The sequence below is a fragment of the Mycobacterium sp. IDR2000157661 genome (assembly GCF_022317005.1).
Classification (GTDB): domain Bacteria; phylum Actinomycetota; class Actinomycetes; order Mycobacteriales; family Mycobacteriaceae; genus Mycobacterium.
The window spans coordinates 2164229-2277626 of record NZ_CP081006.1; the positions used below are offsets into that span (position 1 = coordinate 2164229).

A 113398-nucleotide genomic window follows, 5' to 3' on the forward strand; every position below is an offset into this window, starting at 1 on the left:
ACCGAGGACCAGGGCCTCGGCCATGTGGTGCTGACTACCCGCGACGATGCGGAGACGCTGCACTTCTACCGCGATGTGCTCGGCTTCTATCTGCGCGACTCGATGCGGCTTCCACCGCAATTGGTGGGTAGGCCGGCCGACGGCGCGCCCGCATGGCTGCGGTTCCTTGGCGTGAACCCGCGCCACCACAGCCTGGCGTTCATGCCCGGCGAGACACCCAGCGGCATCGTGCATCTGATGGTCGAGGTCGGCGAGGCCGACGACGTCGGGCTCTGCCTGGACCGGGCCATGCGCCGCAAGGTGCCGATGTCGGCCACGTTGGGCCGCCACGTCAACGACAAGATGCTGTCCTTCTACATGAAGACCCCCGGTGGTTTCGACATCGAGTTCGGTTGTGAGGGAATGCAAGTCGAGAACAACGAGCAGTGGGTGGCACGCGAGAGCACTGCGGTTAGTCTGTGGGGTCACGACTTCAGCGTCGGTTTCAAAGGATAGTGTCGGCCGAACCGATCGACCCCCGCACATTCCGCAATGTGCTCGGGCAGTTCTGCACCGGTATCACGGTCATCACCACGATGCACGACGGCGGCCCAGTCGGATTCGCCTGCCAGTCGTTCGCCGCGCTGTCGCTGGAACCGCCGCTGGTGCTGTTCTGCCCCACCAAGGTCTCCCGGTCCTGGCAGGCGATCGAGGCCAGCGGCCACTTCTGTGTCAACGTCCTGCACGAGAAACAACAGGACGTCTCGGCGCGGTTCGGTTCCCGGGAACCCGACAAGTTCGGCGGGATCGACTGGCATACCTCGAAACTGGGCTCACCCGTCATCGAGGGGACACTGGCCCACATCGACTGCTCGGTGCACTCGGTGCACGACGGCGGTGACCACTATGTGGTGTTCGGCGCCGTGCACTCGCTGTCGGACGTGCCGCACCGCAAGCCGCGGCCGCTGCTGTTCTATCGCGGGCAGTACACCGGCATCGAGCCGGACAAGAACACCCCGGCCCACTGGCGCGACGACCTCGAGGCGTTTCTCACCGCCACCACCGACGACACCTGGCTCTGAGTCCCGATGATCGTCGGTGTGGTGGGGGTAGCGGCCGGCTACGGCCGACGATCGATGACTTCAAGTACGGCGATTTGGCCGTCGCGCAGGAACTTCTCGACGCCCGATGCTGCGGCCCGAAGCCCTTTCTGAGTGGGGTGTTCAGGCCCGAGCAGTGCGGTGACAGCCTTGCCGAGAACCTTCAATCGGCCATCGGTGCTGACCGGGTCGCTAACGATCGACAGCGTGACACCGGTGATGAGCGATTGCATTGCGAATGCTTGATCGGCACTGGCCCAATCGGTCCGAGCCATTCCGTGCGCTCGCCACAGCGGAAGTGCTGCGCCCAGCACGGCCGCGGGCCCCAGTGCCTCGTTGAGCGCAAGAGATCGCGGGTGGTCGGCGAGCACACCGAGCAGATCGTCGTCGTTGCGCTGCAGGGCTGCGATGAGAGGCTGGCCGGTCGCAGTCCGCAACATCGTCGGACAGAAGCGCGATGGGCGGACTAGAGCGGGATCATCCGCGAACTGCGCGATCAGATCTTCGAGGATGCGCAGAAACCCCCGGCCTACCAGCCCGATGAGCAAGTCCTCCTTCGTCGGCCAGTACAGATACACGGTCCCTTTCCCGACATGCGCTCGCGCGGCGACGTCTGCGACGGTGAATCCTCTTGCGCCGCGACCGAGAAGCAGATCGTTGGCCGCGGTCAGGACTCTTGCCGCTGTGGCGGAGTTCTTCTCCGGCAATTCGTCGATGGCCGAGCTCACCCGATGGACTATATCGACGGCAGTCGCCGCCTCCGGTCCGGATTATTCAATCTGACCGTAATCGTCATTTGGTCAGTTAGGCGCTATAGTCGGTCTCGAAGGCACCAACGTCCACAGAACGGATGCGCTGATGACGACGACACCGGACGTCAGTATCGACCGCATCGTCAACGAGCCCTCCCGTGTGCAGGTTCTGCGGAGGCGGATCTTCGCTGTCGCAGACGGATTGGCTCCTGCAGTCGATCTCTGTCGTATCTATGTCGACGGACTGGAGAACTTGCCGTGCGACGGAAGGTTCCTGCTCGTCGGCAATCACACCCTGTCGGGTTCGAGCGAAGTGGTTCTGATTCCCTACTTCGTGCACCGCGAGCTGGGTGTCCGGGTGCGTGGTCTCGCCACCAGGCAGATCGGTGAGGCCAGGGGCCTACTTCGTGACGTCCTGGAGGCGGCGGGCGCGGTCCCCGGTTTGCCCGACACCTGCGCGGAGTTGATGCGCCGAGGCGAGACGATCCTCGTGTTCCCCGGTGGCGGCCGGGACATGCTCAAGTTCAAGGGTGAGGAGTACACGCTCCAGTGGCACCGCCGGAGCGGTTTCGCCCGGCTGGCGGCAGCGCACGATTACCCGATCGTGCCGGTCGGATTGGTCGGCGGAGACGACGTTTACCACAGTCTCGTCGAACGCGACGGCCCGTGGGAACGGTGGAGCCGAGGCCTCGGTGAGCGCCTGCACGGGCTACCGGGTGTCGGCGTACCGATCGTGCGCGGGTTGGGACCGACCATGATTCCCCGACCGCAGCGCATGTACCTGCGCTTCGCTTCGCCGATCGACACGTCTCGACCGTCTGATGTCGAGCCTGAGAAGTGGGTCGACACGGTGAAGGAACGAACACAGACCGCACTGGAAACCACCCTGGCTGAGTTGCAGCAGTTGCGGGCGACCGATCCGTTCCGGAACTTGAACCCTTTTGCCTGGAGCAACGCCCTGCAACCTCGATGACCGCGCGCGGCACAGCGCCTTACACGTGCTCGCCGATGAAATCGACGATCACCGCTGCCACCTCGCGGTGCACGGTCTCGTTGAGGATGTCGTGATGGCCCGGGAACTCCGCGAGCCGTAGCGGTTCGATCTGCTCTGCGTATGCCCGCACACCGCCGATCTGCGCGATTGGATCGCTCACGCCATGGACGGCCAGCGTGGGAACCGACAACTTCGGCAGCTCGGCGCCGAAGCGGTCCCACGCCCGATCCAGCTCGCGCGCCAGCGGCGCACCGTCGGCGTCGACGAAGGCCAACGGGTCGTTCTCCATCATGTCGAGGTAGAACGGGTCGTCGGACAACCAGCCGGGGTCGAGGTCGAAAGATGTGTCCGAGTCCAGCATTCCGGGCATGGGTACCAGCGGAGCACCGGAGATCACCCCGGCGCGATACCGGTCAGGCTGACCGAGCAGTCGAAACAGCGTGACGATCGATCCGAACGAGTGGCCCTGCGCGATCAACGGGATTCCGCGCCGCTCTCCCTCGGCCAACTCGGTCAGCGCATCGGCCAGTTCGGAGCTCTGCTCGATCTTGCCGAAGTCGCCGCGGTCGCCGGGGCTGAGCCCGTGGCCGAACTGGTCGACCGCCCACAGATCGATGCCTGCGGCGTTGAGAGCGAAGCCGTACCGGTGGTAGACGCCGGTGTGTTCGCCGAAGCCGTGCAGGAAGACGACCGCGGCACGTGGCTCGGCGGCCGCCCAGTGCCGGTAGTAAGCGCGGCCTCTGGCGTTGTCGATGTACGGCATCACACGACTGCATCAGGCGAACCGGATCCGCGCAAGATCTTTCAGCTGGTCGTCTTGAGGATCAGTTCGACTGTCTCCTCGGGTCGGTCCCAGTGTGGGAAGTGCCCGCAGTCGGCGAACCAGTGCAGCCGCGCGTCCGGGTAGAGCGTGGCGGCGCGGACCGCCTGACGAGGTAGCGTGACCCGGTCTTTCTCGCCCCAGCCGATGACCACGGGCGCTTGCAGCGCGCCCGCACGCGCCCCTTGTTGCTTGGGTCCGTGGACCAATGCGCGCATGGCCTCGTCAAGGCTGGGTGTCCTCCTGAAGGCACGCAGTTCGGTGGTCACCAGGTCGGCGTCGAGCCGCCAGGGTTTGGCCGAGAACTGCAGCAACAGGGCAGTGCGGCCGGCCGCGGTTGCCGCGAGGGCAGGCAGGACCGGATCGATCGCGCGCACAAGTTTCAGAGATCCGCCGACCGTCGCCCCGAACACCTTGACCTCGACGTCGGTCCAGAAGCCGCCCGGATCGAGCGCCACCACCGCGCCGCGATGCCCGCGGCGGGCGAGTTCGAGCGCCATGCGCGCTCCCATCGAACTGCCGACCACGTCCACATCCTCAAGCGCCTGCTCGTCGATGAATTGCTGGACCGCATCAGTCAGTGCGGCGATGGTCACTTCACCGGCCAACGGCGGGCTCTCGCCGAAACCTGGTAGGTCGACTGCGATCACCTCCCGCTCACGGGCCAGTGCGGGGACGATCGGGTCCCAGTTGTGCAGTTGCGATATTCCGTGCAACAGCAGAATAGGTTTGCCGGTACCGGTCTGAACGAAGTGCATCGACTCCGCATACCCGGTCGACGCCGGGTGAACCTCGTCAATGCCTGCCAAGCAGCACATCCTGCTGATCGCGTACCCGGTCTCGGATGGCGTCCACGACGGCGGCGACCTCCGGCCTGCGCAGCGTCTCGGGACGGGTCACGAGCCAGTAGGTCAACCGTACGGCGACCGCGTCGGGCAGTACCCGGACAAGGTCGCCGTGGCGGTCGGCCATGAAGCAGGGCAGCAGCCCGATACCCGCCGCGGCACGCGTCGCTTCCACATGGACGAAGACATTCGTCGACGTCACGGACTCGCGCATCGCGGGTGCGAAACTCGTCGCCACGTCGAGGTCGTCGACCTGCAGCATGGAGTCGATGAAGTAAACCAGCGGATAGCGGGCCAGGTCGGCGATGCTGCTCGGTTTCCCGTGGTCGGTCAGGTAGTCGCGGGTGCCGTAGAGTCCCAGACAGTAGTCGCCGAGACGAATGGCCCTGGCGCGGTGCACCTTCGGCTCGCCGACCACGACCTCGACGTCGAGCCCGGACCGTTGTTGCGTGACTCGTCGCGTCGCGGCGACGATCTCGACCGCCACCTTGGGATGCAGCCGCTGAACGGCCGCCGCCGCGGGCGCTGCGATGTAGGCGGAGAACCCGTCGGTCGCCGAGATCCGCACCACGCCCTCGAGCGTGCGATTACCGCCGGTGTCGACCGTCACCGACCGGACTGCGGACTCGATGACCTCCGCCGCGGCCAACGCCTCGCGCCCCAGTTCGGTCAGCTCCCAGGCGCCGGCGACGCGGGCCAGCACCCGCCCTCCGATCGACTCCTCCAGCGCGGCGATCCGTCGCGAGATCGTCGTGTGGTTGAGACCGAGTTCCTCCGCGGCGGTGGTGAAGCGGCCCGATCGCCCGACCGCCAGCAGCACCAGCAGATCGTCCGCACTCGGTCGGCGGCCAGTCGAATAGGTCATGTCTGCATTTTTGCAGATACCTCCTGCAGTTTTGGCCATTGCAGGCAGTGGGTACCTGCATGAATACTCACAACCGTCTGTGTCCGCGATCACAGCCGAAGGAGGCATCGATGAGCGCCACAAACCAATCGATGGACCACGGGTCGGGATCCGTCACCACCGGCCTCAAACGCGTCGTCGTCGCCTCCATGGCGGGCACGGTCGTCGAATGGTACGAGTTCTTCCTCTACGCCACCGCCGCCACGCTCGTGTTCAACAAGGTGTTCTTCGCCGAGGGCACCAGCGATGCCAATGCGCTCATCGCCGCGCTGCTGACCTATGCGGTCGGCTTCGTGGCGCGCCCGCTCGGCGGCGTGGTGTTCGGGCACTTCGGCGACAAGTACGGCCGCAAGAAGCTGTTGCAGTTCGCGATCCTGCTTGTCGGCGCCGTCACGTTCCTGATGGGATGTCTGCCCACGTACAACCAGATCGGCGTGTGGGCACCGATCCTGCTCGTGGTCCTGCGGTTCCTGCAGGGCTTCGCCGTCGGCGGCGAGTGGGGCGGCGCAGTGTTGCTCGTCGCCGAACACAGCCCGAACAAGAGCCGAGCCTTCTGGGCCAGCTGGCCGCAGGCCGCGGTGCCCGTCGGCAACATGCTGGCCACCGTCGTGCTGCTGGTGCTCACCGGGGTGTTGTCCGACGACGCCTTCCTGTCCTGGGGTTGGCGTGTCGCGTTCTGGCTCTCGGCCGTAGTGGTGGTCATCGGCTACTACATCCGTACCAAGGTGACCGACGCACCGATCTTCGTGGCCGCTCAGGAGGAAGTAGAGCGCGTGAAGTCGGTGTCCTACGGCGTGGTGGAGGTGCTCAAGCGTTATCCCCGTGGTGTTTTCACCGCGATGGGCCTGCGCTTCGCCGAGAACATCATGTACTACCTGGTGGTCACTTTCTCGATCGTCTACCTCAAGACGGAGGTCGGCGCGGACACCGGCGACATCCTGTGGTGGCTGCTGGTTGCGCACGCCGTGCACTTCCTCGTCATCCCACAGGTCGGCCGGCTGTCCGATCGGTTCGGCAGGCGACCGGTCTACATCGTCGGGGCCATACTGGGCGCCACCTGGGGCTTCTTCGCGTTCCCGATGATGAACACCGGGAACTATCTGCCCATCATGGCCGCGGTGATCCTGGGTCTGATCATCCACGCGATCATGTACGCACCGCAGCCGGCCATCATGGCCGAGATGTTCCCCACCCGTATGCGTTATTCCGGTGTGTCGCTGGGCTATCAGGTCACGTCGATCGTCGCCGGGTCGCTGGCGCCGGCGATCGCCACCTGGCTGCTCGACAGGTTCGACTCCTGGGTGCCCATCGCCGTCTACCTCGCCGCCGCCTCGGTGATCACGCTGGTGGCCGCCTGGTTCACTCGGGAGACCAACGGCATCGACCTGAAGGCACTCGACGAGGCCGACCGTGAGCAACTCGCCAAGGCGGGGGTGGTATGACCGGCCTCGCCGGCCGCACCGCTCTGGTCACCGGCGGTGCAAGCGGTATCGGCACTGCTTGCGTCCGCGAGCTCGCTGCCCGCGGTGCGACGGTCACCGTGGCGGACCTTGACGGGGCCGGTGCGAAGGCCCTCGCAGGCGAGATCGGCGGAAAGGCCTGGGCCGTCGACCTTTCGGACGTGCACGCGCTGGAGGACTTGCGCCTCGAGGTCGATATCCTGGTGAACAACGCCGGTGTGCAGCACGTCAGCCCGATTACGGATTTCCCGCCGGAGCGGTTCCGCTTCATCCTCGCCCTGATGGTGGAGGCGCCGTTCCTGTTGATCCGCGCCGCCCTGCCGCACATGTACGCGAACAGGTTCGGCCGCATCATCAACATCTCGTCCGTGCACGGCTTGCGCGCATCGGAGTTCAAGAGCGCGTACGTCACCGCCAAACACGGGCTGGAGGGGCTGTCGAAGGTGACGGCGCTCGAGGCCGGGCCCCACGACGTCACCAGCAACTGTGTCGACCCGGGGTACGTTCGAACCGCGTTGGTCACCAAGCAGATCGCCGACCAGGCGCGTACGCACGGCATCGGTGAGGACGAGGTGGTGGAGAAGATCCTGTTGAAGGAGAGTGCGATCAAGCGGCTCGTCGAACCCGAAGAGGTCGCGTCGCTGGTCGGCTGGCTGGCTTCCCCGGCTGCCGGGATGGTGACCGGCGCGTCGTACCCGATGGATGGCGGGTGGAGCGCACGGTGACCGGCGAAGCGCAGTGGACACCGAGCGACTCGGACGTCGCCGATGCCCGGATCACCGACTTCGCGCGGTTCGTACAGGACCGTACCGGCCTGAGTTTCGACGGCTACCAGTCGCTGTGGCGCTGGTCGGTCGACGATCCAGGCGCGTTCTGGGCCGCGCTGTGGGACCATTTCGAGCTCGGCGAGCGACCCGACACCGTGCTCGCCTCCACCGAGATGCCCGGCGCCGTGTGGTTTCCCGACACCCGGCTCAACTACGTCGATCAGGTGGTGAGAAACGCCCGCACCGACCGGCCCGCCATCATCCACGTCTCCGAAGGCGGCGCCACCACCGAGATCTCCTGGGCCGAACTGGTCGGTCGGGCAGCTGCTTTCGCCCAGCGGCTCCGGTCCCTCGGTGTGACTCCCGGCGACCGGGTGATCGGTTACCTGCCCAACATCCCCGAGGCGGTGATCGCGTTCCTGGCGACTGCGAGCATTGGCGCGATCTGGAGCGCCTGCGGCCAGGACTACTCGGCGAAGGCCGCCCTGGACCGGCTCGGCCAGCTCGAGCCGTCCGTGCTTGTCACCGCCGACGGCTACACGTACGGAGGTAAGCGCCACAACAAGGCCGCCGACGTAGCGGCTCTACAGGCGGGGCTGCCGACGCTGCGCGCCACTGTCATGGCCTCCAATCTCACCGGCGGCGCCGACGCCTCGACGTTGACCACCACGGCCGTCGACTTCACCCATCCGCTGTGGATCCTGTTCTCCTCGGGCACCACCGGTCTGCCCAAGGGCATCGTGCACGGGCATGGCGGTGTGCTGATCGAACACCTCAAGGCCATTGCGCTGCAGTCAGACATCGGAGAAGACGACACCTTCTTCTGGTACACCAGCCCCAGCTGGATGATGTGGAACTTCCAGGTCGCGGGCCTGCTCGTCGGTGCGACGATCGTCTGCTACGACGGCAGCCCCAGCGCTCCGCGTGCCGACGCGTTGTGGGGGATCGCCGCGCAGGTCGGGGCCACGGTGCTGGGCACTAGTCCCGGGTACGTGTTGGGCTGCGCGAAGGCCGGCGCAGTGCCCCGCAAGGACCACGACCTGTCGGCGCTCAAGACGGTCGGCATCACCGGATCGTCGCTGCCGCCGTCGTCGTCGCTGTGGTTGCGCGACAACGTCGGCGGAAATGTGCAGGTCGCGTCGATCAGCGGCGGTACCGATGTGGTGTCGGCGTTCATCGGGGGCGTGCGAACCGTTCCGGTGTGGCCCGGCGAGTTGTCGGCGCCTTACCTGGGGTGTGCGCTGGACTCCTGGGACGAGTCGGGTAATCCGGTGCGCAACGAGGTCGGCGAGTTGGTGGTCACCCAGCCGATGCCGTCGATGCCGGTGGGGTTCTGGAACGATCCTGACGGATCTCGCTACCGCGCCGCCTATTTCGAGATGTACCCGGGTGTGTGGCGGCACGGTGACTGGATCACCATCACCGACCGCGGCAGCGTGATCGTGCACGGCCGATCGGACTCGACGCTCAACCGCCACGGCATCCGGATGGGCAGCGCAGACATCTACCAGGCCGTCGAACGACTCCCCGAGGTCACCGAAGCGCTGGTGATCGGAGCCGAGCAGGAGGACGGCGGCTACTGGATGCCGCTGTTCGTGGTCTTGCGCGAGGGTGCGGAGTTGACCGAGGAGTTGCGCGAGCGCATCAAGAAGACCGTCCGCGACGAGGTGTCGCCGCGGCACGTGCCCGACGAGATCATCGTCGCCCCCGGCGTCCCGCACACCCGCACCGGCAAGAAGCTCGAGGTGCCGATCAAGAAGCTGTTCCAGGGCGCCGACCCCGCGAAGGTGGTGGAGCGCAGCGCCGTTGATGATCCTGGTCTGCTCGACTGGTACGTCAAGCAGCGTCGAACGTGACCAGGTCGATGCTGAGCCGGCCCTCGAGGGTGCTCAGGGTACGAACCGGTGGTCCGGGTAGCGGCGGCGCCGTCGATCGGTATGTTGCGCCGGTCGGCGTGGTGAACTCGGCGGTGTGCTCGCCGTCGCGTTCAGCGGTCGTGACCGACCAGCCCGACGCTTCCTTCGCGTAGTTGCACGCTTCACATTCGCCGAGACCGTTGACCGCGCTCGTCGGTCCCGCCCGGTGCTTGGGTACCGCGTGATCCCGGTGGCGTATCGGGGCGTTGCAGTACGGGGTCCGACAGGTCTGATCCCTTACTCCGATGAACGCCGCCAATCCCTTCGGGAAGACGCGCGCTCGCGACTCCATCGCCACCAGTTGGCCGCTCTCGGGATGGCGGTAAAGCCGGCGCAGCATCGCCTTCGCGGCGGCGTCGGCACACGCATCGCCGGTCAGCCCTCGAGCGATCGCGGCCGGCACTGGGCCGTAGCCGTCGAGCCAGGCAGGTGATTCATCGTCACCGACGAGTGTGGTGTCGGCCATCACGAGGTTCAGAGCAACTGAAATCGGTTGTGTTGCGGACTGTCCCGTCACTCGTTGCACCAGCGTGTCCGCCATGATCTGACCACGGCTGCGGTCGTCGAAGGTCGTATCCGCAGCGCGTTTCAACGCCGCGTACACGCTCACTCCCTGGGCCACCGGCAGGAGCGCTGTCACCCAGGTCATCGTGTCGGGCGCTGGCCGGATGGTCACACAGCGGTCGGCTGCTGCTTTGGCGGCACGATCGACTACTGCGCCCACGTCGAGTTCACATGCGATTCGCTTTGCCTCAGCGGCAATCCGCTTGTCTCCCCAGCCGTCTAGACGATCTGTGTCACGGCACATCCGGGCATCGAGCATGCGGCGGTGTTCGACGCTCAGGCACGCCGACTCGCGCACGATCAGAGTGGCACGCCATTCCGACAACTCCCCGGATTCCAGGGCCGCAAGTGTGTACGGCATCTCGTTCACCAGAGCTATGGCGAACCCGACGTGTCGGCCGCCTTGTACTGGAGCCTCCCGGCGCGCCAATGCCACCTCGCCCGCGAAGCCGCGGCCTCGTTGTTTCGCAGGCACCCCCGCGGTCTCCTCGGCGGCAGTGCGCTTGCGCTTCCACAACGCGGTCGCCCGGGCTTGCGCAGCGGCGGCCGCGGACTTGATGCGTTCCATACGCTCGATGTGCGCCCGCAACTCCACCTCATCGGCCGCAGAGTCGATATCGAACACACTTTCGAACATGATTTTAAGCGTAGCGCGGCCCGCTGACATTCAGCCTTTCCCTCGACTAGCCCAGCCAGGCGGCGATGCGTTCGAGTGCCGCCTCGATGTCACTCGTCGGGCCTGCGAACGACAACCGCACGAACGATCCCCCGCGCGCCGGGTCGAAGTCGATGCCCGGTGCGATCGCCACCCCGGTGTCGTCGAGCAGCGTCGAGCAGAACGTCAGCGAGTCCGTCGTCAGATGCGAGACGTCGGCGTATACGTAGAACGCGCCGTCGGTCGGCGCCAGTCGGTCGATGCCGATACTGCGCAGCCCGTCGAGCAGCAACCGCCGGTTGGCGGCGTAATGGTCCAGCAGCGCGTCGGATTCGGCGATCGACTCCGGGCTGAACGCCGCGACCGCGGCAAGCTGCGGCAGCGTCGGCGGACAGATGTTGAAGTTGCCGGTGAGGCAATCGACCGCGCGTAGCAATTCCTGCGGCACCAGCAGCCAGCCGAGCCGCCAGCCGGTCATCGCGAAGTACTTCGAGAAACTGTTGACCACCACGGCATCGCGCGACGTCGCCCACGCGCAACTGGTCGGCGGTGCGCCTTCGTAGACCAGGCCGTGGTACACCTCGTCGCTGATGAGTCGAACACCGGACGACGCGCACCACGACGCGATCGCGGCGAGTTCCTCCGGCGGGATGACCGTGCCGGTCGGGTTGGCCGGGCTCGCCACGACGACGCCCTGAACCGGCGGGTCCAGTTCGGCGAGCATCCGTGCCGTCGGCTGAAACCTCGTCTCCGGGCCGCACGGTATCTCGACGACCTCGCAGCCCAGCGCAGAAAGGATGTTGCGATAACAGGGGTAGCCGGGGCTCGCGATGGCGACCCGGTCGCCCACGTCGAAACAGGCCAGGAACGTCAGCAGGAAACCGCCCGAGGACCCGGTGGTCACCACGACGTCGTTCGGGTCGACGACGAGCCCGTGCTTGTAGAGATAGGAACTGGCGATCGCCGCCCGAAGTTCCGGGATGCCCAGCGCGACGGTGTAGCCCAGCACGGTGGTGTCCAGCGCCTCCTTGGCTGCCGCGCGCACGACCGCGGGCGCTCCCGCACTGGGCTGGCCCGCCGACAGGTTCACCAGGTCGCCGTGGCTGCGTTGCCGATCGGCGGCGGCCAGCCACACATCCATCACGTAGAACGGCGGTATGCCGGCCCGCCGCGAGATGCTCACAGCATCAACGCTAGAACACCTCGGCTTCGAGGCGGCGTAGATGTTCGCGCGGCGGCCCGAGCAGCTGAGCGCTGCCGTGCGCCCGCTTGAAGTACAGCTGGATGTCGTGCTCCCAGGTGATCGCGATGCCGCCGTGTAGCTGGATCGCCTCTCCGGCCACCTTCGAGAACGCTTCACTGGCCGAGAAGCGGGCCAGCGCAGCCGATGTCGGCGACGGATGGGCGATCGCCTCGTCGACGACTGCGCGTGCGGACTGGACGGCGACGTAGAGGTCGGCCATCCGGTGCTTGAGCGCCTGGAAGCTGCCGATCGGCCTGCCGAACTGCACCCGGTCCTTGGTGTACTGAACGGTCAGGTCCAAACAACGCGACGCCGCACCGACCTGTTCAGCCGCCAATAGCAGCGCGGCGGCGTCGGCCAGCCCGGGGTCTGCGCCGATGTCGGTCTTGTCGCCGCCATCGAGGCGGGCGAGCCGGCGCGTCGGGTCCATGGCGACGACAGGTGTCACGGCGAATCCGCTCCACCTGTTCAGCCGTTCACCGTCGGCGACCACCACCACCTCGGCGATGTCGCCGTTGACGACGAAGCCTCGGCCTGAGTTCTCCTCGCGCGAGCGCTCGTCGGTGTCGAACGCGACCGCCCCCACTTTGACGCCCTCGGCGAGGCCTTCGAGGGCGTCGGCGTCGGGTTCGTCAGCGGCCAGCAGCGCCAGCTCGGCCAGGGTGGTGCCCAGAAGCGGCGTTGGCGCCAGTGCCTTGCCGAGTTCTTCGAGCACGACGGCCGCGTCGGCAAGTTCTCCGCCTGCGCCGCCGAGCTCCTCGGGGACCACCAGCGCGGCCGCGCCGACCTGCTCGCACAGCAGCTTCCACAGGGACTCGTCGTAGCCGCGTTCGGACTCCATCGCCTCCCGCACCGCAGCCGGCGAGGCGTGCTTGTCGACGAGCGCTGCCACCGTCTCGCGCAGCAGTTGGCGTTCTTCATTCATGCGCGATCCGCCTTCGCTCCTCGCTGGCCCTCACGAGAGGGCGTCCAATACCCGCTGCCTGTGGACGGTGGGATCGCCCCATGCCGACCGCAGCGCCTGTACACGAAGCAACCACAGGGACAGGTCGTGCTCCTGGGTGAACCCGATCGCCCCGTGGGTCTGCAGCGCAGAACGTGCCGCCAGCAGGGCGGCCTCGGCGGCGGCGACCTTGGCGGCGCTGACGTCACGAGAGGTGTCCGCCGAGTCGTCGGCCAGCGACAGCGCCGCGCCGTACACAAGGGGCCGTGCCAGTTCGACGGCGATGTGAACGTCGGCGAGCTTGTGTTTGATCGCCTGGTACGTGCCGATTGCCCGGCCGAACTGGCTGCGCTGCTTGGCGTACTCGACCGACAGGTCCAGCATGGCCTGGCCCGCGCCGACCAGCGCGGCGGCCGTCGCCAGCACGCCGAACTCGTAGGCGCGCGCCACATCTGCCGCCTTGCCGTCACCGGAGGCCTTGACGTCGAACAACTTTCGGGCCGGGTCGACGGACTCGTGCCGGGTGCCCACGGTGCCGTCGCGAACCTCCTGCCCGGTGGCCACCAGGATCAGGGCCGCCGCGTCCGCGTCGACCGCCCGCGGCACCTGCGGGGGCATCGCGACGGTCGCGATCAGGTCACCGGCCGCCAACCCCGCGCTGCGGTCGGCCCACTCGTCCTGGCTGGCGAGCAGAACGGGTGCCACGGCAATGGATTCGACCACCGGGCCGGGCACGCACCACCGGCCCAACCGCTCGAGCGCGACGACCAGATCGACCGGATGTGCTTCGATGCCGTCGAACTTCTCCGGAACCGCGAGCGCGGTGACCCCCAGATCGGTCAGTTGCGACCAGACCTTGCGACCGGGTGCGGTGTCGCCCGCCGCCCACGCGCGCACCGCACCGGGCATGTCGGCGGCGCCCAGCGCGGCATCGATGCTGGCGGCGAAGTCGCGCTGTTGCTCGTCCAGATCGAATCTCACTTCGACTTCTCCCGCGGTAGGCCCAGTAGGCGTTCGGCGATGATGTTGCGCTGAATCTCGTTGGTGCCCGCATAGATCGGGCCGCCCAAGGCGAACAGCAACCCGTCGGTCCACTTGTCGACGAGCTCGCCGTCGGCGCCGCGTAGGTCGAGCGCGGTCTGGTGGATCGCGACGTCGAGGTCGGACCAGAACACCTTGGTCACCGACGACTCGGCGCCCAGCTCACCGCCCGCGGCCACCCGGGTGACCGTGCCGAAGGTGTGTAAGCGGTAGGCCTGCGCCTTGATCCACGCGTCGGCGACCCGCTCGGCGTGTGCGGGGTCGCGGTGTTTCTCCCATTCGGCGACCAGTCTCTCGGCGGGGGCCAGGAAGCGCGCGGGGCTGCGCAGCGACATGCCGCGTTCGTTGCTGGACGTGCTCATCGCCGCCCGCCACCCGTCGTTGACCTCTCCGACGACGTCATTGTCGGCTACGAAGACGTCGTCGAGGAACACCTCGCCGAAGCCGGTGTCGCCGCCCAACTGCGCAATGGGGCGCACCGTCACTCCGTCGGCCTTGAGGTCGAACATGAAGTACGTCAGGCCCTTGTGCCGCTTTGCCTCCGGGTCTGAGCGGAACAGGCCGAACGCGCGCTCGCCGAACGGAGCCCGTGAGCTCCAGATCTTCTGCCCGTTGAGCAGCCACCCGCCGTCGGTCCTGGTCGCCGTGGAGCGCAGCGAGGCCAGGTCGCTGCCCGACTCCGGCTCCGACCACGCTTGTGCCCAGATCTCCTCGCCGCTGGCCATTTTCGGCAGCACGCGGTCGAGTTGCTCCTCGGTGCCGTGTGCGAACAACGTCGGTGCCAGCATCGAGGTGCCGTTGGCGCTGGCTCGGCCCGGCGCTCCCGCGCGGAAGTACTCCTCCTCGTATACCACCCACTGCAGCAGCGAGGCGTCGCGGCCGCCGTACTTCTCGGGCCAGGTGATCATCGAAAGACCGGCGTCGAAAAGCACCCTGTCCCAACGGCGGTGCTGTTCGAAGCCCTCGGCGGTGTCGTAGGACTTCGTCGGAAACGAGTCCTTGTTCTTAGTCAGGAACTCGCGCACCTCGGACTGCAGCTCCACGGTCGCGTCGTCGAAATTCAGGTCCACGTCAGGTCCTCTCACTGCGTTGGCGCAAGAGGGGCTTGACCACCTTGCCGCCGGGGTTACGCGGCAGCGCGTCGAGGAACTCCACCGACCGCGGGATCTTGAAGTTCGCCAGATGCTCCCGGCTGTGCGCGATTACCGTCTCCTCGTTCAGCTCGACGCCCGCTTTGGCCACGATGAACGCCTTGCCGACCTCGCCGAGCCGCTCGTCCGGCACGCCGATCACCGCGGACTCGGCGACGCCGTCCAGCCGCGCCAGCACCTGCTCGATCTCGGCGGGGTAGACGTTGAAGCCGCCGCAGATGTACATGTCTTTGAGCCGGTCGGTGATGCGCAGGTTGCCATGCTCGTCGAGGGTGCCGATGTCGCCGGTGTGCAGCCATCCATCCGAGTCGATCGCCGCCGCGGTGGCCTCGGGGTCGTCCAGGTATCCGAGCATCACGTTCGGGCCGCGCAGAAGCACCTCTCCGGTGTCCGATCCATCACCGTCGGCCGGATGATCGATGCGCAGCTCGAAATCCGCGATGGGCCGGCCGGAGGTGGTGGCCACGGTGACCGCGTCGTCGTCGGCCCGGCACATCGTGCCGAACCCGCTGGCTTCGGTCAGGCCGTAGGCCGTCAGCACGATGTCGATGTCCAGTTCGGCCTGCATGCGTTCGATCAGCACCACCGGGATGGTGGCCGCGCCGGTGACCGCGAAGCGCAGTGAGGACAGGTCGAAGTCGGCGCGCCTGGGGTGGTCGAGCAACGTCTGGTAGATCGTCGGCGGTCCGGGCAGCACCGTGATGCGGTGCCTCTCGACCGCGGCCATCGCCTCCTCGGGGTCGAACGTCAGCTGCGGAATCAAAGTCGCGCCGGTCTGCAGGCAGGCCAGTATGCCCGCCTTGTATCCGAAGTTGTGGAAGAACGGGTTGATGCACAGGTAGCGGTCGTCGCTGCTGAGCCCGCCGCAGGCGGCCCAGGCGGCCGGCGCGTCGAGCGACTGCCGGTGCGCGCACAGCACGCCCTTGCTGCGCCCGGTGGTGCCGGAGGTGAACAGGATGTCGGAGACGTCGTCAGGTTCCACCGCGGCGGCGCGGGCGTCTACCTCGGCCAGATCGGTGCCGGTGGCGATGAACTCGTCCCACGTGCCGTCGGCCTTCTCGATCGGGATGCGCACGACGTGCTGCAGATCGGGCAGTGCGTCTCTGTCGACGGAGGTGGCCTTGTCGGCGCCGAGGAACTCACCCGACGCGAACAACAACGGCGCTCGCGTCCGGCCGAGGATGTCGCTGGCCTCGCTGGGGGTGTAGCGGGTGTTGAGCGGCACGACGACGCCACCGGCGCAGTGCGTGGCCAGGCACGCCACCGCCCAGTGCCAGGTGTTGGGGGACCAGATCGCAACCCGGTCGCCGGCCTTGATGCCGAGTTCGATCATTGCGGCGGCGGCACGCCGCACCTCGTCCCGCAACTCGGCGTAGGTCAGGGTGCGACCCTCGCCCACCAGGGCGTCATGGTCGGAAAATCGGTCGGCGACCCGGTCCAAGACCCGGGGGACGGTCCGACCAGTGCTCGTCATCGATGCTCCTCTGGATTTGATCGCCCGGCTCATCCTCCCGCCGTTCCGCAAGCTCCGCGGCGGTCATCGTCGGCCAGGCACCAAAGCAAGTGCTTGGTAGGTTAGCCTACAAGGGTGATTGAGGTCGAGGAGTTCCGGGCCGAGGTCCGTGACTGGCTTGCCGACAACCTGGTCGGCGAGTACGCCACGCTGAAAGGCCTCGGCGGGCCGGGCCGCGAGCACGAGGCGTTCGAGGAACGCCTGGCGTGGAATCAACACCTGGCCGCCGCCGGATTGACATGCCTGGGCTGGCCCGAGGAGCACGGCGGGCGCGGGCTGACCGTCGCGCATCGGGTGGCGTTCTACGAGGAGTATGCGATCGCGAACGCTCCCGCGAAGGTCAACCACTTCGGCGAGGAGCTGCTCGGTCCGACGCTGATCGCTTACGGAACCCGCGAGCAGCAGCAGCGGTTCCTGCCGAAGATCCTCGACGTCACCGAGCTGTGGTGTCAGGGCTACTCCGAGCCGGGCGCGGGCAGCGACCTGGCCAACGTCGCGACAACGGCCGAACTCGACGGTGATCAGTGGGTGATCAACGGGCAGAAGGTGTGGACGTCGCTGGCGCATTGGGCGCAGTGGTGCTTCGTCGTCGCGCGCACCGAGAGGGGAAGCAAACGCCACGCCGGACTGTCGTACCTGTTGGTGCCCCTCGACCAGCCCGGTGTGCAGATCCGGCCGATTGTCCAGCTGACCGGTGATTCGGAGTTCAACGAGGTGTTCTTCGACGACGCCCGCACCGACGCATCGCTGGTGGTCGGTGACCCCGGTGACGGCTGGCGGGTGGCGATGGGCACGCTCACCTTCGAGCGCGGCGTGTCGACGCTGGGTCAGCAGATCGAGTACGCCCGCGAGCTGTCCGGTGTCGTGGAGTTGGCGAAACGCACCGGCGCGGCTGATGATCCATTGATCCGGGAGCGGCTGACACGGTCGTGGGCGGGCCTGCGCACCATGCGGTCCTACGCGCTGGCGACCATGGATGTGGAGCAGCGAGGCGGCACGGCCGCCGGAAAAGACTCGGTGTCGAAGCTGTTGTGGGCCAACTGGCATCGCGAGCTCGGCGAGATCGCCATGGAGGTGCTCGGCACAGACGGGCTGACGCTGACCGACGGCGACTTCGACGAGTGGCAGCGGCTGTTCCTGTTCTCGCGTGCCGACACCATCTACGGCGGGTCCAACGAGGTGCAGCGCAACATCATCGCCGAGCGGGTGCTCGGCCTGCCCCGGGAGGTCAAGGGTTGAGTCTCTCCGAAGTGCCGAAAGAGATTGAGGGACACGGTCTTCTCGCCGGCAAGGTCGTGGTGGTGACGGCGGCTGCGGGCACCGGAATCGGGGCCGCGGTGGCCCGCCGCGCACTGGCCGAAGGCGCCGACGTCGTCGTCTCCGACCACCATGAGCGGCGCCTCGGCGAAACGCGCGATCGGCTGGCCGAACTCGGCCTCGGCAGGGTCGAGAGCGTCGTGTGTGACGTCACCTCCACCGCACAGGTCGACGCGCTCATCGCGTCGACCACGGCGCGGATGGGCCGGCTCGACGTGCTGGTCAACAATGCCGGCCTGGGTGGGCAGACACCGGTCGTCGACATGACCGACGAGGAATGGGACCGCGTTCTCAACGTCACGCTGACGTCGGTGATGCGTGCGACGCGTGCCGCGCTGCGCTATTTCCGCGAAGCCGACCACGGTGGCGTCATCGTCAACAACGCCAGCGTGTTGGGCTGGCGCGCACAGCATTCGCAGTCACACTACGCGGCGGCCAAGGCCGGCGTGATGGCGCTGACGCGGTGCAGCGCGATCGAGGCCGTCGAGTACGGCGTGCGCATCAACGCGGTGTCGCCGAGCATCGCGCGACACAAGTTCCTCGAGAAGACCAGCAGCTCCGACCTGCTCGACCGACTGTCGGAGGGGGAGGCGTTCGGGCGGGCCGCCGAGCCGTGGGAGGTCGCAGCCACCATCGCGTTCCTGGCCAGCGACTACTCCAGTTACCTGACCGGAGAAGTCATCTCGGTTTCGAGCCAGCGCGCATGACTTCCCCCGCAGCGAGCCAGCCGATCAGCCGCAGAGACGAGCTGCTCGAGCTCGCCGCGGCCATGTTCGCCGAGCGCGGGCTGCGGGCAACCACGGTGCGCGACATCGCCGACTCGGCGGGCATCCTCTCCGGCAGCCTGTATCACCATTTCGCCTCCAAGGAGGAGATGGTCGACGAGGTGCTGCGCGGCTTCCTGGACTGGTTGTTCGGCCGGTACCAGCAGATCGTCGACACCGAACCCAATCCGCTCGAGCGGCTCAAGGGCCTGTTCATGGCGTCGTTCGAGGCGATCGAGCACCGGCACTCCCAGGTCGTCATCTATCAGGACGAGGCCAAGCGACTGTCGGGCCACGAGCGCTTCTCCTACGTCGAGGAGCGCAACCAACAGCAACGTAAAATGTGGCTGGACCTGCTCAACCGGGGCATCGAGGAGGGCTACTTCCGGCCCGACATCGACGTCGACCTGGTTTACCGGTTCATCCGCGACACCACCTGGGTTTCGGTCCGCTGGTACCAGCCGGGCGGACCGCTGACGGCCGAGGAAGTCGGTCGGCAGTATCTGTCGATCGTTCTCGGCGGAATCACAAGGGAGTGAGGACTGACATGACCGGAGTCACCGGGGCCGTTTCCGAGGCCTACGTCATCGACGCGGTACGCACCGCCGTCGGCAAGCGCAACGGCTCGCTGGCGGGCGTTCATCCCGTCGATCTGGGTGCCGCCGTCTGGCGCGGCCTCTTCGACCGGGTGGACGTCGATCCCGGTGCGGTCGACGACGTCGTCGCCGGCTGCGTCGACGCCATCGGGGGTCAGGCCGGCAACATCGCCCGGCTCTCGTGGCTGGCGGCCGGCTACCCCGAAGAGGTGCCCGGTGTGACCGTCGACCGGCAGTGCGGTTCCAGCCAGCAGGCCATCTCCTTCGGCGCGCAGGCGATCATGTCCGGCACCGCCGACCTGATCCTCGCCGGCGGCATGCAGAACATGAGCCAGATCCCGATCTCGTCGGCGATGACCGCAGGAGAGCAGTTCGGGTTCACCTCTCCGACAAACGAATCCAAGAGCTGGCTGCACCGCTACGGGGACCAGGAGATCTCGCAGTTCCGCGGCGCGGAGCTGATCGCCGAGAAGTGGAACATTTCGCGGGAGGAGATGGAGGAGTATGCGCTGGCCAGCCACCAGCGGGCGCAGGAGGCGATCCGCTCCGGCCACTTCGAGAACGAGGTCATCCCGGTGGACGGATTCGTCACCGACGAAGGCCCCCGCGACACCTCTCTGGAGAAGATGGCCGGACTCAATACCCTCGTCGACGGCGGCCGCCTGACGGCGGCGATGGCCAGCCAGATCTCCGACGGTGCCAGCGCGGTCCTGCTCGCTTCGGAGAGTGCCGTGCAGACACATGGCCTCAAGCCGCGGGCCCGCATCCATCACATCAGTGCCCGCGGCGCGGACCCGGTGTTCATGCTGACGGGTCCCATCCCCGCCACCGCCTACGCATTGAAGAAGACCGGCCTGTCGATCGACGACATCGACACCGTCGAGATCAACGAGGCGTTCGCACCGGTCGTGATGGCCTGGCTCAAGGAAAGCGGCGCCGACCACGCGAAGGTCAACCCCAGCGGTGGCGCGATCGCGCTCGGGCACCCGCTGGGTGCGACGGGTGCCAAGCTGTTCGCCACCATGCTGAACACGTTGGAGCGCACCGGCGGTCGCTACGGACTGCAGACGATGTGCGAGGGCGGGGGCACCGCCAACGTCACGATCATCGAGCGACTCTCGTAACTGTTCAGTGTGCGAGAGCCAGCCCGCCGAGCGCGACGATCCAGCTGGCGAAGCTGCCGACCAGGAAGTATTCGGTCACCTCATCAATGCCTATGTCGATTCCGAGGCCGCCGTTCTCCCGCGCCTTCTGCGCGTTGATCTCCGGGAACCGGATGATGCTCTTGGCGGCGACGACGGCGGTGGCCGCGGCGAGCTGGCCGGCCAGGCCGAGCCCGAGGATCAGCACCCGTTCCATCGGGCCGAGCAGCCTGCCGCCCTTCAACCGGTCTGACGGCTGCGGTTGACCCGCAGGCTTGACCGCCCCGACCGAGCCGAGCACCAGCCGCACCAACTGGTTGCCGGTCATCAGCTGCATCAGCATCACGCCGACGATCATGAGCAGCCGATCCCCGGACACGTCGATGCCCACCCAGGAGGGCCAGCGTCCGACCAGCGCCGCCACGTCCGACGCCCAGCCCGAGAGCAGGATCAACGCTGCGAGCGCCGCACCGAACACCACGAGCGGGGCCAGTTGACCCCGGCCGGTGCGCTCGGCGCGCGCACCCAACGCCACCCAGGCGACGCTGGCCACTGCAGCGATGACCAGCAACACGATGTCGCCGAGGCGCCACAGCCCCGCCAACGCCGCACAGCCGACGACCACGCCCGGCGCCACCGACGCCGACAACCAGGGTCGGTCGGTCAACCGCCGGATGACATCGGCGACACCCATCGCGATCAGCATCACCGCGACCGCGCTCACGGCACGCTCCCCAGTTCTCGCGAGGCGACCACGATCAAGTCCAGGCCGTCGCGCCCGGCGCGCTGGGACACGGCCGAGGCGCTGATGCCCTCGGCCGCAGCGATGTCCTTCTTGGTCTGATCGGTCAACAGGCCCTTCAGTATTCGCAGGGATCGGTCATCGAGTGATCCAAGCAGATGGTCCCGACACATCAGCGCCGCGTTGATGGCCTCGGTGTCCCCGCGGGTGTCGGTGTCGGCGCGAAAAGCGATGCGCACCCGCGCCAAACCCGGTTGACGCTGCGCCGCGGCAGTCCACTCGATCGCCTCGCGGGCTGCCCACCAGCCAGGTCCGTCCTGAATGCCGGATTCGGGGTCCAGCACGGTCACCGCGCCCCAGCCGAGGCCGAAGCGCACATCGAGGTCCGGTGCGACCGCCAACCGGATGGCCAGCGCCGCCTCGATCGCCCGGCCGACGGCGCCGAAACTGCCCTGGAACTCGTCGCCGACGGTGAACGCCGGTGGGTCGAGGGCATCGGCACCGACGTCGCCCAGCACGCGGTTGATTCTGCGGTGGGCCGCGGAGCGGTTGGCGACGTTGCGAGATCCGACCACGTCACCGATAAGGGTCGCACGCACGCTCGATGAAGCTGCCGACTTCAATCGTGACATATGAAGATCATAGCTTCACTGTGTCAAAATTAAGCCTAAACCTTCACTCGATCAGTCCGGCGGCTGACTGCAGGTGCTTGACCGCATCGGCAACGATCGACTCGACCAGCTCCGCACACGACGGCAGGTCGTCCAGAATGCCCGCCACCTGCCCGGATGCCAGCACACCGGCATCGGTGTTGCCGTCGACGAGGCCGGCCTTCAGCAGCATCGGGGTGTTGGCGGCCATCACCACCTGCGACCAGGTCAACTCCTTGCCGTGGCGCATCTCCAGGCCATCGCTGACCATCGACCGCCACGTCATGCCCGACATCTTCTTGAACTTCTGGGCGTTGCGGACCGCCGCCGAGAAGCCGCGCAACCGCGAGCCGCTTTCCAGCTTCTCGACCAGACCGGTCCGCAGCACCCGATGCGGCATGCCGTCGACACGCGTCGAGACGACGGTGCCGTCCAGCGCGGCCTCGAGGTAGCGACGCTTGACCGCGTCCGGAACCGTCGAATCCGACGTCAGCAGGAAGCGGGTGCCCATCGCGACGCCCGCGGCGCCATAGGACAGCGCAGCCGCGAGCCCGCGCCCGTCGAAGAAGCCGCCCGCGGCGATGACCGGCATGCCGGTGTCGGCGACGGCGTCGAGCACCGACGGCAGCAGCAGCGTGGTCGCGATCGGCCCGGTGTGCCCGCCGCCCTCGCCGCCCTGGACGATGACGGCATCGGCGCCCCATCCGGCGACCTTCTTGGCGTGCTTGGCCAAGCCGACCGACGGGATGACCACCACGCCGGCATCTTTGAGCTTGGCGATCAGGTCGGGCTTGGGGGCCAGGGCGAAGGAGGCGACCTTGACTCCTTCGCGGATCAGAAGGTCGACGCGTTGCCCTGCGTCGCCGGCGTCGGCGCGCATGTTGATGCCGAATGGCTTGTCGGTGGTGCTCTTGACCTTGGTGACGGCGGTCTGAAGTTCCTCGAGCGTCATGGTCGCCGACGCCAGGATGCCAAGCCCGCCTGCGTTGGACGTCGCGGACACCAGTCGTGCCCCTGCGACCCATCCCATTCCGGTCTGCACCACGGGATGCTCGATGCCTACCAGCTCGGTCAGCGGGGTGCGGAGTCTGCTCATGCGACTGTCACCGAATTTCTTTGTCTCGGAGCGACTTCGGATCGATCACCTCGCGGATCAGCTTCTGCTCGTCTTCGGTGGGTAGTCGCGTGGTGTCCGCGGAATCCAGACCGTGCACCTGGAAGGAGGTGTTCTCGGCGACCTGCTCGGCTTCGACGCCGGGGTGCAGCGACACCGCTCGCATCTGATGATCGGGGCCGTTGAAGTCGAAAACGCCCAGGTTGGTCACCACGCGGTAGACGTTGAGAAACCGGTATGCCGGGTTGGCCGGATCGACCTTGTCCCAGCCGATGCCGGAGACGATGTCGACGGAATCACCGAAGACGCGCTTGGAGTGGTTGCCCACCCAGTAGCTGGTGGCGTGGTTGATCGTGTTGCCGGGGGCGCCCCGCACACCGAACATCTGGCGAGTCGGGTGCTGTAGCGGGCCGAACGCCGAGAGGTTCTGATTGCCGTAGCGGTCAATCTGGTTGGCGCCCATCACGACGTGGCGACGGCCCCACGTCAGCGTCTCGAACACCCGGCCGAACGGCATCCATCCTTCGATGGCGCCGACGACGCCGAGCGCCGGAGTGTCGGCGAGCAACCGAGCCTCGCCATCGGTGAGCAGGATGTCCGGGGAGAACGTCAGCCGGGCCAGCCGCGCTCCGATCGACACCATGGTCGCCATCGGGCTGACCATGATCTCACCGGCATCGCGGAACAGTTCGGCGCAGGCGACGGCGCACACCTCGGCGCGGGACACGGAAATCACTGCGCGGCCTCCTGGTCGTTGAATTCGCGCACCGCCACTTGGTAATCCGCTTCGGTGCCTGCCAGATAGGTCTGGACGAACTGTTGCCAGGTGTCCTCGGAGCCGGCGGCCTGCGCGTAGTGCCGCTGGAACTTCTCGTCGCGGCGGTGGTCCGGTTCGGCGGCGGTGAAGTGTGCGCCGTTGGGCGCCTCGACGACGGTATCGACCATCATGCGGTTGACCAATAGCGCCTGCGGCGGCACGGCCTTGACCAGTTCCTCGGTCGACACCACCCGCTCGACCGACAGGTACCGCTTCTGTGCAGCCATCAGGTACAGGTCGTCGAAGTACGGGTCGATGCCGGTGTAGGCCGCGTTGCCTTGTGCGTCACCGAGATTGAGATGGACGAATGCCGCGTCCAACGTCAGCGCGGGCATCGCCACCAGTTCCTCGAATCCGCCGTCGGTGGGGTAGGGCGAGGTCACCGTCTTGAGTTCGTCGCCCCAGAAGGCGCGAACGTCGCTGCCCAACCCGGCCCGGATCGGCAGGAACGGCAGCCGCTGTGCGGCCGCCTGCAAGCCGCAGCGCAGCATTCCTTCGTCCATCTCGCGTGCCTCGATTGCGCCGCTGGTACGGGCCTTGGCGAACCAGGGGTCGTAGAACGGCGGCGAGTCCAGGGACACGAATCCGTAGTACACGCGCTTGACCTTGCCCGCCGAGCACAGCAGGCCCAGATCGGGGCCGCCGTAGGTCACCACTGTCAGGTCGGTGACGTCGGTGCGCAGCAGCGCGCGCACGAACGCCATCGGCTTGCGGCGTGAGCCCCAACCACCGATGCCGATGGTCATCCCGCTGCGGATTTCCGATACGGCGTCGTCGAGATTCGTTCGTTTGTCTGTCACTTGGTGCCTTTGTTCGTGCCTGCGAACGCATCACGATGTTCGTCGGACACCCCGGCGAGGTTCAACTCGAACGTGAAGCCCTGCTCCATGCGGTAACTCGAGTTGACCTTCTGCACGTCGATGAGGTTCAGCGCCTCTTTGGCGGCGCGGATCACCCTGGTGTCCTTGGCGGCGATGTCGCGGGCCACCCGCAGCGCCGCCTCGTCGAGATCAGCGCGGGGGACCACCTCGTGCACCGAGCCGAAGTGGTGCAGGGTGGCGGCGTCGACTGTGGTGGCCGTGAAGAACAGGCGCCGCATCATGTGCTGGGGCACCAGCCGCGACAGGTGCGTAGCGGCGCCCAGTGCGCCGCGCTCCACTTCGGGCAGGCCGAACTTCGCGTCGTCGGAGGCGACGATGACGTCGGCATTGCCCACCAGGCCGATGCCGCCGCCGACGCAGAAGCCGTTGACGGCGGCGACGACGGGTACCGCGCACTCGTAAACGGCGCGGAAGGCTTCGTAGCAGCCGCGGTTGGCGTCGATGAGCGCGGTGAAGCCCTCGGTGTTCTGCATCTCCTTGATGTCGACGCCTGCGTTGAAGCCGCGGCCCTCGGCCCGCAACACCACCACATGGGTGCTCATGTCGCGCCCCGCCGCGGTGATGGTGTCGGCGAGTTCGAACCATCCGCGGGACGGGATCGCATTGACGGGCGGGTAGTCGACGGTCACCGAGACGATGCCCGGCTCCACGGTCTTGGTGCTGATCGTCATAGGAACTCCAGTCGACTCTGAAACGGGGCGGCTACCTAAGCAAGCACTTGCTTGGTACGCTAGCACAGTGACTGACGCCGCCGACAGCGCCATCCGCCTCGGGCTCCAGGGCCGCATCGTCCTCGTCACCGGGGGTGTGCGCGGTGTCGGCGCAGGAATCAGCAAGGTCTTCGGCGACCAGGGTGCGACCGTCGTGACGTGTGCGCGCCGACCGGTCGAGGGACTGCCGTACGAATTCCACTCCTGCGATATCCGCGACGACGACGCGGTCAAGACGATGATCGGCGAGATCGTCGCCGACCACGGTCGCCTCGACGTCGTGGTCAACAACGCCGGTGGCTCACCTTACGTGCCTGCCGCAGAGGCGTCGGCGAAGTTCAGCCGAAAGATCCTGGAACTCAATCTACTTGGCGCGCTGTCGGTCTCGACGCACGCCAACACCGTCATGCAGGTTCAGCCCTCGGGCGGTTCCATCGTCAACATCACCAGCGTGAGCGGCAGGCGACCGACTCCGGGCACCGTGGCTTACGGCGCCGCGAAGGCGGGGTTGGAGAACATCACGAGCACGCTCGCGGTCGAGTGGGCGCCCAAGGTCAGGGTCAACTCCGTGGTCGTCGGGATGGTCGAGACCGAACAGTCGGAGTTGTTCTACGGGGACGCCGAATCGATTGCCGCCATCTCCCGGAACGTCCCACTGGGGCGTCTGGCAAAACCGGACGACATCGGTTGGGCCACAGCTTTTCTCGCCTCGGATGCAGCGACATACATCAGCGGTGCGTCGCTCGAGGTGCACGGTGGCGGCGAGCCACCGCACTACCTGTCGACCACCACCGCCGACATCTGAGTATCGGTGACGTCAATAGAAAGGGAACTAGCATGGGACTGCTCGACGGCCGCGTGGTCATCGTCACGGGAGCGGGCGGCGGGATCGGTCGCGCCCACGCGCTGGCTTTCGCCGCCGAGGGTGCCCGCGTGGTGGTCAACGACATCGGTGTCGGCCTGGACGGATCGCCCGCCGGTGGCGGTAGCGCCGCGCAGAGCGTCGTCGACGAGATCACCGCGGCCGGAGGCGAAGCCGTCGCCAACGGAGCCAACGTCGCCGACTGGGGCCAGGCCGAGGGCCTCGTCCAAGCGGCCGTCGACAACTTCGGCGGGGTCGACGTGCTGGTCAACAACGCCGGTATCGTCCGCGACCGGATGTTCGCCAACACCAGTGAGGAAGAATTCGACGCCGTCGTCGCCGTCCACCTCAAAGGTCACTTCGCCACCATGCGGCATGCCGCGGCGTACTGGCGCGCCCAGTCCAAGGCCGGCAACCCTGTAGACGCCCGCATCATCAACACCAGCTCGGGCGCGGGCCTGCAAGGCAGTGTGGGACAGGCCAACTACAGCGCAGCCAAGGCAGGCATCGCGGCGATGACCCTGGTCGCCGCGGCCGAGATGGGCCGCTACGGCGTGACGGTCAACGCGATCGCGCCGTCGGCGCGTACCCGGATGACCGAGACGGTGTTCGCCGAGATGATGTCCACGCAGGACCGCGACTTCGACGCCATGGCGCCGGAGAACATCTCGCCGCTGGTTGTCTGGCTGGGAAGCGTCGAGTCCAGCGACGTCACCGGCCGGATGTTCGAGGTCGAGGGTGGCGTGGTCCGAGTGGCCGAAGGCTGGGCGCACGGACCGCAGGTCGACAAGGGCGCCCGCTGGGATCCGGCCGAACTGGGGCCGGTGGTCCGCGACCTGCTGGGCAAGGCGCGCCCGCCGGTACCCGTCTACGGCGCCTGAGCCGGCCTAGGCCGCGGTCGGCTCGCAGACCACCAGCGGTATCACCCGGTCGGCCGCATCCCGGTAGTTGCGATACGGCGGGTACATCCTGATGAGCTTGGGCCAGTACCGCTTCCGCTCCTCATCGGTGGCATCCCGCGCCTTCATATCCATGTGCTCGCCGCGGATCTGCAGGTGCACCTGCGGATTGGCCTTCAGGTTGCGGTACCACAGTGGGTTCTCGTCCCGTCCGCCGAACGACGCAGGCAGCACCACCCGGTCGCCGTCGCGGAGGTAGAGGGTCGGGGTCGTCCGAGGTTGTCCGCTTCTGCGTCCTTCGGTGGTCAACAGCGCCGCCGGGAACCAGAGCAACCTCGAGCCGAGCTTGCCGCCGGTCCACTGATAGACGGCGATGTGTGCGCGGGAGAAATACTTCAGCGCAGTCGCCAGCACACCCGAGTTGCGAACGTCTGCCATGCTCCTCTACGTACCCGCGGGGCAGCACGCGAACACTACTTCTTGGTGCGACGGCTGCCGCCGTGCCAGTCCTCCTCCACACCAACCGAATCGGGATCGGCGCCGAAGGCGATCAGCTGAGGGCGCTCCCTCAGACTGCGCTTGAGCTCGGCGAAGCCGGGGAACGCGGCCAGCGCGACGACGTGGTCCCACAGTTCGGCGGCGGTGTCCGCCGGGGGCACTCGGCTGATCACCGGGCCGAAGAACGCCGTCCCGCCCGGCGGTTGGAAGTGCAGAATCGGTGTACCGACATCACGGCCCGTCAGGCCCAGCGCTTCCTCGGTCTCGGTGCGGATCAGGTCGTCGAGCGAGGTGTCGTCCAGCGCGTCGGCGAGCCCGGCCGCCAATCCCGCATCCTGCAGCGCAGAGTTCACCAGCTCCCGTGCCGCTTGATCGGCGGCTGACCGGGAGTCGCTTCTGGGCTGGTCGAACAGGCGGGCGCCCAGCGCCGCATACAGCGGTCCAACGGCGTCGCGGCCACGCTCGGCGCGCGCATGCGCGGCGACGCGTAGCAGCCGCAAGCCTGCCGTGTGTCCGGCTTCGTATTCGGGCGGGAAGTGCGCCGCGTAGTCGACGTTCGCGTTGATGATGCGCAGCGAGATGAAGCGCCAGTCCACCCGATACTCCCGCTGCGCGGCCACCGTGCGGACCCACTTGCTCGTGATCCAGGCGAACGGGCACACCGGATCGAAGTAGAAATGCAGGTCGACCGATGTCACGGTTCGCAGACCACCAGCGGGATCTTGCGTTCCGTCCAGGACTGGTAATCGTCGTAGGTGGGGTACATCTCGACCAGCCGCGGCCAGTACGTCGCACGCTCCTCCTCGGTGGCGTCACGCGCGGTCAGGTTGAACTTCTCCTTCTTGATCTGCACCTGAACCTTCGGGTTGGCCTTGAGGTTGAGGTACCACATCGGGTGTTTGTCGCTGCCGCCCTTGGAGGCGGCCACCACGACGGTGTCGCCGTCGCGGTGGAAGTACAGCGGGCTCACCCGCGGCTGTCCGGTCTTGCGGCCGGTTGTCGTCAGCAGCGCGACGGGGATGCCCTGGAAGTCGCTGCCGAACCCCTCTCCGTCGCTGCGGCGGTACATCCACGTGTTGAGCCGTGACATCCACTTGATGAAGAAGTCGGCGGCCTTGGTGTCCATGAAACGGGGACGTGACTTCGGCATGGTGATCATCCTAGGCAGCATCGCGCTGCGGCCCTATGCTTCGGCGGTGGCTTCCATCCCGCGAATCTCCGATACCGACCGCATTGCCGCTGCCGACGCCTACATCGACGCGCTGGCCAGCCACCGAGCCGACGAGGTGCCGTTTGCGCCGGACTGCACCCGTATCGAGGTCGGAGTGAAGACCGGCTTCTCGGCGGACCATCTGCGGCGCAGCCTCAACCGAGGGCCTCAGTACCGGGTGATCGCGGCGACCACGGATCGGGACTTCCGGGTCGACGGCGACCAGGTGCACGCCACCTTCACCGTCGTCACGAAGACCAAGGTCGGCGGCCGGCGGGTGGTCGCCTACGTCGATGAGACGTTTCTGATCCCCGCCGAAGACGGCCGCATCCACCACATCAGGGCACGGATCCGTCCGGCCCTGCGGCGGGAGTAGCGCCCAGCACCTAGATCCGTTCGATGATCGTGCCGGTGGACAATGCACCGCCTGCGCACATCGTGATCAGCGCGGTGCTCTTGTCGGTGCGTTCCAACTCGTGCAACGCGGTGGTGATCAGCCGGCTGCCGGTGCTACCCACCGGATGTCCGAGTGCGATCGCTCCACCGTTGACGTTGACGCGGTCCATGTCGGGCTCGTGCACCCGTGCCCAGGACAGCACGACCGAGGCGAAGGCCTCGTTGATCTCGACGATGTCGATGTCGCCCATCTTCATGCCCGCCTTCTCGAGCACCTTCGCGGTCGACTGCACCGGCCCGTCGAGGTGGTAGTAGGGCTCGGCGCCGACCAGCGCCTGGCTGACGATCCGCGCCCGTGGCTTCAAACCATGCGCCTTGGCCACCTCGCTGTCCATCCACAGCACCGCGGCGGCGCCGTCTGAAATCTGCGACGACGTGCCCGCGGTGTGAATGCCGTCCTCGAGTACCGGTTTGAGGGAGGCGAGGCCTTCCAGCGTGGTGTCGCGCAGGCCCTGGTCACGCGTGACGACGTGCCGGTCACTGGTGGGCTGCTTCTGCTCGTCGAGTACGGGCGCCTCGATGCCGCTGATCTCGCGGTCGAAGCGGCCCTCGGCCCACGCCTGCTTGGCCTTGCGCTGCGACTCGAAGCCGAACCGGTCGATTTCCTCACGAGTGATGCCGCGCCGCTTCGCGATTCGCTCTGCGGCGGTGAACTGGTCGGGCAGGTCGATGTCCCATGAGGCGGGCCTCAGGATGCCGCGGTCGGGACCGGCGTTCGCGCCGAGGCCGACGCGGCTCATCGCCTCGATGCCGCAGGCGACGCCGACGTCGATGGCACCGGCCGCGATGAGGCCGGCGATCAGGCCGTTGGCCTGCTGCCCGCTGCCGCACTGGCAGTCGACGGTCATCGCGCCGACGTGCTCGGGCAGGCCTGCGACCAACCAGCTCACCCGGGTGATGTTGTTGGACTGCTCGCCGTACTGTGTGACGCAGCCGCCGACGACCTGCTCGACCTCTCCGGCGTCGATGCCGGCCTTGTCGATCAGAGCCTTCTGTGTCGCGCCGAGCAACTCGGTGGCGTGCAGGCCGGACAGCCAGCCGTTGCGCTTTCCGATGGGGCTGCGAGTGGCTTCAACGATGACAGGGTTACCCATTGCGTCAGGCTAGAACACGTTTCATTACTCTGACAAGCAAGGATGGTTACCTGCCTTTTATCTGCGCAGAGGGCATGTTTTACTGGCACTAGAACACGTTGCAATTACTGTTCCAGAGGAGCGCACCCCCGTCATGGCACCCCCCAACATTCCGAGCGACTTCGACTTCCTCGACCCGGACCTCAACCTCGCCGGACTGCCCGTCGAGGAGCTGGCCGAACTGCGTAAGTCCGAGCCCGTCCACTGGGTCGATGTGCCCGGCGGCACCGGTGGCTTCGGCGACAAGGGCTACTGGCTCGTCACCAAGCATGCCGACGTCAAAGAGGTCTCCAAGCGCAACGACATCTTCGGCAGCTCGCCCGACGGCGCCATCCCGGTGTGGCCGCAGGACATGACGCGTGACGCCATCGATCTGCAGCGCAACGTTTTGCTCAACATGGACGCACCGCAGCACACCCGCCTGCGCAAGATCATCTCCCGCGGCTTCACGCCGCGCGCCGTCGGCCGACTGGAGGAGGAGTTGCGGCTGCGCGCCCAGAAGATCGCCGAGACCGCGGCCTCGCAGGAGACCGGTGACTTCGTCGAGCAGGTCTCGTGTGAGCTGCCGCTGCAGGCCATCGCCGGTCTGCTCGGCGTTCCGCAGGAGGACCGGGACAAGCTGTTCCGCTGGTCCAACGAGATGACCGCAGGGGAGGATCCCGAGTACGCCCACATCGATCCGGCCGTGTCTTCGTTCGAGTTGATCCAGTACGCGATGGGTATGGCCGACGAGCGGAGCAAGAACCCGACCGACGACATCGTCACGCAACTGATCGAGGCCGACATCGAGGGCGAGAAGCTGTCCGACGACGAGTTCGGCTTCTTCGTGATCATGCTCGCTGTCGCGGGCAACGAGACGACGCGCAATTCCATCACCCACGGCATGGTCGCGTTCTCCCAGAACCCCGACCAGTGGGAGCTGTACAAGCGCGAGCGCCCGGAGACCGCCGCCGACGAGATCGTGCGCTGGGCCACGCCGGTTTCGGCGTTCCAGCGCACCGCGCTCGAGGACGTCGAACTCGGTGGCGCGCAGATCAAGAAGGGTCAACGGGTGGTGATGTCCTACCGCTCGGCCAACTTCGACGAAGACGTCTTCGAGGATCCGCACAGCTTCGACATCACGCGCAGCCCCAACCCGCACGTCGGCTTCGGCGGCACCGGCGCCCACTATTGCATCGGCGCCAACCTGGCCAAGATGACCATCAACCTGATCTTCAATGCGATCGCCGACAACATGCCCGACCTCAAGCCGATCGGTGACCCCGAGCGGCTGAAGTCCGGCTGGCTCAACGGCATCAAGCACTGGCAGGTGGACTACACCGGCAAGTGCCCAGTCAAGCACTGACCGCGTAACACCTCGAGGAGGATTCGGGTGGACTTCAGTCCCGACGAAGGGCAGCAGGCTGTCGCCGATGTGGTGACCTCGGTGCTGACCCGCGACAACAGCTGGGATGCGCTGGTGTCGGGTGGCGTCACAGCGCTGGCCGTGCCTGAGCGGCTCGGCGGTGACGGCGTCGGGCTGCCCGAGATCGCGACGGCGCTGACCGAGATCGGCAGGCACGGCACGATCAGTCCCGCGCTGGCGACGCTCGGCCTGGGCCTGTTGCCACTGCTGGACCTGGCGTCGGAAGAGCAGCAGGACCGCTATCTGGCCGGCGTCTCGAAGGGTGCGGTGTTGACGGCCGCGCTGAACGAGCCGGGTGCCCCGCTGCCCGACCGGCCCGCAGTCGCGTTCGGCGACGGCAAGCTCAACGGCACCAAGATCGCGGTTCCCTATGCCGGGCAGGCGGATTGGCTGCTGGTCACGACCGACAACGCGGTCGTTGTCGTGTCACCGAAGGCCGACGGTGTCGAGGTGATCAAGACGCCGACGTCCAATGACGGCGACGAGTGCACGGTCACCTTCCGCGACGCCGCCGTCGACGACGTCCTCGACGGTGCCACCGCCCGGCGGGTGAATCAACTGGCGCTGGCCGCGACCGGTGCGTTCGCCGCCGGTCTGGTCGCCGGTGCGCTGCGGCTGACCGCCGATTACGTCGCCAACCGCGAGCAGTTCGGCAAGCCCCTGTCGACGTTCCAGACCGTCGCTGCCCAACTGGCCGAGATCTACATCGCCTCACGAACACTGACGCTGATCGCCTCGTCGGTGACCTGGCGGCTGGCCGAAGGTCGCGACGACAGCCCACAAACTCAGGCCGACATCGACATCCTCGGCTACTGGCTCGCGTCGCAGGCTCCTCCAGTGATGCAGCTGTGCCATCACCTGCACGGCGGTATGGGTATGGACATCACCTATCCCATGAATCGCTATTACTCCACGATCAAGGACCTCGCCCGGCTGGTGGGCGGTCCGCAGCACCGGCTCGACTTGGTGGGAGCGCAATGTTCATAGAACTGACGCCGGAACAGAAGCAGCTGCAAGCCGAACTGCGAGAGTACTTCTCGAATCTCATCACGCCCGAAGAGGCGATGGAGATGGAGAAGAACCGCCACGGCGAGGCTTACCGCGCGGTCATCAAACGCATGGGCTCGGACGGCAAGCTGGGTGTCGGCTGGCCGAAGGAGTTCGGCGGTCTCGGCTACGGGCCAATCGAGCAGTCGATCTTCGTCAACGAGGCGCACCGTGCGGACGTCCCGTTGCCGGCCGTCACGCTGCAGACCGTCGGTCCGACGCTTCAGCAGTACGGCAGCGATGAGCAGAAGAAGAAGTTCCTGCCCGGAATCCTCTCGGGCGACATCCACTTCGCGATCGGGTACTCCGAACCGGAGGCCGGCACCGACCTGGCGTCGTTGCGCACCACCGCGGTTCGCCAGGGTGACGAGTACATCGTCAACGGCCAGAAGATGTGGACCACCGGCGGTCACGACGCCGACTACGTATGGCTGGCCTGTCGGACCGATCCGGAAGCGGTCAAGCACAAGGGCATTTCGATTCTGATCGTCGACACCAGTGACCCTGGCTATTCCTGGACGCCGGTGATCCTTTCCGACGGCGCCCACCACACCAACGCCACCTACTACAACGATGTGCGGGTGCCCGCCGACATGCTCGTCGGTGAGGAGAACGGCGGATGGAAGCTCATCACCACCCAGTTGAACAACGAGCGTGTGATGCTCGGACCGGCGGGCCGGTTCGCCAGCCTCTACGACCGGGTGCACGAGTGGGCGTCGAAACCCGGTGGCAATGGGGACATCCCGCTCAGCCACGACGACGTCAAGCGCTCGCTCGGTGAGCTCAAGGCCATGTGGCGGGTCAACGAACTGCTCAACTGGCAGGTCGCCGCGGCCGGGGAGACCATCGATGTCGCGGACGCCGCAGCCACCAAGGTCTTCGGCACCGAGCGGATCCAGTACGCGGGCCGGCTGGCCGAGGAGATCGTCGGCAAGTACGGCAACCCCGCCGAACCCGAGACCGCCGGACTGCTCGAATGGCTGGATTCGCAGACCAAACGGAACCTGGTTATCACGTTCGGTGGGGGTGTCAACGAGGTGATGCGGGAGATGATCGCGGCAGCGGGCCTTAAGGTGCCTAGGGTGCCGCGCTGATGAGTGGAGTCGAGGACATCAAGGCGGCCGCCGAGCGTGTCAAGGCCGAGGGCAAGAGCAAGCCGCGGATTGGTCGCCACCCGGTCAACCAGCCGATGATCGACCACTGGCTCGACGCGATGGGCGACAAGAACCCGATCTACGTCGATGACGGGGCAGCCAAGGCGGCGGGCCATCCGGGTGCCGTCGCCCCGCCCGCGATGATTCAGGTCTGGACGATGATGGGCCTGGGCGGTGTGCGGCCCGACGACGACCCGCTCGGCAAGATCCTCGAATTGTTCGATGAGGCAGGATACGTCGGTGTCGTCGCCACCAATTGCGAGCAGACCTATCACCGGTACCTGCGGGTCGGCGAGGAGGTCAGCGTCGCGGCCGAGTTGACCGACGTCGTCGGGCCCAAGAAGACCGCGCTCGGCGAGGGCTTCTTCATCACGCAGCGGATCACTTGGCACTGTGGCGATGACGAGGACGACCCGGTCGCCGAGATGATGTGGCGGATCATGAAGTTCCGCCCGGCCGGGGAAGATTCAGCCGACGCGGGCGCGAGCGTGCCCGACGACCTCGACGCCGACGCGATGATGCGCCCGGCGTCCTCGCGGGACACCAAGTTCTTCTGGGACGGCGTCAACGCGCACGAGCTACGCATCCAGAGGCGCCCCGACGGCAGCCTGGTGCACCCACCGATACCCGCGCTCTGGCAGGACAAAGAAGAGCCCACCGATTACGTGGTCGCCGGCGGCAAGGGCACCGTGTTCAGCTTCGTGGTGCACCACGCGCCGAAGGTGCCGGGCCGCACGCTGCCGTTCGTCATCGCCCTCGTCGAACTCGAGGAAGGTGTGCGGATGCTCGGACAGCTGCGCAACGTCGACCCCGACACCGTCGAGATCGGAATGCCCGTCCGCGCAACGTATATCGACTTCCCAGAGGGAGACTCCGGTCCCGCCTGGACGCTGTACGCATGGGAGCCGGACACATGAGCGCGCCGACTGTAGAGGTAGGCGCGAAGCTGCCCCCACTCGCTCTCTACGGCGATCCGACGTTCATCGTGTCGACGGCGATCGCGACCCGTGACTATCAGGACGTTCACCACGACCGGGACAAGGCACAGGCCAAAGGCTCGAAGGACATCTTCGTCAACATCCTCACCGACACCGGCCTGGTGCAGCGGTACATCACCGACTGGGCCGGACCGAGCGCAGTCATCCGAAGCATCTCGCTGCGGCTCGGTGTGCCGTGGTACGCCTATGACACGGTGACGTTCAACGGTGAGGTGACCGCCGTCGACGGTGACGTCATCTCCTTGAAGATCGTTGGCAGCAACAGCCTCGGCGACCATGTCATCGCCACCGCGACCCTGACCCTTGGAGGAGCAGCCTGATGCCCGGTGAGCTGTCGGGAAAGGCCGCGATCGTCGGCATCGGCGCCACCGACTTCTCGAAGAACTCCGGCCGCAGCGAACTGCGCCTCGCCTCCGAGGCTGTGCTCGACGCACTCGACGACGCAGGCCTGACGTCCGCCGATGTCGACGGCATGGTGACGTTCACGATGGACTCGAACACCGAGGTCGCGATCGCACGAGCCACGGGCATAGGCGACCTGAAGTTCTTCTCGAAGATCCATCACGGTGGCGGTGCCGCGTGCGCGACGGTGCAGCAGGCGGCGATCGCGGTGGCGACCGGTGTCGCGGATTGCGTTGTGGCATACCGGGCTTTCAACGAACGATCGGGGATGCGGTTTGGCCAGGTGCAGATGCGGTTGGTGGAGAACGCGGACTCGACCGGCGTCGACAACTCGTTCTCGTACCCGCATGGGCTGTCCACCCCGGCTGCCCAGGTCGCAATGATCGCGCGGCGCTACATGCACCTGTCGGGAGCGACGAGCAAGGACTTCGGCGCGGTCTCCGTCGCCGACCGCAAGCACGCGGCCAACAACCCGAAGGCGTACTTCTACGAGAAGCCGATCACCATTGACGATCACCAGAACTCGCGATGGATCGCCGAGCCGCTGCGGCTGCTGGACTGTTGCCAGGAGACCGACGGCGGCGTCGCTCTGGTGATCACGTCCGCCGAACGCGCCAAGGACCTCAAGCATCGGCCGGCGATCATCGAGGCGGCGTCGCAGGGCTCGAGTCCCGACCAGTATTCGATGACCAGTTACTACCGGCCCGAACTCGGTTTGCCCGAAATGGGTCTGGTGGGCAGGCAGCTGTGGGATCAGTCCGGCCTCAAGCCGACCGACATCCAGACCGCCATCCTGTACGACCATTTCACGCCGTTCACCCTGATCCAGCTCGAAGAGCTCGGGTTCTGCGACACGGGCGATGCGAAGGACTACGTCAAGGACGGCGCCATCGAGATCGGTGGTCGGCTGCCCATCAACACGCACGGTGGCCAGCTGGGTGAGGCCTACATCCATGGCATGAACGGGATCGCCGAGGGCGTGCGCCAGCTGCGCGGCACCTCGGTCAATCCGGTACCTGACGTCGAGCACGTGCTCGTCACCGCGGGCACCGGTGTACCGACATCGGGTTTGATCCTGGGCTGACGGATGCCGTCAGGCGGGGACGAACTCCACACCGGCGAGCGCTACGGCGTCATCGCGCTCCGGCGCGGTCACCGCCGCGACGAACCCGTCGCCATCCTTCCAGATGCTGGCCTTGAGGGTCTCGCCGGGAAACACGACGCCGGCGAACCGGGCACCGTAACTGCCAAGCAGTGACGTGTCCCCGTCGAGCAGCGTGTCGACCATCGCCTTGCACGTCATCCCGTAAGTGCACAGGCCGTGCAGGATCGGCTTCGGAAAGCCGGCGGCGGCAGCGAAGTCTGGGTCGGAGTGCAACGGATTGCGGTCGCCGCACATCCGGTACAGCAGTGCCTGCTGTGGTGAAACCGGAATGGCCAGTTCATAATCGGCGGGGCGCTGCGGCGGCTCCGACGACGTGGATGGTCCCCGCTCGCCGCCGAAACCGCCCTCGCCGCGAGCGAAGATCGATCGCTTCTGCGTCCACAGCAGCGTCCCGTCCGGCGCGGTCACCGTGGTCTCCGACCAGATCACCGCGGCCTTGCCCTTGTCCCAGATGTCGGTGAAGCGCGTGACCGCCCGTCCGGTGCCAGACGGCGGAATGGGCCCGGGAACCGACACGGCTTCGCTCGCGTGCAGCACCTTGCTGAGCTCGATGTCGATGCCGGGGAACTTGACCGTCGGTGCCTCGGTCATGTGAAAACTCTGCGCGACGTTGGCGAACGTCGGGAGAACCTGCGGAGAGCCGTCGGCCAGATAGCGCAGCTCGCGCTTGTCCATGGGATCCATGCCCGCACCGAGCCCCAGGTGGTACAGCTGGATATCGCTGCTGTTCCAGGAGAATTCGGCCGCGGGAAGTTCGGCGCCGAGTGCTTCGTCGAGGTTGATCGGCATCAGTTATTCCCCGCCAAGTGCAGTGCCGCAAGATAACCGAAGGTCATCGCCGGACCGATGGTGCCGCCAGGGCCGGGGTAGGTGTGTCCCATTACCGGCGCGCTGGCGTTGCCCGCGGCGTAGAGGCCCTCGATGACCGACCCGTCGTCGCGAAGCGCGCGACCGTGCACATCGGTGACCACGCCGCCCTTGGTGCCCAGGTCGCCCGGCACCAACTTGGCCGCGTAGTACGGCGGTTGGCTGATCTCGCCGAGGTTCGGGTTCGGCTTGTTCGTCGGATCGCCGTAATAGCGGTCGTAGGCGCTCTCGCCGCGCTTGAAGTCTTCGTCGACGCCGGACCGGGCGAATCCGTTGAACCGCTCCACGGTGGCCTTGAACGCCTCGACGGGCAGACCGGTCTTGTCGGCCAACTCCTCGAGTGTGGCCGCGGTGACGATGACGCCCGACTCCAGCCACTTGCGCGGAACACGTTGTCCAGGTTGCAGCCCGGCGAAGATGTAGCGGTCGCGGTACTGCTGGTCGAACACCAGCCAGGCCGGGATGTTCTCCCCCGGTCCGGGACCCTGCCCGAACTGGCCGCCGTACATGTGGTGGCACGCCTCGACGTACGGCATAGATTCGTTCATGAACCGCTTGCCTGCCATGTTGACGATGATGGAGCCCGGTGAATTGCGTTCCGACAACGCAAACCACGGCGCACCGACGAGGGGAACCGTCGGTCCCCACCACGCGTCCTCCATGACGTCCAGCGCAGCGCCCAGCTTCTCGGCGGCGATGATGCCGTCGCCGGTGTTGGCCACCGCGCCGACCGTCCACTCCGTGGTGATCGGGGCGCGCTGGTACTTCACCCGCATCTGCTCATTGTGCTCGAAGCCGCCCGAGCCCAGGATGACCCCGCGCCGGGCCCGAATCAGTTCGGGCTCCGCCGATTCCGGCGCGTTGGCATCTCTGACATAGATCCCGCGCACCACGCCGTCTTCGACATACAGGTCGGTCAAGGCGGTGTTCAGGCGCACGGGCACACCGGCCTCACGCAGGCCGATGCGCAACGGTGCGATCAACGCGCGCCCCATCCCCACCAAGTTCTTTCCCGTAGCCTTCGCCCAGACTGTACGCGCGCCGACCTTGAGGCTGCGCAACACCCCGTGCGGGTGGCGCTTGAGCTGGTTGAGCCGCACGTAGTCCTGCTGCATGACGACCACGTTGAGCGGGACCTTGCCGTAGGGCGGCTCGAGGCCGGCCAGGTCGGCGCCGAGCTTCTTGGCGTCGAACGGCCGGGGTTCGACGGAACGACCCGTCGGCTTTCCGCCCGGTGTCTCGGGGTAGTAGTCGGAGTAGCCCGGCACCCAGCAGAGCTTCAGCGGTGAGTGCTTCAAGACGAACGACAGCATCTCCGGGCCGCGCTCGAGGTAGGTGTCGATCTTCTCGGCGGGAACGACGTCGCCGATGATCGCGTGCAGGTAGGTGCGGGCGGCCTCGGCCGTGTCCTTCACGCCGTCGCGCTTGAGGACCTCGTTGTTGGGGATCCACACGCCGCCACCGGAGCGTGCAGTGGAACCGCCGTAGTGCGGAGCCTTCTCGACGACTACTGTGGAAAGTCCCTGGTGGGCCGCGGTGAGCGCAGCGACCATTCCGGCCGCGCCGCTGCCCACCACGACGACGTCGTAGTCCTGACCAGTCATGTAGAACACGTTATAGAATTGCCCGGCCGACCCACAACCGCGCCGGTCAACAGAACAAGGGGACGTCATAAGGATGCTCAGTGATCAGGTGCGTCAGGAGCTGGCCGCCGACCTAGCGCAGGCCGAGCGCAGCCGCGTTCCCATCTCGCCGCTGACCGACGCGCACGCCGACATCGACGTCGTCGACGCCTACGAGATCCAGCTGATCAACATCCGCCAGCGCGTCGCCGAGGGAGCCAAGATCATCGGCCACAAGGTGGGCCTGTCGTCGAAGGCCATGCAGCAGATGATGAACGTCGACGAACCGGACTACGGGCACTTGCTCGACGAGATGCGGGTTTTCGAAGAAAAGCCGGTCAAATCCGCCGACTACCTCTATCCGCGCGTCGAGGTCGAGGTCGGTTTCGTCCTGGCCGACGACCTGCCGGGCGCGGGCTGCACAGAAGACGACGTGCTCGCTGCCACGGCCGCGTTCGCGCCCGCCATCGAGCTGATCGACACCCGCATCAAGGACTGGAAGATCAAGCTCTGCGACACCATCGCCGACAACGCGTCGTCGGCGGGGTGGGTGCTCGGTGAGAACCGGGTGTCGCCGAAGGACATAGACATACGGGCCATCACCGCCACTTTGACCCGCAACGGTGAGGTGGTCGCCAAGGGCCGCAGCGACGCGGTGCTCGGCAACCCGGTGACCGCGGTGGCCTGGCTGGCGCGCAAGGTCGAGAGCTTCGGGGTCCGCCTCAAGGCAGGCGACATCGTGTTACCCGGCTCGTGCACCAAGGCGTTCGACGCCACCCCCGGCGCCGACTACGTCGCAGACTTCGCCGGGCTCGGCTCGGTCCATTTGAGTTTCGAATAACGAGGGGACGAGGGGATAGGCATGGCGGACAAAGCCTCAGTCGCGATCGTCGGTTCGGGCAATATCAGCACCGACCTGATGTACAAATTGCTGCGCTCGGAATGGCTCGAGCCGCGCTGGATGATCGGTATCGATCCGGAGAGCGAAGGGCTTGCCCGCGCGCGCAAGCTCGGTCTGGAGACGTCCCACGAAGGCGTGGACTGGCTGCTCGCGCGGAGCGAGAAGCCCGACATGGTGTTCGAGGCCACCAGCGCCTATGTGCACCGCGACGCCGCTCCGAGGTACGCCGAGGCCGGCATCCGGGCCATCGACCTGACCCCGGCGGCGGTGGGTCCCGGCGTCATTCCGCCGGCCAACCTGCGCGAGCACCTCGACGCGCCGAACGTCAACATGGTCACCTGCGGCGGGCAGGCCACCATCCCGATCGTCTACGCGGTGAGCCGGGTGGTGGAGGTGCCCTACGGCGAGATCGTGGCGTCGGTGTCGTCGGCGTCGGCCGGGCCTGGCACGCGGGCGAACATCGACGAGTTCACCAAGACCACGGCTGCCGGCGTGCAGAACATCGGCGGCGCGCAGCGCGGCAAGGCGATCATCATCCTGAACCCGGCCGAGCCGCCGATGATCATGCGCGACACGATCTTCTGTGCGATTCCCGAGGATGCGGACCGCGAGGCGATCGCTCAGTCGATCCGTGACGTCGTCGCCGAGGTGCAGACGTATGTGCCCGGCTACCGCCTGCTCAACGACCCGCAGTTCGACGACCCCTCGATGAACTCCGGCGGCCAGGCCGTCGTCACCACGTTCATCGAAGTGGAGGGTGCGGGCGACTATCTGCCGCCCTACGCTGGAAACCTGGACATCATGACCGCAGCGGCGGCCAAGGTGGGCGAGGAGATCGCCAAGGAAAAGGCCGGGGCGTCCCTCTCCGCATCGACAGGAGGCCAGGCATGAGCACCGAGGACATCTACTTCAACCCGATCTGGGACGTCCGGATGACGGACACCTCGCTGCGCGACGGCAGTCACCACAAGCGTCACCAGTTCACCAAGGACGAAGTGCACGCGATCGTCGCCGCGTTGGACGCCGCCGGCGTGCCGGTCATCGAGGTGACCCACGGCGACGGTCTGGGCGGGTCGAGCTTCAACTACGGCTTCTCCAAGACCCCCGAGCAGGAGCTGATCAAGTTGGCGGCCGAGACCGCCAAGGAGTCCAAGATCGCGTTCCTGATGCTTCCGGGTGTGGGGACCAAGGAGGACATCAAGCAGGCGCAGAACAACGGCGGGTCGATCTGCCGCATCGCCACCCACTGCACCGAGGCCGACGTCTCGATCCAGCACTTCGGCCTGGCCCGTGAACTCGGCCTGGAGACCGTCGGCTTCCTGATGATGAGCCACACGATCCCGCCCGAGAAGCTGGCGGCGCAGGCGCGCATCATGGCCGATGCCGGCTGTCAGTGCGTGTACGTCGTCGACTCGGCGGGCGCGCTGGTCCTCGAGGGGGTGCGGGACCGGGTCGCGGCGCTGGTGGCCGAACTCGGCGACGACGCGCAGGTCGGCTTTCATGGCCACGAGAATCTGGGTCTCGGCGTGGCGAACTCCATCGAGGCCGTGCGCGCGGGCGCCAAGCAGATCGACGGCTCGTGCCGCCGGTTCGGTGCCGGCGCGGGCAACGCCCCCGTCGAGGCGCTGATCGGCGTGTTCGACAAGATCGGCGTGAAGACCGGCATCGACTTCTTCGACATCGCCGACGCGGCCGAAGAGGTCGTCGCGCCCGCGATGCCCGCCGAGTGCCTGCTCGACCGCAACGCGCTCATCATGGGCTACTCGGGGGTGTACTCGAGCTTCCTCAAGCATGCGATCCGCCAGTCGGAGCGCTACGGCGTGCCCGCCCACAAGCTGCTGCACCGGGCAGGCCAGCGCAAGTTGATCGGCGGCCAGGAGGACCAGCTCATCGACATCGCGCTGGAAATCAAGCGGGAGATGGACAGCGCGTCGACATAGCGCGAAAGCTCAGCGCCCGGTGTGCTTGGCCACCGACTGCTTGAACGCCTCCTGCGCGTGCGGTGACGAGTTGAACCGCCAGTCGCGCTCCTTGACGGCCTGGAACCACACCAATCCGGTCACCCGACCCTGGGTGGCCAGGTAATCGAACAGACCGTAGATCCAGTCGGCCTTGTCGGTGCCGCTGCGCGGTCCCTCCACGCTCGCCGTCTCGGCAATCAGGATGTCGTGGCGCGGGTCGAGCCGGCGGAGCTGCACCAGGCTCTCGCCGAAGATCTCGGCGGCGCTGCGCCAGCTCTTGCCGTCGCCGTCGCCCCAGTTGTAGCCGTCCAGGCCGAGCAGGTCAACGGCGTCCTCCCCCGGGAATGCGGCCGCCATGTCATCGAGCCGCTCGGAGGACGCGTCGGGACACCACATGAACTCGACGTTGCCCGCCCCCGCGCGGCGGAACAGATCGCGCACGTGCCGCCACGCCTGGGCCGATTCCGCGGCGGTGTTGCCGTTGACGCCGATCGACCATGGGTAATAGGAGCTGTTCATCTCGTGGCTCGTCCGCAGGATGACGGGCCGGCTCCACTCGGCCATGGTCCGTGCCCAGGCGTCGAGACGGCTGTCGAAATCGCCTGCCAGGATGCGCCGCAAAGAGTAGTCCGGTTGTTCGGCGCCGGCGGCGGGCTGCCACAGCTCGAGCGTGAGGATCGGCGTGGCGCCGGCGTCGCTGATCTCGGCCAGCGACCCGATCGGCACCTGGTCGTTGATCGAGGCGAACCGCAACACGTAGCGGGGTGCCGCGTCGGCCATCTGCGTGACGACGGCCAGGTCACTGGATCCCGAGGAGTCGTCCGGCACGAAGACGCCCCAGTCGAGCCGATGCGGTGCGGTGGCGCCGTCGGGCTGCGCCGCGGGCTGGGCGGAGCAGGCCGTCACCGCCAGCAGGACGGCGGCGACGAGGCGGCGGGTACGGCGTGTGATGGGCACACCCCAGCATTCCCCGTCGGACCCGACCTGCACCATGGGGGCCATGACCACCCGCGACGACGCGCAGGAAATCCTCGAACAGCTGGCCGGTCCGACGGCGCAGCTGCGCGACGATCAGTGGACGGCCATCGAGGCCCTTGTCGTGCAGCGCCGACGGGCGCTGGTGGTGCAGCGCACCGGATGGGGCAAGTCCGCGGTGTACTTCATCTCCGCCAAGCTGCTGCGGGCGAAGGGGCACGGCGCCACCGTCATCGTCTCGCCTCTGCTGGCGTTGATGCGCAATCAGGTGGCCGCCGCCGAGCGTGCGGGGGTTCGCGCCGCGACCATCAACTCGAGCAACGTCGCCGACTGGGCCGAGATCCACGACCGCGTCCGGTCGGGAGATCTGGACGTGCTGCTCGTCAGCCCGGAACGACTCAACAACCCCGACTTCCGCGACCAGGTGCTACCCGCGCTGGCGCGCGACGCGGGGCTGGTGGTGGTGGACGAGGCGCACTGCGTGTCGGACTGGGGCCACGACTTTCGGCCCGACTACCGGCGAATCCGCACGCTGGTGAGCGAGTTGGGGGCCGACGTCCCGGTGCTGGCGACCACGGCCACGGCGAACGACCGGGTCGTCGACGATGTCGCGCAGCAACTGGGTGTCGGCGGTCAGGACACGCTGGTGCTGCGCGGCGGCCTCGACCGCGAATCGCTGCGACTGTCGGTGGTGGCGGCCGGCGGTCCGGCACAGCGTGCGGCTTGGCTTGCCGCACATATCGATTCGCTGCCCGGTTCGGGGATCGTCTACACCCTGACCGTCGCCCAGGCACACGATGTCGCCACCCTCCTTCGGGAGCAGGGACACCGGGTGGCGGCATACACCGGGGCCACCGAGGCCGCCGAACGCGAACAACTCGAAGCCGACCTGCTGGCCAACCGGGTCAAGGCGCTCGTCGCGACCTCGGCGCTGGGCATGGGTTTCGACAAGCCCGACCTCGGCTTCGTGGTGCACCTGGGCGCGCCGTCCTCGCCGATCGCGTACTACCAGCAGGTGGGCCGGGCCGGGCGGTCGACGGACAGCGCGGCGGTGATCCTGCTGCCCGGCCGCGAGGACCAGGACGTGTGGCGCTACTTCGCCTCCGTCGCATTCCCGTCGGAAGCCATGGTGCGCAGCGTGATTCGTGCTCTTGACGCTGAGCGTCCGCAGTCGACACAGGCCCTCGAGCCGCTCGTCGACCTCGGCCGGACCCGGCTGGAGATGGTACTCAAGGTGCTCGACGTCGACGGCGCGGTGCGGCGGTTGAAGGGCGGCTGGGTCGCCACCGGGCAGGCATGGGAGTACGACGAGCCGCGTTACCGCAAACTGGACGAGGCCCGCAGACGTGAACAGCAGGCGATGTTGGACTACCAGACGACCGACGGATGCCGGATGGCATTCCTGCGCAGGCAGTTGGACGACCCGTCGCTGCACGAGGGCGACCGGTGCGGGCGCTGCGACAACTGCACCGGAGTGCGCCCCAGCGGCCACGTCGACGAGGGTGCGGCCGAAGAGACGCGGCAACGGCTGATGCGGCCGGGTGTCGAACTCGCCCCGCGCAAGCAGTGGCCGTCCGGCCTGGGAAAGCTCGGCGTCGACCTGAGCGGCAAGATCGGCGACGGCCCCGCCGAAGGGCGGGCCATCGGCCGGCTCACCGACCTGGGATGGGGTCCGCGGTTACGGCGCCTGCTCGAAGAACCCGACGGTGGCGTGCCCGACGACCTCGTCCAGGCCGCGGTGAAGGTGCTCGCGTCGTGGAACTGGGCGGTCCGGCCGACCGCGGTGATGACCATGGACTCCGAGCGCCATCCGCAGCTGCTCGCATCGCTGGCCGCCGAACTTGCGCGCCTCGGCAAGCTGACCGATCTCGGGATCCTGCGGTACGCGCCTGATCGCAAGCCGGTCACCGCGGCGAACTCGGCGTTCCGGGTGGCGGCCCTGACCGGAGCCTGGACTCCGCCTTCCCCGATCCCCGGGGGCGGCCCGGTGCTGCTGGTCGACGACCTGTTCGACACCGGTTGGACGATGACGATGGCCGCTCGCCTGGTGCGGGCGGCGGGGGTCTCCGAGGTGTTGCCGTTCACCATCGCCAGCACCGGCTGACCCACCGCCGCGCTGGGGTTTCTCCAGCGCGCTGGGGTTTGTTCAGCACTGGGTGGGGACCGACCCGACCAGTTCGAACAGCCGGGCCGCAGCGGCGGCGGCGCCGTCGGTGCGGATGTCCGGTGCGAGCGCATGGGCGCGTGCGCGGGTGTCCGCCGTGAGCGAGGCCTGCAACGCATCCGCCAGCGACTCGGCCGTCGGGACGGACACGTCGTGCGCGGCACCGATACCCAGCTCGGCCACGCGTCGCGCCCAGTACGGCTGATCTGCGAACTGCGGCACCACCACCTGCGGCACACCTGCGCGGGCGGCCGCGGTGGTGGTGCCGGCCCCGCCGTGATGGATGACGGCGGCCACCCGCGGGAAGAGCCGCTGGTGGTTGACCTCGTCGACGGTGATGCAGTCGGCGCCGTCGTCGACCGGCGCGAGACCCGCCCAACTGCGGGCCAGCACGACCCGGCGGCCGTGGGCCCGAGCGGCGTCGATGGCCGCGCGCGCCAACTCCACGGGCGCCCGCACGCTGCCCGTGCCGACGAACACCGGCGGCGGCCCGGAGTCGAGGAAGGCCAGCAGGTCATCCGGCAGGGGTCGCCGATCGGGAAGCAGCCAGGCGCCGGTGCGGACGACGTCGAAGCCCGGCGACCCAGGCCACGGCGCCAGCGTCGGGTCGGCGGCCAGCCACGGCGTGTCGGTGAAGACGTGGTCGCGGACATTGTCGACCGGTGGGAGTCCGAGCGCGGCCCGGCCCTCGTTGAGGGGCTCGCGATACAGCGCATTCACCCGCTCTGCGTCGATCTCCCACAGCGTGGCGGTGTCGGTCTCGCCGGGGGGAAACGGTTTGCCCGGTCGCGGCAGCGGGGTCTGATGCGGCGACGGGATGCTGCCGGTGTGCAGCATCGCGCAGACGTAGCGTGCGCCGTGGTACTCCGCAACGGACCGCACCCCGGCGGGCATCAGACCGCTGGCCACCACCGCGTCGCACCCCTCGGCGGCAGCCGCCACGGTCTCGAATTGCAACGCGACCAATCTGGCCGCCGTTGCCGGTGCGTCCGCGGGTGTCGCCGGCTTCGCGCCGTGCAGAAAGTCGCGGATCGGATCGCCAAGCGCTGTCAGGGATACCTTGGCCCGGTCGGCGAGATCGGAGAAGTCCGGTGGCGCGCAGAGTCGCACGTCGGCGCCCATCCCGCCTAGCCGCAACGCCAGCGCCGCCATCGGTTCGACGTCGCCGCGGGATCCCCATGTGGCCAGACATACTCGCATTCGATCAACTCCAATCCGTCCGGTGTGGTTGCCGGACAGCGATCTTGCGGCATCCCCGGGGTCTTGCCGCAAGCCCCCGGGTGAGCTATAGATTGGAGTGGGAACAACAACAGCCGCCCTGCCATCAGGCAGGGCGGCTGCTGTGTGGAGCCGTTTAGACCGGGTAGGGGATGAACACCGTGTTGTTGTTCAGCCAGACACCCCATGCGCCCGCGTCAGGGTTGAAGACGAGCGGCAGCGGGTCGGTAACACCCGGGATGCCCTCCGGCAGCAGATCGATCGGCGGGATCCAGTTGGCCGGGAGGCCGATGTAGGCGGGGTCGTCCCAGTGCCCCGGCGGCACGTTGAGGAACAGGTCCTTCTTCACCTGTCCGGGTGGGCCGAACGGATTGTGGCCAGGCGGATCGCCCGGCAGCCAGACGTCGTCGTTGCCCGGCGGGTTGGGTACCGGCCACTTGGGGTCGGCTTGAGCCATTCCGCTACCCATGCCGAACGCCGTGAATCCCAGCGCACCGGCCATGACGGCGGTGGCGGCAAGCTTCTTGATCTCCACGTGGAACTCCTTGTCCATATGCGGGCACCACCAGTTGGTAGCGCTCACCGACGTGTTGTTCTGTTGCAGGACCCCCTCGACGCCGTCTGGGTACCCATGACGCGCCCGCACAAAACCTCTCGATTACAGGCCTGTAGTTTGCTGCACTAAGCGCCCGGTGCGGACACCGCTCCACCGAATTGTGCTGTTACCGCATCGGCCGTGGTCACCACCGCGCGGGCGCGTTCGGTGATCTCTTTGTCGGTCAACGACTTTCCAACGTGCATCGACACGACCATCACCTGACGCTGATGGTGGTCGAACACCGGAGCCGAGATCACGCTGATATCCGATCGGGCGTTGCGGCGCTTTCCCCTGGACTCATTTTCACTGCGTAGATACACTCGCTCGCCGATGTCGGAGACCAGTTCGCCAAGCAGCGCGCGCAACTCGTCGGGCAATGTGCTCGACATGCCGGCCATCAGCGCATACAGCCGGCGCCCGCCAGGGGTGAGTCGCTCGACGAGGTAGCCGTCGGCGCGGCATGCGGCGATGACGCGGCTGAGGCGCTCGGTGTTGGTGCGCAACGGAATTGTTGGCTCCTTCGCCAGCCAACTGCGCGCTGCCTCGTCGTCCCAGAGCACGAACATCAGCCCGACCGGAGGTGCAAAGGGATAGCTCTGTCCGACCTCGACACCCGGGCGGTTGCCGGCTGGCGCGACGAGATCGAGCAGGGTGATCCGGTCGTCGATCACCGCCGACAGTGCGGCGGTGACGTCGAAGCGGGCCGACAATCGGCGCAGTTCCTCGCGCGCGGCCGGGCTCACACGCATCGATTCCTGCGCCCGGTGGCCGAGGGTGATGAGCGACGGTCCCAACCGGTAGGTCTTGTCGGCGGTGTCACGAACGAGATAGCCCGCCGCGGTCAAGGCGGTGACGATGCCCAGACAGGTCGGCTTGCTCAGCCCGACGCGGCGGGCCAGGTCGGACACGCCGAAACGCTGGTCAGGACGGTCGGCCAGGAAGTCCAGAATCCGCACGACGCGCTCGGTCGGCGGCGACGCGCGGCCGGACGAGTCGGAACCAGACATGGCAGCAGGCTATCGGCGTTTCATATTTGGAACAAGTCGGTCAGCATATTGACTCCTGCTAGAACGCGTTCTAGTTTCGAGGCGTGTATTCGCAGCCCCTGACCGAGGCGGTCGCCGAAGCCGAACGCCTCGTCGCCGCCGCGCCCTTCATCGAATCCGAAGCCGATCTACTCGAGGGTCTGCAGTATCTGGCCGGCTGTATCGCCGGCTGTACGCACCTGGCCTTCGACTATGAGCGCGACCACCCGTTCATGCAGACCGGCACGGGCCCGTTCACCAAGATGGGACTCGACAACCCCGACACGTTGTACTTCGGCACCCGGGTGCAGGGCGGTCACGAGTACGTCGTCACCGGCAAGCGCGGCACCACCACCGACCTGTCCTTCCAGATGCTCGGCGGGGAGTACACCGACGACAATGTGCCGGTCAGTCAGGCGGCGTTCGACGACCGTGAACTCGACATCGCCGAAGACGGCACCTACGAGTGGCGGGTCACCCCGAACGGGCCGTCGCAGCTGCTGGTCCGCGAGGTGTACAACGACTGGTCCGCACAGCGCGGATACATCAGCGTCGCGCGCACCGACACCGCGGGAACCGCGCCGCCGCCGCTGACTAGAGAGACAATCGAGAAACGCTACGCGGTCGCGGGAAAGCAACTGGTGCAGCGGGTCAAGACGTGGTTGCAGTTCCCGCAGTGGTTCTACAACAGCCTGCCCGTCAACACGATGGTCGCTCCGCGGCTGACACCCGGCGGCCTGGCGACGCAGTACTCGTCGGTCGGCCACTTCGACCTGCGCCCCGACCAGGCGATGATCATCACCCTGCCCGTGACCGACGCGCCCTACCTCGGCTTCCAGCTGGGCAGTCTGTGGTACATCTCGCTGGACTACATCAACCACCAGACATCGCTCAACGGGACTCAGGCCCAAGCTGATCCGGACGGCAAGATCCGGATCGTGGTCGCCGACGCAAATCCGGGCGTGACGAACTGGTGCGAGACGCTCGGTCATCGAAAGGGTTACCTGCAGTTCCGGTGGCAGCGGTTGTCGCGCGAACTGACCGAGGCCGACGGACCCGCGGTCGAGGTCGTCGACATCGACCAGGTGGCCGGTGCGCTGCCGTACTACGACTCGAACAAGATCTCCGAGGAGGACTGGCGGGCCCGGATCGCGCTGCGTCAGAAGCAGATCGGCGACAGGATGGTGGGCTGACCATGGGACTGCTCGACGGCAAGGTGGTCGTGATCAGCGGGGTCGGACCTGCGCTGGGCACGACGCTGGCGCGGCGATGCGCCCAGGAGGGCGCCGACCTGGTGCTGGCGGCTCGCACCGTCGAACGACTCGAGGACGTGGCCAAGCAGATCGCCGGCCTCGGCAGGCGCGCCGTCTCGATCGGCACCGACATCACCGACGGGACGCAGGTCGACAACCTCGTCGAGGAGACCATGGCCGCGTACGGTCGCGTCGACGTGCTGATCAACAACGCGTTTCGGGTGCCGTCGATGAAGCCGCTGGCCAACACCACGTTCGAGCACATGCGCGAAGCCATCGAGTTGACGGTCTTCGGCGCGCTGCGGATGATCCAGGGCTTCACCCCGGCGCTCGCCGAGGCCAACGGATCGGTGGTCAACGTCAACTCCATGGTGGTGCGCCACTCCCAGGCCAAGTACGGCGCCTACAAGATGGCCAAGTCCGCGCTGCTGGCGATGTCACAGTCGTTGGCCACCGAGCTGGGGGAGCAGGGCATCCGCGTCAATTCCGTTCTGCCGGGCTATATCTGGGGCGGCACGCTGGAGAGCTACTTCGGTCACCAGGCCGGCAAGTACGGCACGACCGTCGAGGAGATCTACCAGGCGACCGCCGCCGCATCCGATCTCAAGCGGTTGCCGACCGAGGACGAGGTGGCCTCGGCGATCATGTTCATGGCCAGCGACCTGTCCAGCGGCATCACCGGACAGGCGCTGGACGTCAACTGCGGGGAGTACAAGGCGTGACGCGCACCGACGTCGGCACCGTCGAGGACCTGCACGCCTCGGCCACCAAGGCCAGCGGACTCGACGACTTCGGCAGCGACGACGACCACTACCGCGAGGCGCTGGCCGTACTGCTCGAGTCGTTTCGCACCGAGGCAGACCTCACCGAGTTCGGCAGCAAGATGCAGCGGTTCTTCGTGCGCAGTGCACTGGTGGCCCGCCTCGTCAGCGAAGCGGCGTTCAAGCAGTACCCGCAACACGCCGACGTGGCGATAGAGAAGCCGATCTTCGTCACCGGCCTGCCCCGCACCGGCACCACCGCCATTCATCGACTCCTGGCCGCCGACCCGCGCCACCAGGGCTTGGAGCTGTGGCTGGCCGAGTTCCCGCAGCCGCGTCCGCCACGCGAAACCTGGCCGCAGAACCCGGTTTTCGCCGAGCTCGACGCTCGGTTCAAGAAGGCCCACGAGGAGAACCCGGACTACACCGGCCTGCACTACATGACCGCCGACGAGGTCGAAGAGTGCTGGCAGCTGCTGCGGCAGTCGCTGCACTCGGTGTCCTACGAGACGTTGGCCCACATTCCGACGTACGCCCAATGGCTGTCCCGGCAGGACTGGACCAAGCCGTATCAACGGCACCGCAAGAACCTGCAGTTGATCGGACTCAACGAACCGGATAAGCGCTGGGTGCTCAAGAACCCCAGCCATCTGTTCGCGCTCGATGCGTTGTTCAACGCCTACCCGGACGCGTTGGTGATCCAGTGCCATCGGCCGGTGGAGACGATCATGGCGTCGATGTGTTCGCTGGCCCAGCACACCACCGAGGGCTGGTCGAACAGCTTCACCGGCGAGGTGATCGGACGGGACGCGATGGAGACCTGGTCGCGTGGACTCGAACTGTTCAATCGGGTGCGCGCCGAACACGATCCGGCGCAGTTCTACGACCTGGACTACTTCGAGTTCGTCAAGGATCCGGTCGGTGCGGTCGACAACGTGTACCGCCACTTCGGCATCGCATTCACCGATGATGCCCGCGCGGCCATGGAGCGCAGCCACCAGAAGAGCAAGCAGGGCCCCCGGGCGCCGAAGCACTCGTACTCGCTGGCCGACTACGGCCTGACCGACGATCAGGTCAGGGAGCGGTTCAAGAACCCCTAGGCGGTGGTGTCGGCCAGCGCATCGATGCGGTTGAGCGCAGCCTGTGCAAGCTCGGCGACGTCGAAGCCGTTGGTGGGCGCGCACGCCGTGATCTCGATCGCCGCATTGTGGGCGGCGACGTAGGTGTTGTCACAGGCCCAGTCGACGGCCCTGAAGGACCAGAGCAGGATGTTCGGTGAACCCGAATCAACCGGGGGCAGCAGCGTGTAGGTGTCCTGCTCGCCTTCCATGGTGGTGATCCGAAAGTCGCGTCCTCGACACGATTCCAGGGAGCGCTTGGCGTCCGCGATGGCCTCGAGCGGGTCGAAATCGGCGGGGAACACTCCGACCATCTCCTCGACGTGCACCCGCTGGTAGCCGTCGGCCACCCAATGTCCGCCGTCGGTGGCCGCCGGGCCGTGATCGGAGATGAACGGCGGGTCCACCTCGCGGGCCGCACCGGCACACTGCTCGGGTTCGACGGTGACGAACAGGTTGCCCTCGTCGCCGAGGACATTCGGACTCAGCAGGTCGACGACCTGGCCCGCGGTGATCGGCGCCACCGGCGGCTCGGCCTGCGGCGGTGGGCCGTCGACCACCCGCGTGCAACCGGTCAGCAGCACCAATGCCAGCGCCGACCCGCGGATGACCATGCCCGAAAGGCTAGCCGTCCCCTGGCGCAGGGGCCGACGACATCTCCTCCAGGCATCCCTCGGCGACAGCGTGTTTGATGCTGTCGGAGAGCCTCGGGCATGCCTTGGCCCGCGCCGGATCGCCACCGGACTCCCGGATCTCGTTGAAGTAGGCGCAGCGCTTCGACGCCTCGCTGTTCCACTGCACCGACGTGTGCGCGGGCCCGAGCTTCTTCACGTTGACCGACACGTGGCAGAACCGGCAGTCGACCGACACCAGGCCGGAGTTGAGGTACCGCTCCCGGTCCCGCCGGGTGGCCTCCCGCACCGCCTCGGTGCGGGAGGCACCGAAAGGCGTCGCCTTCGACCAGGTGCCTGCGGCGGTGTCACCCTCGGTATGCGCGTGGTCGTCGTCGTCATGGGCGCCGTGCAGCATCAACATCGCCCGGGCCAGCCGGTCGACGTCAGGTGCATCGTCAGGCGGGGTCATGACTGCGCGTGCTCGGCCTCGTCCGTCTGCTCGGCCTCGCCCTTGTCGTCGGCCTGCCGCTTGAGGTTCTCCTCGACCTCCACCTGCCATTTCTCGTTGGCGGCCGTCGTGTCGACCTCCATCTCGAAACGGTCCGTCATGTCGGGCGTGACGTCGGCGGCGTCGACATAGAACTGCTGATACCAACGGCGCATCTGGTAGACCGCGCCGTCCTCCTCGACGAGCAGCGGGTTGTCGATGCGGGTCTTGTGCTTCCAGATCTCGACGTCTTGCAGGAAGCCCTTGCTGACGCCGTCGGTGAACACCTCGGCCAGCCGTTCGGTGGTCTTCTCGTCGAGGCCCTTGGGCTTCTCGACGATCACGCCCCACTGCAGCACGAACGAGTCCTGCGTGACAGGGTAGTGGCAGTTGATCAGGATCGACTCGGCCTTATAGCCGCCGTAGTTGTTGTGGAGCCAGTTGATCATGAACGACGGCCCGAAATAGCTGGCCTCCGAGTCCAGGTGCGCCTCACCGTAAGTGGTGCCCATGTCGCTGATGTCGGGCCTGCCCACGTTGTGCAGGTACTGGCTGGCGATGTGGCCCTCGAAGACGTTCTTGAAATACGTCGGCAGCCCGTAGTGGATGTAGAAGAAGTGGGCCATGTCGGTGACGTTGTCGATGATCTCGCGGCAGTTGCTGCCCTCGATCAGCATCGTGTTCCACCGCCAGTCGGTCCACTCGTCGCTCTCGAACTCCGGGATCTCAGGGATCCGGACCTCGGGCGGGGGTGGGTTTCCCTCGTGGTCGTGCCAGACGAACAGCAGGCCGCCGCGTACGTCGGTCGCCCAGGCGCGGGTGCGGGCCAGGCGCGGAGTGCGCTTGGCGTAGGGCACCAGCTTGCACTTGCCGTCGCCGCCCCAGCGCCAGTCGTGGAAGGGGCAGGCCACCTCGTCACCCTTGACGGTGCCCTGGGCCAGGTTGCCGCCCATGTGGCGGCAGTAGCCATCGAGCACTTTGACGTCGCCCTGTGAGTCGGCGAACACCACGAGCATGGTGCCGAAAATCTCCACGCCGTGCGGCTTGCCGTTGAGGTAGTCCTCCACGGGCCCTAGGCAGTGCCAGCCACGTGCGTACCGGTCGGGCAGCGTGCCGGTGTCGATCTCGCGGATTCCCGCGGTTTCTGTAGCCACGGTGGGCCTCCCGTCCTGTGTCCTCTAACTAGAACACGTTACAGTTTTTTCCTGTCGGCGCGCAATCGAACCAGGTAATTGGCCTCTCGGCGCAGGCGCTCACAGCCGTTGACTGCGGTATAACCAGACGATGCCGTTGTACTCCTTCGAGGGCCGCGCACCGACGGTCGATCCGGGCGCATTCGTGGCGCCCACCGCCACGCTGGTGGGCGATGTGCACGTCGAGGCGGGTGCGTCGGTATGGTTCAACGCGGTGCTGCGGGCCGATTTCGCACCGATCGTCGTCCGTGAGGGCGCCAACGTCCAGGACTGCTGCATCCTGCACGCCCCTCCAGGCATTCCCGTTGACGTGGGACCCGGCGCCACCGTCGCGCACGGGTGCGTCGTGCACGGCGTGCACATCGGTGCTCAGGCCGTTCTGGCCAACCACTGCACGGTGCTCGACGGCGCCGTGATCGGGAAGCGCGCCATGATCGCCGCGCACTCCCTGGTCGTGGGCGGTACCAAGATCCCTGATGAGGTACTGGTGACCGGCGCGCCTGCGAAGGTGCGCGGCCCGATCGCGGGCACTGGTGCCGAGACCTGGGTCAACACCAACCCCGGCGCCTATCAGGACCTGGCCCGCCGCTACTCGGCGACGCTGCACCCGGTCGACGACGACGCCTGACTCACGGCTGGCCGAGTCCGGTCCGCAGCGCGATCTGCCGCATCTTGCCAGGGTGACCACTCGGTCGATCGTGGGAAGTACTTCGCGCAACGTCCCGGCGGCGGTGTCGGCGTCCGGATAGATCACGATGGTGTCGGAGATGGCGCGGCGTCCGCAGATGCCGCCTCCGAGCAGGTCGAACCGGCGTACGGTGTCGGGATGACCATCGGCCAGGTTGCCGAGCTGTGGCGCTTCCCGTGCAAATCGCTGGGCGGTGTCAAGGTCGACCAGGCCGAGATCGGTCCGCGAGGACTGCGCGGTGACCGGCTGTGGGCGGTTCGCGATCTGGAGCGTGAGATCACCGCATCGGCCCGCCGCATGCCAGCACTGCTGACGGCCACCGCCCGCTATACCGGTCCGGTGCCGCCGGACGCCGGACCGGGCAATGTCCCCGAGATCGAGGTCACCTTCCCCGACGGCACCGTGCTATCGAGCAGCGATGCCGAAATACACGCGAGACTCTCCGACCTCGCCGGTCGCGACGTCAGGTTGACCGCACTGCCGCCGGCCGAAGACACCAGCCTGCATCGCATGCGCCTGCACAGCCAGAAGGATGCCGTTTCGTCCGCGTCGGTGCGGGCCGACTTCGGCGTCGACGAGGGAGAGAAGCCGCCGGACCTCGCCGTGTTGCCGATGGCCGACCTCCTCAAGCTGGGCCGCTATTCAACCCCGCCCGGAATGTTCGTCGACCTGGCGCCGATCCATGTCATGACGACGACCAGCCTGGCGACCATCGGCGCGGAAGTCGGTGAGGATCTCGACGTGCGACGCTTTCGGCCCAATGTTCTGGTGACACTTGATGATCCGGACCACGAACTCCCCGAGTCGCAATGGGCCGGCGCACAGGTCACGCTAGGCGGCGTCGATCTCAAGGTCATCTCGCAGACGGTTCGCTGCGTCGTGCCCAGTCGCGCGCAACCCGGACTCGACGTCGACCGCCGGGTCACACGGGCCGTGGCGGCCCGTGCGCAGCGGTGCCTGGGGGTCTACTGCACCGTGGGCCGCTCGGGTACGGTCCGGATCGGCGATCGGGTGGCCGTCGAGCGGATCGCCGCCACGCGTCCGCGGAGGTTACTGGACGACGTGACCAAGCGCGCGAAGCGGATGACACTCGGTCTGGCCACCGCTGCCGCTGACCGGATGTCGCGCTAGATCTTTCGGGCGCTGGCTGTGGCGCGGTCGAGTTCCCAGAACGCCCGCAGCGCGACGATTTTGCCCGCGTCGTCGACGCGGTAGGTGAACACGCCCTCGGCGGTCACCTCGTAACCGGCGGCGCGAATGACGATGTTGCCGACGTTGGCCTCCTCGTTGCCGCACTGATAGGTGCGCTCGAAGTTGAACGTCAGGTCGCTCGGCGCGATCGCCTTGTCGTAGAACGCGGCGATCGCCTCTTTACCCCGGTGCCCCTTGCCTCCAGGGTCGAAGTGCGACGGTCCGATCGGATCCTCGACGATCGCGTCGTCGGCGAAGTTGTCCAGCCACGCCTGCTTGTCGTGCGCCATCGCCGCCTCTCGAGAGCGCTTGCCCGCCAGGTGCACCGGAGCCTGCGGGTCGGTGACGGTCACTGCTGCCAACCGGAATGGATGTAGGTGTCGGCGAACCGCTTCATCGCGTCCTTCTTCTTCTCCAGCGGTGCGTCGAAGCCGAGGCCCTCGAACACCCACGGGATCACGATGTTGTCGGTGACGCCTGCCTCGGCCAGTTCACGGTGCCCGTCGACACCGGACTTGTCGATGCAGACGGCCTGGTACTCGAACGGCGCATCGGCGCGGCCGTTTTCGGTAAGCAGCGTCTTGATCCGGCTGATGGTCTCGGCCAACTGCGCGCCGGTCATCATCGCGCTGGTCCAGCCGTCGCCCACCCGCGCCGCGCGCTTGAGTGCCACCTCGGTGTGACCGCCGACGTAGAACGGCACCGGCTTGCTCGGCGCCGGACTCATCTGCAGTTTGTCGAAGTCGTAGAACTCACCGTGGAACTCGGCCATGCCGCCGGCGAGCACCAGCTTGATGACCTCGATCATCTCGTCGACGCGTTTGCCGCGCTTGGCGTACGGCTGTCCGCACCACTCGAATTCTTCGGGTGCCCAGCCGATCCCGACCCCGAAGCCGAAGCGGTTGTTCGTCAGGTTCGCCACCGAGCCGACCTGACGCGCCAGCAGCAGCGGATTGCGCGAGCCCAGCTTCATGACGTTGGTGTAGAAGCGCAGCGTCGACGTGACCGCGCCCATCGCGGACGCGGCGATCAGCGGGTCCACCCACGGGGTGTCGGCGTTCCACATCCGCGAACCGTCAGGGGTGTACGGATAGTCGGTGGACTGCTTCTCCATGTAGAACAGCGAGTCCGGAAGCGCGATGTTGTCAAAGCCGACTTCCTCTGCGGTGCGAGCGATCTCGACGAGCTCCTCGACCGGGCCCATCGCGACAGTGCAGGTGTACTGCATCATGGCTTGTCCGACCCGACGACCCACATCGAGTAGTACTGCGACCCGCCGCCGTACGCGTGGCCGAGCGCTTTGCGGGCGCCCTGCACCTGATGGTCACCGGCCTTCCCCATGACCTGCCTGGCGGCCTCGGCGAACCGGATCAGCCCCGAGGCGCCGATCGGGTTCGACGACAGCACACCACCCGACGGGTTGACCGGCAGCCGTCCGCCGATCGCCGTCTCGCCGGCCTCGGTCAACTTCCAGCCTTCACCTTCCGGCACGAAGCCGAGGTTCTCCAGCCACATCGGCTCGAACCACGAGAAGGGCACGTAGATCTCGGCCGCGTCGATCTCGTCGATCGGGCTGGTGATACCGGCCGACTTCCACAGCGCCTTGGCCGCTTCGCGGCCCGCCTGCGGGTTCACCTGGTCGCGGCCGGAGTACGCCAGCGGCTCGGTTCGCAGCGCGGTGGCGTGGATCCATGCGACCGGGTTGCCCTCGGCCGCCTGCTTGTCGGCAATCTCTTCATTTCCGATCACGACGGCGCACGCACCGTCCGACGAAGGGCAGGTCTCGTCGAAGCGGATCGGGTTCCACAGCATCTGCGAAGCCATCACCTTCTCCAAGGTGATGTCGGGCTGATGCAGATGCGCCAGTGGGTTCTTCGCGCCGTTGATCCGATCCTTGACCGCCACCATGGCCCCGATGTGTTCGGGCGCACCGGATCGGCGGATGTAGGCGCGAATGTGGGGAGCGAAGTACCCGCCCGCGCCGGCGCCGACTGGCTTGGTGAACGGCACCGGGATGCTCAACGCCCACATCGCGTTCGACTCCGACTGCTTCTCCCACGCCATCGCCAGCACGCGGCGGTACTTGCCGGACTGCACCAGCGACGCGGCCACCACGCCCGTCGACCCGCCGACCGAACCGGCGGTGTGCACGCGAATCAGCGGCTTGTTAGTGGCGCCGACGGCGTCGGCCATGAACAACTCCGGCATCATCACGCCCTCGAAGAAGTCCGGTGCCTTGCCGACGACGACCGCGTCGATGTCGTCCATCGTCGTACCCGAGTCGGCCAGTGCCCGGTCGATGGCCTCCCGCACCAGGCCGTTCATCGACACGTCCTGGCGTTTGGCGACGTACTTGGTCTGCCCGGTGCCCAGCACCGCCGCGAGTTGGCCTGCCATGCTCTTACTTCCCTTCCAGGACAGCGACCAGGTTCTGTTGCAGCGCAGGGCCGCTCGTGGCGTGGGCCAGCACCCGCTGCGCCGAGCCGTCGAAGATGTGCTGCGCGGCGAAGCCGATGCGCTCCAGGCCCGCCGAGAACATCGGGTTGGCGGCCAGCGGGCCACCCGACGGGTTCACCTTCGTCGCCTCACCGAGCCCGATCGCCTCGGTGAGGATCAGATGCTGATGGGTGAACGGGGCGTAGATCTCGGCGACCTCGATGGAGCCGGTGTCACCGCCCGTCGCGGCCTGTGCCGAGGCCGTCGTCGACGGTGAGGTGGTCAGGTCGCGGGCACCGAGGACCGGGGTCTCGATGCGGTGCTCGAAGCCGGTGATCCAGGCCGGGTTCTCCCGCAGCTCCCTGGCCCGATCACCGACTGCGAGCACGATGGCCGATGCGCCGTCGGTGATCGGGGCGATGTCGTGGCGCCGCAGCGGATCCGCAAAGTACGGGCGCTCCAGCAGCTCATCGATCGACTTGGCCGGCTTCTCCGAATCGGTGCGCTGGGCGACGGTCATGGAGTCGAGCGCCACCTGAGCCATCTGCTCGGCGGTCCACTTGCCTGCGTCGAGTCCGAAGCGGGCCTGCAGCCCGGCCATCGACACCGCGTCGGGCCACAGCGGCGCGACGGTGTACGGGTCGGTCTGCAGGGCCAGCACGCGACGCAGCGTTCCGGCGCTGGACTTGCCGAAGCCGTACACCAGCGCGGTGTCCACTTCGCCGGTCAGCAGCTTGATGTAGGCCTCGTACAGCGCCCACGCGGCGTCCATCTCGACGTGCGATTCGTTGATCGGTGGGACCGCGCCGATTGAGTCGATCGCCGAGATGAATGAGAATGCCCGTCCGGCAAGGTAATCGGAGGATCCGGAACACCAGAACCCGATGTCCGTCTGCTGCAGACCGAGCTCCTCGTAGAGCTGGTGGAAGCACGGCATCAGCATCTCGACGCCGTTGGTGGTGCCGTCGGTGCGGCGGACGTGTGGTGCGTGCGCAAAGCCCACCACTGCTACATCTGTTGAGTCGGTCATCCCAGGTCCTGTCTGCTCTTCGCGCAAGCGCTCATCGCCGCGCCTTCAGAGGTGGTGCTTGTAGGAGTCGTATTCGGCGTCGGGCTCACCCGTCGGCCGGAAGTGATCGATGTTGTCGATGCCCAGGCCCCACTCCTCGCGGGGCTTCCACACCGCCTCGACACGCATGCCCATTCGGACCTCGGCCGCCTCGATCTCGGTGACCAGGTGAAGGAACGGGATGTCGGAGCCGTCGAGCAGCACGTAGGCCGCGACGTACGGCGGCTTGATGCGCTGACCGGCGAAAGGGATGTTGATGACGGCGAACGTCGTCACCGTGCCCTTGTCGGGCAGCTCGATGAACTCGTCGAGTTCCAGGCCCGTCGCCGGGTCGGCCTCCTTGGGCGGGAAGTACACCTTGCCCGGCTGGCCATTGCGGCCCTTCTTCGTCCGGGCGCCCAGCAACTTGCCCTCCTCGAGGGCCTTGAGGAACACGGTCTCCGGGAAGGACGCTGTGTGCTGGATCTCGATCGCCGACGGTGTCACCTGGACGGTCACCGGGTCCAGGCCTGTCTCTGCTCCTCGCGTGCGCGCGTCGTCGGGTTCGCCCTCCGGTTCGGCATCCTCACCGAGCGCGAAGTAGGCGATGTCGGTGATCGCGCCGACGGGCTCGTCGACCCAGTGCGCGTGCACCCGCGTCCCGGTGCTGATGGATTCGGCCGAGCCCGCATCAACAGCGTGCAGCAGCGGGGTGTCGGCGCCGTCGAGTTTGATCAGCGCCCACGCGAACGGGCGGTCCAGGGGCTGCATCTGAAGCGGGGTCGACTGCCAGGTCCACGAGACCACGGTCCCGACAGCGGCCACCGGTACGATCTCGGTCAATCGCTCGTAGGTGACGGGGTCGAACTCCGCGGGTGGCACCAGCACCCGCCCGTCCGAACCGCGCACGCCGAGGATGCGTCGTTCGCGCAGGGCGGTGAAGAACTGGCCGAGGAGTGGTCCGACTGAACGGGTGTAGTCGAATGAGAGCCTCAGTGGCGCCGAAAGTGGCCGCTGATGGGGATCGATCTGCACCGGGCTGCTTTGGCTGGTCGTCACGGCATCGAGTAGAACAGGTTCTAAGAATGGTTTCAAGGACGGGTCCGGAGGCGCGCTAATGAAGTTGGGACTTCAACTCGGTTATTGGGGTGCACAGCCACCCGACAACCACGCCGAACTGGTCGCCACCGCGGAGGACGCCGGCTTCGACACCGTGTTCACCGCCGAGGCGTGGGGTTCGGACGCCTACACCCCGCTGGCGTGGTGGGGCCGTGAAACCAGGCGCATGCGCCTGGGCACGTCGGTCATCCAGCTCTCCGCCCGCACCCCCACCGCGTGTGCGATGGCCGCCCTGACACTGGACCACCTCTCCGGCGGGCGCCACATCCTGGGCCTCGGCGTCTCCGGCCCGCAGGTGGTCGAGGGCTGGTACGGCGCGAAGTTCCCGAAGCCCCTCGCCCGCACCCGCGAGTACGTCGACATCCTGCGGCAGGTGTGGGCGCGCGAGGCACCGGTGCGCAGCGACGGCCCGCACTATCCGCTGCCGCTGACCGGCGAGGGCACCACCGGCCTGGGCAAGAACCTCAAGCCGATCACCCATCCGCTGCGCGCCGAGATTCCGGTCATGCTGGGCGCCGAGGGTCCCAAGAACGTCGCACTGGCCGCCGAGATCTGCGACGGCTGGCTGCCCATCTTCTACTCGCCGCGCATCGCCGACATGTACAACGAGTGGCTCGACGAGGGGTTCGCCCGCCCCGGCGCCCGCCGCTCCCGCGAGGACTTCGAGATCTGCGCGACCGCCCAGGTCGTCGTCACCGATGACCGCGCCGGCGTCATGGAGTTGATGAAGCCGCACCTGGCGCTGTACATGGGCGGGATGGGCGCCGAGGACACCAACTTCCACGCCGACGTCTACCGCCGGATGGGCTATGCCGAGGTCGTCGACGACGTGACGAAGCTCTTCCGATCAGGCAGTGAGGACGGCAAAGAGCGAGCGGCCAAGGTCATTCCCGACGAACTGGTCGACGACTCCGCGATCGTCGGTGATCTGGCCTATGTGCAGGAGCAGATCAAGGCGTGGGAGGCCGCGGGCGTGACGATGATGGTCGTCGGCGCCCGGTCGCCGGAGCAGATCCGGGACCTCGCCGGGCTGGTGTAGACACTTCTTGCTAGTTGTCTAGAACGCGTTCTAGATTGGCGCGATGACCCAGCACACCATCGCAGGCACCGTCCTGACCATGCCGGTGAAGATCCGCCAAGCCGAGCAGCACATGGCCATGTTCTCGGTGGACGCCGACGCCGCTCAACGGTTGATCGACTACAGCGGCCTGCAGGTGTGCCGCTTCCTGCCGGGGCGCGCGATCGTCGTGCTGATGCTGATGCACTACGTCGACGGCGACCTCGGCCAGTACTACGAGTACGGCACCAACGTGATGGTGAACCCGCCTGGGGGCCGCCGTGCCCCGAATAGGTCGAGCCCGCGGGCGCTGCGGGATGCGGGCGCGTTCATCCATCATCTGCCCGTGGACCAGGCGTTCACGCTCGAGGCCGGCACGAAGATCTGGGGCTACCCGAAGGTCATGTCGGACTTCACGATTCGTGACGGCCACACCTTCGGATTCGATCTGACGATCGACGACCAGTTCGTGCTCGGCATGGACTTCTCGCCGGGCCTGAAGGTGCCCGCGGCGTTCACCTCCAGGCCGCAGGCGCACCCCACGTACTCCTACCGCGACGGGGTCGTGCGGCAGACGGTCGGCGAGATGAAGCTGTCCGACGTGCGCTACCGGTTGGGCGGTGCCCGCATCCGGTTGGGTGAACATCCCTACGCCAAAGACCTCGCCTCGCTAGGCTTTCCGAAACGCGCGATGGTCTCCAGTTCCGCTGGCAACGTGGAGATGTCGTTCGCCGATGCGCAGGAGGTTCAGCCATGACAGCCATGACAGCGGCGCCCAAGCCCGACGTGGACCTCACCGACGGCACCTTCTACGCCGGTGACTCGCGGTCGGTTTACAAGTGGATGCGCGAGAACGAGCCGGTGTTCCGCGACCGCAACGGCTTGGCCGCCGCCGCCACGTACGCCGCGGTGATCGAGGCCGAGCGCAACCCCGAGTTGTTCTCCAACGCCGGCGGCATCCGGCCGGACCAGCCGGGTGTCGAGATGATGATCGAGATGGACGACCCGCAGCACCTGTTGCGGCGCAAGCTCGTCAACTCCGGTTTCACCCGTAAGCGGGTGAAAGACCTTGAGGGGTCGATCAGTTCGCTGTGTGACTCGCTGATCGACAATGTCTGCGAGCGCGGCGAGTGTGACTTCGTCTGGGACATCGCCGCGCCGCTGCCGATGGCCGTCATCGGTGACATGCTCGGCGTTCGGCCGGAGGACCGCGAGATGTTCCTCAAGTGGTCCGACGATCTGGTCGGGGCACTGAGCAGCACGGCGGACCCCGAGCAGTTCCAGCTGACGATGGATGCCTTCGCCGCCTACAGCGAGTACATGACGGGCATGATCGCGGAGCGCAAGTCCGAACCGACCGATGACCTGGTCAGCGTGCTGGTGCACGCCGAGGTCGAGGGATCCAAGCTCGAGGACCACCAGATCGTCACCGAGGTGCTCCTGCTGCTCATCGGCGGCGACGAGACCACCCGTCACACCCTGTCCGGCGGCACCCGCCAGCTGCTGCTGCATCCGGATCAGCATCGGCGGCTGGTCGACGATCTGGCGCTGTTGCCGAACGCGATCGAGGAGATGCTGCGCTGGACGGCGCCCGTCAAGAACATGGCGCGAACCGTCACCGCCGACACGGAGTTTCACGGCACCGCCCTCGAGGAGGGCGAGAAGATGATCCTGCTGTTCGAGTCGGCGAACTTCGACGAGGCCGTGTTCGAAAGTCCTGAACTCTTCGATATCGAGCGCTATCCGAACAACCACCTCGCGTTCGGTTTCGGCACGCACTTCTGTCTGGGCAACCAGTTGGCCCGCCTGGAGTTGTCGATCATGCAGACCAAATTGCTGCAGCGGCTGCCCGACCTACGGTTGGCCGGCGATGGTGAGCTGCCGCTGCGCCCGGCCAACTTCGTGTCGGGCCTCGAGCAGATGCCCGTCGTGTTCACACCGACAACGCCGGTGGGCTGACGACGGCGGTCAGCGCCTGACTTTACGTTCGCCGAGCTCAGCGCATCTTGAAGTTGGGCGCCCGCTTCTCCTTGAACGCCCGCGGGCCCTCCTTGGCGTCCTCGGACAGGAACACCTCGATGCCGATCTTCGTGTCGATCTTGAAGGCGTCGTTCTCGTGCATGCCCTCGGTATCGTGGATCGACCGCAGGATCGCCTGCACGGCCAGTGGGCCGTTGTTGTTGATCAGGTCGGCGATCTCCAGCGCCTTGTCCAGCGCGGTCCCGTCGGGCACGACGTAGCCGATCAGCCCGTAGTCCAGCGCCTCGGCGGCCGTGATGTGCCGACCGGTCAGCAGCAGGTCGCAGGCGATGGTGTAGGCGATCTGGCGGACCAGACGCACCGCCGACCCGCCCATCGGGTACAGGCTCCACTTGGCCTCGGAGATGCCGAACTTCGCGCTCTCACCCGCGATGCGGATGTCGGTGCCCTGCAGGATCTCGGTGCCTCCGGCGATGGCGGGACCCTCCACGGCGGCGATCAGCGGCTTGGTCAGCCGCCGGCCCTTGAGCAGGCCGTCGATGCGCGACGGGTCATAGCTGCCGTCCTTGAACGAGTCGCCCGGCGGTTTGGCTGTCGCCGCCTTGAGGTCCATGCCCGCGCAGAAGTAGCCGCCTGCGCCGGTCAGGATGCACGACCGGATCTCCGGATCGTTGTCGACGCGGTCCCAGGCCTCGACCATGATCGAGAGCATCTCGGTGGAAAGGGCGTTGCGCGCCTCGGGCCGGTTCAGCGTCAGGATCAAGGTGTGTCCGCGCTGCTCAATGAGGGCGTCGGGACCCTTCTCGGGTTGGCTCACAGATGTCCGCCTTCCTGCCGTCGAACCACAGACTTGTCTGGAAATGTAACACGTTCTAGTTTAGGTTCCGTGGCCTTGAACATCGCTGATCTTGCAGAGCACGCCATCGACGCCGTGCCGGACCGTGTCGCCCTGATCTGCGGCGACGACCAGCTCACCTACGCCCAGTTGGAGGAGAAGGCCAACCGCCTTGCCCACTACCTCATCGACCGGGGCGTCAAGAAGGACGACAAGGTGGGGTTGTACTGCCGCAACCGCATCGAGATCGTGATCGCGATGCTGGGCATCGTCAAGGCCGGCGCCATCCTGGTCAACGTCAACTTCCGCTACGTCGAAGGCGAACTCAAGTACCTGTTCGACAACTCGGACATGGTGGCGCTGGTGCACGAGCGCCGCTACGCCGACCGCGTCGCGAACGTGCTGCCCGAGACGCCCAACGTCAAGACCATCCTCTCGGTCGAGGACGGGAGCGATGACGACTACCAGCGCTACGGCGGCGTCGAGTTCTACGCCGCGATCGAACAGGGTTCGCCCGAGCGCGATTTCGGCCCCCGCAGTGCGGACGACATCTATCTGCTCTACACCGGCGGCACCACCGGGTTTCCGAAGGGCGTGATGTGGCGCCACGAGGACATCTACCGAGTTCTCTTCGGCGGCACCGACTTCGCGACCGGTGAGCCGATCAAGGACGAGTACGACCTGGCCAAGGCCGCCGCGGAGAACGGCCCGATGGTCCGCTACCCGATCCCGCCGATGATCCACGGCGCCACCCAGTCGGCGACCTGGATGTCGCTGTTCTCGGGCCAGACCACCGTGCTGGCACCTGAGTTCGACGCCGACGAGGTCTGGGAGACCATCGAGAAGCACAAGGTCAACCTGCTGTTCTTCACCGGCGACGCGATGGCTCGCCCGCTGCTCGACGCGCTGACCAAGCTGCACGATTCCGGCAAGGAGCCCGACCTGTCGAGCCTGTTCCTGCTCGCCAGCACGGCCGCGCTGTTCTCCACCAGCATCAAGGAGAAGTTCCTCGAGCTGCTGCCCAACCGGGTGATCACCGACTCGATCGGATCGTCGGAGACCGGCTTCGGCGGCACGAGCATCGTCGCGAAGGGCCAGTCGCACACCGGCGGTCCGCGCGTGACGATCGACAAGACCACTGTCGTGCTCGACGAGGACGGCAACGAGGTCGAGCCGGGCTCCGGCGTGCGCGGCGTCATCGCCAAGAAGGGCCACATCCCGGTCGGCTACTACAAGGACGAGAAGAAGACCGCCGAAACCTTCCGCACCTACAACGGGGTGCGTTACGCGATCCCCGGTGACTACGCCGAAGTCGAGGCCGACGGCACCGTCACGATGCTCGGCCGCGGGTCGCAGTCGATCAACAGCGGCGGCGAGAAGATCTATCCCGAAGAGGTCGAAGCCGCCCTCAAGGGCCACCCGGACGTGTTCGACGCGTTGGTGGTCGGCGTGCCCGACGAGCGCTACGGGCAGTGCGTCGCGGCCGTCGTGCACCGCCGACCGGGAACCAATCCCACGCTGGGCGAACTGGATACGTTCGTGCGCCAGGAGATCGCCGGTTACAAGGTGCCGCGCAAGGTGTGGTGGGTCGACGAGATCCATCGCACACCGGCGGGCAAGCCCGACTACCGGTGGGCCAAGGACACCACCGAGGAGCGGCCCGCCGACGACGCGCACGCCAACCATGCCGGGACCGCTTCGTGATGGGCGTGGGGGTACTCCCCTCGCAAGCGGTGGGCCCACCCGCGCGTAGCGCAACGGGACGAAGCGACGGGAGAAATAGCGATGCGGACTGAGCTGTGTGAGCGCTTCGGCATCGAGTACCCGATCTTCGTCTTCACCCCTTCGGAGAAGGTCGCCGCCGCGGTCAGCAAGGCCGGCGGGCTCGGTGTGCTGGGTTGCGTGCGGTTCAACGACGCCGACGACCTCGAGAACGTGCTGTGCTGGATGGACGAGAACACTGACGGCTTGCCCTACGGCGTGGACGTCGTGATGCCCGCCAAGGTGCCGCAGGAGGGCACGTCCGTCGACATCGACAAGCTGATTCCCGAGAGCCACCGTGACTTCGTCGGCAAGACCCTCGCCGACCTCGGGGTCCCGCCGCTGCCGGACGAGGGAGATCGCAACGAAGGGGTGCTCGGCTGGTTGCACTCGGTGGCGCGTTCACACGTCGAGGTTGCGCTCAAGCATCCGATCAAGTTGATCGCCAACGCACTCGGGTCGCCACCGAAGGACGTCATCGACCAGGCGCACGCCGCTGGTGTGCCGGTTGCCGCGCTGGCCGGCAGCGCCAAGCACGCGCAGCGGCACGTCGACAACGGCGTGGACATCGTGGTGGCGCAGGGGCACGAGGCCGGCGGGCACACCGGCGAGATCGGCTCGATGGTGCTGTGGCCGGAGATCATCGATGAACTGCGCGCCCTCGGCCATCGAACTCCGGTGCTCGCCGCAGGGGGCATCGGCACCGGCAGGCAGGTCGCCGCCGCGCTGGCGCTCGGCGCACAGGGCGTCTGGATGGGTTCGGCGTTCCTCACCTCGGCGGAGTACGACCTCGGGCACCGCAAGTCCGGGGGTGTCTCGACGATCCAGGAGGCCATGCTGCGGGCCACCTCCGCCGACACCGTGCGTCGCCGGATCTACACCGGCAAGCCCGCGCGGCTGTTGAAGTCGAAGTGGACCGAGGCTTGGGACGCCCCGGATGCCCCTGAGCCGCTGCCGATGCCGCTGCAGAACATCCTCGTCAGCGAGGCGCATCAGCGGATGAACGAGTCCGACAACCCCGACACCGTCGCCATGCCGGTGGGCCAGATCGTCGGCCGCATGAACGAGATCCGCCCCGTTGCCGACATCATTGCCGAGTTGGTGCAGGGGTTCGAGGAGGCTTCGCGACGCCTCGATGACATTCGCGAGGGTTAGCTGCTCAGGTTCGGACTCTGCGTCTGATCCTTTCATTGCGAAAGGGCTCTCATGTCGACGTTTGCCATGGTGCACGGCGCGTGGCACGGGGCGTGGTGCTGGGACCGGCTGACGCCCGAATTAGAAGCCCTGGCCCATCGTGTGGTTGTGATGGATCTCCCGATCGATGACAGTTCGGCCTCGTTCGACGACTACGCCGACGTAGTCGTTCCGCTGGTGGCGCAGCGCATTCCGGTCCGGCGACTGGTCTACCTGTGCGCCATGCCGCCGATTCCACCCGGCTGCGCCCGCAGTCGTCGAACCCGTATCGAGTGCCGTGTTCACTGACCGCTCTACCTGACGTGGATTCGGCGTACGTGGTGTGCGCCGAGGACCGGATGGTCAACCCTGACTGGTCGCGCCGCATCGCGCGCGAATGGCAGCAGGCAGACGTCATCGAACTGCCCGGAAGTCACTCGACCTTTCTGTCCCGGCCGAAAGATCTTGCAACCGTCTTGAACCGGCTCGCCGGCGCCGAGTCCGCGAACTGACCTGGCTTACAACAACTCCAGATCCGACTAGAAGCCGATTGTCGTCTCGTCGTCGATCGCCAGCGTCGCCGGGCCGATCACGTCGGCCTGGTCCTCGAGGCCGTCGACATTGAGCTGCAGCACGAAGACGCCGTCCGGTCCGGGGATCACGACCGTCTTCTGCGCGACGAGCTTCGCCTGCCCCTCGGACTGCCAGGTTCCGCCCAACTCGTAGGCGGGGTAGTTACCGAGCGTGCTGGTCGAGCCGTCGTTCATCGCGCTCCAGCCGGGCAGGTTCTGAAGCTCGCCGGGCGCCGCGTCGATGATCGCCTGCGGGTCGACGTTACCGGTGAGCTTCGAGACGATCGCGACGATGCTCGGCGTGTATTCCGTTGCCTCGGGACCGGTGTAGACGATGGCACCATAAGCCCATTCGGGGGTGTCGGGACCGGCGTCCTGCCAGCCCTCGGGGATCGGCAGGTCGATGTTCGGCGAGCCCGGATCACCGCGCTTGACCGGTGTCTCCGAGATCCCGTTCTCTGCAATGTACGTCGCGATGGTCGGGTTCGGACCCGCGGGATCCTCGTCGCGTGGAGCGATTTTCGCACTCGGGGAGGTGGCCTGGGCGCTGGTCGTCGTGGTGCTCGGCTCGGCGACGGGCGTGCCTTCGAGGTCCGAATCCGAGCCGCACGCCGTCAGGACCAGGGCCAGGGTTGCGGCGACCGCCGCCGCCCCCGGAATAACAGTGGATCGCATCGACTGGCTCCTGTCTGCTCAAGAACACGATCGGCAAGATTGACGATCTTGAACGTTCAGCGCAGCGTAACCCACAAATGCAGCACCGATCGGTGGGTCGACCGAACCGATCGGCGGCTGGAGCAACTCGGCCATCCGGCTGTCAGAGGTGATGCACCGGGTCCGGGCAGTCGATGCCTTCGGCCTGCAGGTGCCGCTTGATCACCTTGAACGTCTCGGTGCGCGGCAGCGCGGTGCTGATCCGGACGTAGGCGGGCCACTGCTTGGGACCCAGATCGTCCTGCGCGGCAAGGAATCCGCGGAACGCATCCGGATCGAACGCCGCGCCGTCGCGCAGCGTCATGGCGGCCATCACCTGATCGCCCACGTCGGGCGCCGGGATGCCGTACACCGCCACTTCCACGACGTCGGGATGCCGCAGCAGCACCCGCTCGATCGGCGCCGAGCCGAGGTTCTCGCCGTCCACCCGCATCCAGTCGCCCAGCCGGCCGGCGAAGTAGGCATAGCCGTTTTCGTCGCGGTACGCGAGATCGCCGCTGTGGTAGACGCCGCCGCGCATCCGCTCGGCATCCGCGCCGGGGTCGTTGTAGTAGCCCTCGAACCGACCGGTGTCCGAGGCGTTCACCAGCTCGCCCGTCACCCCCGGCGGGCACGGCTCACCCGTGTCGACGTCGATGATGTCGGTGCCCGGCGGCAGCGGTCCGAGCGAGCCGGGTGGCGTGTCCGGGGTACGGGCGATCGCGATCCCGCCCTCGGTCGAGCCGAACCCGTCCATCACCACGGTGCCGAACCGCTCGGCGAACCGCTCGATGTCGGCGGGGGCCCCCTCGTTGCCGTACACCGCCCGCAGCGGATTATCGGTGTCGTCGGGCAGCTCGGGGGTGGCCAGCACATACGACAGCGGCTTGCCGACGTAGTTGGCATAAGTCGCCCCGAACCGCCGCACATCGGGCAGGAACTGCGATGCGGAGAACTTGCGTCGCAACGCCAGCGAGCTCTGCGACGCCAGGGCCACCGACCAGCCCACCAGCACCGCGTTCGAGTGGAACAACGGCATCGAGACGTAGCAGACGTCGTCGCGGGTCAGCGAGAACCGCTGGGTCATCGTGACGCCTGCGATCGCCACCTTGCCCTGGCTGCACTTGACCGCCTTGGGATCACCACTGGTGCCCGAGGTGTAGATCAGCATGAACAGGTCGGCGGGATCGGCCTGCCGCACGGTCACGGTCTCGTCGGCGAACGCCGCCACCTCCGCCGACCACTCCGGCGAGTCGACGTTGACGTGGTCGACGTCACCGACCACTTCGAGCGACGCCGAGTCGGCAAGCACCAGTTGGCAATCGGCGTGGGCCACGTCGCGTTGCAGGGCCGCCCCGCGCCGCACCGGGTTCAGCCCCACCGGCACGATGCCGGTCAGCCCCGCCGCGACCAGAACAGCGGAGAAGAACGGTGTGTTCTGCAGCAGCACGCCGACATGGGCAGGTCGGCCGGGATCGAGTCGGGAACGCAATGCGGCCGCGACCGCGGCGCCGTGCCGAAGATGCTCACGCCATGAGACGAACTCGACCGTGGGCTCTTCGCTTCGCCCGAGACGCTCATCGGCGAAGTACACGCCGCGATCGTCGACGTCGATCAGCGGCGTCAACAGGTCGGCGACGGTGGGTAGCGCGGTCACCTCAGGCGGGTGTGTCGGCCAATTCCCGGCCGATGTGGAGCAGCTGTCCGGTGGCGCCACCGACCGCGAACTCGGTCTGCTTGGCCGCCAGGAAATACCGGTGCACCGGATGGTCGGTGTCGATGCCGACGCCGCCGTGCACGTGAACGGTCGTGTGGGCGACGCGATGTCCGGCGTCGGCGGCCCAGAACGCCGCGGTGTTGACCTCGACGTCGGCCGCCAGATCCTCCGACAGCCGCCACGCCGCCTGCGTCACCGTCAACCGCAGCGCCTTGATGTCGATGTAGCCGTCGGCCAGCCGGGACGACACGGCCTGGAAACTGCCGATCGGGCGGTCGAACTGCTCACGCTCACGGGCGTACTCCGCGGTGAGTTCCAGTGCGCGTTCGAGAACACCGAGCTGAAAGGCGCTGCGGCCCAGCGTTGCTCGCAGCGTCAACCACCCCAGTGCGGAGGCGTCACCGACCACCCGGTCGGCACCGACCTCGACACCCTGCAACTCCAGATGCCCGAGGCTGCCGTGCCCGGTGGTGCTCAGCGACTCGACCGTCACACCGGAGTCCGCCGCTGCCACGAGGAACACCCTGCTCGCCGAATCGGTCTCGGCCGGAACCAGGAACGCGTCGGCGATCGGTCCGTAGGGCACCAGGGTGCGGGACCCCGTGAGCCGGAAACCCTCACCGCTCGCCTGGGCCAGCACGGGCCCCTGACCCATCTCACCGTCGAGTGCGACGGTGAGGATCTTCTCGCCCTTGACGGCCGGTGTCGCCCACTGCTCCTGCATGGCCTCCGATCCGAACCCGGCCAGCACCCCGGCGCCGAGCACCACCGACTCCAGGTACGGCACCGCCGACAGTTGACGGCCCAGCGCGACGAGCACGGCGACCTGTTCGAGCACCCCGAAGCCGCCGCCGCCCAACGCCTCCGGAGCCGCTGCCGACAGCACGTCGGCTTCGATCAGCTTGCCCCACAATGTCTTGTCGAATCGTTCATCGAGCATGTCGAGCTCGCGCTGCCGCTCGGGAGTGACCACCGAGTCGGCGATGGTGCGAACCAGACCGCCGAGGTCTTCAGAGGCTTCGGTCGTCTTGAAGTCCATGTCGAGTCCTATCGGTTAACTCGGGGCAGGCCGAGCGCGACCATGCCGATGATGTCGCGCTGAATCTCGTTGGTGCCGCCGCCGAAGGTCAGGATCAGGCAGCTGCGGTGCATGCGCTCGATCCGTCCGCGCAGCAGCGCGCCCGGCGAGTCGGAGCGCAACGTCGCGGCGGTGCCGAGCACCTCCATCAGCAGGCGGTAGGCCTCGGTGGCCAGTTCGGTGCCGTACACCTTCGCCGCCGATGCGTCCGCGGGCGAGGGTGCGGCGTCGTCGGACGACGCCAGTTCCCAGTTGATGAGCTTGAGCACTTCGGCCTTGGCGTGCACTCTCGCGAGGTTCAGCTGCACCCATTCCGAGTCGATCAGCCGGTTGCCGTGCACGTCCTTGGTGTTCTGGGCCCACTCACGAACGCCGCCCAGCGCAGAGAAGATCGGTTGTGCGGACACCAGGGCGACCCGCTCGTGGTTGAGCTGGTTGGTCACCAGCTTCCAGCCGGCGTTCTCCTCGCCGACCAGGCTGCTCACCGGCACCCGCACGTCCTGGTAGTAGGTGGCGCTGGTGTCGACGCCGGCCATGGTGTGCACCGGCGTCCACGAGAAGCCTTCGGCCGTGGTCGGCACGATGAGCATCGAGATGCCGCGGTGCTTCTTGGCCTCGGGGTTGGTGCGGGCGGCCAACCAGACGTAGTCGGCGTAGGCGATCAGGCTCGTCCACATCTTCTGGCCGTTGATGACGTAGTCGTCCCCGTCGCGCACCGCGGTGGTGCGCAGCGACGCCAGGTCGGTGCCCGCTCCCGGCTCGGAGTAGCCGATCGAGAAGTGCAGTTCACCGGCGGCGATCCTGGGCAGGAAGAACTTCTTCTGCTCCTCGGTGCCGAAGTGCATGATCGTCGGCGCCACGCTGTTGATCGTCAGGAACGGCACGGGCACGTTCGCGATCGCGGCCTCGTCGCTGAAGATCAGCCCGTCCATCGGCGGGCGGGCCTGACCGCCGAACTCCTCGGGCCACGACAGCGTGAGCCAGCCGTCCTTGCCCATCTGTGCCACGGTGTCGCGGTAGACGTTGCCGCGGCCCATCTCGCCGTCGTTGGACGCCAGGGCCTCGGCCCGCTCGGGCGTCATCAGCTTGGTGAAGTAGGACCGCAGCTCGCGGCGCAACTCCTCCTGCTCTGGGGTGTAGCCGATCCGCATCGCCTTGTCCTAACTTCTAGAGGCACGATCTAGCATTCGAGCTGCAGCCGGTGGTCCAGCCCGGGTTCACCCCCGGTTGTAACACGTTCTAGTCTGAGGGTCCAGGCCGGTGCCGCACTGGCGCCAGGGGACCCCCGACCGCGAGGAGGTTTGTGATGCGCGTAGAGGTGGACCGTGATCGCTGCGAGGGCAACGCGGTGTGTGTGGGAATCGCCCCCGACCTGTTCGACCTCGACGACGAGGACTACGCCGTCGTCAAGGCCGACCCGGTTCCGGCCGACCAGGAGGACCTGGCCGAGCAGTCCATCGCCGAGTGCCCCCGCGCGGCGTTGATCCGCAAAGACTAGAGGTATTCATAAATTGACCACCAATGAAGCCGCGAACGATCTGTCCGGACGCGTCGCGGTAGTCACCGGTGCGGCCGCGGGCCTCGGCCGTGCAGAAGCGATCGGACTGGCCCGTTCGGGTGCGACAGTCGTGGTCAACGACATCGCCGCCGCCCTGGACAAGTCCGACGTGCTCGACGAGATCGCGGCGGCGGGCACCAAGGGCGTCGCGGTGGCCGGCGACATCAGCGAGCGGTCGACAGCCGACGAGCTCGTCGAGACGGCCGACGGCCTCGGCGGGCTGGCCATCGTCGTCAACAACGCCGGCATCACGCGGGACCGGATGCTGTTCAACATGTCCGACGAGGACTGGGACGCCGTGATCGCGGTGCACCTGCGCGGGCACTTCCTGCTGACCCGCAACGCCGCCACGTACTGGCGCAACAAAGCCAAGGCGGCGTCAGAGGGGGCCGGCCAGGTGTACGGCCGCGTCATCAACACCTCGTCGGAGGCGGGCCTGGTCGGACCCGTCGGCCAGGCCAACTACGGGGCGGCCAAGGCCGGAATCACGGCGTTGACGCTGACCATGGCGCGGGCGCTGGAGAAGTACGGCGTGCGGGCCAATGCGATCGCGCCGCGCGCCCGCACCGCGATGACCGCCGACGTGTTCGGGGAGGCGCCGGAACTCGCGGAGAACCAGATCGACCCGCTCTCGCCCGAGCACGTCGTCAACCTCGTGCGATTTCTGGCGTCTCCGGCCTCGGAAGGGGTTAACGGACAGCTGTTCATCGTCTACGGTCCAACGGTGACGTTGGTGGCAGCGCCAACGGCAGAAGCCCGGTTCAACGCGGAGTCGGACGCGTGGGACCCGTCGGAGTTGTCGAACACGTTGCGCGACTACTTTGCTGGACGTGACCCGCTGCGGGGTTTCTCGGCCACCGGGCTGATGGAGTAGCAAGACTGACAGTCTCGGTTGTCAGCCTGGGGTCGGGCTAGAACGCGTTCTAGAATGGCGTCGGCCGCACCCCTGCTGACCAGCGTAAAGGTCACAATTTCGACTACTTTTACCGTTCTTTGACACTGCGAACTTGTTCTAGTTAATATGATCCGGCTCACTAAGAGCAACGCTTAGACCCGGGGTGGGAAGCCTGCTGTGGCAATACGTTTCAGTTCTTCGCCACAGCGCACGCCGAACACTCCGCCCCGAGAATGGAGCCGAGGTTGATCGAACAGCTCGCGGCACCGGCTCGGGCGGTGGGCGGGTTTGTCGAGATGGCCTTCGACACCTTCGCCAAGACTTTTCGGCGCCCATTTCAGTTCAGGGAGTTTCTCGACCAGACATGGATGATCGCGCGGGTCTCGCTGATCCCGACGCTGCTCGTCGCGATTCCCTTCACCGTGCTCGTCGCGTTCACGCTCAACATCCTGCTCCGTGAGATCGGCGCGGCCGACCTGTCGGGGGCGGGCACCGCGTTCGGCACCATCACCCAGCTGGGACCGGTCGTCACCGTGCTGGTGGTCGCCGGTGCCGGCGCGACGGCGATCTGCGCCGACCTGGGCGCCCGCACCATCCGCGAAGAGATCGACGCGATGCGGGTGCTGGGTATCGACCCGATCCAGCGGCTGGTGGTGCCCCGGGTACTGGCGTCGACATTCGTCGCGCTGCTGCTCAACGGCCTGGTCTGCCTGATCGGCCTCTCGGGCGGCTATGTGTTCTCCGTCTTCCTGCAGGGCGTCAACCCCGGTGCGTTCATCAACGGTTTGACGGTGTTGACCGGCCTCCCTGAGCTCATTTTGGCGGAAATCAAGGCGCTGCTGTTCGGTGTGGTCGCCGGACTGGTGGGCTGCTACCGCGGACTCACGGTGAAGGGCGGCCCCAAGGGTGTCGGCATCGCGGTGAACGAGACCGTGGTCTACGCCTTCATCTGCCTGTTCGTGATCAACGTGGTGATGACCGCCCTCGGTGTGCGAGTGCTGACCCGATGATCAGCGCCTGCGCGAAGAAGAGACAGCCGTGAGCTACGACGTCAGCGTGCGCTTCCGCCGCTTCTTCAGCGGCGTGCCAAAGGCCGTGGACATCATCGGCGAACAGGCGCTGTTCTACGGCGAGACGATGCGACACCTGCCCAACGCGGTGACCAGGTACCGCACCGAGACCATCCGCAACATCGCCGAGATGACCATGGGTACCGGCGCGCTGGTGATGATCGGCGGAACGGTCGGTGTCGCGGCGTTCCTGACCCTGGCCTCGGGCGGCGTCATCGCCGTGCAGGGCTACTCGTCGCTGGGCAACATCGGCATCGAAGCGCTCACCGGCTTCCTGTCGGCCTTCCTGAACGTCCGCATCGTTGCGCCGGTGATCGCGGGCATCGCTCTGGCCGCGACGATCGGGGCCGGCACCACCGCTCAACTCGGTGCGATGCGCGTCGCCGAGGAGATCGACGCCGTCGAGGCCATGGCCGTGCACTCGGTCTCCTACCTGGTGTCCACCCGGTTGATGGCCGGAATGGTCGCGATCGTCCCGCTGTACTCGCTGTCGGTGCTCGCGGCCTTCTTCGCCGCGCGCTTCACGACGGTGTTCATCAACAACCAGTCCGCCGGACTGTACGACCACTACTTCAACACCTTCCTGGTGCCCACCGACCTGTTGTGGTCGTTCCTGCAGGCGATCGTGATGGCGATCGCGGTGATGCTGGTCCACACCTATTACGGCTACCACGCCTCCGGTGGCCCGGTCGGCGTCGGCGTCGCCGTCGGTCAGGCCGTGCGCACCTCGCTCATCGTCGTCGTGACGATCACCCTGTTCATCTCACTCGCCGTCTACGGCGCGTCCGGCAACTTCAACCTCTCGGGATAACCGCGATGGCAGGCGAAGACGCGAAGCGCAGCCATGTCAGGATCGCCGCGGCGATCCTGGTGGGGATTCTCGTTGCGGCAACGGTGTTCACATATATGTCGTACACGGCGGCGTTCACGTCGACGGATACGGTCACTGTCACCTCCCCACGCGCGGGCCTGGTGATGGAGCGCGACGCGAAGGTCAAGTACCGGGGCATCCAGATCGGGGAAGTGAAGTCGATCGAGTACGCGGGCGATCAAGCGAAGCTGACGCTGTCGATCAACAGCAACGAGATGCGGTATGTCCCGGCCAACGCCGACGTCCGGATCGCCGGCAATACGATCTTCGGCGCCAAGTCCGTGGAGTTCGTGCCGCCCGAGAACCCGACCGGCCAGTTGCGTCCGGGTGCCGCCGTGCAGGCGTCTTCGGTGCAGCTAGAGGTCAACACCCTGTTCCAGACCCTGACCGACGTCCTGCAGAAGATCGACCCGATCCAACTCAACGCGGCGCTGAGCGCGCTGGCGGAGGGCCTGCGCGGCAACGGCGACGACCTGGGCGCTCTGTTGGCCGGCCTGAACACTTATCTGCAGCAGCTCAACCCGAAACTGCCCACGCTGCAGGAAGATCTGCGCAAGACCGCCGTGGTGGCCAACATCTACGGTGACGCCGGCCCCGACCTGGCGCGCATCTTCGACAACGCGCCGGCGATCAGCGACACGATCGTCGACGAGCAGGACAATCTCAACGCTACATTGCTCGCCGCGACCGGCCTGGCCAACAACGGAACCCAGACGCTGGAACCGGCGGAGACCGACTACATCGCGGCGATCCAGCGGCTGCGGGCGCCGCTGAAAGTGGCGAGTGATTATTCGCCGATGTTCGGCTGCCTGCTGGAGGGCACCGCGTTGGCGGTCGACCGGTTCGCCCCGATCATCGGCGGCATCCGGCCCGGCCTTTTTGTGTCATCGAACTTCATGCTCGGCGCCCCTGCGTACACCTACCCAGAAAGTCTGCCGATCGTGAACGCCTCCGGTGGACCCAACTGCCGTGGTCTGCCCAATGTGCCGAGCAAGCAGTTCGGCGGCTCCTGGTACCGCTCACCGTTCCTGGTCACCGACAACGCCTACGTTCCGTACCAGCCGAACACCGAGTTGCAGTTCGACGCGCCATCGACGCTGCAGTGGCTGTTCAACGGCGCCTTCGCGGAAAGGGACGACTTCTGATGAGCCGGTTGCGCCGCGATGAGCGCTTGCGCGAAGAGCCGTCCGCGAAGAAGCGAGGTCTCTGATGAAGCGTGACCGGACGCTGCTATACGTCAGCATCTTCTCGGTGGTCATGGTGTTGGTCGCCGCGATGTTGGTGGTCGTCTTCGGCGAGTTCAGGTTCACCGCGGAGAAGGGCTATCACGCAACGTTCACCGACGCCTCGCGGCTGAAGTCCGGTCAAGACGTGCGGATCGCGGGTGTGCCCGTCGGCACCGTGAACGCGGTGAAGCTGAACGCCGACAACACCGTCGATGTGGCGTTCGACGTCGCCAAGCGCTATCAGCTCTACTCCTCGACGCGTGCAGTGGTGCGCTACGAGAACCTGGTCGGCGACCGGTACCTCGAGATCACCTCGGGCCCGGGTGAGTTGCGCAAGTTGCCGGCCGGCAGCACTATTCCCGTCGCCAACACCCAACCCGCGCTCGATCTGGACGCGTTGCTGGGCGGGCTACGGCCGGTGCTCAAGGGACTCGACGGCCACAAGATCAACGACGTCAGCAGTGCGGTGATCGAACTGCTGCAGGGCCAGGGCGGTGCACTGTCGAACCTACTGTCGACCACCAGTGCGTTCGCCCAGAACCTGGCCGCGCGCGACCAGTTGATCGGCGACGTGATCAACAACCTGAACACGGTGCTGGCCACAGTCGACGAGAGGGGCGCCCAGTTCAACGACAGTGTGGACCAACTTCAGCGGCTCATCACCGGTCTCGCCGAGGGCCGCGACCCGATCGCGGGCGCCATCGGTCCGCTGGCCTCGGCCGAGAACGACCTGACCGACATGCTGCGGCAATCCCGCAGGCCGATCCAGGGTGTCATCGAGAACGTGCGCCCGCTGGCCCAGCGTCTCGACGAGCGTAAGGCCGACGTCAACAAGGTGATCGAACCGCTCGCCGAGAATTATGTTCGGCTCAACGCGCTCGGCGCGTACGGCTCGTTCTTCAACATCTTTTACTGCTCGGTTCGGATGAAGATCAACGGTCCCGCGGGCAGCGACATCCTGATCCCGCTGGGCGGCCCGCCGGATCCGTCGAAGGGCAGGTGTGCGCCGATCAATGAGTAGACCCGACGATTCGAATCCGCTCCGTACCGGCATCTTCGGCATCTTCCTGGTGGTATGCGTGGTGCTGGTGTCGTTCGGTTACAGCAGTCTGCCGTTCTTCCCGCAGGGCAAGCCGTACGAGGCGTACTTCACTGACGCCGGCGGCATCTCGCCCGGCAACGACGTCAACGTCTCCGGCGTCAACGTCGGCCAGGTGACCGGCGTCGAGCTGGCCGGCGACACCGCGAAGGTCACCTTCACCGTCGAGCGTGACATCAAGGTCGGCGATCAAACCATGGTCGCGATCAAGACCGACACGGTGCTCGGGGAGAAGTCGCTGGCGGTGACGCCGCAGGGCAGTGGCGAGGCGACCAGTATCCCGTTGGGGCGCACGACGACTCCGTACACACTGAATAATGCGCTGCAGGACCTCGGGCAGACCGCCAACGAGCTCGACAAGCCGCGATTCGAGCAGGCACTGCAGACACTCACCGACTCGCTGCGGTACGCGACCCCCCAGTTGCGTGGCGCGCTCGACGGCGTCGCGAGCCTGTCGCGCAGCCTGAACAAGCGCGACGAAGCGCTCGAACAGCTCCTCGGTCATGCCAAGCGGGTCTCCGACACGCTTGCTCAGCGCGCCGGCCAGGTGAACCAGCTGATCGTCGACGGCAACCTGCTGTTTGCCGCGCTCGACGAGCGGCGTCAGGCGATCAGCAACCTGATCGATGGCATCGACGATGTCTCCGAACAACTCTCGGGCTTCGTGGCCGACAACCGCCGTGAGTTCAGACCCGCGCTGGAGAAGCTGAACCTGGTGCTGGACAACCTTCTCGAGCGCCGCGACCACATCAGCGAGGCGCTCAAGCGGCTGCCGCCGTACGCCACCGCGCTCGGCGAGGTGGTCGGTTCTGGGTCCGGCTTCCAGATCAACCTTTACGGGCTGCCGCCGGCGCCGCTGGCCGAGGTGCTGCTGGACTTCTATTTCCAGCCAGGAAAGCTGCCTGACAGCCTGGCCGACTACCTGCGCGGATACATCTCCGAGCGCATGATCATCAGGCCGAGGTCACCATGACGCAAGCGACATCGACCTCTGATCGCGGCCGCTGGCTGCGCGTGGCCGTGATGGTGGCACTGGTCGTCACGCTGATCGTCGCCGTGCTGCTGGTCATGCCGTCGCGCAGCGGCACCAAGTTGACCGCCTACTTCACGTCCGCGGTCGGGTTGTACCCCGGCGACGATGTCCGCATCGTCGGCGTGCCGGTGGGAACGATCGATTCGATCGAACCGCGGCCAACCGACGTGAAGGTGACCATGACGGTGGAGGACGGCGTCGAGGTCGCCGCCGACGCGAAGGCCCTCGTCGTTTCGCCGAACCTGGTTGCGGCGCGGTTCATTCAGCTGACACCCGCTTACACCGGCGGTCCGAAGATGGCCGACGGCGGCGAGATCGGCATGAATCGTACCGCGGTGCCGGTCGAATGGGACGAGGTCACGGAGCAGCTCACACAGCTGAGCGCCCAGCTCGGCCCGAAGCCGGGGTCGGTACAGGGTCCGCTGACCGCCTTCGTCAACCAGGCCGCCGACACGTTCGACGGCAACGGTGACTCATTCCGGCAAGCCCTGCGCGAACTCTCTCAGACGGCGGGCCGCCTCGGTGACTCGCGCACCGACCTGTTCGGCACCATCCGAAACCTGCAGGTGTTGGTCGACGCGCTGTCCAACAGCAACGAGCAGATCGTGCAGTTCTCCGACCATGTCGCATCCGTGTCGCAGGTGCTGGCCGACAGCACCGCCGACCTCGATTCCACGCTGGGCACGCTGAACCAGGCGCTCGTCGATGTTCGCGGCTTCCTCAACGAGAGCAACAGTGCGCTGATCGATCAGGTCAACAAGCTCACCGACTTCACCAGCATCCTGACCGAGCGCAGTGAGGACATCGAGCAGATTTTGCACATCACGCCCAACGGCCTGTCGAACTTCTACAACATCTACAACCCGGCACAGGGCACCGTTGTCGGCCTGCTCACGCTGCCCAACTTCGCCAACCCGGTGCAGTTCATCTGCGGCGGCACTTTCGAGGTCTCCTCGTCACCCGACAATTACAAGCGCACCGAGATCTGCCGCCAGCGCATGGGCCCGGTGTTCAAGCGCATCGCGATGAACTACCCGCCGCTGATGTTCCATCCGATCAACAGCATCACCGCCTACAAGGGCCAGGTCATCTACGACACCCCGGCGACCGAGGCGAAGGCCGAAACCCCAGTGCCGTATCTGCAGTGGCAGCCTGCGCCGGGCGTCACGCCACCGCAGTTGTCGGGCAACACGGATCTCAGCTCGCTGATGGTGCCGCCCGCACCGGATGCCGCGCCAGGGGAGTCGTCGCCGCCCGCGGCCTCGCATGCCGGTGGCCCGGCCGCCGGGTTGCCCGCGGAGGCACCGCTGCCGGCTGCCGATGTGAATGCGACCGAGCCTGCGCCCGTGAACGCGCCGGTCGCTCCCATCCCGATGCCGGCCCCACTGCCCGGTGGAGGTGCCCCGTGATCCGCAGGGTGATCGCACTGCCGGCGTTGGCGGCGGTGCTGGCAGGCTGCTCGTTCGGCGGGCTCAACTCGCTGAACATGCCGGGCACCGCCGGCCATGGCGCGGGGTCCTACAAGATCACCGTCGAGCTGCCCGATGTCGCGACGCTCCCGCAGAACTCGCCGGTCATGATCGACGACGTCACTGTCGGCAGTGTCTCCCGCATCGGGGCGGTGCAGCGCTCGGACGGCACGTTCTATGCGGCGGTGCAACTTTCGCTGGACGGCGATGTCGAGCTGCCCGCGAACGTCACTGCGACGGTGGCACAGACGTCGTTGCTGGGCTCACAGCACGTCGAGTTGGCCGAGCCCGTCGGTCAACCCGGTGTCGGTCAGCTGACGAACGGCTCGACCATTCCGCTCGAGCGCATCGGCCGCTATCCGACCACCGAGGAAGTGCTGTCGGCGCTGGGCGTCGTGGTGAACAAGGGTAATCTCGGTGCGCTGCAAGACATTACGGACGAGATGTACAACGCCATCGCCGGGCGTGACGGTACCTTCACCGACCTGATCCCCCGGCTCGCCGAGCTGACGAGCTCACTGGACCGGCAGACCAACGACATCATCGCCGCGATGGAGGGGCTCGATCGGTTCGCCGGCATCCTGGCGCGCAGCAGGGACGGGTTGGGACGCACGCTGGACCGCCTGCCCGCGGCGTTGCAGGTGCTCAACGACAATCGGGCCAACATCGTCGACGCGTTCGGCGCGTTGCAGACCTTCGCCACCATCGCGTCGCGGATCCTGGAGCAGACCAAGGACGACTTCGCCGCTGACTTCACGGACCTGTACCCGGTGATCAAGGCGTTCAACGACAACGCCGACTACTTCATCAAGGACCTGGAACTGCTGCCGACCTTCCCGTTCCACTACGAGTACCTGAAGAACGCGGTGCGCGGCGATTATTTGAACGTGTACGTCACCTTCGACCTGACGCTGCGGCGCTTAGGTGAGTCGATCTTCACGACCTCGTGGGGCCTGGATCCGAACATGAAGCGGATGCACGACGTGATCACCCCGCCGGACTTCATGACCGGATCGCTGGCGAACCTGTCCGGACAGGCCGCGGATCCGTTCGAGATACCCGCAGGTACGGCGACGCAGCACGGGGAGGGGCCCTAGATGCTGACCCGCCTCACCAAATTCCAGCTGGCGATCTTCGCGATCGTCACGGTGCTCACCGTCAGCGCGATCTCGATCTTCTACCTGAAGTTGCCGGCCGCCGTCGGTATCGGCGCCTATCACGTCAGCGCCAACTTCGTTGCCGGCGGCGGTATCTACGAAAACGCCAACGTCACCTACCGGGGCGTGACCATCGGGCGAGTGACCTCGGTGGGTCTCGACAAAGACAGCATCGTGGCCGACATGCGGCTCAACAGTGGAACGCCGGTGCCCGAGAACGTCACTGCCACCGTCAGGAGCGTCTCGGCCATCGGCGAGCAGTACATCGACCTGGTACCTCCCGAGGATCCGGCGCAATCGACGCTGCGCGAGGGGGACAACATCGGCGTGGGCAGCACGGCGATCGGACAGGACATCGCCGGCCTGCTGCGCGAGGCCGACGCTTTGCTGAGCAGCGTCGGTGACAGCCGCATCCAGGAGTTGCTGCGCGAGGCGTTCACGGCGTTCAACGGGTCCGGTCCCGAGCTGGCCAGGCTGATCCAGTCGTCGCGGCTGCTGGTCGACGAGGCCAACGCGAACTACGGGCAGACGACGCAGTTGATCGATCAGGTCGGGCCGTTCCTCGAAGCGCAGATCCGCAGCGGTGACGACATCCGGTCGCTGGCCGATGGCCTGGCGCGGCTGACGACGCAGGTGGCCAACGCCGACCCGCACCTGCGCACCACTCTGCAGACCATTCCGGGCACCACAGCCGAGGCCAATGAATTGTTCAGCGGCATTCGGCCGTCGTTTCCTGTGCTGGCAGCCAACCTCGCCAATTTCGGGCGCATCGGCGTCATCTACCGCAAGTCGTTGGAGCACTCGCTGGTGGTGTTCCCGGCGTTGATTGCCGCGTTGAATACCGTCGCAGGTGGTGTGCCGGCGGACGAGGGAGGCAAGCTGGACTTCAAGATTTACCTGCAAGACCCCCCGGGGTGTTCAACGGGTTTCGTCCCCGCCACGGAAATTCGCTCACCCGCAGACGAGACGCTACGAAACCTGCCGAACGATCTGTACTGCAAGGTGCCGCAGAACGATCCCAGCGTCGTGCGTGGCGCGCGCAACTACCCGTGCCAGGAGTTCCCCGGCAAGCGGGCACCCACGGTGGCACTCTGCCGCGATCCGCGCGGGTACGTCCCGATCGGGAACAACCCGTGGCGCGGCGCGCCCGTTCCGGTCGGCACGCCGATGGACGTCATGGAGGACGACACCCCCGAGGATGGGCGCAACATCCTGCCGCCCAATAAGTTCCCCTATATTCCCCCTCAGGTGGACCCGGACCCCGGCCCACCGGCCGTGCAGTTACCGCCCGGTGTCCCGCAGGGCCCCGGTCCGGCGCCGCATGCGCCGTTCCCGCTGCCCGTGCCGCCCAACGAGGTTCCGCCGACGCTGCCGCCGGCGTGGCCGTTCTTCGCGCCGCCCGATCACGTGGTGCCGCCCTACGCCCGGACCCCGCCGCCCGCACCGGCGGGGTCCGTGCCGCCACCGCCGGGTGTCGCTCCGGCGCCACCGCCGGCCGAGGGTCCGCCGTTGCCCGCCGAGGCGCCGCCGATGGCGGCGGGGACGGGAATGGGCCCGACCATCGCGACCTACGACCAGAACGGCAGGTTCGTCGACCCGGAAGGCGGAAGTGGCGTAATCGCGGCCGCTACTGACAAACTGGCGCCTGCAGAGAACTGGGTAGATTTGATGTTGGCTCCAAGGCAGGCGTAATGACGGAAAACACGGGTTCGACCGCGACGGCAACGAGGCCCACGGGGCGTCGGCGCGCGTCCCGCCCGGCCGGACCGGCGAGCGGCGAGACGGAGGCGACCGGCCGCGTCCAGGCGGCCAAGCCGCGGCGCGTCCGGTTGCCCAAACCCGCCGGGCCGCCGCCGCGCAGGCAGCCGAACCGCAAGCGGGTGGCGACGATGTTCCTAGCCGCGGCCGCCCTCGCCGTGGCGGTACTGACCGCGCTCAGTGTCGTGATGGTCGTGCAGCAACGGGACGCTGCGGCCGCCAGGGACCGCGATCAGCGCTTCGTCGACACCGCGGCACAGCTGGTGGTCAACATGTTCAGTTACGACCAGCAGTCCATCGACGCCAGCGTGGACCGCTTCATCAACAGCACCAGCGGGCCGCTGCGCGCGATGATGACCGAAGGCGATAACACCGAGAACCTCAAGATCCTGTTCCGGAGCACCGAGGCCAACGCTGAGGCGGTGATCAACGGTGCGGCGCTGGAGAAGATCGACGAAGTCTCGAAGAACGCCGCGGTGCTGGTTTCGGCGCGGATCACCGTGACCGACATGGACGGCAACAATCAGCCGTCGCAGCCGTACCGGTTGCGGGTCATCGTGCACGAGGACGACAACGGACACATGTCGGGCTACGACCTCAAATACCCCGATGGGGGCAACTGATGCGGCGCCTCGTCGGTGCGTTGTCGCTGCTGGCGGCGGTCGCGTTCGTCGCGCTCGCCGGTGCAGGCGGATGGCTGTACTGGAACCGCGTCCAGGAGCGCGGCGAACAGGCGGCGGTCGTGGAGCTCGCGCCGTTGGCCGAGAAGCAGATTCCGAAGGTGTTCGGCTACGACTACCAGACCGTAGAACGCAGTCTCAGCGAGGTGTATCCGCTGTTGACGCCGGACTACCGCGAGGAGTTCCAGAACCGCGCGACCGAGGACATCATTCCGCAGGCGCGGGAGCGCCAGCTGGTCAGCCAGGCCAACGTCGTCGGTGTGGGAGTGATGACGGCGCAACGCGAGTCGGCTTCGGTGATGGTCTTCATGAACCGCACCGTCACCGACAAGTCCAAAGAGCCGGTCTACGACGGCAGCCGGTTGCGCGTCGACTACGAGAAGGTCGACGGCAAGTGGCTGATCGGCTACATCACTCCGATCTAGCGGTCTGACCGGTTCGGGTCGCTGACTCCGTCGAGGTGAGCGCGTCGAGGAAGGAGCGGGCCCAGCGGTCGACGTCGTGTGCCAGCACCTGCCTGCGCAGCGCTCGCATCCGACGCCTGCCCTCCTCCGGTGACTGGCTCAGCGCGGCTTCGATGACGTCCTTGACGCCGTCGAGGTGATGCGGATTGGTCAGGTAGGCCTGGCGCAGTTCGGCTGCGGCGCCGGTGAACTCACTGAGGACCAGCGCACCGCCGAGATCGCTGCGGCACGCGACGTACTCCTTGGCGACCAGGTTCATGCCGTCGCGCAGCGGCGTCACCAGCATCACGTCGGCGGCGACGAAGAACGCGATGAGTTCCTCGCGGGGCACCGGCCGGTGCAGGTAGTGCACGATCGAATGGCCGACTTGGGCGTGTTCGCCGTTGATGTGGCCGACCTGGCGCTCGATGTCCTCGCGCATCGCCTTGTAACTCTCGACTCGCTCGCGGCTGGGCGTCGCCAACTGCACGAAGACGGTGTCCTCGGGGTTGACGCGCTGCTCGTCGAGCAGTTCGGAGACCGCCTTGAGCCGGACGTCGATGCCCTTGGTGTAGTCGAGCCGGTCGACACCGAGCAGGATCTTGCGGGGGTTGCCGAGTTCAGCGCGGATCTCTTTGGCGCGCTGGCGGATCGCGCGGGAGCGGGACTGCTGGTCGAGAGACGTCGAGTCGATGGAGATCGGGAACGCGCCGACCTTCACGGTGCGGAAGCCGACGTTGACCTCACCGAACCGGGATCGCACCCCGACCGTCGCGCGAGACGTATTGGCGCCGACCAGCCGTCGCGCCAGAATCAGGAAGTTCTGGGCGCCGCCGGGCAGGTGGAAACCGACCAGATCCGCCCCGAGCAGCCCCTCGACGATCTCGGTTCGCCACGGCATCTGCATGAACAGCTCCACCGGCGGGAACGGGATGTGCAGGAAGAAGCCGATGGTCAGGTCGGGACGCAGCATTCGCAGCATCTTCGGGACCAGCTGCAGCTGATAGTCCTGCACCCAGATGGTGGCGCCTTGGGCGGCACTCTTCGCCGTCGCTTCGGCGAAGCGACGGTTCACCTCGACATAGGTGTCCCACCACTTGCGGTGATAGATCGGTTTGACGATCACATCGTGATACAGCGGCCACAGCGTGGCGTTCGAGAAGCCCTCGTAGTAGTCGGCGACGTCGTCGGCGGACAAGTTGACCGGGCACAGGGTCATGTCGTCCTGCTCGATCCGCTCCTCGCCGGCGTCCGGCACGCCAGGCCAGCCGATCCAGGCTCCGCGCCGACGCCGCAGCAGCGGCTCCAGGGCGGTGACCAAGCCGCCGGGGCTGCGCTTCCAGCGCGTACTCCCGTCGGACAGCTGCTCCATGTCGATCGGCAACCGGTTGGCCACCACCACGAAGTCGGCGTCACCGGAGCCGGCCGCCCGACCGCCCCCCTTGCTCACTTATGCCTCGAGCTTCGACGGTCCAATGCCGAGCATCGAAAGGAAGATCCGGCATTCGTCAGCATCATTCGCATAGGCGGCGACGACGCGCCGCGCCTGGCGTGCGGTGCTGTCGGCGAGCGGTTCGACGTCGCCGAGGTCGGCGGGATCAGGTTTCGCAGGCATACGACAACTGTAGGCGACAGCGTTGTCGCCGCTGGTCACTAGGCCAGACTACGGATTACGGCCGTCGCCGAAAACGGGCGCGGCCGGCGGGGTGACCGTCATGGCCTGCTCCTCCTCGGCGAGGCCGATGCACTGGCCGGAGTTGTGCCCGATGCACGGGATGCCACCGATGGTGGGGACGTCCGGGTTGCCGGGCAGCGTAGTGAAGGCCGAACCGGCATTGGGCACGGTGTGCGGCACGCAATTGCCGGTGAACTGGTCCGGCTCCTCACCGCCGGGGCAGCCCTGGGCGATCGGCGCAACGTCGGGCGGGGCCGCTGCGAAAACGGCGATCGCCGGTGCAGCCGCGACCGCAACCGCGAAGCCACCGGCAAGAATGAGTCGTTGTGCAGGGAACTTCTTGGTCGCCATCGTCACGCTTCCTGTAGTTATTGACCGTGTCGTCGGCATGGATTCTAGGGAAGCCAGCAGCTTTCTGCGCAGCTTCGGAGAGTTCCCAGGCAGCGGCGGTTAGGGGCTCGAGCTGATGGTCGAGCGGGGCTGCGCGGGCGGGCCGAAGGCGGCCTCGTTTTCAGCCAGGCCGAGGCAGGCCCCGGAATTGTGTCCGATGCACGGAATCCCCTGGATCTCCGGGACGTCGGGATTGGCGGCGGTGGTGGTGAACAGCGGAGGCGAAGTCGGAACCAGGTACGGGGTGCACGTCGTGGTGAACGTATCCCCCTCTTCGCCTGACTGACACCCCTGCGCCACCGCCGCACCGGGTTGCGGTGTCGGATAGAAACCGACCGCGGGGGCAGCGGCCGCCGCCACGATGAAGCCACCGATCGCGACAACTCGCCGCGGCGAGAACGAGGAATTCGACATTCCGCGATTCTAGAGAGCGAAGCTGTGATTCTGCACTGTTCTGGCTGCTGCTCATTGCCCGTCTTCATCCCGGGCAACCCAGCTGCGCAACGGGCACCGCTGCATGACATTTCTGCGATGCACCGTAATGTGCAGAGGGACCGAAGAGCTGAAGCAGAGGTGGTCGGCAATGGCGAGCCCTGATCTGACAGACGCAACCGCCGGAGGCGATGCGGCGCAACAGGTGACGTATGAGACGCTCGACGACGGGCAGATCGCGCGTATCTGGCTGAATCGCCCGAACGCGCAGAACGCGCAGTCCAGAACGTTGCTGGTGCAATTGGACGAGGCGTTCGGCCGCGCCGAGGCCGACGACCAGGTCCGGGTGGTGATCCTGGCGGCACGCGGCAAGAACTTCTCCGCGGGCCATGATCTCGGCTCCGAGGAGGCGATGCTGGAGCGCCAGCCGGGACCGGCCCAACACCCGACCTTTCGGTCGCACGGCGCCACCGTGAGCGCCATTGCGGAGCGGACCTACCTGCAGGAATGGCATTACTTCTTCGAGAACACCCGCCGCTGGCGCGATCTGCGCAAGATCACCATCGCCCAGGTTCAGGGCAACGCGATCTCGGCCGGCCTGATGCTCGTCTGGGCGTGCGACCTGATCGTCGCCGCGGACGATGCGAAGTTCAGCGATGTCGTGGCGGTCAGGATGGGCATGCCCGGAGTGGAGTATTACGCCCACCCCTGGGAATTCGGCGCTCGTAAAGCCAAAGAGCTTCTGCTGACCGGCGATTCGATCGACGCCGAGGAGGCCTACCGTCTCGGGATGGTGTCGAAGATCTTTCCGCGCGGTGAGCTCGAGAACAAGACGCTCGAGTTCGCCCGCCGGATCGCCGAACGCCCCACCATGGCGGCACTGCTGGTCAAGGACTCGGTCAACGCCGCGGCCGACGCGATGGGTTTCACCGAGGCGCTGCGGCATGCATTCCACATCCACGAACTCGGGCATGCGCACTGGGCGGCGCACAACGAGAACCGGTATCCGGTGGGCCTTCCGCCGAACGTGCCCGACTGGCGGACGCTCGGCCCGCCGAAGCCCGCCCGCCACGACGAGCCGTGACGTATAACTAGAACCTGTTCTAGTTGGTCGGCGAAGGGGTCTGCGGTGGAGTTGTCCTTGGCGGGTCGGACGGTGCTGGTCACCGGTGGCGGCAGCGGCATCGGCAAAGGTGTCGCAGCGGCAGTGGTGGCGGCGGGTGGCAACGCCATGCTGGTCGGCCGCAACGCCGACAAGTTGTCCGCGGCCGCGGACGAGATCAATGGCCAGGGTGCTCCCGGTTCGGCGTTGTACGAACCGGCCGACGTCACCAACGAGGACGAGGTCGCGCGGGTCGTGGAGGCGACGACCGCCTGGAACGGACGGCTGTACGGCGTCGTGCACTGCGCAGGCGGCAGCGAGACCATCGGCCCCATCACGCAGATCGACTCCGAACTGTGGCGACGCACCGTCGACCTGAACATCAACGGCACCATGTACGTGCTGAAGCACTCGGCGCGGGAGATGGTGCGCGGCGGTGGCGGCTCGTTCATCGGCATCTCGTCGATAGCGGCCAGCAACACGCACCGATGGTTCGGCGCCTACGGCGTCTCCAAGGCGGGCATCGACCACATGATGCAGCTGGCCGCAGACGAACTCGGTGCATCGTGGGTGCGGGTGAACTGCATCCGGCCCGGTCTGATCCGCACCGAACTCGTTGCGCCGGTTCTGGATTCGCCTGAGCTCAGTGCCGACTACGCGGCATGCACGCCGTTGCCGCGGCCGGGAGAGGTATCCGACATCGCGAATGCGTCGCTGTTCCTGCTCAGCGACGCGTCGAGCTTCATCACCGGCCAGGTGATCAACGTCGACGGCGGTCAGTTGGTGCGCCGTGGACCCGACTACTCGTCGATGCTCGAGCCACTGTTCGGCTCGGAGGGGCTGCGGGGGGTCGTCGCCGGACAGTAGGCGTCGTCCTGCGCCGCTAAGTCATCTCGGCCGCACGGTGTACGGCATTCACGATTCCCTGATAGCCGGTGCAACGGCAGAAGTTGCCGCTGAGCCCCTCGCGGATCTCTTCGTCGGTGGGTTTCGGGTTGTCGCGTAGCAGAGCGGTGATGGAGGTGACGAAGCCTGGCGTGCAGAAGCCGCACTGCAGCCCATGGCACTCGCGCAACGCGGCCTGCACCGGCGACAGGTCGCCGTCCGGCCCACCGATGCCCTCGACCGTCGTGACCTCCATGCCCTCGGCCTGCACCGCGAACAGCAGGCAGGCGCGCACCGCATCGCCGTTGAGCAGCACGGTGCAGGCACCGCACGCTCCATGCTCGCAGCCCAGGTGGGTCCCGGTCAGCCCGCACTTCTCCCGCAGATAGTCCGCGAGCGTGAGTCGCGGTTCCACCACCGCGGTGTGCTCGCGGCCGTTGACCGTCATCGAGACGCGCATGTCAGGCATCGGTTGCCTCCGTGGTGGCTGACGCCCAGGCGCGGGCGACCATCGTGGCGCCCACCCTGGCTCGGTACGCGGCCGACCCCTGCAGGTCGGACGGAATGTCGTCGATCCCGGACAGTGCGAGCCGACCGACTTCCTCGGCGCTGATGTCGGTGACCGGTCGACCCCTCACCGCTTCCTCCGCAGGCGTTCCCCGCAGCGGTGTCGACCCGAGCCCTAACAGCCCGATGCCACAACGTGATACGCGATCCTCATCGTCGATCTCAACCGCCACAGCTGCGCCGGCGATCGCGAAATCGCCGTGTCTGCGCGCGAATTCGGCGACGCCGAAGCCGGACCGGCCCCCCCACACCGGAAAGTCCACCGCGGTCAGCATCTCACCGGGCTGCAGCGAGGTCTCCCACAGGCCGGTGAAGAAGTCCTTGGCCTCGATCCGCCGCGACCCGGTCGGCGACAGCACGTCCATCTGTGCATCGAGCGCCAGTGCGACTGCGGCGTACTCCGCGGCCGGATCGGCATGCGCGATCGCACCGCCCAGCGTGCCTCTGGTCCGGATCTGGAAGTGACCGATGTAGGGCGTCGCCAGGGTGAGTAGCGGAACCGACTCGGCCACCTCGTCATCCATGCCGACGAACGAATGCGGCGTTCCTGCGGCCACCCGTACGGCGCCGTCGACCAGGTCGATGCTGCGCAGTTCCTCGATCCGGGAGATGTCGATCAGATTATCGAAGTGCGTCAGCCTCATCGCCAGCATCGGCACCAGGCTCTGGCCGCCTGCGAGGATCTTGGCGTCCTCGCCGAATTCGGCGAGCATGTCCACCGCCTCCTTCGCCGAGTCGGGGCGGTGGTAGGCGAAGGGGGCCGCCTTCATGACAGCAGCCGCATCAAGGCGGCCTGCAGATCCTCAGCCAGCACCGCGGCCGGCCCGCGCCTGCGTCGCCGGCCGACGAGATAGCCGACGGCCACGCCCGCCGTCAGCGCGGCCACCGCCGGTGCCGCGCGCTTGGCCATCGGCACCGCAACGACTTTCAGCATGTCGATCGATTCCCCGGCGTTGGGTTGCGCGGCGACCGCGGCCGTCTCCGTCGTCGGCGCCGGCCCGGTGCCCGGCGCGGAATCACCGAGGACGCTGGCTTCCAGCGACTTGGCGAACTGACCGATCAGGTTCGACGCCACATCGGCGAGCACGCCCCGGCCGAACTGGGCGGCCTTCCCCGAGATCGTTAGGTCGGTGGTGATGTAGACGGCGGTGGCGGCCGGTCCCGCTTCCTTCAACTGCGCGGTGACGAGCGCGGCGGCGTTGCCGTTGCCGCGCGTCTCCTTGCCCTCGGCCTTGAGCACCACCCGCTGGGCGCCGGCATCCTTCTCCTGGAAGGCCGCAATGCCCTTGTAGGACACCGTGATCGGGCCAACCTTTACCTTCACCGCGCCGGTGAATTCGTCACCGTCCACCGACAGAAGCGTGGCACCGGGCAGGCACGGCGCCACCCGTTCCACGTCGGTCAGCACCTCCCAGGTCTTGGCGGCGGGCACCGCGACCCGGAACTCGTTGGTCAATTCCATTTTCGATCCACTGCGTTGTTCCTCACTTCTTGGCTTGCTCGATCGCCTCGACGATCGCGGCGGGACTGGCGGGCAGGCGGGTGATCGTCACGCCCAGCGGCGCGAGGGCGTCGTTGATCGCGTTGATGACGGCCGGTGTCGAACCGATGGCACCGCCCTCGCCGACACCCTTGTAGCCGCCGACCCCCGGACCGGGGATCTCGACGTGCCCGTACTCGATGGTGGGCACCTCGGTGGCGGTCGGCAGCAGGTAGTCGACGAACGTCGACGACAGCGGGTTGCCGTCGGCGTCATAGGCCATGTCCTCGAGCAGCGCGCCGCCGATGCCCTGGACGGTGCCGCCCGCGATCTGTCCCTCGACCACGTTCGGGTTGATCATCGGCCCGACGTCCTCGCTGACGATGTAGCGCGTCAGTGTGACCTGACCGGTCTCGACGTCGACCTCACAGGTGCAGGCGTGCGTCGCGTTGGCCCAGTGGATCATCGCCTCAGGCGGGGAGGCGAACCGTGCCGTCGCCTCCAATGACGATGAAACTCCCGGTGGCAACTGTTGCGGCTCGTAGTGGGCGCGGAAGGCCAGATCGGCGAAACTCACCGCCTTGTCCGGGTTTTCGCGAACGAAGGCGCGCGAACCCTCCAACTCCACGTCGGACTCGTCGACTTCGAGGCGAGGCGCGGCCATCGCCACAAGTTGCCTTCGCAGGATCGCGCCCGCCTCGGCCACCGCGCCTGCGGTCATCGGGCCACTGCGGCTGCCCTGGGTCCCGGCGCCGTACGGCGTCACCGCGGTGTCGCCCTGGATCGTGGCCACGTCCTCGATGTCGGCGCCCAACGCGTCGGCCGTCAACTGCACCACGGTGGTCTCGATGCTGTTGCCCGTCGAACCGCCGTTGACGTAGACGTTGATCTTGCCCGTCGGCTCCATCCGTATGGTGGCGCCTTCTGTGCCCAGGTGACCCGTCGCCGCGCCCGTCGGTTCGATGTAGGCGGAGAAGCCCAGCCCGAGGTAGCGGCCCTCGGCCAGCGCATCCGCCTGCTCCTTGCGAAAGCCTTCGTGGTCGAGGATCTTGACGGCCTGCTCGAACGTGTCGGCGGGGGCGACGTGGTCGTACGGCATGCCGTTGGGGTTGAAGTACGGCATTTCATCACCGCGCAGGATGTTGCGCCGGCGCAGCTCGACCGGATCCATGTCCAGCTTGCGGGCCGCGATGTCGAAAAGCACTTCGCGGGCCAGTGTTTCGTACTGCCACGGCCCACGGTAGGCCGCCAGTCCCGCGGTGTTGGAGAACACCGTCTTGTAGTTGAAGCTGGCCTTCGGCACCCGGTAGGGGCCGGGGAAGAACATGCCGACCGCCGCGGTGGTCAGCACCGGGTACGGCGTCGGGTATGCGCCGATGTCGTAGGCGAAGTCGATGTCGACGGCGAGGATGGTGCCGTCCTCGTCGAGAGCCACTCGGGCGGTGCCGTCGACGTGGCGGGCCTGCCCTGCCGACATCAGGTTCTCGCGCCGGTCCTCGATCCACTTGAGCGGCGCGGGCACCTTGCGGGCCGCCAGCATGACGCACATGTCCTCGCGCATCGGCACGACCTTCTGTCCGAACCCACCGCCGGTGTCGCGCATGATCACCCGCACGTTGTGCGCCGGAATACCCAGAAGCCGCGCACAGAAGGCACGCAACTCGTGGGGTGTCTGCGTGGACGCCCACATGGTGAGTTCCTCGGTCGCGGGCGTCCACTCGACGACCATGCCCCGGCATTCGATCGGCACCGGCGCGTAGATCTGCTGGTACACGTTTGCCGTTGCCACACAGGCGGCGCCGGCGAAGGTCTCCTCGTCCGGTGGCGCCCCGCCCATGCCGCCTGCGACGTTGTCGGGGTAGGCCTCGTGCACCACCACATCGGAGCCCACGGCCTTGGTGAAGTCGGCGATGGCGGGCAACGGCTCGTAGTCGACCTCGACCGCGTCGACGGCGTCCTCAGCGAGGTAGCGGCTGTCGGCGATCACCAGCGCGACGGGATCACCGACGAACTTGACCTCACCCTCTGCCAGTGGCGGGCGTGGGGTGTCGGGAATGTCCTTGCCCGCGACCGCGTGCCACGCCTCCTTGACGTCGGGATTGAGGTCGTCGGCGGTGAACACCGCGTGCACACCCGGCATGGCCAGCGCGACCGATGTGTCGATGCCCTTGATCCTGGCGTGGGCAAACGGACTGCGCACGAAGCAGGCATGCAGCATGCCGGGCCGCACCACGTCGTCGACGAAGGTGCCGTGTCCGGTGAGGAGGCGGTTGTCCTCGATGCGTGGGACCCGGGTGCCTGCGTAGCGGGTCACCACCGTCCCCCCAGAAGCCGAAGTCACCGGTTCACCACTTCCATTAGCCGAACGAGCCGTCTGAAGAGTGACGTTATCGTATTCGAGAGCGACATTTCCATAGGTGTTGTCTCAGTTCTCTCTGCTCTTCGCGCAAGCGCTCATCGGTCTCTCTGCTCTTCGCGCAAGCGCTCATCGGTCGTCGTGGTGGATGCGGCCGGCCGTTTCGGTCAGCGGCCGCCCGCCCCCGCCCCACCTGCGGGCGATGATCTCCGCGGCGATCGACACCGCGGTCTCCTCGGGCGTGCGCGCGCCGAGGTCGAGTCCGATCGGGCTGGCGAGGCGCGACAGTTCGGCGTCGGTCACCCCCGACTCGCGCAACCGCACCAACCGGTCCTCGTGAGTGCGCCGCGAGCCCATCACCCCGATGTAGCCGACGTCGCAGCGCAGCGCCACCTGCAGCACGGGCACGTCGAACTTGGGGTCGTGGGTGAGCACGCAGATCGCCGTACGCGAATCGATCAGGCCCTGCGCGGCCTGCTCGGCGAGGTAGCGATCCGGCCACATGACGACGACGTCCTCGGCGCCGGGAAAGCGGGCCGGCGTCGCGAACAGCGGACGGGCGTCGCAGACGGTCACCCGGTAGCCGAGCAGCGCAGCCTGCTGCGTCAGCGCGCTTGCGAAGTCGATGGCGCCGAACACGAGCATCCGCGGGCGCGGCGCATGGCTGGCGACGAACACCTCCATGCCGGATTCCTGGCGCTGCCCGTCCGGCCCGTAGGACAGCACCGCGGTGCGGCCGGCGGCGAGCAGGCCGCGGGCGTCGTCGGTGACCGCGGCGTCCGAGCGCGCCGAGCCCAGCGATCCGTTGACCGAACGGGGCCCGAGCACCAGGCGGGCGCCCACCCGCCGCGGGTCGGGGTGCGCGATCACGGTCGCGACGGCCGTCGGCCGGTGCGCGGCGATGTCGTCGGCGACCGCCTCCAGTTGCGGGAAGGTGTCGCGCGACATCGGCTCGGCGAAGATGTCGATGATGCCGCCGCAGGTGAGTCCGACCGCGAACGCGTCGTCGTCGCTGACGCCGTAGCGCTGCAGTGCCGGACGGCCCGAGGTGACCACCTCGCCCGCCAGTTCGTAGACCGCCGCCTCGACGCACCCTCCCGAGACCGAGCCTGCGACCGTGCCGTCGGGCGACACCACCATCGTCGCGCCCGGCCGACGGGGCGCCGAGCGCATGGTGCGCACGACGGTGGCCACACCGGCGGTGCCGCCGGCCCGCCACACAGACAGCAACTCGTCGAGCACGTCGCGCACGTTGGCAGTGTATGCCCGCCCCGCTGTGCAGGTGCTCAGCGGGAATCGGCGCGGATACGCCACGCGGTGCGGTGTTGACGTTATCGTGGGAGATATCGCTTGGATTGTGCCGAAACAGCTGACCATCCCGCGGCTTCCGTCGTTGCCCGCGGTGGCGCCGGTCGCCGACCTCCCGGACGGTCGGGTGGTGGAACTGCCCGGGCGCGGCACCACTTTCGTCGTCGACTCGGGCCCGCACGACGGCCCGACGTTCGTGTTGCTGCACTCGGTGGCGTGCACTGGCGTGATGACCTGGTATCCCGCGCTGGCCCGCCTGCAGGAGTACGGCCGCGTCATCGTCTTCGATCAGCGCGGACACGGTCAGGGCATCGACACGCCGCGCTTTCTTCTCGAGGACTGCGCCGACGACGTCGCAGCCCTTGCCGACCTGCTGAACGTCGACACCTTCGTGCCCGTGGGTTACTCGATGGGGTCGCTGATCGCCCAGTTAGTGTGGAAGCGGCACCGCGACCGGGTCGACGGCTTGGTGCTCTGCGCCGCGGCGGCGGCGATCAATCGCGCCAGCTATCAGCGGGTGGCGACCGGTGTGTTCGCGGCGCTGATGGAGTCGGTGAGCCCCCCGGCCCGCCGGCTCGCGCCCCCGGCCGCGGTGGCGTCCGGCTGGCTGCGCGATCACCAGTGGATCCTCGGGCAGGTGCGCAGCACGTCACCCGGCGCGATCACCCGGGCCGTTGCGGAGGTCATCCGCTTCGACTCCTCGACATGGGTCCACGAGATCGATGTGCCGACCACGGTGCTGGTGACGACGCGCGACCGTGCCTTCGGTGTGCAGCGGCAACGCTGGCTGGCGAGTCGGATACGCGACGCCGAGACCGTGGAAGTCGAGGCGGGCCACGCCGGTTGCACGTTCGCCTCCGACCGGTTCGTCGCCGGTCTCGCCTCGGCGGTGGAGTCGGTGCACAACCGCCTCCCGTCGCGTGACCGGTACAGGAGCGCGGAGGGCTAGCGGCGTGAAGCGACTCAGCGGCTGGGATTCACTGCTGCTGTGCAGCGAGACGGACAACGTGCATCAGCACACGCTCAAGGTCGCCGTTGTCGACACCGCCGAGTTCGAGGGCGAGCCCACCTTCGACGCGTTCCTCGAGAAGTTCCGGTCACGGCTGTCTGCTCTCGATCCGCTGCGCTACCAACTGGTCGACGTCCCGCTGCACCTGCACCGGCCGGTGTGGCGGGAGGACGCCGACATCGACTTCGACTATCACGTGCGCCGGGTGACGGTTCCGCCACCCGGTGGACGGCTGGGCCTCGACGCTTTGATCGGCGAGATCGCCGGCACGCCGCTGGACCGCCGCAAGCCGCTCTGGGAGCTCTATTACGCCGAGGACGTCGCCGAGAACCGGGTGGCGGTGATCGGCAAGGTGCATCATGCGCTCGCCGACGGGGTCGCATCGGCCAACCTGATGGCGCGGGCGATGGAATGGCCGGGCGCAGGCCCCGATTCGTCGACCCGGCGGGAACCACCCGAAGCAGTCACCGCGGCAGACCTTCTGGTATTCGCCGGCCGCGACCACCTTCGACGGCTCGCGGGTTTGCCCGCCGCCGTCCGCGATGGGGTCCGCGGCGCGTATCGGCTGCAGCGGCGCGCGCGCCAACGCCGCCGTCATCCCCAACTGGCCGAGCGGTTCAAGCCGCCGCCCACGTTCCTGAACCGAAGGATCTCGCCGGGGCGGGCGTTCGCCACCGCGACACTGTCGCTCGACGAGGTCAAGGCGACGAGCAGGCACCTCGAGGTCACGGTCAACGACATGGTGCTCGCGATCGCAGCGGGCGGCCTGCGCTCGCTGCAGGCCAGGTACGACGGGCAGGCCGACGCCGCTCTCATCGCGTCGGTGCCCGCGGCGACCGACACCTCACCGGACCGGATCGCAGGCAACGAGCTGAGCACCATGCTGGTGTCGCTGCCCGTGCAGATCGCCGACCCGCTGGACCGGATCCGGCTGATCCGAACGGCCACGCGCATCGCCAAGGAGGACAACGAACTGCTCGGACCGGCGACGGTGAGCACCTGGCTGCAGTACGTGCCGCCGGCGGCGGTGCGGGCGACGTTCCGGTGGACGTCGCAGCGGCAGGCGCCGAACCAGTTGTTCAACCTGATCGTGTCCAACGTGCCGGGCCCGCGCGACCGGGGCCGCATCGCCGGCGCGGTGGTCACGGAGATCTATTCGGTGGGACCGCTGGCGGCCGGGTCCGCGATGAACGTGACTGTGTGGAGCTATGTCGACCAACTCAACATTTCGGTGCTCTGCGACGACCGGGCGTTGAAGGATGTGCACGAAGCCACCGCGGCGTTCGTCGACGCGTTCGTCGAGATCCGCCGCGCGGCCGGCCTCGGCGAGACCAGCACCACCGTGTCCACCGCGTTGCCGCAGGCGATCAGTGAGCGGGCTGATTAGCCTGGGTGACTACTCACGCATAAGGAACGCAGATGCGCAACGTAATGGCCACCCTGCTGGTCGGCGCGGCGGTGGCCTGGTCCGCCTGGTCGGCCTCGGCATCGCCGGACCGACCGGTGCCGCCGGTGCCGCCGGTGTCTGGGGCCGCCGCCGCGGCTGGTCTGATCGATGTGCGCACCGTCGTGCCCGACGCGATCGTGGACCTGCGCTACGCCACTGCGAACAACTTCGTCGGCGAGCAGATGTACCCGGCCGACGCCCGCTGCCTGGTTCACCAGTCCATCGGCCCAGGGCTGGCCGCTGCCGCAGAGGCGCTGCGCACGGGCGGCGAGGTGCTGGTCTTCTGGGACTGCTACCGCCCCCGCGACGTACAGGTGCGGATGTATGACGCGGTGCCCGAGCCGGGCTGGGTGTCGCACCCGACCGCCTATGCACGCAGCCACGAGGCGGGCCTCTCCGTGGACGTGACATTGGCCCGCGGTGGTGCCCTGGTGGACATGGGCACCCGGTTCGACGAGTTCGTTCCCCGCGCCAACGCCTATGCCACCGACGGCGTCAGCGCCACCGTGCAGGCTAACCGGGCCCGGCTGCGGGACGCGCTGGCCAGGGGCGGCCTTCGGGTTTACCAGGGGGAATGGTGGCACTTCGACGCACCGGACGCCTACGCCGACCACCCGATTCTCGACGCGCCGGTCAATTAGACCGGCGTCAGGCCGCGGTGGGGTCGCACAGGGCTGAGCAGTAGGCGCACAGGCTCGGCCCGAGCGTGGGATAGCCGCAACCGCCGCAGACCGCGACCGCAGGGGCCTCATGTGCTTCGAGCATGACGGATATTTACCCACTCGTGACGAAATCAATCCCGGATCTATACATCTTTGCGAAGCTGTCCACTCGACATGGCTACCGCACTGGATCCGCTGACCGACGGCACCCACACCTCACGACGGGCCTGGACGGCCGTCGCCCTGCTCGCGATCGTCGGCACCCTCAATTACGCCGACCGGTTCCTGCCGGCCGTCCTGGCCGAGCCGATCAAGAATGATCTTGTCCTGTCCGACACGGCGATCGGCGTGATCAACGGCTTCGGGTTTCTGGCCGTGTACGCGGTGTTGGGTTTGTTCATCGCGCGAATCTCCGACCGCGGCGCGTTCGGCCTGGTGGTCTCGACGTGCCTGACGCTGTGGGGCGCGATGACGATGCTCGGTGGCGCCGTGCAGTCGGGCTTTCAGCTTGCGCTGACCCGCGTCGGCGTCGCCGTGGGCGAGGCAGGCAGCACACCGGCGGCGCACGCTTACGTGGCCCGCAACTTCGTGCCCGAGCGTCGCGCCGCTCCGCTGGCCGTCATCACCCTGTCGATCCCACTGGCCAGCGCCGCCAGCCTCATCGGCGGCGGGCTGCTCGCCGAATCGCTGGGGTGGCGAACGACTTTCGTTGTCATGGGCGCCATCAGCATCCTGTTCGCCCCTGTGGTGCTCGTGGTGCTGGGTCGCAGGCAGTCGATGCCCACAGGGCAGTCGGTGCCCGCCGCGACCGCCGCTGTGCACGGCGCCAAAGTGTGGGATCTGTTGCGCAAGCCGAGCTTCGTGATCATCGTCGTGGGCGCGGCCTGCGTCTCGGTGGCGGGTTACTCGCTGACGACGTTCGCCCCCGCCTACCTGATCCGCACCCGCGGCATGGAACTCGGCGAAGTCGGTGTCCAGTACGGGCTGGCCAGCGGACTGACGGGCATCCTCGGTCTGCTGGTCGTCGGCCGCATCGCCGACCGGCTGTCGGCCCGCGATCCGCGGTGGCTGCTCTGGCTGGTGGCGGCGATGACGACGGCCATGCTCCCGTTCTCGGCGCTGGCCTTCGTCGTCGACAGCCGGACGTTGAGCGTCTGGTTCATCTCGTTGAGCTACGTGGTGGGCACCGCGTACATGGCGCCGTCGATAGCGGCGATCCAGCGACTTGCCCGTGCCGAACAGCGCGCCACCGCTTCGGCGATCTTCCTGTTCTTCAGCGCGATCGTGGGATCGGCCGGTCCGTTCCTGACCGGTGTCCTGAGCGATGCGCTCACAGACGACATGGGTGCGATGTCGCTGGCACGGGCGCTGCTGATCGTCCCGCTGTTCCAGATCGGCGCGGTCGCCTGCTACCTGTTGGCGAGCCGACGGTTCGTTCGCGAATTGGTCGACTCAGATGATCGGCGGGTCGTCGGGGCGCAGCAGCCGTAACCACTTGTAACCGTAGGGCTCCAGGCCGATCTCGACCCGGCCCTTGTCGTCGAGCTCGTGCTCGGACAGTCCATCGAGCAGGTCGACCAGCCGGCATCCCGGCGCTTCGTCGAGCTGAATCGGCACGAGGCAACCTTCTGCCCCGAAGTTGTGCAGTGCCACCATCGCCCAGCCCGGTTGCTCCCGGCAGACGTGGGCGAGCACAGCGGGATTGGGTTGGGTCAGGATGTGCGGGCTCGCCCAGCCGATCTCGGGTTGTGAGCGGTAGGTGTAGACGAGGTCGCGGATGAACCACCAGAACGACTGGTGGTCCTGGCGCTGCTGGGCGGCGTTCACCCGGTCGGGGCCGTACATGCCGTCCGGGAGTGGCCGGGGTAGCTGACGCTTCGTCGCCCCGGAGAAGCCGCCGTTGGGCCCGCTCGTCCACTGCATCGGCGTGCGGACGGCGAATCGTCCTGCGACATCGAGGTTCTCGGCCATCCCGATCTCCTCGCCGTAGAAGAGCACCGGGGTGCCCGGTAGCGAGAACATCAGCGAGTAGACCATCCGCATGCGCCGCTCGTCGCCGCCGAGCATGGCGGGCAGTCGCCTGCGCAGGCCGCGCCCGTAAAGCTGCATGTCGGGGTCCGGCCCGAAGGCGTCGAAGATCTCCTGCCGCTCCTCGTCGCTCAGCTTGTCGAGCGTCAACTCGTCGTGGTTACGCACGAAGTTGGCCCATTGGCTGGTGATGTCGAGCGTCGGTCGTTGCTCGAGCGCATCGGCGAGCGGAGCGGCTTCACCGCGGGCCAGCGCCAGGTAGAGGTGCTGCATTCCGATGAAGTCGAACTGCATGTTGAGCCCGTCGCCGTCGGGCCCACCGAAGAAGGTCTTCTGGTCCTCGTAGGGCACGTTGACCTCGCCGAGCAGCACCGCGTCGCCGACCCGGCGGGTGACGAAATTGCGCACATCGCCGAGGTATTCGTAGGGGTCGAAGGCACCGGGATCGCCGGGCGCGCCGTCGCGGGCGAACAGGAACGGCACGGCGTCGATCCGGAAGCCGGACACCCCCAGTTCGAGCCAGAAGCCGAGCACCCGTGAGATCTCCTCTTGGACAACCGGGTTGGCGATGTTGAGGTCGGGCTGGTGTTTGAGGAAGTGGTGCAGATACCACTCGCCGGTCTTGGGGTCGCGCTCCCAGAGGCTGTCCTCCTGGTCGGGGAAGACCACGTCGGCCGGGCTGGACTTGGGCTTCGTCGCGCTCCACACGTAGTAGTCGCGGTACGGATCGTCGGTGCTGCGGCGCGCCGACTTGAACCAGGGATGGCGGTCGGAGGTGTGGTTCATGACGAAGTCGACGATCACCCGCAGACCCGTCGACCTGGCGGTACGCACGAGTTCGACGAAGTCGCCCAGAGTGCCCAGGCGTGGATCCACGCCGAAGAAATCGGTGATGTCATAACCGTCGTCGACGCGGGCGGTCGGGTAGAACGGCATGAGCCACAGACACGTCACGCCGAGGTCGAACAGGTACTCGATGCGCTCGGTCATGCCGCGGATGTCCCCGCAACCGTCACCGTTCCAGTCGTAGAAGGTCTCGATGTCGGCGCAGTAGAAGACGGCGTTCTTCCACCACAGGTCGCCGGTCTCGATCTTCCTCATGCCGTAACCTTGCGCGGATTCAGTTGCGGCAGCACCCGTTCGCCGAACATGTCGATGAACGCCGACTGCTGCTGCCCGACGAAATGCAGGTACACCTCGTCCCACCCCTGCTCGAGATCCTGCTGCAGCCACTCGGCCTGCCTGCCGGGATCGCTCGAGACGCGCACCGCCTGCCGGACATGTTCGGGGGAGACCTTTTCACCGACCACGTCGAACGCCTCGACGGTCTCGATGTCCCAGCAGACCGGCGGGTCGAACACGTTGGTGCGCCACTGATGGTGGGCGATCGCCAGGGCCTCACCGTCGGTCGGTGCCCAGCTCAGATGCACCTGCAGACGTGCGGGCCCGCGTCCGCCGGCATCCCGGTACGCGTCGAGGACCTTCTGCAGCGCGTCTCGGGACTGGTTCACGGTGACCAGGCCGTCCGCCCACGCTGCATGCCGCCCCGCGGTCTCCGGCGTGACGGCCGGCCCGACGAGGTCGGGAACCGTTTCGGGAAGCGTCCACAGCCGGGCCCGGTTGACCTGAACCAGGCCCTGGTGGTTGACCTCTTCGCCGCGTAGCAGTCGGCGGATGACGTCGACGCACTCGATGAGCCGCTGGTCGCGCACGTCCTTGCGCGGCCATTCGGCGCCGGTGATGCGTTCGTTGGAGGCTTCGCCCGACCCGAGCGCCGCCCAGATCCGGCCCGGGAACATCTGTGCCAGCGTCGCGATCGCCTGGGCGATGATGGCCGGGTGGTAGCGCTGCCCCGGCGCGTTCACGACGCCGAACGGCAATTCGGTCGTCGCGAGCGCGGCGCCCAGGAAGGACCAGGCGAAGCCGGATTCCCCCTGGCGCACACTCCAGGGGCTGAAGTGATCCGACGACATGGCGGCGGTGAAACCGGCCTCCTCGGCATGTCGCACGTCGCGGAGCAACTGGGCGGGGTTGATCTGCTCGTGCGAGCAGTGGAAACCGATGACCGTCATGGGCGAGCGGATACCCGTTCTTCACGACTCTTACGTCGACGTCAACGGGTAGGTTGCGCAACGTGGCCGAGTTGATGAACCGCCAGATCGTGTTGCGCCGCCGACCTACCGGGCTGGTGGCGCCCGGGGACACCGAACTCGTCACCGCCCCCGCACCGGAGCCGGCCGAGGGGGAGGCGTTGGTGCGCACCACGTATGTGGGCATCGATGCGGCCGCGCGTACCTGGCTCAACGACCAGCCGGGCTACCTGCCGCCCGTCGGGATCGGCGAGGTCATCAGGGCGGCCGGCATCGGCGAGGTGGTGGCGTCGCGGTGCGACGCCTACGACGTCGGAGATGTGGTCACCACACTCACCGGGTTTCAGGAGTACGTGATCAGTCGCGACGACATCTTCACCACACCGGTTCCCGGGCCGGACGTGGATCAGCTCGCGGTGATGTCGGTGTACGGGCCGACGGGCGCGACGGCGTATTTCGGGATGATGGACATCGGCAAGCCGAAGGCCGGCGAGACGGTGGTGGTGTCGGCGGCCGCAGGCGCCACCGGATCGGTGGCCGGACAGATCGCCAAGATCGCCGGCGCCCGGGTCGTCGGCATTGCGGGCGGCCCGCAGAAGTGCCGAGCCGTCGTGGAGGACTTCGGGTTTGACGCGTGCATCGACTACCGCGAGGACGATCTGCCCAGGGCGCTCAAGCACCACTGCCCCAGGGGCGTCGACGTCTACTTCGACAACGTGGGCGGCGTGATCCTCGACACGGTGCTGGGCCGTCTGGCACACAACGCCAGGGTGGTGCTGTGCGGAGTCATCTCGAGTTACCTCACCGGTGAACATCCCGGTCCCGCCAACTACGTCAACCTGCTCGCGAAGACGGCGCGGATGCAGGGCTTCAACGCGCTCAACGAGTGGGGCCGGTTCGACGAGGCGTTCGGTCCGCTGCGGCAGTGGGCCGCCGAAGGCAGGCTCGTTCATCGGGAAACCATCTACGACGGCATCGAGTCGTGTGTCGAGGCGATGAACGGCCTCTTCACGGGGGCCAACATCGGAAAGATGCTGGTCAAGATCAGCGAACCGCGCGATTGAGTGGAACTCGCGCGATTCGCGCGGCACTTCGGCGGGTATTGGAGCGGTGCGGCGGCGGTCGCCGCACCCGCAGAACCGTAGGAGTCCGCAGATGAGCTCGTCTCGAATCGCTCGATCGGTCGGCGCAGCGACGCTGTCCGCCGCCGCGTTGATGGCCGCGCCCGTTCCTCATGCCGCGGCCCAGCCGCCCCCACCCGCCTGCCCCGACGTTCAGGTGGTGTTCGCGCGTGGCACCGGGGAAGCAATCGGTGTGGGCGGAGTCGGACAGCTGTTCGTCGACGCGCTCCGTGCACAGGCCGCGCCGCGTTCGGTCGACGTGTACCCGGTCAACTACCCGGCCGCTGACAACTTCGGTGACCGCATCGAGTTCGCCCGGACGGTGGTCGACGGCATCCGCGATGCCGGAACGAAGCTGGAGGCCACCGCCGCGGCCTGCCCCGACACCGACATCGTGCTCGGCGGATTCTCCCAAGGTGCGGCTCTCGCGGGTTATGTCACCTCCGCCGAGATACCACCGGCAGTTCCCGGTGAACTCCGTGGCTTCGTCCCCAATCCACTGCCGATCGACGTGGCTGACCATGTCGCCGCGGTCGTGCTGTTCGGAACTCCGTCGGCTCAATTGCTTGCCGACAACGGCGCTCCGCCGGTCGTCATCGGACCGGCTTATGCGGGCAAGACGCTGCAACTTTGCGCGGAGGGCGACTCCGTCTGCAACGGCGCTCCTCCGGTACCCAATATCGCGCACGTGTCGTACGGCTTCAACGGGATGACCGACGAAGGAGCGGCGTACGCGGTCGCTCGCCTGGATCCGGCACCCGCTGCTGTCCCGGCGATGCCCATGGCGTCCGCACCCTGATCTGATCAGCGCGCGGAGGTCGGTCAAGGCGCAGCATCGACCGCTACATCGACCTGTCCACGTGTCGGCCGGACGAGGTTCGTCAGTGAGAAACCCGGCGCAGCGCAGACCGAACGGGTGATACTCGGTCTCCAGCAGCCACGGCGGTAAGGTTCGCCCGGTGAGCACGCCGAGATCCCGCGCACAGTGGCTGCGCGGCGGGCTGGTCGGCGCTTGTTCGGCCGTCGTCACCGCCGGTGCTCACACGTCCGCCGGAGCCGATCTCCCCGGGGGCGCCGCGCTCACCCTGGCTCTGCTGGTCTGCGCCACCTTCGGCGCGGTGCTCGCGCGCATCCGGCTCGACGGCCGGTACGCGCGGATGTTCGGTGTGGTCGGGGCGCTGAGCCTGGCGCAGGTGCTGGGCCACCTGACATTCGTGATCGCGGGTGGCCACCACCACGCCGATCCGTTCGGGCTCACGGGTTCGATGATGGTCGCCCACGTGGCGGCCGCCCTCGCGCTCGGTGTCGCGATCTCGGCGGCCGAATACCTGTACGTCGTCTGCTCATCGGTGCTGCACTGGCTGCGGGTGTTCGCCGCGCTCGTCATTCGACCGCAGTCGCGCAGCACCCGTTTCGTTCTCAGAACCGTAGTGGCCGAACCGGTTCTGCTGAATTCCGGGCTCGGCATGCGCGCCCCGCCGGGGCGGATCGCGACGGCGCGCTAGCCGTCTCATAGCTCATTGTCGGCGGTCTGCCAGGACCGTGGACTGCTGCGTTCGGCAGCGACATGCGTACCTTCACATCAACTTCCGGCCCGCCGAGGTCAACCTCGCGAGCCGCCGGCTCCGAAAGCTCTCCGTGTCATGACAACGAAATACGATTCGTCGCCACCGCAACGGCCGGGCGGACTGCGCCCGCTGCTGTTGCGCCTGCACTTCTACGCGGGCGTGTTCATCGGCCCCTTCATCCTGATCGCCGCCGTCACCGGCCTGCTGTATGCGCTGATTCCACAGATCGACAACGCGGTCTACCGGCACGAGCTCACCGTGGACCGGGTCGGCAAGCAGCGGCTGCCGTTGAGCGAACAACTCGTCGCGGTCCGAAGTGACCATCCCGAGGGGACGGTGGCGGCGATTCGTCCGCCGGATGAAGCCGACCAGACGACCCAGGTCCGACTCGCGGTCGACGACGTCCCGCCCGACTACGCGCGGACCGTGTTCGTCGACCCTTACACCGGCGAAGTCCGTGGCGCACTGACCACCTACGGGCAGTGGATGCCGCTGCGCGCATGGTTCGACGAACTGCACCGCAACCTGCATCTCGGAGCGGCGGGTCGCCATTACAGTGAGCTGGCGGCCAGTTGGTTGTGGGTCGTCGCGCTGGCGGGACTGCCCTTGTGGTACCTGCATCGTCGCGACAGGAGAAAGCTGCGGCGCATCGCGCTGCCGGACCGGGCCAAGAGGGGCCGCCGGCGCACCCTGTCCTGGCACGGTGCGGTGGGCGTATGGACCGTCGTTGCGCTGCTCGGTCTGTCGGTCACCGGCATCACCTGGTCGCGGTACGGCGGGGACACCGTGAACATGCTGCAGGAGCGGCTGAACACCGCGGCGCCTTCGGTGAACACGACGCTGGCCCAAGGCGCCGTCGATCAACCGGTCCGCGGCCATGTCCACGGCGGCAGCACCGGAAACGGTGGTGCTGACGTTTCACTCACAGGCGTGGACACGGCGCTGCGCACCGCCGTCGACGCGGGTCTGCGCGGTCCGATGTGGATGACCCCGCCCGCTGAGCCCGGCCGGGCTTGGGAGGTCGCCGAGAACAAGCGCGACTGGCCCACCCGGCGCGACGCGATCTCCGTGGACCCCGACACCGGCGCGATCACCCACCGGGTGGACTTCGCCGAGTGGCCGTCGCTGGCCAAGCTCACCGATTGGGCCATCGACGCGCACATGGGTGTGCTGTTCGGCCTCCCGAACCAAATTCTCTTGGCGCTCATCGCAATCGGTCTGATCACCGTCGTGGTGCGGGGCTACGTCATGTGGTGGCAACGGCGGCCGACGCGGGGATCGGCGTGGGCAGTGGGACGGCCGCCCGTGCGGGGCAGCATCGGCAGTCTGCATCCCGCGGCCATCACGCTGGTGCTCGTCGCCGCGGTGGCGATCGGCTGGGCGCTGCCGCTGCTCGGCCTGAGCCTGGCCGTGTTCGTCGTCGTGGACCTCGTCGTCGGCGCCACCAAGCGACGCGGAGCCGATGCCCCAGACCAGGAGAGCGCCACTGTCTAGCAGAGCGAAGGTGGTCGGATCGGAACCCGCGACGCTGCTCCGCGTGGGTTGCCGCCTGGCTACACAGCGGAGGCGGACCCGACTGGGACCGGCACACCATTGACCGTGAACCCGGTTGCGCTGTAGGTACCCGACGGTGCGTTCGTGTAGAACGGCAACGGGTACGTCGGAATCGGTTGCCAGATAGCGATGTTACGGAATTCGATATCCCTCAGCGTGCCGCCATCGGTGTAGAGGCCAACGTTCGTGTACGACGAGGCCGGCGTGTTGACGATGTTGAGATTCTCGATCGTCACGTTGGACACCGTTGTTGTGGGATTCTGCGCTACGACGGCAACTGCACCGAGTGGAAGTCCGCCGCTGTTGGTGTTGGTGAGTGTGCCGCCGTTGACGGTGACGTCGTTGACGCCCTGTGTATAGAACGGGGCGGGCTGAGAACCGATCCATACTCCAGAAAGGGCGGTGTTCGAGACGTCGATGTTGTTGAAGGTGATTCGCTCGCCACCGGTCACCACCAGGCCGCGCTGCCCTGCACCGTCGACAACCGGGTTGTTGACGACGATGTCGTGCACCGTTCCCAGCGCTGGGTATTGGTACGACACGATGGCGATGGCGTCGTCGCCGGTCCGCAATGTCGTCACGTCGTTGAGCACCCCGTTGTAGGAGCCGTTGGTGATCTGCACCCCGTCGGCCGCGGTGTCCTGCACGGTGACTCGTTCCAGGAGGAAATTGCTTGCCCCGGTGATGTACACGCCGGCGGAGGCCCCACCTGTGATCGTGACATCCCTGATCACGTTCCCGTCGCCGCCGAACACCAGACGAGTCTGGTTGGTGCCGTCGACTCGAGTCTGCCCCGTTGGTGCACTGAGGTTGACGTTCTCCAACGTGACATTGTCGGCCTGGATGACCACCGCAGCCGCGTCGGAGTTGGTGGAGTACAGCGTTGCACCGTTGCCGTTGATGACCACGTCCGACTGCCGGATGTAGAGATTGTCGCTGTAGTAGTACGTGCGCTGCTCCAACGTCAGGGTGTCACCCGGACTCAGTGCGTTGAACGCTGCCTGCAGCGCCGCGGTGTCATCCACTACCACCGCGGTGGGTTCAGCCAGTACGGCCGAAACGTCGGTGAGACTGGAGGTTTGCGCCAAGGGCGTCGGAGCCTGTTGCTGAGCCGTCCGCTCAGCTTCGCGCCGCATCCATTGCACGGACAACAGCGCTGCTGTGGACGCCGGTGACGAGGGGATGGGATGGGTTGCGTTCGGGTTGTTGTTGTACACGTTCCACTGGCCCGGCGCCATGGTGAGGGGAACGTTCGGCTGAGCTTCCGCCATCTCGGGCGGGGCGACCGACTGCGGCGCTTCCAGCGACTCGGCGTTCACCAGGTCGACGGTCGTGCTCGGCGCTTGAACAGGTGTCACCGCGGTCTCGGGTACGGCGCTCGCAGTAGCGTGGTCGGGCTCCGGCCGCTTCACAGCGTTCGCATCGGAAACCGGCCGAGAAGTCGAAGATGGTGCCGCTTGCTGCAATTCATGACTTGTGTCGCTCGAACTGTTCGGGATTTCGCTCGCGGCCCGCTGCGGTGTGCCAAGAGGGGAAGCGGCGGGCGCTGGTGCGGAGCTCTGCGCAGTCGGGGACTTCTCGGTGTCTCGGTCCGTGTCGGTCGTTGATGTGTTGTCCCGTTCGGTTCGTTGTGGTGACCGATCGTGGCGTGGCGTGTTGGGGCTACCGCCGGTAGCAGCCCGCTTTCGACTGTTCTGATCGTCAGCACCGGTGGGCTTGCCGGCATTCGTCGAAGCGCCCTGCGAGTCGCTAGGACCAGAGTTGCCGTTGTTGGCGGACGGTCCTGCGGAATTTCCTCCCCTCGAGGCGCCGCCACCCTGGCCTGACTCGGACGACGAGCCGCCGGCCGATGACGGCTTTCCACTGCTGTCATCTGCCCAGGCGACTCCGTTACCGAACGCCAATCCGATGCCGAGTGCCACGGCCAGGGCGCCCACTCGGCCGATATACAGGGAGTAATTCACAGTAGTTCCTCTCCGAAGCGGAAAATGTTCACCCCGCCGGCGCTCACCGCTGGCGGCTTGACCCAATGAACGTCATGCCGACCGCCTGACTCGCCAGATATGAATCGGACCCCGAGTCCGCGAGATAAAGAGTTAGCGACCGCCACTTCCTTACCTTTGCCACCTGAGGGGTAGCTCAAACGCCCGTCGTGACAATTTGCCGCTCTCACTGGGCGTATCGAGCATAAGCTAGGCAGCCGGAACGATTGCCGGTTGGCCGATGAGATAGCTGAAGTGTCTATCACTTATTTGCCATAACGATCCGCCGAAGCCATTCTGGCTGCTCAGCTCATTCGCTTAGTGGCTTTACCTAGTTCGTTGGGAGCCGTCCGGACGTGATCGATTTCTCGATGGGTGTCCGCCTCGGCGGTGATAGGCGCGTCGAACCGGATGTTGCATGATGGGTCACGATGTCTGCTCCCCAAATCTCTCGATTCGTTGCCATCGGCGACAGCCAGACCGAAGGTCTATGGGACGGCGACGATTCGGTCGGAATCGTCGGATACGCGGACCGGCTGGCCCAAACGATCAATCGACAGCAACCCGGGTTGCTTTACGCCAACCTTGCGGTGCGCGGGGCGATGATCCACGATGTGCTTGCCGGACAGCTAGATCATGCTCTGTCCATGGAGCCGGATCTGATCTGTGCATGTGCGGGCATGAATGATGTGCTCTGGCCGGGACGATCGTTTGATCAGGCCCTGCTTGCGGTGGACTACATGTACGAACGCCTCGCCGGTACTCCGGCGCTCGTTCTCACGACCACCTTCCCGGACATCAGGGATCGGTTCCCGACTGCGCGGATACAGAGTCGGCGAGTCGCGCGACTGAATGCGCATATCCGTGCGGCAGCGCGACGCTACGGATTTGCCTTGGTCGAACTGGACACCGCGCCGTCGATGCGGCTGCCGGACACCTGGAGTCCTGATCGCATGCACGGTTCGCCGACGGGACACGCCCGCTTCGCCGCGGCGGCGGCCGAGGCGCTCGGCCTGCCCGGAAGCAACCATGACTGGGCGCACGCCGATCAGGGCGTCGACGAGCACGTCTTCGGCACCGCACCGCTGACACAACTGTTCCTGGGTCATCTGGTCCTTGTGCCGGCACTGACGGTCGCGGGACCGGTGTGGCGGATGATGCGCGGTCGTCCCATCAGAGCCGCTCAGCCGAGGCCCAAACATTCGAAACTGGGCCCGGTCAACGCATGACGCATCCTTGCATCTGAGGACAGCCAACGCACTGTGCGCAGGAAGTAGCAAGGTGGGCCTTCGCTGCTACCCTGCACTGCAGATCATCAGCAGATGCGGCACCGCTTCAGGGGCAACCGCACGAGCGACGTGTGCGAGGAGGCGATCGAAGTAGGCCAGGTCAGCGGGTGGTCGCTACAAGAGGCGCTGAGCGACCACCCGGCGCCCGATGAGCTGGTGGTCGCGCGCGGACTCTTCGCTGCCCCGGGTCCGCGGGTGAGCGATGATCTGTACAGCAAGGTCACCAGCGGTCGAGTGCAACGTGAACGTCACTCCGTAGTCCTCGAGAAGGGCGCTGCGCTCAGCACGAACACATACTTCGGCTTGCTGCCAGCCAGCTACTTCCAGCGATGGACCGAGGTCACCGAGGTCCGGCTGAAACTGTCCCACCAGGCAGTCGGCCAAGGACGAATCTCCCTGTGCGCCTCCGATTTTCAGGGGAATGACCGCACCTTGGACAGTGTCCGCGTCGAGGGCTCCGGAACGGTGGTGATGGCTGCGCCTCTGGATGCCTTCCTTGACGGCGGCTCGCTCTGGATGACATGTGAAGCTCCCAATGGTTCGCTGACCGTGCAGGACATGGCGTGGACAACGTTCGCGCCACCGAGGATTCGATCGGCCGCCCTGGTCATCTGCACGTTCAACCGGCCTCAAGAGGTGATCGCGACGTTGGGCACCGTGGCCTCCGATGCCGATGTCCTCGCCGGCGTCGATGCGGTGTACATCATCGATCAGGGAGATGACCCGGTCGCTGACGTACCGGCTTTCGAGGAGATCGCCGGCGTGCTCGGGGCTAAATGCATTTACCTGCGGCAACGCAACCTCGGTGGGAGCGGCGGCTTCACCCGTGGCCTCTTTGAGGTCTCGCGCATCGCCGATCACGCCAACGTCATCCTGATGGACGACGACATCATCTGTGAACCGGAAACTGTTCTTCGTCTCAACGCCTTCGCGAATCTGACGCCTAAACCGTGCGTCGTCGGAGCCCAGATGCTGTTCACGAACAATCCGCGGTACCTCCTTGCCGGGGCCGAGATGGCTGACTTAGCCACCTTGCGCCCGGGGCGCTGGGGGGTACATGGGTTGAACCGGGCTGACGTGGTCGAGCACCGCCAAAATCGGCGGGTCGATGGCACTTATACGGGTTGGTGGACGTGTCTCATCCCCGCTGAACTGATGGCAGCGGCGGGCCTGCCGCTGCCTTTCTTCATCAAGTGGGACGACGTCGAGTACTGCCTACGGGCGCTCAAGGCGGGCTTCCCGATCGTAACGCTGCCGAATGCCGGTGTGTGGCACGCTGATTTCCACAGGAAAGACGGCGATGACTGGGTTCGCTATTTCGACATCCGGAACGCTTTGATCACCGCATCGCTGCACGACCGCGTCGACACCACCGCCACATATAAGACCCTCCGGCGGGAGATTGCGAAGTTTTTGGTGTCGATGCAGTACGGGGCGGCGCACACGGTTATCCGTGCAGTTGAGGATTTTCTGGATGGTCCCCCGATATTGGAGGACGGGGGTGTCGGGGTGATGGCTCGCATCGGCGCCGAACGCGCCCGATACCCAGAAACGGTCCTGCATCGAGCGGTGCAGATACAGGAACTGACCGCATCGGCGAATCCGAGCACGAAGCCGACTGACCACCGGAAGACGCGACTCACGTTCCTGATGGTCAAGCGGTTGATCTCTCACTTCAGCGGGCGGCTCATCTCCGGACCGGTCACCATCCCCGCCAGTGATGCGACATGGTGGCATGTGTCGCGGTTCAATCATGCGGTCGTCACCGATGCCTCGCAGGCGGGCGTACGAATCCGCAGATACGACAGGAGATCTCTGGTCCGGTTGTCTGGTCGAGCGCTTCGCGCACTTCGACGCTTCCGTGCGCAGGCGTCCTCAGCGCAGGCCGACTACCGCAGAGCGGTTGATCGGCTGAGTGGGCGGGATCACTGGGAGACAGTGTTCACCGATGGTGGTGTAGATGAGCGGTGATCCGACTTCGAACGTGAGCGCGACGTGACGCAATCGGCCGACCGGCTCATTGTGTCTCGCGGCCTCTTCGAGGGCCCGAACTTTCGAGTGCCGAGTGAGTTGTACACGCGTGGCATGCGCGGCCGGTGTCGCACGGAACGGCACATGCTCCATCTCGGACACGGCGCAGCAGCCAACACCGATACGTACTTTGGCCGGTTTCCGGCGAGTTACTTTCAACGCTGGACCACTGCTACCTCGGTGGAAATGAGATTGACGTTCGACGCCGAAGGCCCCGCGCTGCTGCTGCTTCGTGGCTCGGACTCCGGTGGTGCCAATCGGATAATCGCGAGCAGTGAGGTCACAGGAACCGGCACCACGACCATGTCGGTCCAACTCGACTCATTCGTCGATGGTGGTGCGTTGTGGATGGAGTTCCATGCCGTCGGTGGGCGGCTCACCATCAGCGACATGGCTTGGACGGTCGCTGCTCCACCTGCCATTCGTTCAGCGGCGATCGCCATCTGCACCTTCAACCGAGCGGATGAGTGCGAAGCGACACTTTCGACGATCGCCTCGGACCGCAGTCTGTGCGAGATGATTGAAGCGATATACGTGACGGACCAGGGTCGGGGGTCGACGGGCACCGAGTCACCGTTCCAGTCCGTTGCGACGACTCTGGGCGAGAAGCTGATCTATCTACGTCAGCCGAACCTCGGTGGCGCAGGCGGATTCTCACGCGGTCTGTATGAAGCGCTGAAGAGCAACGACAGCATCAATGTGATCTTGATGGACGATGACATCATGTGCGAGCCGGAAAGCTTGTTGCGGCTCAACGCCTTTGCGAACCTAACTCGCGACCCCATGATCGTCGGATCGCAGATGCTGTTCTTGAGGAACCCGCGACGTCTGTACCGCAGCGCAGAGAGCACGGACCTACCGCGACTCAGCGGCGCCGTGCATGTGCCGAATGGCCTGTTCGACGTCGACATGGTGAAGCGACGCCAGCACAAGAGAGTCGACGCGCAGTACAACGCGTGGTGGTCGTGCTTGATACCGGCTGAGGTCGTGAAGACCATCGGATTGCCGTTACCCCTGTTCCTTACCTGGGATGACATCGAATACGGTCTACGAGCGGCCGCCGCCAATTACTTCACCGTCACACTGCCCAATGCCGGCGTATGGCATGCCGAATTCCATTGGAAGGATCGCGATAACTTCGCCGGCTACTTCGGTGTGCGGAACGCGCTGATAACACACGCACTCCACCGTCCGTTCAATTCTCGCGCAACCACCAGGTGGCTGACTCGGGAGATCGCCGAATGCCTGGCTTCAATGAAGTACGGCCGCGCGTACCTGATGGTTCGCGGCATCGAGGACTTCCTGGCCGGCCCTTCGACGCTTGACGATGGGGGCGCTCAGGTCTCGCTGAAGATCAGAGAGGAGTGGTCTGCTTTTTCCGAGACCAAGGCGTACCCCGCCGCCGACGTTTCTCAACTTACCGGTACGGCGCCCCCGATCAGGCCGATGCCCCGCCAAGTAAATCTGTATCGGCTCAAGACGATGCTGGTGGTGCGGCTGTTCCAACAGTGGTTCGGGCTGACGACCCCTGGGCCGGTGGCGATTCCCGCGGTCGACAATCAATGGTGGCACGTATCCCGATTCGACTATGCCATCGTGACCGACTCTTCTCAGGGTGGTGTCCGAATTCGGCGACGGGACGCGCGGAAGCTTCGCGAACTGTCCTGGCGCGCCGTCAAAGCGCTTCGTCGCTTCCGCACCGAGGCCACGGCGGTACAGCAGCGCTATATCTCGGCTCTCCCGACGCTTGCCGGCCTGGACAATTGGGAAAGGCTATTCGCCGACGCACCGCAGGAGTGACAGGGGCGTTAGCTGATCATCATCGGCGACACATGCCGGGTCTCAATCCCTTCACGGATCGGCCTGCCGATGGGCACGTCCAATAGTGCGTTATGGTAAGAATCGGCTGACACCGTCACGTGCGGGTTCGGAATATTGGGCGTTGGTCCTTCGAGGAGGGTGGCCTCTGTGTCGGAGTCGGACTCTTTGAGAAAAGACGCGGTGGCAAGGGCGAACGACCGGATGGAGCATGCGGTCAACTGCCGCTGCAGGATCTGTCTCAGCTTTCGTGTCGAGCCTCGCCCAGGCCCGAACGTCGCCCTACTCATTGCGGTCCTCGTGAGCTTGATTCTCCTGGTCTTGTACTTGGCATGGCCGGTCTTCGACGACCTCGGCATGCTGCATTGACCTGAGGCGCGGTCAGAAGGGGCTGCTGTTCTGCTGTCTCCGTGCGTCTTCGGGACGAGGACCGAAGCGGCGGATGTAGTCCTCGTGCATCTGGGCGTCCTTCTGCCGCCTGATGACATCGACGAGGGTGGGGTCCAGGTTGTGCTGCGCCAACCGATGGCGGCGCCAGACCTTGTTGAGGGCCAATGCCATCAGCAACGCCCAGATGTAGATCGGCGCCGTCATCTCGAGACGCACGTAGAACGAGGCGGGCAACAGCCAG

Annotated in this window: 112 protein-coding genes and 1 pseudogene (2 of these 113 cut by a window edge); 60 read left to right on the forward strand and 53 right to left on the reverse strand. The window is 66.8% G+C overall.

Annotated elements, in window-relative coordinates:
- Both hsaC and hsaB read left to right on the forward strand, forming a co-directional pair.
- On the forward strand, positions 1-495 hold the 3' portion of the coding sequence (hsaC, locus tag K3G64_RS11565) for an iron-dependent extradiol dioxygenase HsaC (RefSeq protein WP_238949960.1). 411 nt of this gene lie to the left of the window's left edge; only the last 495 of its 906 coding nucleotides appear in the window; the start codon falls outside the window, past its left edge; it ends in the stop codon at positions 493-495.
- Positions 495-1061, forward strand: coding sequence for a 3-hydroxy-9,10-secoandrosta-1,3,5(10)-triene-9,17-dione monooxygenase reductase subunit (hsaB, locus tag K3G64_RS11570; protein ID WP_238949961.1), 567 nt, complete (start codon positions 495-497; stop codon positions 1059-1061). The genes hsaC and hsaB overlap by 1 nt, the downstream gene beginning before the upstream one ends.
- A 38-nt stretch (positions 1062-1099) precedes the next feature.
- Here hsaB and K3G64_RS11575 read toward each other — a convergent pair whose 3' ends face one another.
- Both K3G64_RS11575 and K3G64_RS11580 read right to left on the reverse strand, forming a co-directional pair.
- Complete coding sequence (locus tag K3G64_RS11575; RefSeq protein ID WP_238951058.1) at positions 1100-1627, reverse strand: TetR/AcrR family transcriptional regulator; 528 nt, start codon at positions 1625-1627, stop codon at positions 1100-1102.
- Between the two features lie 51 nt (positions 1628-1678).
- Positions 1679-1807: pseudogene (locus K3G64_RS11580) on the reverse strand (TetR/AcrR family transcriptional regulator); the annotation flags it as partial.
- Between the two features lie 130 nt (positions 1808-1937).
- Here K3G64_RS11580 and K3G64_RS11585 point away from each other — a divergent pair.
- On the forward strand, positions 1938-2804 hold the full coding sequence (locus K3G64_RS11585) for a lysophospholipid acyltransferase family protein (RefSeq protein ID WP_238949962.1): 867 nt from the start codon (positions 1938-1940) through the stop codon (positions 2802-2804).
- 19 nt (positions 2805-2823) lie between these two features.
- Here K3G64_RS11585 and K3G64_RS11590 read toward each other — a convergent pair whose 3' ends face one another.
- The 3 genes from K3G64_RS11590 to K3G64_RS11600 are packed head-to-tail and all read right to left on the reverse strand — an operon-like array spanning position 2824 to position 5394.
- A complete protein-coding gene (locus tag K3G64_RS11590) occupies positions 2824-3588 on the reverse strand; it encodes an alpha/beta fold hydrolase (RefSeq protein ID WP_238949963.1) in 765 nt (254 codons plus the stop codon).
- A gap of 41 nt (positions 3589-3629) precedes the next feature.
- On the reverse strand, positions 3630-4463 hold the full coding sequence (locus K3G64_RS11595; RefSeq protein ID WP_238949964.1) for an alpha/beta fold hydrolase: 834 nt from the start codon (positions 4461-4463) through the stop codon (positions 3630-3632).
- Positions 4441-5394, reverse strand: coding sequence for a LysR family transcriptional regulator (locus K3G64_RS11600; protein ID WP_370647141.1), 954 nt, complete (start codon positions 5392-5394; stop codon positions 4441-4443). Before K3G64_RS11600 ends, K3G64_RS11595 begins: the two co-directional genes overlap by 23 nt.
- A gap of 71 nt (positions 5395-5465) precedes the next feature.
- Between K3G64_RS11600 and K3G64_RS11605 the strand changes: the two genes are divergently transcribed.
- Genes K3G64_RS11605 through K3G64_RS11615 form a run of 3 tightly spaced genes read left to right on the forward strand, consistent with a single transcriptional unit; the run spans position 5466 to position 9477 of the window.
- Complete coding sequence (locus K3G64_RS11605) at positions 5466-6836, forward strand: MFS transporter (RefSeq protein WP_238949966.1); 1371 nt, start codon at positions 5466-5468, stop codon at positions 6834-6836.
- Positions 6833-7579 (forward strand): 3-hydroxybutyrate dehydrogenase, encoded by a 747-nt coding sequence (locus K3G64_RS11610; RefSeq protein WP_238949967.1) that lies wholly within the window; start codon positions 6833-6835, stop codon positions 7577-7579. Before K3G64_RS11605 ends, K3G64_RS11610 begins: the two co-directional genes overlap by 4 nt.
- Positions 7564-9477: an acetoacetate--CoA ligase gene (locus tag K3G64_RS11615; protein WP_238949968.1), complete on the forward strand. Its 1914-nt coding sequence runs from the start codon at positions 7564-7566 to the stop codon at positions 9475-9477. The genes K3G64_RS11610 and K3G64_RS11615 overlap by 16 nt, the downstream gene beginning before the upstream one ends.
- On the opposite strand, the gene K3G64_RS11620 is transcribed toward K3G64_RS11615, so the two are convergent.
- From K3G64_RS11620 to fadD3, 6 genes are read right to left on the reverse strand one after another with little or no spacing between them, the layout of a single operon-like run.
- A complete protein-coding gene (locus K3G64_RS11620) occupies positions 9458-10738 on the reverse strand; it encodes a DUF222 domain-containing protein (RefSeq protein WP_238950611.1) in 1281 nt (426 codons plus the stop codon). The two genes, K3G64_RS11615 and K3G64_RS11620, sit on opposite strands and share 20 nt — an antisense overlap.
- 46 nt (positions 10739-10784) lie before the next feature.
- Entirely contained in the window at positions 10785-11897 is a 1113-nt protein-coding gene (locus K3G64_RS11625) for a pyridoxal phosphate-dependent aminotransferase (RefSeq protein WP_238950612.1), read from the reverse strand.
- Positions 11898-11949: 52 nt separating this feature from the next.
- Positions 11950-12924 carry an acyl-CoA dehydrogenase IpdE2 gene (gene ipdE2, locus K3G64_RS11630; RefSeq protein WP_238949969.1) on the reverse strand — a complete coding sequence of 325 codons (975 nt, stop codon included), beginning with the start codon at positions 12922-12924 and terminating at the stop codon, positions 11950-11952.
- A 30-nt stretch (positions 12925-12954) separates the two neighbouring features.
- The gene (locus tag K3G64_RS11635; protein WP_238949970.1) at positions 12955-13923 is read right to left on the reverse strand and encodes an acyl-CoA dehydrogenase family protein; all 969 of its coding nucleotides are present in this window, start codon (positions 13921-13923) and stop codon (positions 12955-12957) included.
- The gene (locus tag K3G64_RS11640) at positions 13920-15053 is read right to left on the reverse strand and encodes an acyl-CoA dehydrogenase family protein (RefSeq protein WP_238949971.1); all 1134 of its coding nucleotides are present in this window, start codon (positions 15051-15053) and stop codon (positions 13920-13922) included. Before K3G64_RS11640 ends, K3G64_RS11635 begins: the two co-directional genes overlap by 4 nt.
- A gap of 1 nt (position 15054) precedes the next feature.
- On the reverse strand, positions 15055-16608 hold the full coding sequence (gene fadD3 / locus K3G64_RS11645) for a 3-((3aS,4S,7aS)-7a-methyl-1,5-dioxo-octahydro-1H-inden-4-yl)propanoate--CoA ligase FadD3 (RefSeq protein WP_238949973.1): 1554 nt from the start codon (positions 16606-16608) through the stop codon (positions 15055-15057).
- A 114-nt stretch (positions 16609-16722) separates the two neighbouring features.
- On the opposite strand from fadD3, the gene ipdE1 reads away from it, so the two are divergent.
- Genes ipdE1 through fadA6 form a run of 4 tightly spaced genes read left to right on the forward strand, consistent with a single transcriptional unit; the run spans position 16723 to position 20448 of the window.
- The gene (gene ipdE1, locus K3G64_RS11650; protein ID WP_238949975.1) at positions 16723-17886 is read left to right on the forward strand and encodes an acyl-CoA dehydrogenase IpdE1; all 1164 of its coding nucleotides are present in this window, start codon (positions 16723-16725) and stop codon (positions 17884-17886) included.
- Positions 17883-18671 carry a (5R,7aS)-5-hydroxy-7a-methyl-1-oxo-2,3,5,6,7,7a-hexahydro-1H-indene-carboxyl-CoA reductase gene (gene ipdF, locus K3G64_RS11655; protein WP_238949977.1) on the forward strand — a complete coding sequence of 263 codons (789 nt, stop codon included), beginning with the start codon at positions 17883-17885 and terminating at the stop codon, positions 18669-18671. The genes ipdE1 and ipdF overlap by 4 nt, the downstream gene beginning before the upstream one ends.
- The gene (gene kstR2 / locus K3G64_RS11660) at positions 18668-19267 is read left to right on the forward strand and encodes a TetR family transcriptional regulator KstR2 (RefSeq protein ID WP_238949979.1); all 600 of its coding nucleotides are present in this window, start codon (positions 18668-18670) and stop codon (positions 19265-19267) included. Before ipdF ends, kstR2 begins: the two co-directional genes overlap by 4 nt.
- An 8-nt stretch (positions 19268-19275) precedes the next feature.
- Positions 19276-20448: a steroid 3-ketoacyl-CoA thiolase FadA6 gene (gene fadA6, locus K3G64_RS11665; protein ID WP_238949981.1), complete on the forward strand. Its 1173-nt coding sequence runs from the start codon at positions 19276-19278 to the stop codon at positions 20446-20448.
- Positions 20449-20452: 4 nt separating this feature from the next.
- Here the strand turns inward: fadA6 and K3G64_RS11670 are convergent, their stop codons facing one another.
- The 6 genes from K3G64_RS11670 to echA20 are packed head-to-tail and all read right to left on the reverse strand — an operon-like array spanning position 20453 to position 25341.
- Positions 20453-21190 carry a hypothetical protein gene (locus K3G64_RS11670; protein WP_238949982.1) on the reverse strand — a complete coding sequence of 246 codons (738 nt, stop codon included), beginning with the start codon at positions 21188-21190 and terminating at the stop codon, positions 20453-20455.
- On the reverse strand, positions 21187-21840 hold the full coding sequence (locus K3G64_RS11675; protein WP_238949984.1) for a SatD family protein: 654 nt from the start codon (positions 21838-21840) through the stop codon (positions 21187-21189). Before K3G64_RS11675 ends, K3G64_RS11670 begins: the two co-directional genes overlap by 4 nt.
- A gap of 43 nt (positions 21841-21883) precedes the next feature.
- Positions 21884-22954 carry a (3aS,4S,5R,7aS)-5-hydroxy-7a-methyl-1-oxo-octahydro-1H-indene-4-carboxyl-CoA dehydrogenase gene (gene ipdC / locus K3G64_RS11680; RefSeq protein WP_238949986.1) on the reverse strand — a complete coding sequence of 357 codons (1071 nt, stop codon included), beginning with the start codon at positions 22952-22954 and terminating at the stop codon, positions 21884-21886.
- 7 nt (positions 22955-22961) lie between these two features.
- Positions 22962-23708, reverse strand: a complete 747-nt coding sequence (ipdB, locus tag K3G64_RS11685; RefSeq protein WP_238949987.1) for a cholesterol ring-cleaving hydrolase subunit IpdB — start codon at positions 23706-23708, stop codon at positions 22962-22964.
- Positions 23705-24589 (reverse strand): cholesterol ring-cleaving hydrolase subunit IpdA, encoded by an 885-nt coding sequence (gene ipdA / locus K3G64_RS11690; protein ID WP_238949989.1) that lies wholly within the window; start codon positions 24587-24589, stop codon positions 23705-23707. Before ipdA ends, ipdB begins: the two co-directional genes overlap by 4 nt.
- A complete protein-coding gene (gene echA20, locus K3G64_RS11695) occupies positions 24586-25341 on the reverse strand; it encodes a (7aS)-7a-methyl-1,5-dioxo-2,3,5,6,7,7a-hexahydro-1H-indene-carboxyl-CoA hydrolase (protein ID WP_238949990.1) in 756 nt (251 codons plus the stop codon). Before echA20 ends, ipdA begins: the two co-directional genes overlap by 4 nt.
- Before the next feature lie 67 nt (positions 25342-25408).
- On the opposite strand from echA20, the gene K3G64_RS11700 reads away from it, so the two are divergent.
- Together K3G64_RS11700 and K3G64_RS11705 are read left to right on the forward strand one after the other, a co-directional pair.
- Complete coding sequence (locus K3G64_RS11700) at positions 25409-26185, forward strand: SDR family oxidoreductase (protein WP_238949991.1); 777 nt, start codon at positions 25409-25411, stop codon at positions 26183-26185.
- A 32-nt stretch (positions 26186-26217) separates the two neighbouring features.
- A complete protein-coding gene (locus K3G64_RS11705) occupies positions 26218-27123 on the forward strand; it encodes an SDR family oxidoreductase (RefSeq protein ID WP_238949992.1) in 906 nt (301 codons plus the stop codon).
- Positions 27124-27129: 6 nt separating this feature from the next.
- Here the strand turns inward: K3G64_RS11705 and K3G64_RS11710 are convergent, their stop codons facing one another.
- The 3 genes from K3G64_RS11710 to K3G64_RS11720 are packed head-to-tail and all read right to left on the reverse strand — an operon-like array spanning position 27130 to position 28789.
- Entirely contained in the window at positions 27130-27579 is a 450-nt protein-coding gene (locus tag K3G64_RS11710; protein WP_238949993.1) for a nitroreductase family deazaflavin-dependent oxidoreductase, read from the reverse strand.
- Positions 27580-27614: 35 nt separating this feature from the next.
- Positions 27615-28337: a DsbA family protein gene (locus tag K3G64_RS11715; protein ID WP_238949994.1), complete on the reverse strand. Its 723-nt coding sequence runs from the start codon at positions 28335-28337 to the stop codon at positions 27615-27617.
- Positions 28334-28789: a nitroreductase family deazaflavin-dependent oxidoreductase gene (locus K3G64_RS11720; protein WP_238949995.1), complete on the reverse strand. Its 456-nt coding sequence runs from the start codon at positions 28787-28789 to the stop codon at positions 28334-28336. Before K3G64_RS11720 ends, K3G64_RS11715 begins: the two co-directional genes overlap by 4 nt.
- Here K3G64_RS11720 and K3G64_RS11725 point away from each other — a divergent pair.
- Complete coding sequence (locus tag K3G64_RS11725; protein WP_238949996.1) at positions 28788-29225, forward strand: hypothetical protein; 438 nt, start codon at positions 28788-28790, stop codon at positions 29223-29225. The two genes, K3G64_RS11720 and K3G64_RS11725, sit on opposite strands and share 2 nt — an antisense overlap.
- Positions 29226-29235: 10 nt before the next feature.
- On the opposite strand, the gene K3G64_RS11730 is transcribed toward K3G64_RS11725, so the two are convergent.
- Complete coding sequence (locus K3G64_RS11730) at positions 29236-30399, reverse strand: steroid 3-ketoacyl-CoA thiolase (protein ID WP_238949997.1); 1164 nt, start codon at positions 30397-30399, stop codon at positions 29236-29238.
- Positions 30400-30532: 133 nt separating this feature from the next.
- Here K3G64_RS11730 and K3G64_RS11735 point away from each other — a divergent pair, with 133 nt between their 5' ends.
- The 6 genes from K3G64_RS11735 to K3G64_RS11760 are packed head-to-tail and all read left to right on the forward strand — an operon-like array spanning position 30533 to position 36528.
- Positions 30533-31783, forward strand: coding sequence for a cytochrome P450 (locus K3G64_RS11735; RefSeq protein WP_238949998.1), 1251 nt, complete (start codon positions 30533-30535; stop codon positions 31781-31783).
- A gap of 27 nt (positions 31784-31810) precedes the next feature.
- On the forward strand, positions 31811-32830 hold the full coding sequence (locus K3G64_RS11740) for an acyl-CoA dehydrogenase family protein (RefSeq protein ID WP_238950000.1): 1020 nt from the start codon (positions 31811-31813) through the stop codon (positions 32828-32830).
- A complete protein-coding gene (gene fadE29, locus K3G64_RS11745) occupies positions 32821-33984 on the forward strand; it encodes an acyl-CoA dehydrogenase FadE29 (RefSeq protein ID WP_238950002.1) in 1164 nt (387 codons plus the stop codon). Before K3G64_RS11740 ends, fadE29 begins: the two co-directional genes overlap by 10 nt.
- Positions 33984-34961 carry a bifunctional MaoC family dehydratase N-terminal/OB-fold nucleic acid binding domain-containing protein gene (locus K3G64_RS11750; RefSeq protein WP_238950004.1) on the forward strand — a complete coding sequence of 326 codons (978 nt, stop codon included), beginning with the start codon at positions 33984-33986 and terminating at the stop codon, positions 34959-34961. Before fadE29 ends, K3G64_RS11750 begins: the two co-directional genes overlap by 1 nt.
- On the forward strand, positions 34958-35362 hold the full coding sequence (locus K3G64_RS11755; protein WP_238950006.1) for a MaoC family dehydratase: 405 nt from the start codon (positions 34958-34960) through the stop codon (positions 35360-35362). The genes K3G64_RS11750 and K3G64_RS11755 overlap by 4 nt, the downstream gene beginning before the upstream one ends.
- A complete protein-coding gene (locus tag K3G64_RS11760; protein WP_238950008.1) occupies positions 35362-36528 on the forward strand; it encodes a lipid-transfer protein in 1167 nt (388 codons plus the stop codon). Before K3G64_RS11755 ends, K3G64_RS11760 begins: the two co-directional genes overlap by 1 nt.
- A gap of 9 nt (positions 36529-36537) precedes the next feature.
- Here the strand turns inward: K3G64_RS11760 and K3G64_RS11765 are convergent, their stop codons facing one another.
- Both K3G64_RS11765 and kstD read right to left on the reverse strand, forming a co-directional pair.
- Positions 36538-37398, reverse strand: a complete 861-nt coding sequence (locus K3G64_RS11765) for a MaoC family dehydratase (protein ID WP_238950010.1) — start codon at positions 37396-37398, stop codon at positions 36538-36540.
- On the reverse strand, positions 37398-39080 hold the full coding sequence (gene kstD / locus K3G64_RS11770; RefSeq protein ID WP_238950012.1) for a 3-oxosteroid 1-dehydrogenase: 1683 nt from the start codon (positions 39078-39080) through the stop codon (positions 37398-37400). Before kstD ends, K3G64_RS11765 begins: the two co-directional genes overlap by 1 nt.
- A 73-nt stretch (positions 39081-39153) precedes the next feature.
- Here kstD and K3G64_RS11775 point away from each other — a divergent pair, with 73 nt between their 5' ends.
- The 3 genes from K3G64_RS11775 to dmpG are packed head-to-tail and all read left to right on the forward strand — an operon-like array spanning position 39154 to position 41939.
- A complete protein-coding gene (locus tag K3G64_RS11775; RefSeq protein ID WP_238950014.1) occupies positions 39154-39939 on the forward strand; it encodes a 2-keto-4-pentenoate hydratase in 786 nt (261 codons plus the stop codon).
- A gap of 21 nt (positions 39940-39960) precedes the next feature.
- On the forward strand, positions 39961-40890 hold the full coding sequence (locus K3G64_RS11780) for an acetaldehyde dehydrogenase (acetylating) (protein ID WP_238950016.1): 930 nt from the start codon (positions 39961-39963) through the stop codon (positions 40888-40890).
- Entirely contained in the window at positions 40887-41939 is a 1053-nt protein-coding gene (dmpG, locus tag K3G64_RS11785; RefSeq protein WP_238950018.1) for a 4-hydroxy-2-oxovalerate aldolase, read from the forward strand. Before K3G64_RS11780 ends, dmpG begins: the two co-directional genes overlap by 4 nt.
- Positions 41940-41948: 9 nt before the next feature.
- Here dmpG and K3G64_RS11790 read toward each other — a convergent pair whose 3' ends face one another.
- On the reverse strand, positions 41949-42917 hold the full coding sequence (locus tag K3G64_RS11790; protein ID WP_238950020.1) for a glycoside hydrolase family 26 protein: 969 nt from the start codon (positions 42915-42917) through the stop codon (positions 41949-41951).
- A 43-nt stretch (positions 42918-42960) separates the two neighbouring features.
- On the opposite strand from K3G64_RS11790, the gene K3G64_RS11795 reads away from it, so the two are divergent.
- Positions 42961-45039 carry a RecQ family ATP-dependent DNA helicase gene (locus K3G64_RS11795; RefSeq protein ID WP_238950022.1) on the forward strand — a complete coding sequence of 693 codons (2079 nt, stop codon included), beginning with the start codon at positions 42961-42963 and terminating at the stop codon, positions 45037-45039.
- Between the two features lie 42 nt (positions 45040-45081).
- On the opposite strand, the gene K3G64_RS11800 is transcribed toward K3G64_RS11795, so the two are convergent.
- The 3 genes from K3G64_RS11800 to K3G64_RS11810 all read right to left on the reverse strand — a co-directional run bounded on the left by K3G64_RS11800 (position 45082) and on the right by K3G64_RS11810 (position 47922).
- Complete coding sequence (locus K3G64_RS11800; protein WP_238950023.1) at positions 45082-46299, reverse strand: glycosyltransferase; 1218 nt, start codon at positions 46297-46299, stop codon at positions 45082-45084.
- 154 nt (positions 46300-46453) lie between these two features.
- Entirely contained in the window at positions 46454-46900 is a 447-nt protein-coding gene (locus K3G64_RS11805) for a hypothetical protein (protein WP_238950024.1), read from the reverse strand.
- Positions 46901-46998: 98 nt separating this feature from the next.
- Positions 46999-47922 (reverse strand): IclR family transcriptional regulator, encoded by a 924-nt coding sequence (locus K3G64_RS11810; RefSeq protein ID WP_238950025.1) that lies wholly within the window; start codon positions 47920-47922, stop codon positions 46999-47001.
- Positions 47923-48005: 83 nt separating this feature from the next.
- On the opposite strand from K3G64_RS11810, the gene K3G64_RS11815 reads away from it, so the two are divergent.
- The 3 genes from K3G64_RS11815 to K3G64_RS11825 are packed head-to-tail and all read left to right on the forward strand — an operon-like array spanning position 48006 to position 51054.
- Complete coding sequence (locus K3G64_RS11815; protein WP_238950026.1) at positions 48006-49133, forward strand: hypothetical protein; 1128 nt, start codon at positions 48006-48008, stop codon at positions 49131-49133.
- 2 nt (positions 49134-49135) lie between these two features.
- Positions 49136-49915 carry an SDR family oxidoreductase gene (locus K3G64_RS11820; protein WP_238950027.1) on the forward strand — a complete coding sequence of 260 codons (780 nt, stop codon included), beginning with the start codon at positions 49136-49138 and terminating at the stop codon, positions 49913-49915.
- Entirely contained in the window at positions 49912-51054 is a 1143-nt protein-coding gene (locus K3G64_RS11825) for a sulfotransferase family protein (protein WP_238950028.1), read from the forward strand. Before K3G64_RS11820 ends, K3G64_RS11825 begins: the two co-directional genes overlap by 4 nt.
- Here the strand turns inward: K3G64_RS11825 and K3G64_RS11830 are convergent.
- Genes K3G64_RS11830 through K3G64_RS11840 form a run of 3 tightly spaced genes read right to left on the reverse strand, consistent with a single transcriptional unit; the run spans position 51051 to position 53327 of the window.
- Positions 51051-51686, reverse strand: coding sequence for a sensor domain-containing protein (locus K3G64_RS11830; RefSeq protein WP_238950029.1), 636 nt, complete (start codon positions 51684-51686; stop codon positions 51051-51053). The genes K3G64_RS11825 and K3G64_RS11830 overlap by 4 nt on opposite strands.
- 10 nt (positions 51687-51696) lie before the next feature.
- Positions 51697-52155: a hypothetical protein gene (locus K3G64_RS11835; RefSeq protein ID WP_238950030.1), complete on the reverse strand. Its 459-nt coding sequence runs from the start codon at positions 52153-52155 to the stop codon at positions 51697-51699.
- Positions 52152-53327, reverse strand: coding sequence for a Rieske 2Fe-2S domain-containing protein (locus K3G64_RS11840; protein WP_238950032.1), 1176 nt, complete (start codon positions 53325-53327; stop codon positions 52152-52154). The genes K3G64_RS11835 and K3G64_RS11840 overlap by 4 nt, the downstream gene beginning before the upstream one ends.
- Positions 53328-53457: 130 nt before the next feature.
- Here K3G64_RS11840 and K3G64_RS11845 point away from each other — a divergent pair, with 130 nt between their 5' ends.
- Both K3G64_RS11845 and K3G64_RS11850 read left to right on the forward strand, forming a co-directional pair.
- On the forward strand, positions 53458-53994 hold the full coding sequence (locus K3G64_RS11845) for a gamma carbonic anhydrase family protein (RefSeq protein WP_238950034.1): 537 nt from the start codon (positions 53458-53460) through the stop codon (positions 53992-53994).
- Positions 53995-54192: 198 nt separating this feature from the next.
- Positions 54193-55185 carry an MOSC domain-containing protein gene (locus K3G64_RS11850; RefSeq protein WP_238950035.1) on the forward strand — a complete coding sequence of 331 codons (993 nt, stop codon included), beginning with the start codon at positions 54193-54195 and terminating at the stop codon, positions 55183-55185.
- On the opposite strand, the gene K3G64_RS11855 is transcribed toward K3G64_RS11850, so the two are convergent.
- The 5 genes from K3G64_RS11855 to K3G64_RS11875 are packed head-to-tail and all read right to left on the reverse strand — an operon-like array spanning position 55182 to position 59788.
- Positions 55182-55598: a nuclear transport factor 2 family protein gene (locus tag K3G64_RS11855; RefSeq protein WP_238950037.1), complete on the reverse strand. Its 417-nt coding sequence runs from the start codon at positions 55596-55598 to the stop codon at positions 55182-55184. The two genes, K3G64_RS11850 and K3G64_RS11855, sit on opposite strands and share 4 nt — an antisense overlap.
- Positions 55595-56473, reverse strand: coding sequence for a TIGR03619 family F420-dependent LLM class oxidoreductase (locus K3G64_RS11860; RefSeq protein ID WP_238950613.1), 879 nt, complete (start codon positions 56471-56473; stop codon positions 55595-55597). The genes K3G64_RS11855 and K3G64_RS11860 overlap by 4 nt, the downstream gene beginning before the upstream one ends.
- On the reverse strand, positions 56473-57642 hold the full coding sequence (locus K3G64_RS11865; protein ID WP_238950039.1) for a thiolase domain-containing protein: 1170 nt from the start codon (positions 57640-57642) through the stop codon (positions 56473-56475). The genes K3G64_RS11860 and K3G64_RS11865 overlap by 1 nt, the downstream gene beginning before the upstream one ends.
- Positions 57643-57646: 4 nt before the next feature.
- Positions 57647-58711, reverse strand: coding sequence for a thiolase domain-containing protein (locus K3G64_RS11870; RefSeq protein WP_238950040.1), 1065 nt, complete (start codon positions 58709-58711; stop codon positions 57647-57649).
- 45 nt (positions 58712-58756) lie between these two features.
- On the reverse strand, positions 58757-59788 hold the full coding sequence (locus tag K3G64_RS11875; protein ID WP_238950042.1) for a Zn-ribbon domain-containing OB-fold protein: 1032 nt from the start codon (positions 59786-59788) through the stop codon (positions 58757-58759).
- A gap of 58 nt (positions 59789-59846) precedes the next feature.
- On the opposite strand from K3G64_RS11875, the gene K3G64_RS11880 reads away from it, so the two are divergent.
- Genes K3G64_RS11880 through K3G64_RS11890 form a run of 3 tightly spaced genes read left to right on the forward strand, consistent with a single transcriptional unit; the run spans position 59847 to position 62864 of the window.
- Entirely contained in the window at positions 59847-60887 is a 1041-nt protein-coding gene (locus K3G64_RS11880) for an LLM class F420-dependent oxidoreductase (RefSeq protein ID WP_238950044.1), read from the forward strand.
- A 43-nt stretch (positions 60888-60930) separates the two neighbouring features.
- Complete coding sequence (locus K3G64_RS11885; protein ID WP_238950045.1) at positions 60931-61662, forward strand: acetoacetate decarboxylase family protein; 732 nt, start codon at positions 60931-60933, stop codon at positions 61660-61662.
- A complete protein-coding gene (locus tag K3G64_RS11890; RefSeq protein ID WP_370647142.1) occupies positions 61659-62864 on the forward strand; it encodes a cytochrome P450 in 1206 nt (401 codons plus the stop codon). Before K3G64_RS11885 ends, K3G64_RS11890 begins: the two co-directional genes overlap by 4 nt.
- Before the next feature lie 37 nt (positions 62865-62901).
- Here the strand turns inward: K3G64_RS11890 and K3G64_RS11895 are convergent, their stop codons facing one another.
- Entirely contained in the window at positions 62902-63702 is an 801-nt protein-coding gene (locus tag K3G64_RS11895; protein ID WP_238950046.1) for a crotonase/enoyl-CoA hydratase family protein, read from the reverse strand.
- A 33-nt stretch (positions 63703-63735) separates the two neighbouring features.
- On the opposite strand from K3G64_RS11895, the gene K3G64_RS11900 reads away from it, so the two are divergent.
- The 4 genes from K3G64_RS11900 (at position 63736) to K3G64_RS11915 (ending at position 67166) form a co-directional block, all read left to right on the forward strand.
- Positions 63736-65424 (forward strand): acyl-CoA synthetase, encoded by a 1689-nt coding sequence (locus K3G64_RS11900; protein ID WP_238950047.1) that lies wholly within the window; start codon positions 63736-63738, stop codon positions 65422-65424.
- An 81-nt stretch (positions 65425-65505) separates the two neighbouring features.
- A complete protein-coding gene (locus tag K3G64_RS11905) occupies positions 65506-66636 on the forward strand; it encodes an NAD(P)H-dependent flavin oxidoreductase (RefSeq protein WP_238950048.1) in 1131 nt (376 codons plus the stop codon).
- 51 nt (positions 66637-66687) lie between these two features.
- A complete protein-coding gene (locus tag K3G64_RS11910; RefSeq protein ID WP_238950049.1) occupies positions 66688-66963 on the forward strand; it encodes an alpha/beta fold hydrolase in 276 nt (91 codons plus the stop codon).
- The gene (locus K3G64_RS11915; protein WP_370647143.1) at positions 66948-67166 is read left to right on the forward strand and encodes an alpha/beta fold hydrolase; all 219 of its coding nucleotides are present in this window, start codon (positions 66948-66950) and stop codon (positions 67164-67166) included. Before K3G64_RS11910 ends, K3G64_RS11915 begins: the two co-directional genes overlap by 16 nt.
- Before the next feature lie 27 nt (positions 67167-67193).
- Here K3G64_RS11915 and K3G64_RS11920 read toward each other — a convergent pair whose 3' ends face one another.
- The 4 genes from K3G64_RS11920 to K3G64_RS11935 form a co-directional block, all read right to left on the reverse strand.
- Positions 67194-67901: an LpqN/LpqT family lipoprotein gene (locus tag K3G64_RS11920; protein WP_238950051.1), complete on the reverse strand. Its 708-nt coding sequence runs from the start codon at positions 67899-67901 to the stop codon at positions 67194-67196.
- 142 nt (positions 67902-68043) lie between these two features.
- Positions 68044-69576 carry a long-chain-fatty-acid--CoA ligase FadD17 gene (fadD17, locus tag K3G64_RS11925; protein ID WP_238950052.1) on the reverse strand — a complete coding sequence of 511 codons (1533 nt, stop codon included), beginning with the start codon at positions 69574-69576 and terminating at the stop codon, positions 68044-68046.
- 1 nt (position 69577) lies between these two features.
- Positions 69578-70675, reverse strand: coding sequence for an acyl-CoA dehydrogenase family protein (locus tag K3G64_RS11930; protein ID WP_238950053.1), 1098 nt, complete (start codon positions 70673-70675; stop codon positions 69578-69580).
- 8 nt (positions 70676-70683) lie between these two features.
- On the reverse strand, positions 70684-71865 hold the full coding sequence (locus K3G64_RS11935; RefSeq protein WP_238950054.1) for an acyl-CoA dehydrogenase family protein: 1182 nt from the start codon (positions 71863-71865) through the stop codon (positions 70684-70686).
- A 155-nt stretch (positions 71866-72020) separates the two neighbouring features.
- Between K3G64_RS11935 and K3G64_RS11940 the strand changes: the two genes are divergently transcribed.
- The 12 genes from K3G64_RS11940 to K3G64_RS11995 all read left to right on the forward strand — a co-directional run bounded on the left by K3G64_RS11940 (position 72021) and on the right by K3G64_RS11995 (position 83955).
- Positions 72021-72212, forward strand: coding sequence for a ferredoxin (locus K3G64_RS11940; protein WP_238950055.1), 192 nt, complete (start codon positions 72021-72023; stop codon positions 72210-72212).
- Positions 72213-72225: 13 nt separating this feature from the next.
- Positions 72226-73146, forward strand: a complete 921-nt coding sequence (locus K3G64_RS11945; protein ID WP_238950057.1) for a 3-oxoacyl-ACP reductase — start codon at positions 72226-72228, stop codon at positions 73144-73146.
- 266 nt (positions 73147-73412) lie between these two features.
- Positions 73413-74177: an MlaE family ABC transporter permease gene (locus tag K3G64_RS11950; protein ID WP_238950059.1), complete on the forward strand. Its 765-nt coding sequence runs from the start codon at positions 73413-73415 to the stop codon at positions 74175-74177.
- Positions 74178-74205: 28 nt separating this feature from the next.
- Positions 74206-75048 carry an MlaE family ABC transporter permease gene (locus K3G64_RS11955; protein ID WP_238950060.1) on the forward strand — a complete coding sequence of 281 codons (843 nt, stop codon included), beginning with the start codon at positions 74206-74208 and terminating at the stop codon, positions 75046-75048.
- Positions 75049-75053: 5 nt separating this feature from the next.
- Positions 75054-76253, forward strand: a complete 1200-nt coding sequence (locus K3G64_RS11960; protein WP_238950061.1) for an MCE family protein — start codon at positions 75054-75056, stop codon at positions 76251-76253.
- Between the two features lie 64 nt (positions 76254-76317).
- Entirely contained in the window at positions 76318-77355 is a 1038-nt protein-coding gene (locus K3G64_RS11965; protein WP_238950062.1) for an MCE family protein, read from the forward strand.
- On the forward strand, positions 77348-78406 hold the full coding sequence (locus tag K3G64_RS11970) for a virulence factor Mce family protein (RefSeq protein WP_238950063.1): 1059 nt from the start codon (positions 77348-77350) through the stop codon (positions 78404-78406). The genes K3G64_RS11965 and K3G64_RS11970 overlap by 8 nt, the downstream gene beginning before the upstream one ends.
- A complete protein-coding gene (locus K3G64_RS11975; RefSeq protein ID WP_238950064.1) occupies positions 78403-79875 on the forward strand; it encodes an MCE family protein in 1473 nt (490 codons plus the stop codon). The genes K3G64_RS11970 and K3G64_RS11975 overlap by 4 nt, the downstream gene beginning before the upstream one ends.
- Complete coding sequence (locus tag K3G64_RS11980) at positions 79872-81032, forward strand: MCE family protein (protein ID WP_238950065.1); 1161 nt, start codon at positions 79872-79874, stop codon at positions 81030-81032. Before K3G64_RS11975 ends, K3G64_RS11980 begins: the two co-directional genes overlap by 4 nt.
- Complete coding sequence (locus K3G64_RS11985) at positions 81033-82784, forward strand: MCE family protein (RefSeq protein WP_238950066.1); 1752 nt, start codon at positions 81033-81035, stop codon at positions 82782-82784.
- Positions 82784-83473, forward strand: a complete 690-nt coding sequence (locus K3G64_RS11990; RefSeq protein ID WP_238950067.1) for a mammalian cell entry protein — start codon at positions 82784-82786, stop codon at positions 83471-83473. The genes K3G64_RS11985 and K3G64_RS11990 overlap by 1 nt, the downstream gene beginning before the upstream one ends.
- Positions 83473-83955: a mammalian cell entry protein gene (locus K3G64_RS11995; protein ID WP_238950068.1), complete on the forward strand. Its 483-nt coding sequence runs from the start codon at positions 83473-83475 to the stop codon at positions 83953-83955. The genes K3G64_RS11990 and K3G64_RS11995 overlap by 1 nt, the downstream gene beginning before the upstream one ends.
- Here the strand turns inward: K3G64_RS11995 and K3G64_RS12000 are convergent.
- The 4 genes from K3G64_RS12000 to K3G64_RS12015 form a co-directional block, all read right to left on the reverse strand.
- A complete protein-coding gene (locus tag K3G64_RS12000) occupies positions 83942-85423 on the reverse strand; it encodes an alpha,alpha-trehalose-phosphate synthase (UDP-forming) (protein WP_238950069.1) in 1482 nt (493 codons plus the stop codon). The genes K3G64_RS11995 and K3G64_RS12000 overlap by 14 nt on opposite strands.
- Complete coding sequence (locus K3G64_RS12005; RefSeq protein WP_238950616.1) at positions 85424-85588, reverse strand: hypothetical protein; 165 nt, start codon at positions 85586-85588, stop codon at positions 85424-85426.
- A gap of 48 nt (positions 85589-85636) precedes the next feature.
- Positions 85637-85999 (reverse strand): hypothetical protein, encoded by a 363-nt coding sequence (locus K3G64_RS12010; protein WP_238950070.1) that lies wholly within the window; start codon positions 85997-85999, stop codon positions 85637-85639.
- Between the two features lie 99 nt (positions 86000-86098).
- The gene (locus K3G64_RS12015) at positions 86099-86452 is read right to left on the reverse strand and encodes a hypothetical protein (protein ID WP_238950071.1); all 354 of its coding nucleotides are present in this window, start codon (positions 86450-86452) and stop codon (positions 86099-86101) included.
- Between the two features lie 169 nt (positions 86453-86621).
- On the opposite strand from K3G64_RS12015, the gene K3G64_RS12020 reads away from it, so the two are divergent.
- Together K3G64_RS12020 and K3G64_RS12025 are read left to right on the forward strand one after the other, a co-directional pair.
- Positions 86622-87554: an enoyl-CoA hydratase gene (locus K3G64_RS12020; protein ID WP_238950072.1), complete on the forward strand. Its 933-nt coding sequence runs from the start codon at positions 86622-86624 to the stop codon at positions 87552-87554.
- A 45-nt stretch (positions 87555-87599) separates the two neighbouring features.
- Positions 87600-88439, forward strand: a complete 840-nt coding sequence (locus K3G64_RS12025) for an SDR family oxidoreductase (protein WP_238950073.1) — start codon at positions 87600-87602, stop codon at positions 88437-88439.
- A 16-nt stretch (positions 88440-88455) separates the two neighbouring features.
- Here the strand turns inward: K3G64_RS12025 and K3G64_RS12030 are convergent, their stop codons facing one another.
- The 5 genes from K3G64_RS12030 to K3G64_RS12050 form a co-directional block, all read right to left on the reverse strand.
- A complete protein-coding gene (locus tag K3G64_RS12030) occupies positions 88456-88926 on the reverse strand; it encodes a (2Fe-2S)-binding protein (protein WP_238950074.1) in 471 nt (156 codons plus the stop codon).
- Positions 88919-89794 (reverse strand): FAD binding domain-containing protein, encoded by an 876-nt coding sequence (locus K3G64_RS12035; RefSeq protein ID WP_238950075.1) that lies wholly within the window; start codon positions 89792-89794, stop codon positions 88919-88921. The genes K3G64_RS12030 and K3G64_RS12035 overlap by 8 nt, the downstream gene beginning before the upstream one ends.
- Positions 89791-90486, reverse strand: coding sequence for an SRPBCC family protein (locus K3G64_RS12040; protein ID WP_238950076.1), 696 nt, complete (start codon positions 90484-90486; stop codon positions 89791-89793). Before K3G64_RS12040 ends, K3G64_RS12035 begins: the two co-directional genes overlap by 4 nt.
- 22 nt (positions 90487-90508) lie before the next feature.
- A complete protein-coding gene (locus K3G64_RS12045) occupies positions 90509-92845 on the reverse strand; it encodes a xanthine dehydrogenase family protein molybdopterin-binding subunit (RefSeq protein ID WP_238950077.1) in 2337 nt (778 codons plus the stop codon).
- A gap of 144 nt (positions 92846-92989) precedes the next feature.
- Positions 92990-94111, reverse strand: a complete 1122-nt coding sequence (locus K3G64_RS12050; RefSeq protein ID WP_238950079.1) for an XdhC family protein — start codon at positions 94109-94111, stop codon at positions 92990-92992.
- Positions 94112-94217: 106 nt separating this feature from the next.
- Between K3G64_RS12050 and K3G64_RS12055 the strand changes: the two genes are divergently transcribed.
- From K3G64_RS12055 to K3G64_RS12070, 4 genes are all read left to right on the forward strand, one after another.
- A complete protein-coding gene (locus K3G64_RS12055) occupies positions 94218-95117 on the forward strand; it encodes an alpha/beta fold hydrolase (protein ID WP_238950080.1) in 900 nt (299 codons plus the stop codon).
- Between the two features lie 4 nt (positions 95118-95121).
- Entirely contained in the window at positions 95122-96564 is a 1443-nt protein-coding gene (locus K3G64_RS12060; protein ID WP_238950082.1) for a WS/DGAT/MGAT family O-acyltransferase, read from the forward strand.
- A gap of 32 nt (positions 96565-96596) precedes the next feature.
- The gene (locus tag K3G64_RS12065) at positions 96597-97265 is read left to right on the forward strand and encodes a M15 family metallopeptidase (protein ID WP_370647144.1); all 669 of its coding nucleotides are present in this window, start codon (positions 96597-96599) and stop codon (positions 97263-97265) included.
- 195 nt (positions 97266-97460) lie between these two features.
- Positions 97461-98777: a spinster family MFS transporter gene (locus tag K3G64_RS12070; protein ID WP_238950084.1), complete on the forward strand. Its 1317-nt coding sequence runs from the start codon at positions 97461-97463 to the stop codon at positions 98775-98777.
- Here the strand turns inward: K3G64_RS12070 and K3G64_RS12075 are convergent.
- Positions 98739-100415, reverse strand: coding sequence for an alpha-amylase family protein (locus K3G64_RS12075; RefSeq protein WP_238950085.1), 1677 nt, complete (start codon positions 100413-100415; stop codon positions 98739-98741). The two genes, K3G64_RS12070 and K3G64_RS12075, sit on opposite strands and share 39 nt — an antisense overlap.
- The gene (locus K3G64_RS12080) at positions 100412-101386 is read right to left on the reverse strand and encodes a TIGR03885 family FMN-dependent LLM class oxidoreductase (protein ID WP_238950087.1); all 975 of its coding nucleotides are present in this window, start codon (positions 101384-101386) and stop codon (positions 100412-100414) included. Before K3G64_RS12080 ends, K3G64_RS12075 begins: the two co-directional genes overlap by 4 nt.
- Positions 101387-101460: 74 nt before the next feature.
- Here K3G64_RS12080 and K3G64_RS12085 point away from each other — a divergent pair, with 74 nt between their 5' ends.
- From K3G64_RS12085 to K3G64_RS12100, 4 genes are all read left to right on the forward strand, one after another.
- Positions 101461-102468, forward strand: a complete 1008-nt coding sequence (locus tag K3G64_RS12085) for an NADP-dependent oxidoreductase (protein ID WP_370647189.1) — start codon at positions 101461-101463, stop codon at positions 102466-102468.
- 91 nt (positions 102469-102559) lie between these two features.
- The gene (locus K3G64_RS12090; RefSeq protein ID WP_238950090.1) at positions 102560-103324 is read left to right on the forward strand and encodes a cutinase family protein; all 765 of its coding nucleotides are present in this window, start codon (positions 102560-102562) and stop codon (positions 103322-103324) included.
- A gap of 160 nt (positions 103325-103484) precedes the next feature.
- Positions 103485-104030 (forward strand): hypothetical protein, encoded by a 546-nt coding sequence (locus tag K3G64_RS12095; RefSeq protein WP_238950092.1) that lies wholly within the window; start codon positions 103485-103487, stop codon positions 104028-104030.
- Between the two features lie 138 nt (positions 104031-104168).
- A complete protein-coding gene (locus tag K3G64_RS12100) occupies positions 104169-105587 on the forward strand; it encodes a PepSY-associated TM helix domain-containing protein (protein ID WP_238950093.1) in 1419 nt (472 codons plus the stop codon).
- 59 nt (positions 105588-105646) lie between these two features.
- On the opposite strand, the gene K3G64_RS12105 is transcribed toward K3G64_RS12100, so the two are convergent.
- Entirely contained in the window at positions 105647-107584 is a 1938-nt protein-coding gene (locus K3G64_RS12105; protein ID WP_238950094.1) for a right-handed parallel beta-helix repeat-containing protein, read from the reverse strand.
- 476 nt (positions 107585-108060) lie between these two features.
- Here K3G64_RS12105 and K3G64_RS12110 point away from each other — a divergent pair, with 476 nt between their 5' ends.
- The 3 genes from K3G64_RS12110 (at position 108061) to K3G64_RS12120 (ending at position 112749) form a co-directional block, all read left to right on the forward strand.
- Positions 108061-108858 (forward strand): SGNH/GDSL hydrolase family protein, encoded by a 798-nt coding sequence (locus tag K3G64_RS12110; RefSeq protein WP_238950095.1) that lies wholly within the window; start codon positions 108061-108063, stop codon positions 108856-108858.
- A gap of 93 nt (positions 108859-108951) precedes the next feature.
- On the forward strand, positions 108952-110889 hold the full coding sequence (locus K3G64_RS12115; RefSeq protein WP_238950096.1) for a glycosyltransferase: 1938 nt from the start codon (positions 108952-108954) through the stop codon (positions 110887-110889).
- Positions 110890-111033: 144 nt separating this feature from the next.
- Positions 111034-112749 (forward strand): glycosyltransferase, encoded by a 1716-nt coding sequence (locus K3G64_RS12120; RefSeq protein WP_238950097.1) that lies wholly within the window; start codon positions 111034-111036, stop codon positions 112747-112749.
- Positions 112750-113148: 399 nt separating this feature from the next.
- Here K3G64_RS12120 and K3G64_RS12125 read toward each other — a convergent pair whose 3' ends face one another.
- On the reverse strand, positions 113149-113398 hold the 3' portion of the coding sequence (locus tag K3G64_RS12125) for a DUF5313 domain-containing protein (RefSeq protein WP_238950098.1). The gene runs 167 nt beyond the window's last position; 250 of the gene's 417 nt are visible here — the last part of the coding sequence; the start codon falls outside the window, past its right edge — the gene reads right to left on this strand; it ends in the stop codon at positions 113149-113151.

Coding starts and splice junctions, on each gene's coding strand:
- K3G64_RS12075 (WP_238950085.1), bottom strand. CDS start 100,415: ATGAGGAAGATCGAGACCGGCGACCTGTGGTGGAAGAACGCCGTCTTC.
- K3G64_RS12020 (WP_238950072.1), top strand. CDS start 86,622: ATGGCGAGCCCTGATCTGACAGACGCAACCGCCGGAGGCGATGCGGCG.
- K3G64_RS11590 (WP_238949963.1), bottom strand. CDS start 3,588: ATGCCGTACATCGACAACGCCAGAGGCCGCGCTTACTACCGGCACTGG.
- K3G64_RS11800 (WP_238950023.1), bottom strand. CDS start 46,299: ATGCGAGTATGTCTGGCCACATGGGGATCCCGCGGCGACGTCGAACCG.
- K3G64_RS11965 (WP_238950062.1), top strand. CDS start 76,318: ATGAAGCGTGACCGGACGCTGCTATACGTCAGCATCTTCTCGGTGGTC.
- K3G64_RS12005 (WP_238950616.1), bottom strand. CDS start 85,588: ATGCCTGCGAAACCTGATCCCGCCGACCTCGGCGACGTCGAACCGCTC.
- fadA6 (WP_238949981.1), top strand. CDS start 19,276: ATGACCGGAGTCACCGGGGCCGTTTCCGAGGCCTACGTCATCGACGCG.
- K3G64_RS11705 (WP_238949992.1), top strand. CDS start 26,218: ATGGGACTGCTCGACGGCCGCGTGGTCATCGTCACGGGAGCGGGCGGC.
- K3G64_RS12015 (WP_238950071.1), bottom strand. CDS start 86,452: ATGTCGAATTCCTCGTTCTCGCCGCGGCGAGTTGTCGCGATCGGTGGC.
- K3G64_RS11940 (WP_238950055.1), top strand. CDS start 72,021: ATGCGCGTAGAGGTGGACCGTGATCGCTGCGAGGGCAACGCGGTGTGT.
- K3G64_RS11935 (WP_238950054.1), bottom strand. CDS start 71,865: ATGCGGATCGGCTACACCCCAGAGCAGGAGGAGTTGCGCCGCGAGCTG.
- K3G64_RS12035 (WP_238950075.1), bottom strand. CDS start 89,794: ATGAAGGCGGCCCCCTTCGCCTACCACCGCCCCGACTCGGCGAAGGAG.
- K3G64_RS11620 (WP_238950611.1), bottom strand. CDS start 10,738: ATGTTCGAAAGTGTGTTCGATATCGACTCTGCGGCCGATGAGGTGGAG.
- K3G64_RS11720 (WP_238949995.1), bottom strand. CDS start 28,789: ATGCCGAAGTCACGTCCCCGTTTCATGGACACCAAGGCCGCCGACTTC.
- K3G64_RS11765 (WP_238950010.1), bottom strand. CDS start 37,398: ATGCCGATCAACCTCGACGAAGCACTCGGCGCCGAACTTCCCGCGGCC.
- K3G64_RS11625 (WP_238950612.1), bottom strand. CDS start 11,897: ATGGATGTGTGGCTGGCCGCCGCCGATCGGCAACGCAGCCACGGCGAC.
- K3G64_RS11910 (WP_238950049.1), top strand. CDS start 66,688: ATGTCGACGTTTGCCATGGTGCACGGCGCGTGGCACGGGGCGTGGTGC.
- K3G64_RS11605 (WP_238949966.1), top strand. CDS start 5,466: ATGAGCGCCACAAACCAATCGATGGACCACGGGTCGGGATCCGTCACC.
- kstD (WP_238950012.1), bottom strand. CDS start 39,080: ATGACTGGTCAGGACTACGACGTCGTCGTGGTGGGCAGCGGCGCGGCC.
- kstR2 (WP_238949979.1), top strand. CDS start 18,668: ATGACTTCCCCCGCAGCGAGCCAGCCGATCAGCCGCAGAGACGAGCTG.
- K3G64_RS12100 (WP_238950093.1), top strand. CDS start 104,169: ATGACAACGAAATACGATTCGTCGCCACCGCAACGGCCGGGCGGACTG.
- K3G64_RS11845 (WP_238950034.1), top strand. CDS start 53,458: ATGCCGTTGTACTCCTTCGAGGGCCGCGCACCGACGGTCGATCCGGGC.
- fadE29 (WP_238950002.1), top strand. CDS start 32,821: ATGTTCATAGAACTGACGCCGGAACAGAAGCAGCTGCAAGCCGAACTG.
- K3G64_RS11995 (WP_238950068.1), top strand. CDS start 83,473: ATGCGGCGCCTCGTCGGTGCGTTGTCGCTGCTGGCGGCGGTCGCGTTC.
- K3G64_RS11600 (WP_370647141.1), bottom strand. CDS start 5,394: ATGGCCAAAACTGCAGGAGGTATCTGCAAAAATGCAGACATGACCTAT.
- K3G64_RS11890 (WP_370647142.1), top strand. CDS start 61,659: ATGACAGCCATGACAGCGGCGCCCAAGCCCGACGTGGACCTCACCGAC.
- K3G64_RS11595 (WP_238949964.1), bottom strand. CDS start 4,463: ATGTGCTGCTTGGCAGGCATTGACGAGGTTCACCCGGCGTCGACCGGG.
- K3G64_RS12040 (WP_238950076.1), bottom strand. CDS start 90,486: ATGGAATTGACCAACGAGTTCCGGGTCGCGGTGCCCGCCGCCAAGACC.
- K3G64_RS11865 (WP_238950039.1), bottom strand. CDS start 57,642: ATGGCAGGCCAACTCGCGGCGGTGCTGGGCACCGGGCAGACCAAGTAC.
- K3G64_RS12080 (WP_238950087.1), bottom strand. CDS start 101,386: ATGACGGTCATCGGTTTCCACTGCTCGCACGAGCAGATCAACCCCGCC.
- K3G64_RS11870 (WP_238950040.1), bottom strand. CDS start 58,711: ATGACCGACTCAACAGATGTAGCAGTGGTGGGCTTTGCGCACGCACCA.
- fadD3 (WP_238949973.1), bottom strand. CDS start 16,608: ATGACGAGCACTGGTCGGACCGTCCCCCGGGTCTTGGACCGGGTCGCC.
- K3G64_RS12115 (WP_238950096.1), top strand. CDS start 108,952: ATGCGGCACCGCTTCAGGGGCAACCGCACGAGCGACGTGTGCGAGGAG.
- K3G64_RS12070 (WP_238950084.1), top strand. CDS start 97,461: ATGGCTACCGCACTGGATCCGCTGACCGACGGCACCCACACCTCACGA.
- K3G64_RS11725 (WP_238949996.1), top strand. CDS start 28,788: ATGGTGATCATCCTAGGCAGCATCGCGCTGCGGCCCTATGCTTCGGCG.
- K3G64_RS11760 (WP_238950008.1), top strand. CDS start 35,362: ATGCCCGGTGAGCTGTCGGGAAAGGCCGCGATCGTCGGCATCGGCGCC.
- ipdE2 (WP_238949969.1), bottom strand. CDS start 12,924: ATGAATGAAGAACGCCAACTGCTGCGCGAGACGGTGGCAGCGCTCGTC.
- K3G64_RS11810 (WP_238950025.1), bottom strand. CDS start 47,922: ATGTCTGGTTCCGACTCGTCCGGCCGCGCGTCGCCGCCGACCGAGCGC.
- K3G64_RS11830 (WP_238950029.1), bottom strand. CDS start 51,686: ATGGTCATCCGCGGGTCGGCGCTGGCATTGGTGCTGCTGACCGGTTGC.
- K3G64_RS11920 (WP_238950051.1), bottom strand. CDS start 67,901: ATGCGATCCACTGTTATTCCGGGGGCGGCGGCGGTCGCCGCAACCCTG.
- K3G64_RS11880 (WP_238950044.1), top strand. CDS start 59,847: ATGAAGTTGGGACTTCAACTCGGTTATTGGGGTGCACAGCCACCCGAC.
- echA20 (WP_238949990.1), bottom strand. CDS start 25,341: ATGACGATCAGCACCAAGACCGTGGAGCCGGGCATCGTCTCGGTGACC.
- K3G64_RS12065 (WP_370647144.1), top strand. CDS start 96,597: ATGCGCAACGTAATGGCCACCCTGCTGGTCGGCGCGGCGGTGGCCTGG.
- dmpG (WP_238950018.1), top strand. CDS start 40,887: ATGAGCACCGAGGACATCTACTTCAACCCGATCTGGGACGTCCGGATG.
- K3G64_RS11860 (WP_238950613.1), bottom strand. CDS start 56,473: ATGCAGTACACCTGCACTGTCGCGATGGGCCCGGTCGAGGAGCTCGTC.
- K3G64_RS11585 (WP_238949962.1), top strand. CDS start 1,938: ATGACGACGACACCGGACGTCAGTATCGACCGCATCGTCAACGAGCCC.
- K3G64_RS12120 (WP_238950097.1), top strand. CDS start 111,034: ATGCTCCATCTCGGACACGGCGCAGCAGCCAACACCGATACGTACTTT.
- K3G64_RS11735 (WP_238949998.1), top strand. CDS start 30,533: ATGGCACCCCCCAACATTCCGAGCGACTTCGACTTCCTCGACCCGGAC.
- K3G64_RS11905 (WP_238950048.1), top strand. CDS start 65,506: ATGCGGACTGAGCTGTGTGAGCGCTTCGGCATCGAGTACCCGATCTTC.
- K3G64_RS12010 (WP_238950070.1), bottom strand. CDS start 85,999: ATGGCGACCAAGAAGTTCCCTGCACAACGACTCATTCTTGCCGGTGGC.
- K3G64_RS11930 (WP_238950053.1), bottom strand. CDS start 70,675: ATGGACTTCAAGACGACCGAAGCCTCTGAAGACCTCGGCGGTCTGGTT.
- K3G64_RS11750 (WP_238950004.1), top strand. CDS start 33,984: ATGAGTGGAGTCGAGGACATCAAGGCGGCCGCCGAGCGTGTCAAGGCC.
- K3G64_RS11755 (WP_238950006.1), top strand. CDS start 34,958: ATGAGCGCGCCGACTGTAGAGGTAGGCGCGAAGCTGCCCCCACTCGCT.
- K3G64_RS11975 (WP_238950064.1), top strand. CDS start 78,403: ATGACGCAAGCGACATCGACCTCTGATCGCGGCCGCTGGCTGCGCGTG.
- K3G64_RS11990 (WP_238950067.1), top strand. CDS start 82,784: ATGACGGAAAACACGGGTTCGACCGCGACGGCAACGAGGCCCACGGGG.
- K3G64_RS12090 (WP_238950090.1), top strand. CDS start 102,560: ATGAGCTCGTCTCGAATCGCTCGATCGGTCGGCGCAGCGACGCTGTCC.
- K3G64_RS11820 (WP_238950027.1), top strand. CDS start 49,136: ATGGGACTGCTCGACGGCAAGGTGGTCGTGATCAGCGGGGTCGGACCT.
- K3G64_RS11730 (WP_238949997.1), bottom strand. CDS start 30,399: ATGGGTAACCCTGTCATCGTTGAAGCCACTCGCAGCCCCATCGGAAAG.
- K3G64_RS11795 (WP_238950022.1), top strand. CDS start 42,961: ATGACCACCCGCGACGACGCGCAGGAAATCCTCGAACAGCTGGCCGGT.
- K3G64_RS11780 (WP_238950016.1), top strand. CDS start 39,961: ATGGCGGACAAAGCCTCAGTCGCGATCGTCGGTTCGGGCAATATCAGC.
- K3G64_RS11775 (WP_238950014.1), top strand. CDS start 39,154: ATGCTCAGTGATCAGGTGCGTCAGGAGCTGGCCGCCGACCTAGCGCAG.
- K3G64_RS11675 (WP_238949984.1), bottom strand. CDS start 21,840: ATGTCACGATTGAAGTCGGCAGCTTCATCGAGCGTGCGTGCGACCCTT.
- K3G64_RS11960 (WP_238950061.1), top strand. CDS start 75,054: ATGGCAGGCGAAGACGCGAAGCGCAGCCATGTCAGGATCGCCGCGGCG.
- K3G64_RS11985 (WP_238950066.1), top strand. CDS start 81,033: ATGCTGACCCGCCTCACCAAATTCCAGCTGGCGATCTTCGCGATCGTC.
- K3G64_RS12085 (WP_370647189.1), top strand. CDS start 101,461: ATGAACCGCCAGATCGTGTTGCGCCGCCGACCTACCGGGCTGGTGGCG.
- ipdC (WP_238949986.1), bottom strand. CDS start 22,954: ATGAGCAGACTCCGCACCCCGCTGACCGAGCTGGTAGGCATCGAGCAT.
- K3G64_RS11835 (WP_238950030.1), bottom strand. CDS start 52,155: ATGACCCCGCCTGACGATGCACCTGACGTCGACCGGCTGGCCCGGGCG.
- K3G64_RS11850 (WP_238950035.1), top strand. CDS start 54,193: ATGACCATCGGCCAGGTTGCCGAGCTGTGGCGCTTCCCGTGCAAATCG.
- K3G64_RS11710 (WP_238949993.1), bottom strand. CDS start 27,579: ATGGCAGACGTTCGCAACTCGGGTGTGCTGGCGACTGCGCTGAAGTAT.
- K3G64_RS11970 (WP_238950063.1), top strand. CDS start 77,348: ATGAGTAGACCCGACGATTCGAATCCGCTCCGTACCGGCATCTTCGGC.
- K3G64_RS11610 (WP_238949967.1), top strand. CDS start 6,833: ATGACCGGCCTCGCCGGCCGCACCGCTCTGGTCACCGGCGGTGCAAGC.
- K3G64_RS12110 (WP_238950095.1), top strand. CDS start 108,061: ATGTCTGCTCCCCAAATCTCTCGATTCGTTGCCATCGGCGACAGCCAG.
- K3G64_RS11885 (WP_238950045.1), top strand. CDS start 60,931: ATGACCCAGCACACCATCGCAGGCACCGTCCTGACCATGCCGGTGAAG.
- K3G64_RS12030 (WP_238950074.1), bottom strand. CDS start 88,926: ATGCCTGACATGCGCGTCTCGATGACGGTCAACGGCCGCGAGCACACC.